Here is a 113,897-nt window from a genome sequence, read left to right on the forward strand (position 1 = left end):
TCATCGCCGCCGTTCTTGAGCACATAACCCCAGGCCGACAGATAAGTGTAGCGACCGTTGCCGGACGTTTTCGGGTTCGGCACGATCACCTGGACGCCATCCTTGAGCAGGTCGGGCCAGTCTTTCAGGGCCTTGGGGTTACCTTTGCGCACGATGAACACCGTGGCCGAGGTGAACGGGGCGCTGTTATTCGGCAGGCGGGTGACCCAGTTGTCCGGCACCAGTTTGCCGTTGTCCGCCAGGGCATTGATGTCGGTGGCCATGTTCATGGTGATGACATCCGCCGGCAGGCCGTCGATCACTGAGCGTGCCTGCTTGCTGGAGCCGCCGAAGGACATCTGCACAGTGATGTTTTCGTTGTGCTCGGCCTGCCAGTGCTTCTGGAAGGCTGCGTTGTAATCCTTGTAGAAATCGCGCATCACGTCGTAAGAAACGTTCAGCAAGGTCGGGGCGGCGTGGGCCAAGCTGCCGAAAGTCAGGCCGGCGGCGAGAAGGGTGGCGCCAAAGAGATTCTTCACTGCGAATTCCTTTTTATCGAAAGGGGGTCCGGGCAACCGGCTGACACTAGCGACTAGCCGATAGACCTTCAAGCATCAAAAAGTGCTTTGCTTATTCCAGTTTCTTGAACAACGCATTGCCGCAGCGGGAGCAGAATGCCGCACCGTGCTCGTGATTGTTTTTGCTGCACACCGGGCAATCATGCTTGAGCTGGTCACCGCGCATGGCCGTGGCCAATTCGGCTGTAAAGATACCGGTCGGCACGGCGATGATCGAGTAACCGGTGATCATCACCAGTGAGGAGATCACCTGGCCCAACGGGGTCTTGGGCACAATGTCGCCGAAGCCTACCGTGGTCAAGGTCACGATGGCCCAGTAGATACCCTTGGGAATGCTGGTGAAACCATGCTCGGGCCCTTCGATCACATACATCAGCGTGCCGAACACGGTCACCAGCGTCGAGACGCTGACCAGGAATACGATGATCTTCTGCTTGCTGCCGCGCAGCGCCGACATCAGGTAGTTGGCCTGCTTGAGGTAGGGGCTGAGCTTGAGCACCCGGAAAATCCGCAGCATGCGGATGATCCGGATGATCAGCAGGTACTGGGCATCGCTGTAATACAAAGCCAGGATTCCGGGCACGATCGCCAACAGGTCTACCAGACCGTAGAAACTGAACGCATAGCGCAGGGGCTGGGGAGAGCAGTACAGGCGCAAGCCATATTCAACGAGAAAAATGAGGGTGAAGCCCCATTCGATATAGGCCAGCAGCGCCGCGTAGTTCTTGTGCACGGTGTCGATGCTGTCGAGCATCACCGTCACGAGGCTGGCGAGGATGATCAATAGCAATGCGCTGTCGAAGCGCCGGCCGGCCACGGTGTCGGTCTGGAAAATTATAATGTAGAGGCGTTCACGCCAATTGTTGCTGCTGTCCATAACCTTCGCTCGAGTCAGAATCAGCGAAGCCTAGGTCGATTGTCTCGCAGAGTGCAAGGTGTGGCGTCGAGACGGATCTGGCGCCAGGTCCGAACCGTGGCGCGAACCAGCCAGCAGGCGAGGATAAACGGGGCGGTCAGCGGCGCCAGGCCGAGGGCGGCAAAGCCCGGCGCAAGCAGTAGTGCCAGAACGATTCCCGCCAGCGGCAACCAGGGCTGCTCTCGCTGTTGGCTGAAGGCCAACGCCACCAGCGCGCAGTTGTATCCGCCGAGTCCCAGCAAGGCTTGCTCGCTGTCGTGGTGCAGCCAGACAAATACAAAACCGGCCGCAGATCCGAACAGTGCCCAGCCGGCGGCGCGACGGTCCGCAACCAGCAGGCCAGCCGCAATCAGCGCGCCCGCCAGCGGGTGGTCGAGAAACATCACTTGGCCCAGTCCTTTCAACGGGGCGGTCAGCAGATTGAGCAGCGTCACATCAACCGGCACGGACAGCGGAAGCGTTGGGGCGAGACTCAACAGGCACCAACCGAGCCCTACGAAGGGCGCGGTGTAGGGGGGCAGGCAGTGCGGAGCCCGAGTGTGATGTAGCCACTGTTGGGTCAGCATCGCGCTGAGCCCGCCGCCGGCAATGATCAAGGGCGGTAACAGGACCGACCAGGGCAACGCAAGGCTCAGCAGTAGGCCCAGCAGGACGCCGTTGTAGCTGAACAGGCCGGCCTGTCGATCGGCCTTGGCGTAGCCGCGCCGTTGAGCGGTGAGCAACCCGGCCACACCGCCCAGCAATGCGCCGCCGAACAGGGACGGCGCCGTGAGCAGGATCGCCAACAGGCACAGCAGGCCGCACAACGGATGGCGCTGGAGAAAGATCTGGCTGAAGCCGTTGAGCAGGGCGGTGGCCCAGTCGGGGCAGGGGGTGTTTTGCATGTTTTGTGTGTCTGGTGAACCGGGTTGACCCTTTCGCGAGCAAGCCCGCTCCCACAGGGGCTTTGTGACGCCGCAAGTCCAATGTGGGAGCGGGCTTGCTCGCGAAGAGGCCGGAACAGGCGCTAGATCAACGTCTCGATACGCAACGAGTTGGTCGACCCCGGTTTGCCAAACGGCACGCCCGCCGTGATCAGCAGGGTGTCGCCGCGCTGGGCCATGCCTTGCGCTTGGGCGATTTCCAGCGCGGTGGAACAGACTTCGTCCACCTGCCGCAGTCGATCATTGACCACCGAGTGCACGCCCCAGGCCACCGTCAAGCGCCGCGCTGCTTGAATGTTCGGCGTGAGATTGAGAATCGGCACGGTGGGCCGCTCCCGCGCCGCCCGCAGGCTGGAACTGCCCGACTCGCTGTAGTTCACCAGCACTGCCACCGGCAGGACGTTGCTGATACGGCGGATCGCGCAACTGATGGCGTCCGACACCGTGGCCTCGGCTTTCGGTCGGCTGACATCCAGTTGTGCCTGGTAGTCCGGGCCGTTTTCCACTTGGCGGATGATCTTGCTCATCATCTGCACGGCTTCCAGCGGATACTCACCCGAGGCCGTTTCCGCCGACAGCATCACCGCATCCGCGCCTTCGGCCACGGCGTTGGCGACGTCGGTGACCTCGGCCCGGGTGGGCGCCGGGGAGAAGCGCATCGACTCCAGCATTTGCGTGGCCACCACCACCGGTTTGCCGAGGGCGCGGCAGGTGCCGATGATGCGCTGCTGGATCTGCGGCACGCTTTCGGCCGGGACTTCGACGCCCAGGTCGCCGCGGGCAACCATGATCGCGTCGCTCAACTCGGCGATTTCCCGCAATTGGGTGACCGCCGAAGGTTTCTCGATCTTCGCCATCAGGAACGCCTTGTCGCCGATCAATGCGCGAGCTTCGCGGATGTCCTCGGGGCGCTGCACGAACGACAGCGCCACCCAGTCCACGCCCAGTTCCAGGCCGAAGCTCAGGTCATGGCGGTCCTTGGCCGTCAGCGGGCTCAGGTCGAGTACGGCCTGGGGTACGTTCACGCCTTTGCGGTCTGACAGCTCGCCTGGGTTGAGTACTTCGGTGTCGATGGCATCCGCATGCCGGGCGATGACGCGCAGACGCAGCTTGCCGTCATCCAGCAGCAGGTCCATGCCCGGCTCCAGGGCCGCGATGATTTCCGGATGGGGCAGGTTAGCGCGGCGTTGATCGCCGGGCGTAGTATCCAGGTCCAGGCGGAATGCTTGGCCGCGATGCAGTTGCACCTTGCCCTCGACGAAGCGACCGACTCGCAGTTTCGGGCCTTGCAGGTCCATGAGGATGCCCAGCGGATAGTTAAGCTGCTGTTCGACCTCACGAATCCAGTGGTAGCGCCTGGCGTGGTCGGCATGCTCGCCGTGACTGAAGTTCAGGCGAAAGATGTTCACGCCGGCCTCCACCAGTTCGCGGATGTCGTCCTTGCCGCGCGTCGCGGGGCCGAGGGTGGCGAGGATCTTGACCTTTTTGTCAGGCGTCATGGGTGGGGTTCTCGAGGATCAGGATGGCGCGAAAGTCGTTGACGTTGGTGCGGGTCGGTTCGGTGACGATCAGCGCGTCCAGTGCGGCGAAGTAGCCATAGCCATTGTTGTTATCCAACTCATCGCTGGCGTTCAGGCCCAGCTCGGCGGCGCGCTGGTAGCTGTCCGGGGTCATGATGGCCCCGGCGTTATCTTCGGAGCCGTCGATGCCGTCCGTGTCTCCGGCCAGCGCGTAGATGCCGGGGTGGCCCTTGAGGTTGTCGGTCAGGCTCAGCAGGAACTCGGCATTGCGGCCACCGCGACCGTTACCGCGCACAGTGACCGTGGTTTCGCCACCGGAGAGGATCACGCACGGCGCTGCCAGGGGCTGGCCATGCTGGACGATTTGCCGGGCGATGCCGGCGTGGACTTTCGCCACTTCCCGCGATTCACCTTCCAGGTCGCCGAGGATCAACGGGCTGAAACCGGCCTGGCGAGCCCTCACCGCGGCGGCCTCCAGCGATTGCTGGGGTCGGGCGATCAGTTGGAAGTGGCTGCGGGCCAGGCTCGGGTCGCCGGGCTTGACGGTTTCCGATTCAGGACGCAGCAGCCAGTGGCGCACCGAGGCCGGGACTTCGATGTCGTAGCGCTTGAGGATCGCCAGTGCTTCGGCCGATGTGCTGGGGTCCGCCACGGTAGGACCGGAGGCGATAACCGTGGCGAGGTCGCCCGGTACATCGGAAATCGCGTAGGTGTAGACCGTCGCCGGCCAGCAGGCCTTGGCCAGGCGGCCGCCCTTGATGGCCGATAGATGCTTGCGCACGCAATTCATCTCACCAATGGTGGCGCCGGACTTGAGCAAGGCTTTGTTGATCGACTGTTTGTCGGCCAGCGTGATGCCGGCGGCCGGCAGCGCCAGCAAAGCCGAGCCGCCTCCGGACAGCAGGAAGATCACCCGGTCGTCTTCATTCAGATTGCTGACCAATTCCAGCACCCGCCCAGCCACCGCCAGCCCTGCGGCGTCGGGCACCGGGTGGGCGGCTTCCACCACCTCGATTTTCTGGCAGGGCGCGCCATGGCCGTAGCGGGTTACCACCAGGCCGGTGACTTCACCCTGCCAGCAACGCTCGACCACCTGCGCCATCGCGGCGGCGGCCTTGCCGGCACCGATCACGATGACCCGGCCGCTGCGGTCGGCGGGCAGGTACTGTTCGAGGACGTGCTGCGGATGCGCCGCGTCGATGGCTGTGGCAAACAGCTCGCGGAGCAGTTGTTGCGGATCGACCGACATGGCGGGCTCCCGATTCTTATTATTTGAATTCAACGCAGAACCCATGTGGGAGCGGGCTTGCTCGCGAAAGCGGTGTGTCAGCCACACATATGCCGTCTGATACAACGCCTTCGCGAGCAAGCCCGCTCCCACAGGGTTTTATGGTGGTTCAGTTGTCGCGGATCGAAAAGTTGGCCATATGCTCCAACCCCTTGATCAACGCCGAGTGATCCCAGTTGCTGCCACCCATCGCTGCGCAGGTGCTGAATACCTGCTGGGCACCGGCGGTGTTGGGCAGGTTGATGTTCAGTTCCCTGGCGCCTTGCAGGGCCAGGTTCAGGTCCTTCTGGTGCAGGCTGATGCGGAAGCCCGGGTCGAAGGTGCCCTTGATCATGCGTTCGCCGTGCACTTCGAGGATCTTCGACGAGGCGAAACCACCCATCAGCGCTTCGCGGACCTTGGCCGGGTCGGCGCCGTTTTTCGAGGCGAAGAGCAGGGCTTCGGCCACGGCCTGGATGTTCAGCGCTACGATGATCTGGTTGGCGACCTTGGCGGTCTGGCCATCGCCGTTGCCGCCCACCAGGGTGATGTTCTTGCCCATGGCCTGGAACAGCGGCAGGGCGCGTTCGAATGCAGTGCTGTCGCCGCCGACCATGATGCTCAGGGTCGCGGCCTTGGCGCCGACTTCTCCGCCGGACACCGGGGCATCGAGGTATTGCGCGCCTTTTTCGTTGATCTTCGCCGCGAACGCCTTGGTGGCGGTGGGGGAGATCGAACTCATGTCGATCACCACCTTGCCCGCGCCGACACCGGCCGCCACGCCATCGGCACGAAACAACACGTCGTCGACCTGGGGGGTGTCCGGAACCATGACGATGATGAACTCGGCTTCCTGGGCAACTTCTTTCGGGTTGGCCAGGGCCACCGCGCCGCCGGCCAGCAGATTATCCGGAGCCTGGTCGTGGTGCTGGGACAGGAACAGGCTGTGCCCGGCCTTTTGCAGGTTCAGTGCCATGGGGTGACCCATGATGCCGGTGCCGATGAATCCGATTTTAGCCATTGGAAAATCCTCTTGTATTTGTCATTGCTTCAGGCAAATGGATAACTGCTTTTCTGTGGGAGCGGGCTTGCTCGCGAAAGCGGTGCGTCAGTCAATACTTCAGCGACAGGCAGATTGCTTTCGCGAGCAAGCCCGCTCTCACAAGCGTTCTATGTCAGATCGCGTTATGGGTTTTCAGCCAACCCAATCCCGCTTCGGTCGTGGTCAATGGCTTGTATTCGCAGCCGACCCAGCCCTGGTAGCCGATGCGGTCCAGGTGTTCGAACAGAAAGCGATAGTTGATCTCGCCCGTGCCCGGCTCGTGGCGGCCCGGGTTGTCCGCCAGTTGCACATGGTTGATCTCGGCCAGGTGCGATTGCAGCGTGCGGGCCAGGTCGCCTTCCATGATTTGCATGTGGTAGATGTCGTATTGCAGGAACAGATTGGTGTTGCCGACCTGCTCGCGGATCGACAGGGCCTGGGCTGTGTTGTTCAGGTAGAAGCCGGGGATGTCGCGGGTGTTGATGGCTTCCATCACCAACTTGATGCCCGCCGCTTGCAGCTTTTCGGCCGCGTACTTGAGGTTGGCGACGAAGGTTTTCTCCACCAGGGCTTCGTTACAGTTCTGCGGGCGAATCCCGGACAGGCAGTTGACCTGAGTATTGCCCAGTACCTTGGCATAGGCGATCGCCAGGTCGACGCCGGCGCGAAACTCCTCGACCCGGTCCGGCAGGCAGGCGATACCGCGCTCGCCCTTGGCCCAATCGCCGGCGGGCAGGTTGAACAGCACCTGGGTCAGGGCATTGGCATCGAGCAGGGCCTTGAGCTCGGCGGAGCTGTAGTCGTAGGGGAACAGGTATTCCACACCCGTGAAACCGGCCTTGGCGGCCGCTTCGAAACGGGCGAGGAAATCCTGTTCGGTGAAGAGCATGGACAGGTTGGCTGCGAAACGGGGCATGGTGGTCTCCTGTGGATAATTGGCAAGTCCCCTGTGGGAGATGTCAGCAGTCAGTCAAGCAACGAAATAGCCGTCGGCGCGTCGTTGCCCACCAACGCCAAGTCTTCGAATTCGTTGACGGCGTTGATTTCGGTGCCCATGGAAATGTTAGTCACCCGCTCCAGAATGATCTCGACAATGACCGGCACCCTGAACTCCTCGATCATTTCCTGGGCCTTGCGCAACGCCGGTTGGATACCGGACGGTTCGAACACCCGCAGCGCCTTGCAGCCCAGACCCTCGGCGACGGCGATGTGGTCCACACCGTAGCCGTTGAGTTCCGGGGCGTTGAGGTTGTCGAAGGAGAGCTGCACGCAGTAGTCCATGTCGAACCCGCGCTGGGCCTGGCGGATCAGCCCGAGGTAGGAGTTGTTCACCACGACATGGATATAGGGAAGCTTGAACTGTGCGCCCACCGCCAGCTCTTCGATCATGAACTGGAAGTCATAGTCACCCGACAGCGCCACGACCTTGCGATTCGGATCGGCCTTGACCACCCCCAGCGCGGCCGGAATGGTCCAGCCCAGGGGGCCGGCCTGGCCGCAGTTGATCCAGTGGCGCGGCTTGTAGACGTGCAGGAATTGCGCCCCGGCGATCTGCGACAAACCGATGGTGCTGACGTAACAGGTGTCCTTGCCGAACACCTGGTTCATCTCTTCGTACACACGCTGTGGCTTGACCGGTACGTTGTCGAAATGCGTCTTGCGTTGCAGGCTGGCCTTGCGCTGTTGGCAGTCGCGCAACCAGGCGCTGCGATCCTTTAATTTGCCGGCGGCTTGCCATTCGCGAGCGACTTCGAGGAACACCGTCAATGCCGAAGCCGCGTCGGAAACGATGCCCAGGTCAGGCGTGAAGACGCGACCGATCTGGGTGGGTTCGATATCCACATGGATGAATGTGCGTCCCTCGGTGTAGACATCCACCGAGCCGGTGTGGCGGTTGGCCCAGCGATTGCCGACGCCCAGCACCAGATCCGACTTGAGCAGCGTGGCATTGCCATAGCGATGGGAGGTTTGCAGACCGACCATGCCGACCATCAACGGGTGGTCGTCCGGAATCGTGCCCCAACCCATCAGCGTCGGGATGACCGGGATTCCGGTCAGCTCAGCGAACTCCACCAGTAGTTCACTCGCATCAGCATTGATGATGCCGCCGCCAGCCACCAGCAGCGGACGCTCGGCCTGATTGAGCATCGCCAGGGCTTTTTCGATCTGCACACGGTTCGCTGCAGGTTTAGCCAGAGGCAACGGTTGGTAGGCATCGATATCGAACTCGATCTCGGCCATCTGCACATCGAACGGCAAGTCGATCAGCACTGGGCCTGGGCGGCCGGAGCGCATCTCGTAGAAAGCCTTTTGGAACGCATAGGGCACCTGGCCGGGCTCCAGGACGGTGGTTGCCCACTTGGTGACCGGTTTGACGATGCTGGTGATATCCACTGCCTGGAAATCTTCCTTGTGCAGACGAGCGCGAGGGGCTTGCCCGGTGATGCACAGGATCGGGATCGAGTCGGCGGATGCGCTGTAGAGCCCGGTGACCATATCGGTGCCGGCAGGGCCCGAAGTGCCGATGCAGACGCCGATGTTGCCGGCCTTGGTGCGAGTGTAGCCCTCGGCCATGTGCGAGGCACCTTCAACGTGGCGAGCGAGGACGTGATCGATGCCGCCTACCTTTTGCAGGGCCGAGTACAGCGGGTTGATTGCGGCCCCCGGAATACCGAAGGCAGTGTCCACGCCTTCACGGCGCATCACCAGGACGGCGGCTTCGATTGCTCTCATTTTGCTCATTGGTTTGTGCCTCTTGCGTGTTTTAATTGTATACAAGTTGCTTTGTGCTGGAGTTTATTCACGGTAACCAGTACAGGTCAATTCATTTCCTCAAGCACCTGTTTCATTCGGTCCGCAGGCCGATAGCGTGCGTCTTTTCGTCGATTTTGGCGTTTGGATGGTATTAATGTATACAAAAATTTATTTTATTGTGCTCTATTTTGTGTGTACGGTTCCCCTTGGATTGAAACAGAAAGGCTCTCCCATAACAAAAGAAGGACAGCACCCATGAGCGCTCTAACCTTGAAAGTCGCGGTCGACCTGACCGGCCAAGCCCTTGCCGCAGGCCGTGAAACCCACTGTGCACCGTTGACCGTCGCGGTTCTCGACAGGGGCGGTCACCTGATTGCCCTGCAACGCGAGGACGGAGCCAGCCTGCTGCGCCCACAGATCGCCATCGGCAAGGCCTGGGGCGCCATCGCCCTGGGCAAAGGCTCCCGCCTGCTCGCCCTCGACGCCCAGCAACGCCCGGCCTTCATCGCTGCCTTGAACAGCCTGGGGCAGGGCAGTGTCGTGCCGGCGCCGGGTGGGGTGTTGATCAGGGATCAGGACGGGACGGTGCTGGGCGCCGTGGGTATCAGTGGCGATACCTCGGATATTGATGAACAGGTGGCGATTCGGGCGGTGGAGGGGGTTGGGTTGGTGGCGGATGCGGGGTAGTTGTTTGATTTTGTGGTGAGCGACTGGCCTCTTCGCGAGCAAGCCTGTTCCCACATGTTCAGATACCTGACACAAAATGTCTGAACGCCGCAGACCCTCTGTGGGAGCGGGCTTGCTCGCGAAAGCAACCGACCAGACACATCCAGTCAAAGAGTCTGGAAACGATGCTGTATTCACAGCACTAGCCTTTCAAAACTTCATTGAAAGGAAGGCAATGCAATGCCTGGACGCTCAGCTTCACATCGCCTGCGTATCGGTCGATATGCAGAGCAGAATCGCATTTATCTACTGACGGCCAATACGCGTATGCGTGAACCTGTCTTTCAAGACTATGGTCTAGGCAGAATCGTTATTCATCATTTCAAGGAGGTACAACGACAGGGCTTCGTAGACTCCCTGGCATTCGTCGTCATGCCTGACCATTTTCACTGGCTGATTCAGTTGCGCCGCGGGTCGTTGGGGCCGTTGATGTGTCGGATGAAAACCTTAAGTGCCAGGGACGTAAACGAGGCGGGAGGAAGAACCGGGAACCTCTGGCAGCAGGGATACCATGACCGGGCGTTGCGGCGGGAGGACGATCTGATAAAGCTAGCCCGTTATGTTGTGGCTAATCCGCTGCGAGCAGGTCTGGTGGAGCGGCTTGGTGACTACCCGTTGTGGGATGCCATTTGGGTATGACATGAAATTGAGTTGCTGCCGTTCGCGAGCAAGCCCGCTCCCACAGGTTTTGGTGGTGGACACAAAATGTCTGAGCGCCATCGATCCCCTGTGGATCGGGTTTGCTCGCGAAGAGAGCCCAGAACTCCATCAGTCTGGCTCACACCCCTTCAAAACCAACCGAATAATCGTCTGCGCCGCCGCTTCATAATCGGCTTCGTCCAGCTTCGCCTTGCCGGTCACGGCGCTGATCTGCCAGTCGAAATCGGCATAGGTCTGGGTGGCGGCCCAGATGCTGAACATCAGGTGGTGAGGGTCGATGGGGGCGATCTGGCCGCGGTCGATCCAGGTCTGGATGCAGTCGATGTTGTGCCGGGCCTGGGCGTTGAGTTGTTCCACCAGGTCGGGGCTCAGGTGTGGGGCGCCGTGCATGATTTCGCTGGCGAAGACTTTCGAGGCGAAGGGCAGGTCGCGGGAGATACGGATCTTGGAGCGGATGTAGTGGCTCAGCACTTCGCTCGGTACGCCGTCGGCGTTGAAGGGGGTCGAGGCCTGGAGGATCGGCTCGATGATGCTGGCCAGGACCTCTCGGTAGAGGTTTTCCTTGGATTTGAAGTAGTAGTAGACGTTGGGTTTGGGCAGGCCGGCCTTGGCCGCGATGTCGCTGGTCTTGGTCGCGGCGAAGCCCTTGTCGGCAAATTCTTCGCTGGCGGCACGCAGGATCAGTTCTTTGTTGCGCTCGCGGATAGTGCTCATAAACCCAGGGGTTCCTTGCCTGTTCTGGCGGTGGCGCATGGTAGCACCGGCCTTGTGAGCGGCTCAACAATGCCCCCGGGTGGCGCTTGCGCTATGCTGCGCAGCATTTACGAACAAGGAGCTTTCCATGGCTGGAAGCAGTTTGCTGGTGCTGATCGACGACATCGCCACCGTACTCGACGATGTTGCACTGATGACCAAAATGGCCGCCAAGAAAACCGCGGGTGTGCTGGGCGATGACCTGGCCCTCAATGCCCAGCAGGTGTCCGGCGTGCGGGCCGAGCGGGAATTGCCCGTGGTCTGGGCGGTGGCGAAAGGCTCGTTCATCAATAAATTGATCCTGGTGCCGTCGGCCCTGGCCATCAGCGCTTTCGTGCCTTGGCTGGTGACGCCACTGCTGATGGTGGGGGGCGCTTACCTGTGCTTCGAAGGGTTCGAAAAACTCGCCCATAAATTCCTTCACAGCCGCGCCGAAGACCAGGCCGAGCATGCGCAACTGGTCGAGGCGGTGGCCGACCCGGCGGTCGATCTGGTGGCCTTCGAGAAAGACAAGATCAAGGGCGCGGTTCGCACCGACTTCATCCTGTCGGCGGAAATCATCGCGATTACCCTGGGCACAGTCGCCGATGCACCGCTGACTCAACAGGTGATTGTGTTGTCGGGTATCGCCATTGTCATGACAGTCGGCGTTTATGGCCTGGTGGCCGGGATCGTCAAGCTCGATGACCTCGGACTGTGGCTGACCCGGAAACCGGGCCAGGCCGCCAAAAGCATCGGCGGCGCTATCCTGCGCGCCGCCCCGTACATGATGAAAAGCCTGTCGGTCATCGGCACGGCGGCGATGTTCCTGGTGGGAGGTGGCATCCTCACCCATGGTGTGCCGGTGGTCCATCATTGGATCGAAGGCGTGGCGGCCAGCGTTGGCGGTGCAGGGTTTATCGTGCTGATGTTGCTTAATGCCGTGGCGGGAATTGTGGCGGGGGCGGTGGTGTTGGCCGGGGTGATGGCGGTGGGCAAGATCTGGAAGGCGCTGAAGAACTAACAGCGCACCCAAAGCAGTGTGGGAGCGGGCTTGCTCGCGAAGGCAGTGTGTCAGTTAACACATAGGTTGTCTGACGCGCCGCTTTCGCGAGCAAGCCCGCTCCCACACACTGTTTTTGGGGGACGCCCAAATTACTCGGCTATCTGCAACTTTCGCGACTCGGTGTACACGTAGCGCACCTTCTCATACTCGAACGGCGAGTTCAGCTGGCCGTAGCGGAAGCTGGTCTGGTAGCGCTTGTCCACGCCGCGCAGCAAAAGCAGTTCCGGGTGGTTCGAACTGACCTCCGAGACGTTGAGGAAGTTGATCGCCGATTCGGCCGTATAGTCCACCAGCAGACCCGACGTATCCCGCAGGTTGGACGGGCCGAAGATCGGCAGTACGAAGTACGCTCCGGCAGGCACGCCATAGAAGCCCAGGGTCTGGCCGAAGTCTTCGCTCTGGCGCGGCAGGCCCATGGCCGTGGCCGGATCCCACAGGCCGGCGATGCCGATGGTGGTGTTGAGCAGCAGGCGCGCCGTGGTTTCCATCGAACGCTTGCCCTTGAACTGCAGCAGGCTGTTCATCAGGTTCGGCACATCCCCCAGGTTATTGAAGAAGTTGCTGACCCCGGTGCGCACGAAACTCGGGGTGACGTAGCGATAGCCGTCAACCACCGGCAGGAATACCCATTGGTCGAAGCGATAGTTGAAGTGGTAAACGCGGCGGTTCCAGGATTCCAGCGGGTCATAGACATTCAGGGCGCTGAGCGTGGAGCGCTCGAATTCGCGCTGGTCCAGTCCGGGATTGAACTTGAGCTTGGTCAGCGGTTCCTTGAAACCGTCGGTATCCACCACCACGGGATCGTGGGCCTTGCTGTTGTCGGCGTGGACGACGCCTGCACTCATCAGGGCGGCGATAAGCAGGAGATATTTAGCCACGGAAGAACTCCAGCATGGCGTCGCTGTTGACGCGGTAGTTAAGGTTGCCGCAATGGCCGCCCAGTGGATAAACCGTCAGGCGGTCGCCAAAGGTCTTGCGCAGGAAGCCCAGGTCGCCGGGGCCGAGGATGACGTCGTCGGCGTTGTGCATGACGGCGATCTTCGAACTCTCGTGCAAGTAATCCTTCAGTGCGTAAAGGCTGACCTGATCGACCAGTTGCAGCAGGCTGCCGCCGTCGGTACGCGCACGCCACATTGGAATCACCTGTTCGGTGAGGTAGCAGTCGAAATCGCATTGCAGTGCACGCTTGAGGAACGGCGACAGGCTGGTGCTTTCTGAGATCGGGTATTTGGGTGGGGTGATAAGGCCGCGGCGGTTGATCAGGTCCGAAGTGAACGCGATATCGGCCGCCGAAAAGCGGAACGATGTGCCGATCAGCATCGCCATCTGCTCGTTGCTCAGATGTTGCTTGGATTGCTGGAAGTCATACAGCAAGGCGTCGTTGAGGTCGATGTAGCCTTTTTGCTGAAAGTAGCGGGTCAGCTTGTCCAGCACCAGTTCATAGAAGGTGGTGGTGCTGTTGATCCCTTTCACCTCGGTCTGGACCAGTTTGTCCAGGTTGGTGATCGAGGTGTAGAGGTTCACCGGAGGGTTGAGCAGCAGCACTTTCTTGAAATTGAAGCTGCGCCGGGTTTCATCCAGGTGGGCGACAAAGGCCGCGTCCAGGGCGCCGAGGCTATAGCCGGTGAGGTAGTACTCGGTCACCGGTACGTTGGGGTGCTGTGCGCGCACGGCCTGCATCACCCGATACATGTCCTCGGCGTCTTCCTTGGTGATGCCGGGGGTGGCGAAGCGCGAGGCGGAACTCATGAAGTCGAAGCTGGTGGGCGACGACAGCTGCACCACGTGGTAGCCGGCCTTGTAATAGAGCCGCTTGAGGTATTCGTTGAGGGTGCTGTCGTAACGGGCACCGGTGCCGGCAATCAGGAAAATCAGCGGTGCCGGCTTGTCCTGGGTGGCCATGCGGTAGGTGAGGCTTTTTACCGGCCAGAAATTGTCCGGCAGAATGAACTCGCGTTCCGGACGCAGGGTGACGCTGTGGTCCGCCTGGTTGATGTCTTCGATCAGCGGCAGATCAGGGCGCAGGTCGGGCGGCGTGGTGGCGATAGTCGCCTCGAACGGGTTGGTCAAGGGGTAGCCATAGCTGGCGGCGTCGATATCCGCCGCCAGCGCGGACGCACTCAAGAGAAGGCCGCCGGTGAGGGCGGCAAAGCGCAAGGAACGGAGCATGACTGGATCCCTTAGAGGAAGGTGCCGAATGGAGTTCGCAGGCTATGACCACCGAAGTGAAGCCAAGTGCCACGACGGGCATAAACAGGCGTGAGCGGGGTGCAATAGCAACGGGACGATACACGTTGCGGCCGGTTGGTGGCTAGTTGCCTTCGTGTTGTCGCAAACGGCATCCCCCATGTCGTTTCCCGTTGTTTCGATGTCGCTGGCAGAGCAGGTCCCGGATCGGCGCAGGCCGATGATCGACGGGTCAGTACTCCACTGATGTTCGATCCGGTTTGGCAGGCGAGCGTGATGGGGGCGCTGAGCACCATAACAACACGTTGATGTCGCTCGGCATCCGTCGGGCGCAGCACTTTCGGGGAAGTAAACGATGAAGATGCGACGACTCTTGGGCGCAGGTGCCGCACTGGTACTGGCGATCAGCTCCACCCTGGCCAGTGCCGAAACCAAAACCCTGAGCATCGGTTACGTTGACGGCTGGTCCGACAGCGTTGCGACGACTCACGTAGCGGCAGAGGTCATTCAGCAGAAGCTTGGTTATGACGTGAAGCTGCAGGCCGTCGCGACCGGGATCATGTGGCAGGGCGTGGCCACCGGCAAGCTCGATGCCATGCTCTCGGCCTGGTTGCCTGTTACGCATGGTGATTACTGGACGAAGAACAAGGATCAAGTGGTCGACTACGGCCCCAACTTCAAGGACGCCAAAATCGGCCTGATCGTACCGGAGTACGTGAAGGCGCAATCTGTAGCCGATCTCAAGACCGATGAAAGCTTCAAGAAGCGCATCGTCGGCATCGACGCCGGTTCAGGCGTGATGCTCAAGACCGAACAGGCCATCAAGGACTACGACCTGACCGGTTATCAACTCAAGGCCAGTTCCGGCGCCGGCATGATTGCCGAACTGACCCGGGCCGAGAAGAAAAACGAATCCATCGCCGTCACCGGCTGGGTACCGCACTGGATGTTCGCCAAATGGAAACTGCGCTTCCTGGAAGACCCGAAAGGTGTCTATGGTGCGGCTGAAACCGTGAACAGCATCGGCAGCAAGGAATTGGCGACCAAGGCGCCGGAAGTGGCCGAATTCCTGAAGAAGTTCCAGTGGTCGTCGAAAGATGAAATCGGCGAGGTCATGCTGGCAATCCAGGAAGGTGCCAAGCCGGACGCTGCCGCCAAGGACTGGGTTGCCAAGCACCCTGACCGTGTCAAGGAGTGGACTGGCAAGTAATCCGTCTGGTCTGGCTGTATCGAAAAACCGCATGACTGCGCGTCATGCGGTTTTTTTGTGTCTGTATTTTCCAGGCATGTGCTGCTCTCCTGTGGGAGCGAGCCTGCTCGCGATAGCGGTATGTCTGCTTGCATCTATATTGAATATGCCGTGGTAATCGCGAGCAGGCTCGCTCCCACAGAAAGATTTATGGCGATTTCGGGGGTTTTGGCAAAACCGTCATGTCGTTCTAATACTAAGGTCGTCTGGAACCTGGCCTTGAGCCGCATAGAGTAGAGTCGTTCCAACTAAAGTCGTGCTGCGAGGATAAAAACAATGAACGACAGCATTTACCTATCGATTCAAAACAGCCCGCGCTTCAAGGAGCTGGTGAGAAAAAGGGAAAGGTTCGCCTGGATTCTTTCGGCGATCATGCTGGGGCTGTATTCCGGCTTCATTCTCCTGATTGCCTACGGGCCACACATACTCGGGGCCAAGATGTCGCCCGAGTTGACGATCACCTGGGGTATTCCCATCGGGATCGGCCTGATCGTCTCGGCCTTCATCCTGACCGGTATCTACGTACGACGCGCCAACGGTGAGTTCGATGAGCTGAACAATGCGATTCTCAAGGAGGCTCAACAATGATCCGGCGTCTAATGGCTCTTTTGAGCATCGCAGCGTTCGCTCCGGGTGCCTGGGCGGCTGAAGCCCTGACCGGGGCCGTGCAGAAGCAACCTCTCAACGTTTCCGCCATCGTCATGTTCGTGGCGTTTGTCGGCTTGACCCTGGGTATCACCTACTGGGCGTCCAAGCGCAGCAAGTCGGCCAGTGACTACTATGCGGCAGGCGGCCGGATCACCGGTTTCCAGAACGGCCTGGCAATCGCCGGTGACTACATGTCGGCGGCGTCCTTCCTGGGGATTTCCGCGCTGGTGTTCGCTTCGGGCTATGACGGTCTGATCTACTCCATCGGTTTCCTGGTGGGCTGGCCGATCATTCTGTTCCTGATCGCCGAGCGGCTGCGTAACCTGGGTAAATACACCTTTGCCGACGTGGCTTCCTATCGCCTGGGCCAGAAGCAGATCCGCACTCTGTCTGCCAGCGGTTCGCTGGTGGTAGTGGCGTTTTACCTGATCGCGCAAATGGTCGGTGCCGGCAAGCTGATCCAGCTGCTGTTCGGCCTCGACTACCACGTTGCGGTCGTCCTGGTGGGTATCCTGATGTGCCTCTATGTGTTGTTCGGCGGCATGCTGGCGACCACCTGGGTACAGATCATCAAGGCGGTGATGTTGCTGTCGGGTGCTTCGTTCATGGCGCTGATGGTCATGAAGCACGTCAACTTCGACTTCAACATGCTCTTCGCCGAAGCGGTCAAGGTTCACCCTAAAGGCGAGGCGATCATGAGCCCTGGCGGTCTGGTGAAGGATCCGGTCTCGGCCTTCTCCCTCGGCCTGGCTCTGATGTTCGGTACCGCTGGCCTGCCACATATCCTGATGCGCTTCTTCACTGTGAGCGACGCCAAGGAAGCGCGTAAGAGCGTGCTGTATGCCACGGGCTTTATCGGTTACTTCTACATCCTGACTTTCATCATCGGCTTCGGCGCGATCTTGCTGGTCAGCACCAACCCGGCCTTCAAGGACGCGGCAGGTGCCTTGCTCGGCGGTAACAACATGGCGGCGGTGCACCTGGCCAACGCCGTGGGCGGCAGCGTCTTCCTGGGCTTCATCTCCGCCGTTGCCTTCGCCACCATCCTGGCGGTCGTTGCAGGCTTGACCCTGGCCGGCGCCTCGGCGGTGTCCCACGACCTGTATGCCAGCGTGATCAAGAAAGGCAAGGCCAACGAGAAGGACGAAATCCGCGTCTCGAAGATCACCACCATCGCCCTGGCGGTGCTGGCGATTGCCTTGGGTATCCTGTTCGAGAAGCAGAACATTGCGTTCATGGTGGGCCTGGCGTTCTCCATCGCGGCGAGCTGCAACTTCCCGGTGCTGTTGCTTTCGATGTACTGGAAGAAGCTGACCACCCGTGGCGCCATGATTGGCGGTTGGATGGGGCTGGTCAGTGCAGTGGGCCTGATGATTCTTGGCCCAACCATCTGGGTACAGATCATGGGCAACGAGAAGCCGATCTATCCGTATGAATACCCGGCGCTGTTCTCGATGATCATCGCGTTCGTGGGTATCTGGTTCTTCTCCATCACCGACAAGTCGACGGCTGCCGACAACGAGCGGGCGCTGTTCTTCCCGCAGTTCGTGCGTTCGCAGACTGGCCTGGGGGCGAGCGGGGCGGTTAACCATTAAGGTCTGGCGATAAGCTTCACGCTTCAAAGGAAATACCCCGGCCGAGAGGCTGGGGTATTTTTTTTTGCGCGGGTTTCGGAGGGTGTCAGATCAATCGCCTTCGCGGGTAAACCCGCTCCCACAGGGGGACGCATTCCCATGTGGGAGCGGGTTTACCCGCGAAGGCGTCGGCCCTGTCAACGGATGAAAGAAGCCAGAAACAAAACAGCCCCCGCTCTTATATAAAGAAGCAGGGGCTGTTTCGATGCAGCTTGAGACTTAGTGCAAGACCTGGGTGTTACTTACGATCTTCCAGCTTGGTGATGTCACGCGACTCGTAGCCGGTGTACAGCTGGCGTGGACGGCCGATCTTGTACGGGCTGGAGAGCATTTCCTTCCAGTGGGAGATCCAGCCCACGGTGCGCGCCAGGGCGAAGATCACGGTGAACATGCTGGTTGGAATGCCGATCGCCTTGAGGATGATCCCCGAGTAGAAGTCGACGTTCGGGTACAGCGAGCGCTCGATGAAGTACGGGTCGGTCAGGGCGATCTCTTCCAGGCGCATGGCCAGTTCGAGTTGCGGATCGTTCTTGATGCCCAGTTCTTTCAAGACTTCGTCGCAGGTCTGCTTCATCACGGTGGCGCGTGGGTCGCGGTTCTTGTAGACCCGGTGACCGAAGCCCATCAGCTTGAACGGATCGTTCTTGTCCTTGGCCTTGGCGATGAACTTGTCGATGTTCGAGACATCGCCGATTTCATCGAGCATGGTCAGCACCGCTTCGTTGGCACCGCCGTGGGCCGGGCCCCAGAGTGCAGCGATACCGGCGGCGATACAGGCGAACGGGTTGGCACCCGAGGAGCCGGCCAGGCGTACGGTGGACGTGGAAGCGTTCTGCTCGTGGTCGGCATGGAGGATGAAGATCCGGTCCATGGCCTTGGCGAGCACCGGGCTGATCGGTTTGATCTCGCACGGGGTGTTGAACATCATATGCAGGAAGTTCTCTGCATAATTGAGGTCGTTGCGCGGGTACATCATGGGTTGGCCCATGGAGTACTTGTAGACCATGGCTGCCAGGGTCGGCATCTTCGCCACCAGGCGGATCGCGGAGATCTCGCGATGCTGGGGGTTATTGATGTCCAGGGAGTCGTGGTAGAAGGCCGAGAGGGCGCCGACAACGCCGCACATGACGGCCATCGGGTGGGCATCGCGACGGAAACCATTGAAGAAGGACTTCAACTGCTCGTGAACCATGGTGTGGTTCTTCACGGTGCTGACGAACTGGGCCTTTTGCTCTGCGGTCGGCAGTTCGCCGTTGAGCAGCAGGTAGCAGGTTTCCAGGTAGTCCGATTTTTCAGCCAGTTGCTCGATCGGGTAGCCGCGGTGCAGCAGGATGCCGTTATCGCCATCGATGTAGGTGATCTTCGATTCGCACGAGGCGGTCGACATGAAACCCGGGTCGAAGGTGAAACGGCCCGTGGCCGTCAGGCCGCGGACGTCGATTACATCGGGACCAACGGTGCCGGTTAAAATGGGCAGCTCGACGGGGGCTGCGCCCTCGATGATCAACTGCGCTTTTTTGTCAGCCATGTGGCCTCCTATTAATGCTTGGAATCATCAGACAGACCCCCCACGCAGGGCCCGCACCACTATAGTGAGATAAATCCGAATGTCAATTTGCCTAAAGTCTTGCTCCAGAAGGCTTTAAGTAGACTTTTTCCTCGAAATTGCCTGCCGTTTACGCCTTTTGCCGCCCTTGTGCAATGCGCCATCAGTGGAAGGTGAACGCGTTGTCATTAGTAACCTAACTGTCTATACTCGGCAGCCGACCGCCAGGGGCTTTTGGGCCAGCTTTGCTGGGGGTCGTCACTCCCTGGGTGGTGAGTACCTGACCAGTGCGCGCCGCAACAACTTTGCCCTGATTCTTAGGGGCTCTTCAGTGTGAAAAAAGCCGTGAAAAGCCAACGACCTGTAAACCTAGACCTAAGGACCATCAAACTCCCAGTCACTGCTTACACGTCCATTCTTCACCGTATCTCCGGTGTCATCCTCTTCGTCAGCCTGGCCATCATGCTTTATGCATTGGACAAGTCGCTCGACTCGGAAGAAGGCTTCGGTCAGGTGAAAGCGTGTCTGACCAGTCCGCTAGCCAAGCTAGTGATTTGGGGCATCCTGTCCGCCTTGCTGTATCACTTGGTCGCCGGTGTGCGCCACTTGATCATGGACATGGGCATCGGTGAGACGCTGGAAGGCGGCAAGCTGGGCTCTAAAATCGTTATCGCCGTTTCCGTGGTGGTAATTGTTCTGGCAGGAGTCTGGATATGGTAACCAACGTCACGAACCTTTCGCGTTCGGGCCTCTATGACTGGATGGCGCAGCGTGTGTCTGCGGTCGTTCTCGCGGCTTACTTCATTTTCCTGATCGGATATGTCGTAGCAAACCCTGGCCTGGGCTACGCCCAATGGCATGAACTGTTCGCAAGCAACTGGATGCGTATTTTCAGTCTGCTGGCCCTCGTCGCACTGGGCGCTCACGCCTGGGTCGGCATGTGGACCATCGCCACCGACTACCTGACGCAGATGGCGTTCGGCAAGTCGGCGACTGCCGTACGTTTCCTCTTCCAGGCGGTATGCGGCGTTGCGATGTTCGCTTACTTCGTCTGGGGCGTACAGATTCTCTGGGGTATCTGATCCATGGCTAACATTCCAACTATTTCCTTCGACGCCATCATCATTGGTGGCGGCGGTGCCGGCATGCGCGCAGCGCTGCAACTGGCACAGGGCGGTCACAAGACTGCCGTGATCACCAAGGTGTTCCCGACCCGTTCGCACACCGTGTCCGCCCAGGGCGGCATCACCTGCGCCATCGCTTCGGCCGACCCGAACGATGACTGGCGCTGGCATATGTACGATACCGTCAAGGGTTCCGACTACATCGGTGACCAGGACGCTATCGAGTACATGTGTCAGGAAGGCCCGGCCGCCGTGTTCGAGCTGGACCACATGGGCCTGCCGTTCTCGCGTACCGAAACCGGCCGTATCTACCAGCGTCCGTTCGGTGGTCAATCCAAGGATTACGGCAAGGGCGGTCAGGCTGCGCGTACTTGCGCGGCGTCCGACCGTACCGGTCACGCCCTGCTGCATACCCTTTATCAGGGCAACCTGAAAGCCGGTACCACGTTCCTGAACGAGTACTACGCCGTTGACCTGGTGAAGAACCAGGACGGCGCGTTCGTCGGTGTGATCGCCATCTGCATCGAAACCGGCGAAACCACCTACATCCGCTCCAAGGCCACCGTGCTGGCCACCGGCGGTGCAGGCCGTATCTACGCATCCACCACCAACGCCCTGATCAACACCGGCGACGGCGTTGGCATGGCCCTGCGTGCCGGCGTGCCGGTGCAGGACATCGAGATGTGGCAGTTCCACCCGACCGGCATCGCCGGCGCCGGTGTACTGGTCACCGAAGGCTGCCGTGGTGAAGGCGGTTACCTGATCAACAAGCACGGCGAGCGTTTCATGGAGCGTTATGCTCCGAACGCCAAGGACCTTGCCGGTCGTGACGTCGTGGCCCGTTCGATGGTTAAAGAGATCATCGCCGGCAACGGTTGCGGTCCGAATGGCGACCACGTGATGCTCAAGCTGGACCACCTGGGCGAGGAAGTGCTGCACAGCCGCCTGCCAGGTATCTGCGAACTGTCGAAGACCTTCGCTCACGTCGACCCGGTCGTCGCGCCAGTTCCGGTCGTTCCAACCTGCCACTATATGATGGGCGGCGTTGCCACCAACATTCATGGACAGGCGATCACCCAGGACGCCGAAGGCGTGGACCAGATCATCCCTGGTCTGTTCGCAGTGGGTGAAGTGGCGTGCGTATCGGTTCACGGTGCCAACCGCCTGGGCGGCAACTCGTTGCTCGACCTGGTGGTTTTCGGTCGCGCTGCCGGCCTGCATCTGGAGAAAGCGCTGACCGACGGTATCGAATACCGCGACGCCAGCGACACCGACATCGACGTGGCTCTCAAGCGTCTGGCCGGTCTCAACGAGCGTACCGAAGGCGAAGACGTCGCCACCCTGCGTCGCGAGCTGCAAAGCTGCATGCAGAACTACTTCGGTGTGTTCCGTACCGGCGAGTACATGCAGAAGGGTATCGCCCAGCTGGCGCAACTGCGTGAACGAATCGCCAATGTGAAGATCAACGATAAGTCACAGGCGTTCAACACTGCACGTATCGAAGCGCTGGAGCTGCAGAACCTGCTGGAAGTGGCCGAAGCCACCGCCATCGCGGCAGAAACCCGTAAAGAGTCCCGTGGCGCCCATGCCCGCGAAGACTATGAAGACCGTGACGACGAAAACTGGCTGTGCCACACCTTGTACTTCCCGGGTGAGAAACGTGTCGCCAAGCGTGCCGTGAATTTCTCGCCGAAGACTGTTCCGACTTTCGAACCTAAAGTCCGGACTTATTAAGGGTGACCGCTATGTTGCAAGTCAGTGTTTATCGCTACAACCCTGATCAGGACGCCGCGCCGTTCATGCAGGATTTCCAGGTCGATACCGGTGGTAAGGACCTGATGGTGCTGGACGTGCTGGCCCTGATCAAGGAGCAGGACGAAGGTTTCTCCTATCGTCGTTCCTGCCGCGAGGGTGTTTGCGGCTCCGACGGCATGAACATCAACGGCAAGAACGGCCTGGCCTGCATCACGCCGTTGTCTGCCGTGGTAAAAGGCAACAAGCTGATCGTTCGTCCGCTGCCAGGTTTGCCGGTAATCCGTGACCTGGTCGTCGATATGAGCATCTTCTACAAGCAATACGAGAAGGTGAAGCCATTCCTGCAGAACGACACGCCGGCTCCGGCCATCGAGCGTCTGCAGTCCCCGGAAGAGCGTGAGAAGCTCGACGGCCTGTACGAGTGCATCCTGTGCGCCTGCTGCTCGACCTCGTGCCCATCCTTCTGGTGGAACCCGGACAAGTTCCTGGGCCCGGCTGCCCTGCTGCAAGCGTACCGCTTCCTGGCAGACAGCCGTGACACCAAGACGTCCGAGCGTTTGGCGGCATTGGATGACCCGTTCAGCGTATTCCGCTGCCGCGGGATCATGAACTGCGTCAACGTCTGTCCGAAAGGCCTGAACCCGACCAAGGCCATCGGTCACGTACGTAACATGCTGCTGCAAAACGGCGTGTGATTCAGCTGCTGTACCCGTAGAACCGCTGTACCCGTAGAGGCTAGGGCGCGGGCTTCAACCCGCGTCGTAGCATAACCAGAACAGCCGCTCACAAAGCGGCGGTTCTTATTTTTGAAGAAATGAGACAAGCAGGGGCATCCGGGCTGGTACCCGGACTATCAGCGTGATCCTAAGTGGCTTGTTTTAGTCGCTGCACTCGGACTTCTGCAAGTTTGCTCGGTGTTTTCGCCGGTGGTGTTCCCCTAATCGAGGGTGACCAAGCATGCAAGAAAGCGTGATGCAGCGCATGTGGAACAGTGCCCACCTCTCCGGTGGTAACGCTGCCTATGTGGAAGAGCTCTACGAGCTCTACCTGCACGACCCTAACGCTGTGCCAGAAGAATGGCGCACCTACTTTCAGAAGCTGCCCGCCGACGGTAGCTCTGCCACTGATGTTTCGCACTCGACGATTCGCGATCATTTCGTGCTGCTGGCGAAGAACCAGCGCCGCGCCCAACCGGTATCTGCCGGCAGCGTGAGCAGTGAGCACGAGAAAAAGCAAGTCGAAGTGCTGCGATTGATCCAGGCCTACAGGATGCGAGGCCACCAGGCAGCCCAGCTGGACCCGCTGGGGCTGTGGCAGCGTCCTGCACCTGCAGACCTGTCGATCACTCATTACGGCTTGACCAATGCCGATCTTGATACGACCTTCCGTGCCGGCGACCTGTTCATCGGCAAAGAGGAAGCGAGCCTACGCGAAATTCACGAAGCGTTGCAGCAGACATATTGCCGCACCATCGGCGCTGAGTTCACGCACATCACCGATTCCGAGCAGCGCCAGTGGTTCCAGCAGCGTCTGGAAAGCGTGCGCGGTCGTCCGACGTACTCCGCCGACATCAAGACCCATGTGCTGGAGCGCGTGACGGCCGGTGAAGGCCTGGAGAAATACCTGGGCACCAAATACCCGGGCACCAAGCGTTTCGGCCTGGAAGGCGGCGAAAGCCTGATTCCGATGCTCGACGAGCTGATCCAGCGTTCCGGTTCCTATGGCACCAAGGAAGTCGTCATCGGCATGGCCCACCGTGGTCGTCTGAACGTGCTGGTCAACACCTTCGGCAAGAACCCGCGTGAGCTGTTCGACGAGTTCGAAGGCAAGAAGAAGGTCGAGCTGGGCTCCGGTGACGTGAAATATCACCAGGGCTTCTCGTCCAACGTGATGACCACCGGCGGTGAAGTCCACCTGGCCATGGCGTTCAACCCGTCCCACCTGGAAATCGTTTCCCCGGTGGTCGAGGGTTCGGTTCGCGCCCGCCAGGATCGTCGCAACGACCCGACCGGTGAGAAGGTCCTGCCGATCTCCATCCACGGTGATGCGGCGTTTGCCGGCCAGGGCGTGGTCATGGAAACCTTCCAGATGTCGCAGACCCGCGGTTTCAAGACCGGCGGCACCGTGCACATCGTGATCAACAACCAGGTCGGTTTCACCATCAGCAACCCGCTGGACTCGCGTTCCACCGAGTACGCCACCGACGTCGCAAAAATGATCCAGGCGCCGATCCTCCATGTGAATGGTGATGATCCGGAAGCCGTGCTGTTCGTGACCCAGCTGGCCATCGACTACCGCATGCAGTTCAAGCGTGACGTGGTGATCGACCTGGTCTGCTACCGTCGTCGCGGCCACAACGAAGCGGACGAGCCAAGCGGCACCCAGCCGCTGATGTACCAGCAGATCACCAAGCAGCGCACCACCCGCGAGTTGTATGCCGATCGCCTGATCCAGGACGGTGTAATGGATGCCGAGCGCGTCCAGGCCAAGGTCGACGAATACCGCAACGCGCTGGACAACGGCCTGCACGTGGTGAAAAGCCTGGTCAAGGAGCCGAACAAAGAGCTGTTCGTGGACTGGCGCCCATACCTGGGTCACGCCTGGACGGCACGTCACGACACGCGTTTCGACCTCAAGACCTTGCAGGAATTGTCCGCCAAGCTGCTGGAAATTCCGGAAGGTTTCGTGGTCCAGCGCCAGGTCGCGAAGATCTACGAAGACCGTCAGAAGATGCAAGCCGGTGGCCTGCCGATCAACTGGGGCTATGCCGAAACCATGGCGTACGCGACCCTGGCGTTCGAAGGTCACCCGATTCGCATGACTGGCCAGGACATCGGCCGCGGTACGTTCTCGCACCGTCATGCCGTCCTGCACAACCAGAAAGATGCCAGCACCTACATTCCGCTGAAGAACCTGTACAAGGGCCAGCCGTTGTTCGACCTGTACGACTCCTTCCTGTCGGAAGAGGCCGTACTGGCATTCGAATACGGTTACTCGACCACCACGCCGAACGCGCTGGTGATCTGGGAAGCCCAGTTCGGTGACTTCGCCAACGGTGCACAGGTCGTGATCGACCAGTTCATTACCAGTGGCGAGCACAAGTGGGGTCGTCTCTGCGGCCTGACCATGCTGCTGCCGCACGGCTATGAAGGTCAGGGTCCCGAGCACTCCTCGGCGCGTCTGGAGCGTTACCTGCAATTGTGCGCCGAGCACAACATCCAGGTGTGCATGCCAACCACGCCGGCACAGATCTACCACTTGCTGCGCCGCCAGGTGATTCGTCCGCTGCGCAAGCCTCTGGTCGTCCTGACGCCGAAGTCGCTGCTGCGCCACAAGCTGGCCGTTTCGACGCTCGAAGACCTGGCCGACGGTTCGTTCCAGACCGTTATCCCGGAAATCGATGCCCTGGACCCGAAAAAGGTCGAGCGCATTGTTCTGTGCAGCGGCAAGGTCTACTACGACCTGCTGGAAAAACGCCGTGCAGAAGGCCGTGAAGATATCGCCATCGTGCGTATCGAGCAGTTGTACCCATTCCCTGAGGACGACCTGAAGGAAGTCCTGGCGCCTTACACCAATGCCAAAGCGGCTGTCTGGTGTCAGGAAGAGCCGATGAACCAGGGCGCGTGGTACTGCAGCCAACATCACCTGCGTCGCAGCATCAGCTACCTCAACAAGTCGCTCGTACTCGAATACGCGGGCCGTGAGGCTTCTGCTGCACCTGCATGTGGTTACGCATCGATGCACGCCGAGCAGCAGGAACAACTGCTGCAAGACGCGTTTACCGTTTAATGCCTTCGCGCACCTGAAACCGAATTTAAGGAACCAAAGACAATGGCTATCGAGATCAAAGCCCCCACTTTCCCGGAATCGGTTGCCGATGGCACCGTTGCCACCTGGCACAAGCAGCCGGGCGACGCCGTCAAGCGTGACGAACTGATCGTCGACATCGAGACCGACAAGGTCGTGCTGGAAGTGTTGGCCACCGCTGACGGCGTGCTGGGCGCGATCGTCAAGAACGAAGGCGATACCGTCCTGTCCGACGAAGTGCTGGGCTCGATCGTTGAAGGTGGCGCTGCTGCCGCTGCTCCTGCCGCCGCGGCTGCTCCTGCTGCTGCCCAGGCTGCTGCTCCAGCCGCCGATGGCGAAGACGATCCGGTTGCTGCGCCTGCTGCCCGCAAGATCGCTGAAGAGAATGGCATCAACATCGCTTCCGTTGCCGGCACCGGCAAGGGTGGTCGTGTGACCAAGGAAGACGTGGTTGCCGCTGTGGCCGCCAAGAAAGCCGCTCCAGCCGCCGCGCCGTCCAAGCCTGCCGCGCCAGCGGCCGCCGCTCCGGTGTTCGCTGCCGGTGATCGCGTTGAAAAACGCGTTCCGATGACCCGCCTGCGTGCCAAGGTTGCCGAGCGTCTGGTCGAAGCCCAGTCGAACATGGCGATGCTGACCACCTTCAACGAAGTCGACATGACTGAAGTCATGGCACTGCGTTCGAAGTACAAGGACCTGTTCGAGAAGAGCCACAACGGCGTACGCCTGGGCTTCATGTCGTTCTTCGTCAAGGCTGCCACCGAAGCGCTGAAACGCTTCCCGGCGGTCAACGCGTCGATCGACGGTTCCGACATCGTCTACCACGGTTATGCCGACATCGGTGTGGCTGTTTCCAGCGACCGTGGCCTGGTGGTTCCGGTACTGCGCAACGCCGAGCTGATGAGCCTGGCCGAAATCGAAGGCGGCATCGCCACCTTCGGCAAGAAAGCCCGTGACGGTAAACTGTCCATCGAAGAGATGACCGGCGGTACGTTCACCATCACCAACGGTGGTACATTCGGTTCGATGATGTCGACCCCAATCGTCAACCCGCCACAAGCGGCGATCCTGGGGATGCACAACATCATCCAGCGTCCGATGGCAATCAACGGTCAAGTCGTGATTCGTCCGATGATGTACCTGGCACTGTCCTACGATCACCGTCTGATCGACGGTAAAGAAGCCGTGACGTTCCTGGTGACCATCAAGAACCTGCTTGAAGATCCGGCTCGCCTGCTGCTGGATATCTGATTTCACTGCGAGGGCCGGTCGGTTGACCGGCCCCTTGCTGAAACAACCGGTTTCGTCCCACGACGGTCACCACAAGTGGCCGTTCGGTTTGATTCGAAAAGGAATGACTCATGACTCAGAAATTCGACGTGGTAGTGATTGGTGCGGGCCCTGGTGGCTATGTAGCGGCCATCAAGGCTGCGCAACTTGGCCTGACCACTGCCTGCATCGAGAAATACACCGACAGCGAGGGCAAGCAAGCCCTGGGCGGTACTTGCCTGAACGTCGGTTGCATTCCTTCCAAGGCGCTGCTGGACAGCTCCTGGAAATACAAGGAAGCGAAAGAAAGCTTCAACGTCCATGGCATTTCCACCGGCGAAGTCAAGATGGACGTCGCCGCGATGGTTGGCCGCAAGGCTGGCATCGTCAAGAACCTGACTGGCGGCGTTGCTACCCTGTTCAAGGCCAACGGCGTGACCTCGATCCAGGGCCACGGCAAGCTGCTGCTGGGCAAGAAAGTCGAAGTGACCAAGCCCGACGGCTCGGTTGAAGTGATCGAAGCCGAGAACGTCATCCTGGCCCCGGGTTCGCGTCCGATCGACATCCCACCGGCGCCAGTCGATCAGAAAGTGATCGTCGACTCCACCGGCGCCCTGGAATTCCAGTCCGTGCCGAAACGCCTGGGCGTGATCGGCGCCGGTGTGATCGGCCTCGAGCTGGGTTCGGTATGGTCGCGCCTGGGTGCGCAAGTGACCGTGCTCGAAGCCCTCGACACCTTCCTGATGGCCGCCGACACCGCGGTTTCCAAGGAAGCGCTGAAGACCCTGACCAAGCAAGGCCTGGACATCAAGCTGGGCGCTCGCGTGACCGGCTCCAAGGTCAACGGCGAAGAAGTCGTGGTGAACTACACCGACGCCAACGGCGAACAGACCATCACCTTCGACAAGCTGATCGTCGCGGTCGGCCGTCGTCCGGTGACCACCGACCTGCTGGCTTCCGATTGCGGCGTAGTGATCGATGAGCGTGGTTTCATCGCGGTCGACGATCATTGCGCCACCGACGTACCGGGCGTCTACGCCATCGGTGACGTGGTTCGCGGCATGATGCTGGCCCACAAGGCCTCCGAAGAAGGCATCATGGTCGTCGAGCGCATCAAGGGCCACAAGGCCCAGATGAACTACGACCTGATCCCATCGGTTATCTACACCCACCCGGAAATCGCATGGGTCGGTAAAACCGAGCAGACCTTGAAAGGCGAGGGCGTCGAGGTTAACGTCGGCACCTTCCCGTTCGCCGCCAGTGGCCGTGCCATGGCAGCCAACGATACCGGCGGTTTCGTGAAAGTCATCGCCGATGCCAAGACGGATCGCGTGTTGGGCGTTCACGTCATCGGCCCGAGCGCTGCCGAGCTGGTACAGCAAGGCGCGATCGCTATGGAATTCGGCACCAGCGCTGAAGACCTGGGCATGATGGTCTTCTCCCATCCGACCCTGTCCGAAGCCTTGCACGAAGCGGCCCTGGCCGTAAATGGCGGCGCCATCCACGTGGCCAACCGCAAGAAGCGTTAACCGATAATAAGAAACCACGGCGGTTCGGCCCGTCGTGAGCCTTGCGAGCAAGACTCACCGCGGAATGTCCGCTGGACGCAGTCTTGCGTAGCTCTGCCGGTTCACCGGAAGGCTACGCAAGCAGCAGTCACAGGTGGTGCGGCACTAAACTGGTGCAGCACCGAATGCGCAGTACCTAACGAAGACGGTAATAAGCATGAATCTTCACGAGTATCAGGGTAAGCAGCTGTTCGCTGAGTACGGCCTGCCAGTATCCACAGGCTACGCGGTAGACACCCCGGAAGCGGCAGCAGAAGCTTGCGACAAAATCGGCGGCAGCGAGTGGGTTGTCAAAGCCCAGGTTCACGCCGGTGGTCGCGGTAAAGCGGGCGGCGTAAAGCTGGTTCGCAGCAAAGAAGACGCCAAAGCCTTCGCACAGCAGTGGCTGGGCAAGCGTCTGGTGACCTACCAGACTGACGCCAACGGTCAGCCGGTCACCAAAATCCTGGTTGAATCGTGCACTGATATCGCTAAAGAGCTGTACCTGGGCGCTGTCGTCGACCGTTCGAGCCGCCGCATCGTGTTCATGGCTTCCACCGAAGGTGGCGTGGACATCGAGAAAATCGCTCACGACACTCCAGAAAAAATTCTGAAAGCCACTATCGATCCACTGGTTGGCGCTCAGCCATTCCAGGGTCGCGAGCTGGCATTCCAGCTGGGCCTGGAAGGCAAGCAGGTCACTCAGTTCGCCAAGATCTTCGTAGGTCTGGCCAAGCTGTTCCAGGACCATGACCTGGCGCTGCTGGAAGTGAACCCGCTGGTGATCAAGGCCGACGGCGACCTGCACTGCCTCGATGCCAAGATCAACATCGACGCCAACGCCATGTACCGTCAGCCTAAGCTGAAGACTTTCCACGATCCGTCCCAGGACGATCCGCGCGAAGCGCACGCTGCCAAGTTCGAACTGAACTACGTGGCCCTGGAAGGTAACATCGGCTGCATGGTCAACGGTGCCGGCCTGGCCATGGGTACCATGGACATCGTCAACCTGCACGGCGGCAAGCCAGCCAACTTCCTCGACGTGGGCGGCGGTGCTACCAAGGAACGCGTAACCGAAGCGTTCAAGATCATCCTGTCCGACACCAATGTCGCTGCAGTGCTGGTCAACATCTTCGGCGGCATCGTTCGTTGCGACATGATTGCCGAAGGCATCATCGGCGCCGTGAAAGAAGTCGGCGTGAAAATCCCGGTTGTTGTTCGCCTCGAAGGCAACAACGCTGAGCTGGGCGCTAAAGTACTGGCAGAAAGCGGTTTGAACATCATCGCTGCTACCAGCCTGACCGACGCTGCTCAACAAGTCGTCAAAGCTGCGGAGGGCAAATAATGAGCGTCCTGATCAATAAAGACACCAAGGTTATCTGCCAGGGTATTACCGGTTCGCAAGGTAGTTTCCACACCCAGCAAGCCATCGAGTACGGCACCCAGATGGTTGGCGGCGTAACTCCGGGCAAAGGCGGCACCGAGCACCTGGGCCTACCTGTCTTCAACACCGTCAAGGACGCTGTTGCTGCCACTGGCGCTACCGCCAGCGTGATCTACGTTCCGGCTCCTTTCTGCAAGGACTCCATCCTGGAAGCGGCGTTCGGCGGCATCAAGCTGATCGTGTGCATCACCGAAGGCATCCCGACCATCGACATGCTGGAAGCCAAGGTCAAGTGCGACGAGCTGGGTATCACCCTGATCGGCCCTAACTGCCCAGGCGTGATCACCCCAGGCGAGTGCAAGATCGGCATCATGCCAGGTCACATTCACTTGCCAGGCAAAGTCGGTATCGTTTCCCGTTCCGGCACCCTGACTTACGAAGCCGTGAAGCAGACCACTGACGCCGGTTTCGGTCAGTCCACCTGCGTCGGCATCGGTGGTGACCCGATCCCGGGCTCCAACTTCATCGACATCCTGAAGCTGTTCCAGGAAGACCCGAAGACCGAAGCGATCGTGATGATCGGTGAGATCGGCGGTTCCGCTGAAGAAGAAGCCGCAGCCTTCATCAAGGCCAACGTGACCAAGCCGGTTGTTTCCTACATCGCAGGTGTGACTGCTCCTCCGGGCAAGCGCATGGGCCATGCTGGCGCAATCATCTCTGGCGGCAAAGGCACTGCAGACGAGAAATTCGCCGCACTGCAAGACGCAGGCGTGAAAACCGTGCGTTCGCTGGCAGACATCGGCAAGGCCCTGGCCGAGCTGACTGGCTGGGAAATGAAGAAGTAAGCTTCGGCTGACCTTTTCGTTCCAGCAACAAAGGCCACCTTCGGGTGGCCTTTGTCGTTTTCGAATCATGGGAAGTACAGATCCAATGTGGGAGCGGGCTTGCTCGCGAATGGGGCGTGTCAGGCACATATTTGTCGCTGACATTCCGCATTCGCGAGCAAGCCCGCTCCCACAGGTATTGACGCTGTCATAGGAGTCGTCCTTTACATGCAAAAACGCGACACGGAAATGTCGTGTATCGGATACTTCGCCCCTTAACAGTGCGTTTGTCGTCCAAATTCGTTAGGCTAGCGTCCATTTTTGCGCTCGCAGCTCACAAGGAAGCGGCGCGCTAAACGGGTCGGTCTTATACGGACCGACAGCATTTCCCTCACCCATAAGGGAAATCCCTCTCTAAATTCCGATTCAGTAGTGTGGTTTCCTTAATGAAAGTGTTGAAAGGCCAGGACATCCTGGCGCTTGGTTTCATGACCTTTGCCCTGTTCGTCGGGGCCGGTAACATCATCTTCCCGCCTATCGTCGGTTTGCAGTCAGGGCCTCATGTCTGGATGGCGGCGTTGGGCTTCCTGATCACCGCCGTCGGATTGCCGGTCATTACCGTCGTTGCGCTGGCCAAGGTCGGTGGGGCGATGGATGCCTTGAGCAGCCCTATCGGCAAGATCGCCGGTGGCCTGCTGGCGGCGGTCTGCTACCTCGCTGTCGGCCCGCTGTTCGCCACGCCACGTACCGCCACCGTCTCGTTCGAAGTCGGCCTGGCGCCGCTGACCGGTGAAAGCCCGCTGGCGCTGTTTCTCTACAGTGCCGTGTATTTCCTGGTGGTATTTTTCATCTCGCTTTATCCGGGCCGGCTGCTCGACACGGTCGGACGCTTCCTCGCGCCGCTGAAAATCATCGCCCTGGCCGTGCTGGGTATCGCCGCGTTTGCCTTGCCCGCCGGCGATATCGGCGTGGCAACGCCGGAGTACGTGGCGGCGCCGTTCTCCCAAGGGTTCATCAATGGTTACCTGACCATGGACACCCTGGGGGCGCTGGTATTCGGTATCGTCATTGTGAACGCGATCCGTTCCCGGGGCGTCGAGTCGCCGACCCTGATCACCCGCTACGCCATCATTGCCGGGCTGATCGCCGGAGTGGGCCTGGCATTGGTCTACGTCAGCCTGTTCCGCCTGGGCTCGGGCAGCCACGAAGTGGCCATGGGCGCGACGAATGGCGCCGCGGTTCTGCATGCCTATGTACAACATACGTTTGGTGGCCTGGGCAGCGGTTTCCTGGCCGTGCTGATCTCCCTGGCCTGCCTGGTAACCGCTGTCGGCCTGACCTGCGCCTGCGCGGAATATTTCAGCCGCGTCCTGCCCCTGTCCTACAAGACTCTGGTCGTGATCCTGGCAGCGTTTTCGCTGCTGGTGTCCAACCTGGGCCTGACCAAACTGATCGCGTTCTCGATCCCGGTCCTGACCGCGATCTACCCACCCTGCATCGCTCTGGTGGCCCTGAGTTTCTGCAAGGACTTCTGGCACGAGCAGGGTCGCATCGTTGGCCCGGTAATGCTGGTGTCGCTGCTGTTCGGCCTGGTCGACGCCCTCAAGGGAGCCGGGCTGGCGGACTGGATGCCGACGCAATTGGCCCACTTGCCATTGAGCGAGCAAGGCTTGGCGTGGCTGGTGCCTTCGGTGATGACCCTGGCAGTCGCCGTGCTGTGTGATCGCCTGTTGGGCAAGCGCAGCGAAGCGTTGGCTTAAGCTTTATCGGTAACACTGAAATGCCTCGTATCAATCGATACGGGGCATTTTTTTTGGATGCGGTGTCTTTTTTTGTGAGTTAACGTCGAAGCAGTGTTCTGAAAGGTTTACGCAGAACCTGTGAGAGCGGGCTTGCTCGCGAATGCGGAGTGTCAGGCACATATTTGTCGCTGACACTCCGCATTCGCGAGCAAGCCCGCTCCCACAAGGGTTCACCGCAAGCTGCTCTATGTTCACGTCATACAAGGTATCGAATGTCATTCATCCAAGCCAATCTGACTCATCTTCTCGCCGCCGTCTGGTTCATCGTCTGCTGGGGCGGTTATACCCGTTATGCCACGTGGAAGGCCCGTGACACGGCTTGCCTGGCCAGTGTGATGCATCTGTATCGGGAAGACTGGATGCGCCGGATGCTGCTGCGCGAGAACCGTATCGCCGATGCCAGCGTGATTGGCAACCTGGAGCGCAATGCCTCGTTCTTCGCATCCAGCACGCTGATCATCCTGGCCGGTATTCTGACGGTTCTGGGGGCGTCGGATCGGGCGGTGTCGTTGCTGGCGGACCTGCCGCTGGTGCAGCAGGCTTCCCAAGGGTTGGCGGAAGTCAAGTTGTTGTGTCTGGCCCTGGTGTTTGTCTATGCGTTCTTCACCTTCAGTTGGTGCATGCGTCAATACAACTTCGCGGCGGTCCTGGTGGGATCGGCGCCGATGATTGGTGAGCGACATGTGTCGGAGCAGGAGCGCAAGGCCTTTGCGTTGCGAGCGGCGCGGGTTATCTCGATGGCGGCCAACCAGTTCAACTTTGGCCTGCGTTCTTATTATTTCGGCATGTCCATGTTGGTGTGGTTCGTCAGCCCCTGGTTATTCATGTTGATGAGTGCCGGTGTGGTATTCGTGCTTTACCGTCGGGAATTTCATTCCGATGTGTTGGAGGTGATGGTCTATACCCCGACTGAAGCGCCACCCGCCGAAGTTGCCAAGGACGTGGCCTGAGCGATTGGCCTATGCCGAATCGCAGGCAAAAGAAAACCCGCACCAGGCGGGTTTTCTTTCGCCGCTAAAACCGGATCAGTTGGTTTTAGGTGCGGTAGCCGGCGGGGTGGCAGGGGCTTGTTCCTGCGTGGCGGCTTTGTTCGCTTCCGCCTGATCTTTGGCAGCTTCGGCGTTTTCTTTCGCCGCGTCGTTTACTTTACCCTGTGCTTCGTTCATTTTTTCCTGAGCTTGCTCAGAATGTTGTGCGGCATCTTGAGCTTTGTCTTCGGATTTTTTATCGCAGGCAGCGAGACCGAGGGAGGCGGCCAACATCAAGGCAACAGCTAAAGTCTTACGCATGGGGTGTTTCTCCTTATGGAAATAACTACTGGCCTTTTGAGCCATACCCCTTGGGTTAAGTTCCTCATTTGCTACAGATATATAACTTTGTTCTGGCATGGAACTTTATCGGATCTACCTCGTTAGCGGCTTTGGTCCCTTACAGGCGTTTTTATCGAATGGCTGAAAACCCCATTTTTGAGCGTGCGACCCGTTTTTTATCCGCGCTTCGGCATTGTCAGGTGCTGGGCCTGAAGTTGCACAGCGTCAGCAATGAAGGGCTGACGCTGGTGCTGCCTTTCAGCCCCCGAATTGTCGGCAACCCCCTCACGGGCATCATCCATGGTGGAGCATTGACGTCCTTGATGGATACCGCGTGCGGCATGTCGACCCTGTGCGTGCTGCCTGAGTTCGAGGTCTGTCCGACCCTCGACCTGCGTATCGATTACATGCATGCCGCCGCGCCAGACAAGGACGTCTACGGCTTCGCCCAGTGTTATCGGGTCACGCCGGACGTGATTTTCACGCGGGGTTTTGCCTATCAAGACGACCCCGAACAGCCCATCGCCCATGTGGTGGGTACATTCATGCGCTTGGGCCAGCATGCCAGGGGGCTCGGCAGGGCCGGGGCGGGCAAGTCATGACTGATCTTATTCGCGAACAATTGCGCCAAGCCTGCGAGCAAGGCGACTATGGGCTATTGATGGCCTCGATCCCTTATGCACAGTTGATCGGCGCCGAATGCACCCGACAGGGCGATGAGCTGCTGTTTCGCCTGCCGGCCAGCCCGGAAAACATTGGTAACCCTTTATTGCCTGCGATCCATGGCGGTGTCATTGCCGGTTTCATGGAGCTGTCGGCGGCCATTCATCTGCTGATCGTCACCCGCACGCCGGGTGTGCCGAAAATCATCGATTTTTCCCTGGATTACCTGCGCGCCGGGCAGTTTCGCGACACCTATGCCAAGTGCCAGGTCTGGCGCCAGGGACGACGGGTGGCCAACGTGGCTATCACGGCCTGGCAGGACGACGCGGCTGAGCCCATCGCGACCGCGCGGGCGCATTTCAAGATCCAGGAGCCCGCAAAGCCGACCCGCCCTTGAAATTATCGGGGGCGCCCCCACCTTGAGGTCATCCCGCCGCCGACTCAGCGAGGCGGACACCACCATCCACTTGGAGTTTGATGACAATGAGCGTGGAAACTCAAAAGGAAACCCTGGGCTTCCAGACCGAGGTAAAGCAACTGCTGCACCTGATGATTCACTCGCTGTATTCGAACAAGGAAATTTTCCTTCGCGAGCTGATCTCGAACGCCTCCGACGCTGTCGACAAATTACGTTTCGAAGCCCTGTCCAAGCCAGAATTGCTGGAAGGCGGCGCTGAGCTGAAAATCCGCGTGAGCTTCGACAAGGACGCGAAAACCATCACCCTGGAAGACAACGGCATCGGCATGAGCCGCGAAGAGGTGATCACTCACCTGGGCACGATCGCCAAATCCGGCACTGCCGACTTCATGAAGAACCTGACGGGTGACCAGAAAAAAGACTCCCACCTGATCGGTCAATTCGGCGTCGGCTTCTATTCCGCGTTCATCGTGGCCGATCATGTCGAAGTCTTCAGCCGCCGCGCCGGTCTCGCCGCGAGCGAAGGCGTGCACTGGTCGTCCAAGGGCGAAGGCGAGTTCGAGGTTGCCACCCTCGACAAGGCCGATCGTGGTACCCGCATCGTGCTGCACCTCAAGTCCGGCGAAGACGAGTTCGCCGATGGCTGGCGCTTGCGCAACATCATCAAGAAATACTCCGACCACATCGCGCTGCCGATCGAGTTGCCGAAGCAGGTCACCGCTGCCGAGGGCGAAGAAAAGCCTGAAGTGGAATGGGAAACCGTCAACCGCGCCAGTGCCCTGTGGACTCGCCCACGCACCGAGGTGAAGGATGAGGAATACCAGGAGTTCTACAAGCACATCGCCCACGATTACGAGAACCCGCTGAGCTGGAGCCACAACAAGGTCGAAGGCAAGCTGGAATACAACTCGTTGCTGTACGTGCCGGCCCGCGCACCGTTCGATCTGTACCAGCGCGAAGCACCTCGCGGCCTGAAGCTGTACGTGCAACGTGTATTCGTGATGGACCAGGCAGAATCGTTCCTGCCGCTCTACCTGCGCTTCATCAAGGGCGTGGTGGACTCCAACGACCTGTCCCTGAACGTCTCGCGGGAAATCCTGCAGAAAGACCCGATCATCGACTCCATGAAGTCGGCGCTGACCAAGCGTGTGCTGGATATGCTGGAGAAGCTGGCGAAGAACGAGCCCGAACAGTACAAGAGCTTCTGGAAGAACTTCGGTCAGGTAATGAAGGAAGGTCCGGCCGAGGACTTCGCCAACAAGGAAAAAATTGCCGGCCTGCTGCGTTTTGCCTCGACCCAGGGCGACGATGGCGAACAGATCGTCGGCCTGGCCGATTACCTGGCCCGCGCCAAGGAAGGCCAGGACAAGATTTACTACCTCACCGGCGAGACCTATGCCCAGGTCAAGAACAGCCCGCACCTGGAGGTCTTCCGCAAGAAAGGCATCGAAGTGTTGCTGCTGACCGACCGCATCGACGAGTGGCTGATGAGCTACCTCAACGAGTTCGATGGCAAGAGCTTCGTCGACGTGGCCCGTGGCGACCTGGACCTTGGCAACCTGGATTCGGAAGAAGACAAGAAAGCCGCCGAAGAGATCGCCAAGAGCAAGGAAGGCCTGGTCGAGCGGATCAAGACGGCCTTGGGCGATGCAGTCAGCGAAGTGCGCGTATCCCACCGCCTGACCGACTCTCCGGCGATCCTGGCTATCGGTGAACAGGACCTCGGCCTGCAGATGCGTCAGATTCTCGAAGCCAGCGGCCAGAAAGTCCCGGACTCCAAGCCGATCTTCGAATTCAACCCGGCTCACCCGCTGCTGGAGAAGCTGGACAACGAACAGAGCGAAGAGCGTTTTGGCGATCTGTCGCACATCCTGTTCGACCAGGCGGCCCTGGCTGCTGGCGACAGCTTGAAGGATCCGGCGGCTTATGTTCGCCGTCTGAACAAGCTGTTGGTGGAACTGTCAGCTTAATCAAGTGCAGGAAAAACCCGCTTCGGCGGGTTTTTTCATTTCAGGTGTTCGATTGAAAGGGAGTCTGTCATGAGTCAGATCACGGTTCGCTCACTGGTCTATCAGATCGAAGGTCAACGTTATGAAAGCCGTCTGGCCTTCGACATCAACCAGCAGGGGCCGCGTCCGGGCCTGTTGATGGCACCGAACTGGATGGGTGTAGGGGCGGGGGCCGAGGAGATCGCCAAGTCGGTGGCCGCCAACGGGTACGTGGTATTGATTGCCGATCTGTATGGGCAGACGGTACGGCCGACCAACGCCGATGAAGCGGGGGCGGCAATGATGCCGCTCAAGAATGATCGGGCCATGCTGCGCAAGCGCATGCAGGCCGCGCTCGAACAATTGCAAAGCCAGGACGAGGCGCCGGTCGATGCGTCGAAGCTCGCCACGTTCGGCTTCTGCTTCGGCGGTTGCTGTGCTCTGGAGCTGGCCCGTACAGGCGCGCCGCTAAAGGCTGCCATTTCGTTTCATGGCACCCTGGATACGCCGGATCCTGCGGATGCGCGCAACATCCAGGGCTCGGTGCTGGTGATGCATGGTGCGTCCGATCCTTTGGTGCCCAAGGAACAACTGCCGGTGTTCGAAGACGAAATGAATGCCGCCGGGGTGGATTGGCAATTGCTCAGCTACGGCGGGGCGGTGCATTCGTTCACCGATCCACAAGCCAATGTGCCGGGCAAGATGATGTACAACGCCAAGGTCGCCAACAGGGCGTTCAGGTCGATGCATAACTTGCTGGATGAGGTGTTCAAGGACTGAGTCGTCCGGGGGATGCCAGATTAGCCAAGGCATACACCTGTGGAGGAGTAGCCAAGGCATACATCTGTGGGAGCAAAGCTTGCTCGCGATGAGGGCAGGGCAGTCAACGATATGCTGACCGGTCGGGCGCTATCGCGAGCAAGCTTTGCTCCCACAGGCTTTGCAGAATCAGGGCAACTCGATCCGCTCGCTTTCCCCCGGCACGGTCGGCCAATCGCCGGCCGCCCAGCGTCGACGGGCTTCGTCGATCCGGGCCGGGTCGCTGGAGACAAAATTCCAGTTCATCCGCCGCGGCCCGTCCAACGGCGCGCCTCCGAACAGCACGGCATGGCAATCGCTCTCGGCACACAATGTCATTTCCTTCCCGGCCGGCAGTATCAACAGCGAATGGGGTTCCACCGGCTCTCCCTCCAGTTTCGCTTCACCACTCAACACATACAGTGCCCGTTCTTCATGCTCGGTGGGAATCAGCAGAGTCGTCGCGGTCTGCAGGTTCAATTCGGCATACAGCGTAGGAGACAACACCGGTACCGGCGATTCCAGGCAGAAGCCTGACCCGGCGATCATGCGGATACGGATCCCCAAAGTGTCGCTGACCGGCAAGGTGCGGGCCGGATGATGGCTGTAGTGCCCCGGTCCTTCTTCATGGGATTTGGGCGAGGCCAGCCAGACTTGCAAGCCGTGCATGACGAAATCACTGCTCAACAGTGCCTCGGGTGTGCGTTCCACATGGGCAATGGCGCTGCCTGCGGTCATCCAACTGACGTCTCCGGCCTGTACCACCTGATCGGAACCGAGGCTGTCCTTGTGCTGGAGTGTGCCTTCGAACAGGTAGGTAAGGGTGGACAGCCCGATGTGGGGGTGTTGGCGGATATTCATGCCTTTACCGGCCGGGTAGGTGGTTTGCAGCATGTGGTCGAAAAACACGAAAGGTCCCACGCTGCGGCACTTGGCGGACGGCAGAGGGCGGAGAATCGGCTGGCCTTCGACATCTTCTGCACGGGGGCGAACGGTCAGGGGCGTGGTCATGGTGTCTTCCAGATTGAGCAACGGAGGCGGTGAGCATAACCCGGTGCCGCCGGTGATGGCACAAGCGACTTGAACCCGGGCGGGAAGCGTGGGGTCTATGCTGCTCATGGCCTGTGGAGATTACCCGTTGATCCGTCTGATCATTGCCTGGCTGCTGGTGGTTTTCAGCGTTGCTGCCATGGCCCGCGAATATGTCTACAGCGATGCGCACCTCCATTATGTCGATTTCTTCCAGGAAACTGCCGGGATGCCTGAGCTGCTCAAGGCGATGGCTGACAATCGCATCGAGCACGTCATGATTTCCGGCATTCCGGTGGCTAAGAAATGGCATGAAGACGAGCCCAAGCGGCCACGGTATTACGCCGGTGATGATGCGGATGCCTATTGGTACAGCGCCACCGATGTGATCGTCGCGGCGGCGGTGAACAAGCTGACGCCTGAACAACGCAAGCACTTCCATCCTTTCCTGTCGGGCTTCAACCCCAACGACAAGAACTCCGCCGCCCACATTCAGCGCATGCTCGATCTGTATCCCGGGTTGTGGCAGGGCATCGGAGAGGTATTCACTCGGCATGATGATCTGACCGCGCTGACGTCGGGCGATACCCCGAGGGCCAACAACGAGGCGATGACCCGTATCTACCACTTGGCGGCGGAGAACGACCTGCCGGTGATGTTGCATTCCAACATCACCTCCAAGCGAGAGAAAAATCCACTTTATTTGCCGGAAGTCGAAGAGCCGTTGCGTAACCATCCCCACACGCGGTTCATCTGGGCTCATGCCGGCACCAGCATGGAGATCCATCGGCACCAGACCCGGCTGGATTTCCTGTTGCCAACACTGAGTCGGATGCTGGAGGCTTACCCGAACTTGTACATTGACCTGTCCTGGAGCCTGCTTACGCCGTATTTGCTGGATGAGGCGGGCAAGCCCCGGCAGGAGTGGGTCGAGTTGGTGGAGCGCTTCCCGGAGCGCTTCATGGTGGGGTCGGATGTGGTCGGTCGCTTCAAGAAACTTGGCCACGAGCTGCACGGCTTCGATCCGTTTTTGGATGCCCTGCCGGAAGAGGTGGCCAAGAAGGTGGCGCGCGATAATTTCCTGGCGGTGTTGTGTGGGAGCAAGGCTTGCCCACGATGAACAGGTAGCGGGCTTGAACTGCATCGCGAGCAAGCTTTGCTCCCGCAGGCAAACGCCGCTTTGTCATCAGTCTGTCACGCCCGCGTCATACCCTCGCGCTCATCTCAATCAAGGAGCGCACCATGCAATTCAGCCGTTCAAGCGCACTGTTGGCGCTGTTGTTGACCTGTGGCCTGGCTCAGGCCGAAGTCCGTGTCGAAGGCCCGGTGGAATATGGCGTTTTTGAAGGGACGCAAGCCGAGCTGCAATCGGGAGAGCGGGTGTTGCGGCGCAGCAACGAACCCATTCGCCAGACCGAAAGCGTACCGGCGAAGCTGGGCACCAAGTTCGGCATGCGCTATCAGTTGGTTGGCAAGGTGGCCGATGACCAGCCGTTGACTCTGCTGTATTTCACCCCGGGCATTCGTACCGCCGATGGGGTGCTCCATGACAAATTCGAAGTCACCCAGAAACTGGTGCCCGGTGCGCCTCAGGATGTGATGGCTTATGAATTCACCGAGAGCCATGAGGTGGTGCCGGGCGAATGGCGATTCATGGTGTTCCAGGGGGATCGGTTGCTGACGCAGCAGCGCTTTGTTGTGCGCTGATTCCCCATCCAACGTCGATTACAGCGTGGGAGCGGGCTTGCCCGCGAAGACGGAGTGTCAGTCAGCATATTTGTAGCGGATGCACCGCTTTCGCGAGCAAGCCCGCTCCCACAGGGAATCAGTGGTGAACATCCATGCTGTGAATACACCCCTTCCCACAGGGGGGGCGGTGCATTCAACAGGCATAAAAAAACGCCCCGAACCAGTCGGGGCGTTTTTAATGACGAAGCAGCGGGGCTTACTTGCCCTGCCAGCGCTTGAGTACCAGGGTGGCGTTGGTGCCACCGAAGCCGAAGCTGTTGCTCATCACGGTGTCGATCTTGGCGTCTTCACGGGTCTTGGTCAGGATCGGCAGGTCGGCCACTTCCGGATCCAGCTCGTCGATGTTGGCCGAGCCGGCGATGAAGTTGCCTTCCATCATCAGCATGCAGTAGATCGCTTCGTGAACACCGGCGGCGCCCAGCGAGTGACCCGACAGGCTCTTGGTGGAGCTGATGGCCGGGGCTTTGTCGCCGAACACTTCACGCACGCCTTTCATTTCCGCAACGTCACCGACCGGAGTCGAGGTGCCGTGGGTGTTCAGGTAGTCGATGGGGGTATCGACGGTGGACATGGCCATCTGCATGCAACGAATAGCACCTTCGCCGCTCGGGGCCACCATGTCGTAGCCGTCGGACGTGGCGCCGTAGCCAACGATTTCGGCGTAGATTTTCGCACCGCGGGCCAAGGCGTGTTCCAGTTCCTCGACCACCACCATGCCACCGCCACCGGCGATGACGAAACCGTCACGGTCGGCATCGTAGGCACGGGAGGCTTTCTCGGGGGTGTCGTTGCGCTTGCTGGACAGGGCGCCCATGGCATCGAACAGGAACGACTGGCTCCAGTGTTCTTCTTCGCCGCCGCCGGCAAAGACGATGTCCTGCTTGCCCATCTGGATCTGTTCCATGGCGGTACCGATGCAGTGTGCACTGGTGGCGCAGGCCGAAGCGATGGAGTAGTTCAGGCCCTTGATCTTGAAAGGCGTGGCCAGGCAGGCGGAAACGGTGCTGCTCATGGTCCGGGTGACGCGATAAGGGCCGACGCGCTTGACGCCTTTTTCCCGCAGGATGTCCAGCGCTTCCATCTGGTTCAGGGTCGAAGCACCGCCGGAACCGGCAATCAGGCCGGTGCGCGGGTTGGAAACCTGCTCTTCGGTCAGGCCCGAGTCAGCGATGGCATCCTTCATGGCCAGGTAGGCGTAAGCCGCTGCATGGCCGACGAAACGGTAGATCTTGCGGTCGATCAGCTCTTCGAGGTTGAGGTCAATGGAGCCGGAAACCTGGCTACGCAGACCCATTTCGGCGTATTCCGGGTTGAACCGGATGCCCGGGCGACTTGCACGCAGGTTAGCGGAGACGGTCTCTTTGTCATTGCCCAGGCAAGAAACGATGCCCAGACCAGTGATAACGACGCGGCGCATGCGGATAACCCTTAGAAGTTGTCAGTGGAGGTGAAAACGCCAACCCGAAGGCCTTCGGCGGTGTAGATCTCGCGACCGTCGACAGCCACCGAACCATCGGCGATGGCCATGTTCAGCTTGCCCTTGAGGACGCGTTTGATATGGATGTTATAGGTGATTTTCTTCGCGGTCGGCAGGACCTGACCGAAGAACTTCACTTCGCCCGAACCCAGGGCGCGACCGCGGCCCGGCAGACCCTGCCAGCCGAGGAAAAAACCGACCAGCTGCCACATGGCATCCAGGCCCAGGCAGCCCGGCATCACCGGATCGCCTTCGAAATGGCAGGCGAAGAACCACAGGTCCGGAGTGATATCCAGCTCGGCGACCAATTCACCTTTGCCGTACTTGCCGCCCTCTTCGCTGATATGGGTGATACGGTCCACCATCAGCATGTTCGGGGCGGGCAGTTGCGCGTTACCTGGGCCGAACAGCTCACCGCGACTGCAGCGCAGCAGATCTTCCCGGGTAAAGGCGTTTTGTTTGGTCATGCGAGCTCCTCAATAATCCCATGCGGCAGGGTGGGGCGAATCTTCCCGGCCGATCGAAGCGTTCATGCCTCGAATCGGCAGCCTACCCATAGACTATTGCGTTGTAGTGAAAGTCACAGCGCAGAGGCAAATGAATGAACACCTGTGCACTGAAATATTAATTCAAGCCCCCAGTCGAGGCTCGTCGGGTGCCTAAGACTGCCGCACTTTCGCTTTCCACGCCAGCCACATGGGTTACTAATGCACCCAACGCTGCATAATTTGCTGCAGATCAGTTCTTTTGAAGGGTTTTGCAAGGTAATCGTTCATGCCTGCCGTCAGACAGGCTTCGCGGTCGCCTTGTAGCGCGTTGGCCGTCAACGCGACGATGGGCACCGTGCCGCAGCCCGGCAGCTGGCGTATCTGTCGCGTGGCCTCGTAGCCATCGACCAGGGGTAGCCTGCAGTCCATGAGAATCAAGTCGAACATCAGGCTTTCGGCGCTGCGTATGGCCTGGGCGCCGTCGGAAGCGATGCTCACGGTGAAGCCCAGGCTGCGCAACATGGCTTCGATCACGGTCTGGTTGACCGGATTGTCCTCCACCAGCAGCACATGACGGCCTTCGCCGTCTCCCTTGTCGCCAGGCAATCGAGGCGCCAGGACCGGTGGGCTCTGCGTAGACAACGCCAGGGGAATCTCCAGGGTAAACACCGAACCCTGGCCTTCTTCGCTCTGCGCCCGCAGGGTACCGCCCATGCGTTCGGCCAGAGTCCTGGCAATGGGCAGGCCCAGGCCGGTGCCGCCGTAGCGTCGGGAGATGGAGCTGTCCGCCTGCTGGAAGGCGTCGAACATGCGTTCCAGGCTTTCGGCCGGAATGCCAATGCCGCTGTCGCGTACTGCGCAGGTAAACCACAGCAGTTCGTGATCCAGGGCCTGCCACTGGCATTGCACGGTAACGCGACCTTGCTCGGTGAACTTCAGCGCGTTGCCGATCAGGTTCACCAGAATCTGCCTGATCCGCGTCGGATCGCCTTGTACCCGCAGGGCATGCATGTCGTCGGGAATCAGCAGGTCCAGGCCCAGTTTGCGTTGTGCGGCGCTGTGCTGGAAGGACTGCGCACAACTGCTCACCAGTTCCGCCAGGTTGAACGGGATGTGCTCCAGCTCCAGGGCCGAGCGTTCGATGCGCGAGAAATCGAGGATGTCGTTGATCACCTTCAACAGGTGTTCGGTGGATTCCGAAGCCAGCGCCGTGTACTCGTGCTGCTCCTCGGTCATCCGGGTGGTTTCCAGCAGTTGCAGCATGCCCAGCACACCGTTCATGGGGGTACGCAGTTCATGGCTCATCATCGCCAGGAACTCGGACTTGGCGCTGTTGGCCTTTTCCGCTTCTTCGCGGGTCTTGATCAACTGTGCCATGGCCTGGTGCTGTTCCCGGCTGGCTTGCTCCAGCCCGTCGGCCAGGTTGTTGATATGCCGCGACAAGGCCCCGAGTTCGGCGTCGTCGACGATGGGCAGGGGCTTGCTGTAGTCGCCCTGCTGGATGGCCTTGACCGCATCGCCGATGTCGCGGATCGGCCGGGACAGGTTCGAAGCCAGGCGGCGCGCCACCAGAAAAGTGAAGAGCAAGGCAAACAGCGCCAGGATCGCGGCCTTTAGCAGAATCTCCTGTTGCCGTTGGCTGAAGGCGTCGCTGGACATGCCGACGACCACCCGGCCCAGGTAATCTTCGCCGGACGTCTCGACGGTCGGATTGTTGCTTTGCAGGAAATCATTGTTCAGGGCGATGCGTTGCAGGCGCACCGGCGCCTGGAAGACTTCGATTTGCTGGGAATGGCTGCGGTTCTGCGCCGGCTGTTCGACATACACCAACACCCGGTCCGTGGCGTCCTGAACTTCCAGGAAGCGCACGTGGGGCGTGGCCAGGGTGGCGGTGAGCAGACTTTCCAGCACCTCGTTGTTGCCGGAGATTACGCCGTATTCCGTGGCCGGGGCCAGTTGGTTGGCGATCAGTTGGCCGGTGTGATTGAGTTCCTGGCGCAAGTCCTGGATCCGCACGAAGGTAAAGAAACTGATCAACAACACGGTCAGCAGCAATGCCGGGCCGAGGGAGATGAGCTGGGTGCGGGTATTGATATCCCAACGGCGACGCAAGGTCATGGACGTTGTTCTCCTTCGGCCAACTGCGAAGCGACGGATTCGGTATCGATCGGTTCGATCCCCAGGGAACGTGCAACCTGGCGGTTACTCAAGACTTTGAAGCGGGGCGGATACAAGGTGCGCGGCCAACTGGAGGCGGGACGGTCAAGCAACTCGTCGAGAATCGCCAGCCAGTCTTCCTGGTCGCTGTAGGTACTGACCAGGCTACCGGCCTTGACGAAGGCCGCGCTTGGCCCGATCAACGCGCGCTGCCTGGCATAGCTGCTGAGCAGCAGGTTCTTCACGGTCTTGGGGTTGTACAGGTCGGGATCATCGAGGCCCAGCAACACATCGCTCTGGCCCAGCAGGTCCTGCAGGGGGCGGCTGTCATTGGTGTCGTTCCAGCGTTCGGTCACGATCTCCAAGCCCAACGGTGCCGCGACCTGGCGGATTTCCTTGAGCAGAAACTCACTGTGGCCGTCATACAGCACGCCGACTCTGCGCACCTGCGGGAGCACCGAGCGAATCAGCCGCAATTGTCGCCCCACGGGAGGATCGCTCCACAGCAGGCTCAGCTGAGAGGGCGTCGTTTCACCCAGGCGATCCCGCGCTTGCAGGCGGCTGATCCGCAGCACCAGCGTGGCCGGTCCTTGATGGGCTTGCAGGCGCCAATCGAGGCTGGGTAAATCCAGCAGGACCAATCGGGTTTCAGCGGGCAACTTGTCCGGCGCCGGCAGGTTTGCCAGCGGAGTGAACCGCACTGTGTCGTCCGGACGCAGGGCTTTCAAGGCCTGGGTGAAGGATTGCACACCGGGGCTGTCCTGGGCGCCCGTGAGCAGGATCTCGGCGGCCCGGGCCTCGATCACCGCCAACCAGCCGGCGAGCACCAGGCACAGCGCCAGCGGCAGGCGGCCGGAAAATGGCCTGGTGGGAGATCGGCCCCGGAACATCTAGAAGGACAACTCCGCGCTGAAATAAAGGACGTGTCGGGAGTCGTAGCGGTTATCGACGAATGTGGTGGGCTGATTGTCCAGGCGTTCTTGCAGGACTCCCGCCAGTTCCAGGTTGGCCTTGCCCAACGGGATGCGGCGGGCGAGGCGGGTGTCGACCCGTTCGAAGCGATAACCGTTGAGGGCATCGGCGGCGTAATAGAACACTGAGCTGTTCCAACCCTGGCCCCAGTCCCGCAGCCAGCCGGCAGATCCGCTGTTGCGGGCGGTCAGTTGTTCGTCGAGGGGGTTGCTGGCCAGCGCATCGACATAGGCATAGGTCAGTCGCAGGCGGTCGGCGTTGGTCAGGCGCCAATCGAGCTGGGTTTCGGCCCCGGAAAATTGCGATTCATTGGAGTTGCTGGCGATGTACTGGTTGTTGCGCAGCGGTTCGCTGATCATGCCGGTGATTTCGTCGTGGAACAGCCTTACGTCGACCGACAGGCCCAAATCCATGAAGTAACCGTTATAGCCCAGTTCCCGGGAACGCATGTGCTCCTGGTCGAGGTTCCCCGGACCACGGGTCTGGACGAAGTATCGGGCGCTGTTGCGGCCGAAGGCGCCGGGCTGCAGGTTGGTGACTTGGTAACTCCAGTTGACGTTGTTCTCAAACATGTCCGGTGAGCGCACCGCCTCGGAGTAAACCGCCCGCAGGCCATGGCGTGGCGTGATCAGGTAGTTGACCGCCACTCGCGGCGTCAGCGAACTGCCGGTCAGGCGGGTGTCTTCGAACATGGCGCCGCCCTGCAGCAGCCAGTGCTCGGTGGCTCGCCACTCGAACTGGCCGAACAGCCGCCAGGTGGTGTCGTCCAGGGTGCCGTTGAAATAGGTCTCGGAGTCGGCCCGGTCGTAGCGATAATTCGCCCCGGTGACCAGTCGCAGGCTGTCGGACAGGCTCAACGTATCCTGGATTTCCAGGTCGTAGCGCGATTCCCGGGCACTCTGATCAATATCGCCGCACAACGTCCGCGATGCACCGTTGCGCCACTGATCGAGCACCTGGTTGGCCAGCGCCTGTTCCTGCGCCGTACCGGGCGGTGCACCGGTATTGGTGTAGGTGGGCATGTTGCGCGCCAGTTTCTCGGCGTAGTTGGGGTTGAGCTGCCAGAGATCGGTCAACTGTGGACTGAAGGACACCTCGGCATCACAGGCACGCCAGGTTTGCTGGCGATCCCAATGCTGGAACGAGCCTTGTACATAAAGGCTGTGGTCGGGGTCCAGGTCCAGGTTCCAGCGCAGCGAACCGGCATAATCCTTGGCAATGACGTCGGAGTTATCCCCAGCGGCCGTGATCCCGGCAAATACTGGCTTGTAGGTGTAGGGCCGCTGGTTGGTCCCGTCCTTGGCGTTCAACTGCCAGTCGATGCTCTGCTGCTCGTCGAGGGTCTGGCTGACCGACAGGTTGAAGCGGTTCAAGCGTCGACTGTCGCGGTAGTCGGCGCCGTTGCGGTTGCTGTCAAAGCCATCGTCTTCCTGGCCGGACAGCGAGAGCCGCATGTCACCGCCATCCCAGCCGCTGCCCTGGCTGGCGTACCAGTCGCTGATACCCCGTTGGCCCCGGGTCATTTTCAGCCGGGTGCCGTGGCTGTCGGCCGGGGCGCGGGTGATGATATTGACCACCGCCATCAGCGCGTTGGCACCGTAGCTGACGGTGTTGGGGCCGCGGAAGACTTCGATCCGCTCGATGTCTTCCATGGCCACCGGAATGTCGCTCCAGTCCACCGTGGCCAGGCCGGCGCGGTACACCGAGCGGCCATCGATCAACACCTGCATGCGACGGGCTTCGCTGGCGTTGGTGCCGTGGTAGTTCACGGTGGGCTGGTTGCCGCTCAGGTTGCCGACCATCATGCCCGGCACCAGGCGCAACAGTTCGCTGATGTCCCGGGCGCCACTGGCCTTGATCAACTCGCTGTCCAGCACGGTCATACTGCCCGGCACCGCCGCCGGCGATTGCTTGAGTCGCGTCGCGGTCAAGACTTGAGGCAGGGGCTGGCTGTCGACAAACAAGTCGTCGGCCCATACAGGCGGGCTGATGAGCAGCGCCAATAGCAGCGACGAACCTGGGCGAAAGGGGCCAACGGACACGGCATAGCCTTTGGGTAGCAGACGGATGGCAGGCATGTTAACTGAGCTGAGCGACTTTTCCAGTTGAGTTGATAGCATTTTCCTAGCAATTGGTGGTCAGCTTCCTACGACTGCGGGTCATCACAGAGGGCTGGTCGGCTTTCGGCCGCTCCGTATAATGCCCGGCATCGCCACTTGGTATGGATGAACGGATTGCATATGACTGAACAGCGCCCGATTGCGGTTCTGGGGGGCGGAAGTTTCGGTACCGCCGTGGCCAATCTGCTGGCCGAAAACGGCCACGCTGTACGCCAATGGATGCGAGACCCCGAGCAGGCCGAGGCCATTCGGGTCAATCGCGAGAACCCGCGTTACCTCAAGGGCATCAAGATCCGCCCGGAAGTGGAGCCCGTGACCGACCTGCAGGCGACACTCGACGGCAGTGATCTGTTTTTCGTCGCCTTGCCATCCAGCGCCTTGCGTTCGGTGCTGGCGCCCCATGCCGAGCGCTTGAGCGGCAAACTGCTGGTCAGCTTGACCAAGGGTATCGAGGCCCAGACGTTCAAGCTGATGAGCGAGATCCTCGAAGACATCGCGCCCAAGGCGCGGATCGGGGTTATCTCCGGGCCGAACCTGGCGCGGGAAATCGCCGAGCACGCCTTGACCGCCACTGTGGTGGCCAGCGAAGACGAAGAACTGTGCCAGCGGGTCCAGGCAGCCCTTCACGGTCGCACCTTCCGGGTTTATGCCAGCGCCGACCGTTTCGGTGTGGAGCTGGGCGGGGCGTTGAAGAACGTCTATGCCATCATCGCCGGCATGGCGGTGGCGCTGGGGATGGGGGAAAACACCAAGAGCATGCTGATCACCCGGGCGCTGGCGGAAATGACCCGTTTTGCCGTCAGCCAGGGCGCCAACCCGATGACCTTCCTCGGGCTGGCCGGCGTGGGCGACCTGATCGTGACTTGTTCGTCGCCCAAGAGTCGTAACTACCAGGTCGGTTTCGCCCTTGGCCAGGGCCTGAGCCTGGACGAGGCCGTCTCCCGGTTGGGAGAAGTGGCCGAAGGGGTCAATACCCTCAAGGTGCTCAAGGCCAAGTCCCAGGAGACGGGGGTTTACATGCCGCTGGTCGCCGGGTTGCATGCGATCCTGTTCGAAGGGCGCACGCTGGAGCAGGTCATCGAACTGTTGATGCGCGGCGAACCGAAGACCGATGTCGATTTCATTTCCACCAGCGGCTTCAACTGAGCCTCTGCGATACAGGACAGGAGCGAACCATGAACGATCCCAAGGGCGAAGCCCAATACGAGTCCATTCTGTTACGCGTGTTGTGGATGATCATCTACCTGTTGGTCTGGCAGGTGGCGCAATTCATCCTCGGCGCCGTGGTACTTGTGCAATTGATTTATCGATTGATTTACGGCGCACCCAGCGCCGGCCTGATGAACTTCGGCGACAGCCTGAGTCAGTTCCTGGCTCAGATCGGTCGATTCGGCACCTTTCACAGTGACCAGAAGCCCTGGCCGTTTGCGGATTGGCCGACCCCGCGTGCGCCGGAAGGGGAAGCGCCGCATGCCGTGGCGCCGGCTCCGCATCCGGTCCGGGATGAGGAGCCCAAGCTATGAACGTATGGGTATTGCGCCATGGTGAGGCCGAGCCTCACGGCTCCCGTCCCGATCCCGAGCGGGCGCTGACCGCTCACGGTCGCGAAGAAGTGTTGCGCAGCGCCGCCGAGCTGATCGGGCGACCGTTGACCGCGATTTATGCCAGCCCCTACGTGCGTGCCCAGCAAACCGCGCAACTGGTGCGAGAGGTGCTGGGTTTCGAACCGGAACTGCTCACGGTTGATTGGCTCACCCCGCAAACCCCGCCGCAAACCGTCCTGGAACACCTCAGGGACCGGGATAATGTGCTGCTGGTCAGTCATAACCCGCTGGTGGGCAGCCTGCTTGGCCTGGCGCAGCACGGTCATCTGCAACAACCTGAGCAGGTGCACACAGCTGGGTTGGCGGAGTTGGAAGGCGACCTGCCGCTGGCCGGCGCGATGACGCTCAAGGGCATCAAGCACCCCTGACTGAAAAAACGCACCTGTGGGAGCAAGGCTTGCCCGCGATGGCATCGACACCCACAGCCCTGATCCACCGCGGCGCCAGCATCGCGGGCAAGCCTTGCTCCTACAGATATTGAATCCTGCGCAAATAACAACATGAAGGAAAGGCAACGATGAGTCTGTGGCGCACCACCCCCAACATCGAGCAACTGAACGCCGCCGGTAAGAACACCATCAGCGAGGTGCTGGACATTCGTTTCGAATCGTTCGACGACGAGTCCCTGACCGCCAGCATGGTCGTCGATCACCGCACCCACCAGCCGTTCGGCCTGTTGCATGGCGGGGCTTCGGTGGTACTTGCTGAAACGGTCGGATCCATGGCCGCCTATCTGTGCGTGGATACCAGCAAATACTATTGCGTGGGCCTGGAGATCAACGCCAACCATTTGCGTGGCGTGCGCAGCGGCCGGGTGACGGCCACGGCCCGGATGATCCACCTGGGGCGCACCACCCAGGTCTGGGATATCCGCCTGACCAACGATGAAGGCAAGGTCAACTGCGTGTCACGGTTGACCATGGCCGTGGTGCCGCTGGGCGAGCAGCCGCCGGCGCGTTGAGGTCTGGATCGTAGAATGCGGGACCTTGTGGCGAGGGGATTTATCCCCTCGCCACATCGACCTTGCTCAGTTTGAAAACCCGGCTGCCCCATCGTTCAATCCCGACTGTCATCATTCCTGTCATTTACGGTCATTGCCGCCCCGCAGGGTTGTGCGGACAATCGGCTCCAGTTTCCTCGATGGATTGGCCGTCATGCCGCAACACATATTCTTCGCCCACGCCAATGGTTTCCCTTCGGCCACCTACGGCAAACTGTTTGCCGCGCTGGCGCCGCAGTTCCAGGTGACGTATCTGGAAACCCATGGCCATGACCCGCGTTTTCCGGTCGACGACAATTGGCACAATCTGGTGGATGAGCTCATTCATCATTTGGAACAGCAACCGCAGCCGGTGTGGGGTGTCGGTCATTCCCTCGGTGGGGTGCTGCACCTGCATGCCGCGTTGCGTTGTCCCCAGTTGTATCGCGGCGTGGTCATGCTCGATTCGCCGGTGCTGACCCGCGCCGATCAGTGGGTGATCCTGGCCGCCAAGCGCCTGGGCTTCATCGACCGCCTGACGCCGGCCGGCCGCACCCTGGGGCGACGCGAGGAATTCGCGGATCTGGATTCGGCCCGGCAGTATTTTTCCGGCAAGACACTGTTCCGTGGCTTCGATCCGGATTGTTTCGACGCTTACTTGCAACATGGTCTCCAACCGGTCGGCGACCGGCTGCGACTGCGTTTCGACCCGGCCACGGAGATCAGCATTTATCGCGGCGTGCCCCACACCAGCCCTGGTCGGCCCCGCAAGCTTAAGGTACCGTTGGCGGTGGTGCGCGGTCGCCAGAGTCGCGTGGTGATGCGTCATCACACTCGCACGGTGGGGCGCATGCCCCGTGGCGAGGCCCTGAGCATGCCCGGCGGGCATATGTTTCCCCTGGAACGTCCCCTGGACACGGCGAACCTGCTCAAAGATCTGTTCCAGCGCTGGGAGGGGCGCAGTGCATGAATACAGTCGAGGAAGTGCGCCTGAGCCTGCCTCACATCGAGCTGGCCGCCCACCTGTTCGGACCGGAAGACGGGCGGCCGGTGATCGCCTTGCACGGCTGGCTCGACAATGCCAACAGCTTCGCACGCCTGGCTCCCCGGCTCGAAGGATTGCGCATCATTGCCTTGGACATGGCCGGCCACGGTCATTCGGGGCATCGCCCGCCCGGTGCCGGTTACGCCTTGTGGGACTATGCCCATGATGTGCTGCAGGTCGCCGAACAACTGGGCTTGCAGCGTTTCGCCCTGCTGGGGCATTCCCTGGGCGCCGTCGTGTCGTTGGTGCTGGCCGGGTCATTGCCGGAGCGGGTGACGCACCTTGGGCTGATCGACGGTGTGATTCCCCCTACCGCCCCGGGCGATAACGCAGCCGAACGCATGGGCATGGCGCTGCAGGCGCAGTTGGATTTGCTGAAAAAAACCAAACCGGTCTACAAGACCCTCGACCGCGCCATCGAAGCCCGCATGAAAGGGCTGGTAGCCGTGAGCCGCGAGGCGGCCGAGCTGCTGGCCCAGCGCGGTCTGATGCCGGTGCCCGGCGGGTACACCTGGCGCACCGACAATCGCCTGATGTTGCCGTCGCCGCTGCGCCTGACCAACGAGCAGGCCATGACCTTCGTAACGCGGGTCGGTTGCCCGGCCCACCTGATCGTGGCGGCGGAAGGCATGCTCGTCCGCCATCCCGAGTTGCTGGAACGTCTACCCTTCAGTCATGAGCAGTTGCCTGGCGGCCATCATTTGCACTTGAACGATGAATCCGGTGCGGCGCTTGTAGCAGACTGTTTCAATCGGTTTTTCACCGTTTCTTGACTTGCGACGGGCAACTGTCGAGGCTGGGCGAGTTGAAAGGGAGACAACCATGACAGATCTCTGTTTACCCGCCTCGCGGCCCACGGCCGACGCCGGTCTTGTGCAAGTAATCCGGGCCAAGTCGATCCAATGAAATCATCCATCCCATCATTCGCACTGCTGGCGCTGGCCTGGCTGGGCCAGAACGCGTTCGCCGCCGATGTGCCCGGTAGTCAGGATCTGGCGCGCGTGCCGCGCCTGCCCGATGCGCGGATCGTCGATTACCGGCAAGGCCAGGATCAGGAGCGGATCTACCCCCTGGGCGCGATCCGCAAGATCAGTGGCCAGTTACGTTTCGACGGTCAGGTCGATGCCCGTGGCAACACCACGTCGGTCACTTACGAGTTGCCGCCGGAACATTCCGCCACCCAAGGGTTCACCGCCGCTCGCGAAGCGTTGCAGAAACAGGGCGCCGAATTGCTGTTCTGGTGCCAGGCCCGCGATTGCGGCGAAAGCAGCCTTTGGGCCAACGATGTGTTCGGCAATGCCAAACTCTACGGTGCCGACAACGGTCAGGCTTACCTGCTGCTGCGCCTGGCGCCGCCGACGGACAACACGCTGATCGCGCTGTACGGGATCACCCGCGGTAATCGCAAGGCTTATCTGCACGTCGAGCAGTTCGAGGCGAGCGCTCCCCTGGGCGACCTCCTACCGACGTCTGCCACGTTGTTGCGCCAGCTCAAGGACACCGGTGTGCTGGACTTGCCGCGCCTGGTTGGCGATCCGGACGAAGCCTGGCTGCGCTTGCTGGCCCGGGCGTTGAACCTGGACACTGGCCTGCGGGTCAGCCTCTCGGGACCCAAGGCCGAGGCCTGGCGAGAGGCGCTGGCGAGCCAGGGGGTGCGAGCGGCGCGGATGGAGGCCGCCGGTGGCGATACCGCGGGCCTGCACCTTGAGCTGCTGCGATAAGCTGTTTCGGGCAACGGGCTGCTTGCCGTTGCCTCGACCCTGTTCTTTTTCCGAGACCCTACATGCTCAATAACGATCGGCTGTTGGTGCAGATCCTGCTCCTGGTGTTGTTCGGTGCAAGCCTCTGGGTGATGGCGCCGTTCTGGTCGGCGCTGTTCTGGGGCGCGGTGCTGGCGTTCGCCAGTTGGCCGCTGATGCGCCTGTTGACCCGCTGGCTCAATGGACGCGAATCCCTGGCGGCGGGACTGCTCACCCTTGGCTGGATGTTGTTGGTGGCAGTCCCGCTGGTATGGCTGGGTTCCAACCTGGCCGACCATGTGCGCGACGCGACGGCATTCATCCGGGACGTGCAGGTCGACGGGCTGCCGGACGCGCCCCAATGGCTGGCCGGCTTGCCGCTGGTGGGCGGGCGGCTGACGGCGATCTGGAACAGCATCGATCAGCAGGGCGCGGCAATGATGGTGTCCATCAAGCCGTACCTGGGACAAGTCGGCAACTGGCTGCTGGCCCGCAGCAAGCAGATCGGCGGCGGTATCCTCGAACTGACCCTGAGCATCGTGTTCGTGTTCTTTTTCTACCGTGACGGCCCGCGACTGGCGGCGTTTGTCCACGGTTTGCTGGAGCGCCTGATCGGTGACCGTGCCGGTTACTACATCGAGCTGGTGGCCGGTACGGTACAGCGGGTGGTCAACGGTGTGATCGGCACCGCCGCGGCCCAGGCCGTACTGGCGCTGATCGGCTTCCTGATTGCCGGGGTACCGGGTGCCCTGGTGCTGGGGATCGTCACCTTCCTGCTCAGCCTGATCCCCATGGGGCCTCCGCTGGTCTGGATTCCTGCCACGGCCTGGTTGGTGTGGAAGGGCGAATACGGGATGGCGGTATTCCTGGGCATCTGGGGTACGTTCATCATCAGCGGCGTGGACAACGTGCTCAAGCCTTACCTGATCAGCCGCGGCGGGAACCTGCCGTTGGTCATCGTGTTGCTGGGGGTGTTCGGCGGGTTGATCGCGTTCGGCTTCATCGGACTGTTCATCGGCCCGACCTTGTTGGCCGTGGCATACAGCCTGTTGACGGACTGGAGCAAGAGCCAGGCGCGATGAGATTTACCGATCATCGGGTCCCGCAGGGGCGTTGGTTCCGCTACAATGCGCGCCGATTTCGACTTGCCTGAGAGCCCGCTCATGTCCGCCTGCCAGACGCCCATCATCGTCGCCCTGGATTTCCCTACCCGTGACGCCGCCCTGAAGCTGGCCGACCAGCTGGACCCCAGCCTCTGCCGGGTCAAGGTTGGCAAGGAGCTGTTCACCAGCTGCGCTTCGGAGATTGTCGGCACCCTGCGTGACAAGGGGTTCGAAGTGTTCCTGGACCTGAAATTCCACGACATTCCCAATACCACCGCCATGGCCGTCAAGGCTGCCGCGGAGATGGGTGTGTGGATGGTCAATGTGCACTGCTCCGGCGGCTTGCGCATGATGGCTGCCTGCCGTGACGTACTGGATCAGCGCAGCGGTCCGAAACCGCTGTTGATCGGTGTGACGGTTTTGACCAGCATGGAGCGCGAGGACCTGGCGGGCATCGGCCTGGACATCGAGCCCCAGGAGCAGGTACTGCGCCTGGCGGCGCTGGCGCAGAAGGCGGGGCTGGATGGCCTGGTCTGTTCGGCCCAGGAAGCCCAGGCCCTGAAGGCGGCGCACCCGTCCTTGCAACTGGTGACCCCGGGAATCCGTCCGGCAGGCAGCGCCCAGGACGATCAGCGCCGCATCCTGACCCCGCGCCAGGCCCTGGACGCCGGCTCCGATTACCTGGTGATCGGCCGCCCCATCAGCCAGGCCGCCGACCCCGCCAAGGCATTGGCGGCGGTGGTGGCCGAACTGGCCTGATCGAACACTGACGTTCCCTTGTAGGAGCGAGCAAGCCCGCTCCTACAAGTGTTCTGCGTCAGACCTTTAGCACGAGCTTTCCGAAGTTTTCCCCGCTGAACAACTTGGTCAGCGTCTCGGGGAATGTCTCCAGCCCCTCGACGATGTCTTCCTTGCTTTTGAGCTGCCCCTTGGCCATCCAGCCGGCCATTTCCTGTCCCGCAGCGGCGAACCGCGCGGCGTAGTCCATGACCACGAAGCCTTCCATGCGCGCCCGGTTCACCAGCAGCGACAAGTAGTTGGCCGGGCCTTTTACGGCTTCCTTGTTGTTGTACTGGCTGATGGCGCCGCAAATAACGACGCGGGCCTTGAGGTTCAGGCGGCTGAGTACCGCATCCAGAATATCGCCCCCGACATTGTCGAAATACACATCCACGCCGTTGGGGCATTCGCGCTTGAGTCCGGCATGGACATCTTCGCTCTTGTAGTCGATGGCACCGTCGAACCCCAGCTCATCGATCAGGAATCTGCATTTGTCGGCACCACCGGCGATGCCCACCACCCGGCAGCCTTTGATTTTGGCGATCTGCCCGGCGACGCTGCCCACGGCGCCGGCGGCACCCGACAGCACCACCGTTTCGCCGGCCTTGGGGGCACCGACGTCCAGCAAGGCAAAGTAGGCGGTCATGCCGGTCATGCCCAGTGCGGACAGATAACGTGGCAGCGGCGCCAGTTTCGGATCGACCTTGTAGAAGCCTCTTGGCTCACCCAGGAAATAGTCCTGCACGCCCAAGGCGCCGTTGACGTAATCCCCGACTGCAAATGCCGGGTTGTTCGAGGCAATCACCTGGCCCACGCCCAGGGCACGCATCACCTCACCAATGCCGACCGGAGCAATGTAGGACTTGCCCTCGTTCATCCAGCCGCGCATGGCCGGGTCCAGGGACAGATATTCGTTCTTGACCAGAATCTGGCCGGGCCCCGGTTCGCCGACCGGCACTTGCTGATAAGTAAACGTCTCACGGGTCGCGGCGCCTACCGGGCGTTTGGCGAGCAGGAACTGTCGATTGTTCTGGGCAGTCATGGCTGGCACTCAAGATGAATGAAGCCTTGTTGATAGACCCTTGAAGGATTTGTCGCAAGGTTTGCTGACACAGCGAATGCACGCCGATCCAACGCAGTGATATCGCCGCCCGGCCTGTTATCACTGCTACCCATGAACACCCAACCGGCACCTGGATAGTGCTGCCGTGTGCCGCAAGGCTGTGGCTACACTGGCCTGATCCCGCATCCTTCGAGGAACAGACAATGAGCATGACGTTTTCCGGACAGGTCGTCGTAGTCACGGGCGCCGCCGCAGGCATTGGCCGCGCCACTGCCCAGGCGTTCGCGGCGCAAGGGTTGAAAGTGGTGGCGGCCGATCTGGACAGGGCTGGTGGCGAAGACACGGTGCGGTCGATTCTGGACGCGGGCGGCGAGGCGGTATTCGTGCGCTGCGATGTGACCCAGGAAAGCGAAGTGCAAAACCTGATGAGTGAAGTGATCAATACGTACGGTCGCCTCGATTACGCCTTCAACAATGCCGGGATCGAAATCGAGAAGGGCAAGCTGGCCGACGGTACGCTCGATGAGTTCGACGCGATCATGGGCGTCAATGTCAAAGGCGTCTGGTTGTGCATGAAATACCAATTGCCGTTGCTGCTGGCCCAGGGCGGTGGCGCCATCGTCAATACCGCCTCGGTGGCCGGCCTGGGCGCGGCGCCGAAAATGAGCATTTATGCGGCTTCCAAGCACGCTGTGATCGGCCTGACCAAATCCGCTGCCATCGAATACGCCAAGAAGGGAGTCCGCGTGAATGCGGTCTGTCCGGCGGTGATCGACACGGACATGTTCCGTCGTGCCTATGAAGCTGACCCGAAAAAGGGCGAATTCGCCAACGCCATGCATCCCGTGGGACGTATCGGCAAGGTCGAGGAAATCGCCTGCGCCGTGTTGTATCTGTGCAGTGACGGCGCGGCATTCACCACCGGTCATTCGTTGGCGGTGGACGGCGGCGTTACGGCTTTTTGAAGCAAGCTTGTAGGAAGAAGCCCGCACTGGTTGCGGGCTTTTTTCTTGAAAGATGGAAAACTTCTCCAATGTCCCGCCAATGTGTTTCAAAGGATGAGATTCAGCGATTTTGGCGGCGTTGTCGTACCTCCTTTCCGAGCACCCTGTGCTTAACTGTTTCCCTAAAAGCAAACTGTTTCCAGAAATAAAACAAACGCTTAGGAGCTTGGTTACTCATGGAATTGAGAATCGACCGACAGGCCCTGGTGCCTGTCGTGCAGCAAATTGTCGACGCACTGACCGGCTGGATTCGACAGGATGCGGTGCAACCGGGGACGCGCCTGCCCTCCATTCGGCAACTGGCACGGGATAACCTGCTCAGCCAGTCCAGTGTGAATGAAGCCTGTGAGCGCCTGGTTGCCCAGGGCATATTGGCGTCCCGTCATGGCTCAAGCTTTTTCGTGGCTCCACCACCTCTGGCCGGGTCCGCATCCGGCGACTGGCCGGACGAGGCGCCGTTCATCCAGGTCGGCCGCGTAGACGACGCACAGTGGGAGCTGCAACTGGGCGCGGGCGGGCTGCCCGAGCGCTGGCGCGAAAGCGATGACCTGGGTTATGCGATCCGTCAGGTGACCCGCACCGACATGGCGGGGCTGTTCAACTACAGCACGCCGTTGGGGCTGCCCGCATTGCGCGAGCAACTGTCCAGGCGTTTGAGGCAGCTCAATATCGATGCCGACGTAAGCCGGATCCTGACCACGACGGGGGCGACCCATGGGCTGGACCTGATCGTGCGGACTCTGCTTCGGCCGGGATGCTGTGTCGTGGTGGAAAGTCCCGGTTATTCGAGCCTGTTCGAGTTACTCAGGCTTCACCGCATCGACATGATTGAGTTACCCAGGACGCCGCGAGGCCCGGATGTCGATGCGCTGCAAGCGCTGTTGGCCAGTCACCGGCCCAGCGCCCTGTTCGTCAACAGTGCCTGCCATAACCCGACCGGAAGCAGCCTGGCGCCGGCTGTGGCCCAGCGGTTGCTTCAACTGGCAAGGAAGCACGCCATGCTGGTAGTCGAAGACGATGTCTACGCTGACTTCCAGGGCACCGCGCGGACTCGGCTGGCAGCGCTGGATGCGGATGTTCTTTACGTTGGCAGTTTTTCGAAAACCCTGAGCAGTTCGTTGCGGGTAGGTTTTGTGGTGGCCGGGCCCGATGTCATCGAGCGACTGAGCGAGGTCAAGGGGATCACCAGCATGGGCGGTTCGCGGTTCTGTGAATCGGTTGTGGCCAGCCTGTTGGCCAATGGTGCCTATCGCAAACTGACCCAGCGTCAACGGCAACGTCTGAATGTCGACATGGCGGCGGTGCTGCAGGTGCTGGAAGATGCCGACTGGACAGTCTTCGGCAAGCCGGCGGGAGGACTGTTCATCTGGGCGCGTCCGCCCTTGTGCGACTACGCTGGCTTACAGCGCCTGGCCAAGCGGTTCGGCGTATTGTTGTCATCGCGTACGGCGTTCAGCCCTTCAGGCGCCGAAAGCGACTGGCTACGGATCAATGTGGCCTATGCCCGGGATCCCAGGGCACTGGCGTTCTTCCGGGCAACGGCTTTGGATCGACCTCCAGTGTTCTGAAAACGACGGGGCTGTAGCTTTTTGCCATTATTCCGACGCCAGCATCTTGTGTTGAAGGGTGTCTGATTGCGAATCTGCGATCACACACACTGGCAGAGGACTGAGCGCAATGATTTCGGCCGTGCAAGGACGTTTTGCCAACCTGGGTATGGCAAAGAAATTGGGGATCGGGTTTGTCCTGGTTCTGTTGCTCACTGCTGTGGTGGCGGCCATCGGTGTCTGGTCCCTGCAAACCATCAGCCAGCGCTTCGGTGGTTTGAAACAGATGTCGGCCCTTAACAGCGAACTGCTCAAGGTCCGGTTGCTGGAGCAGGAATATGCCTTGCGCTCCGACCCCAAGACCGTCGATGCCCTGCGCCAGGGTGTCGACGGGCTGCTTGCCCTGGCCAACGGACTCAAGGCGAAATCGACTGCCAACGTGCCGGTGATGAATGACGTCGAACAGGCCCTGGCGGCTTATCGCAAGGCGTTCGATGAATTTGTCGAATTGAACCAGAGCAAGGAACTGGCGTTGGAAATGGCCAGTTGGTCGGTTTCCAGCGTCGCCAATAACCTGGATGTGCTGCAAGCAGGCCTGGCGGATGATGGCGCCTATACCCTGAAAGATTCCGAAGGCAAGGAGGGAGCCGAGTTCATCGAACAGGCCAACCAGGTCAGCGAAGTGTCACGGTTGATGCTGCAGGCCATGAACGAAGCGCGGGTGCGCCTCGACCAGAGCCGCAAAGGCAATGAAGAAGCAGGGCAAGGCGACATCGAACAGGCCGAGCAGGCCATGAAGCAGGCCGAAGTGCTCAAGACCGCCGTCAAGGACGCGGGTTACCAGACCGTGCTCAACGAAGTGGCCGGGCATATTGCCGGATTCAAGCAGCAACTTGCCGACTACACCGGCCTGTTGGCCAAGGAAAAGATTGTCTACCGGCAATTGCATGAACGCGCCGACCAAGTCGTGGAACGGGTCAACCAGGCCTACAACGCCGAAGACGGTGCCATGCAGGCGGAACTGAAGAAAAACTCCTTGCTGATCGTCGGTTCGTCGGCCCTGGCCTTGCTGGTGGGGTTGATCGCGGCCTGGGTCATCACTCGTCTGATCGTTGCACCGCTGCGCAGTGTCATCCGCGTGGCTCAGCAGATCGCCTCGGGCGACTTGAGCGCAACGATCGAGGTGACGCGTCGGGATGAAATCGGTCAGTTAATGCTGGCGATGCAGCAGATGGGGGCCGGACTGAGCAGCATTGTCAGCGGCTTGCAGGCCGGGATCGAACAATTGGCCAATTCCGCCCAGTCCCTCTCGGCCGTGACCGAACAGACCAACCTGGAAGTCAGCAGCCAGAAAGAGGAAACCGAGCAAGTCGCCACGGCCATGAACCAGATGACCGCCACGGTACACGATGTGGCGCGCAATGCCGAAGAAGCGGCCCAGGCGGCCCAGACCGCCGATGACAAGGTCGAAAGCGGCCAGCAGGTGGTACGCCAGAGCATGGTGCGCATTGAGCAATTGGCCGATTCGGCCACTTCGGCCAGCTCCAGCATCGAAAGCCTCAGCGCTGAAATCCAGAACATTGGCACAGTGTTGAGTGTGATCAAGAGCGTGGCCGAGCAAACCAACCTGCTGGCGCTCAACGCGGCCATCGAGGCGGCACGGGCTGGCGAACAGGGGAGGGGATTCGCGGTGGTGGCCGATGAGGTACGCGCCCTGGCACGGCGCACGCAACAGTCCACCGAGGAAATCGAACGACTGGTCAGCGCCTTGCGTGCGGCAGCCCAGACGTCCGTGCAACAGATTCAGAGCAGTGGCGAGCTGGTGAAGATGGCGGTCAGCGATGCGCTACAGACCGAAAGCGCGTTGGGCAGCATCGCGACAGCGGTGTCGTTGATCCAACAGATGAACCAGCAGATTGCGGCAGCAGCCGAGCAGCAGAGTTCGGTCGCCGAGGAGATCAATCGCAGTGTCACCAGCATCCGCGCCAGCGCCGATCAGTCGTCCCTGGCGATGCAGGGCAACGCCGCGTCCAGCATTGAACTGGCGCAGTTAGGCGTTGAGTTGAAGGGGATGGTAGGGCATTTCAAATTGTAAGCCTGTAGGAAGAAGGCTCCGCGATGAAGAGCGTGGGGGCCCTCGGGACTCGAGGCGCCCCTATCGCGAGCAAGCTTTGCTCCCTCAGGGCCTTCGGGTGTACCGGGTCACTCAGTCGTAGACCCTTTTCTTCTTCCACTCCGATTCCTCTTCGACTTCCTTGAGCCCGGCGGACAACTGGTTGACTTCGTCTTCGGCTGCCTTGGTGCTGGCCAGGACCATGGCATTGGCGCGCTCCAGAAGTTTTTCAAGATAGGCCAATTGTTCGGCGTAGACCTGGGGTTCCTGCTGTTTGCGCAGGTACTGCACGCCGCGCTCGAACGCCAGGCGCGCCTGCCCGGGTTGTTCCTGTTGCAGGGCCTGTTGACCGAGATTGTTGAAGAATTCGATGTGCAGCAGGACCAGGATGTGCCGTACTTCACGAATCCAGCGCTTGGCTTCGTTGGGGGGCAGGAAACCGTCCTGGGCGGCCCGGGTAATCTGGCCATGCAGGGCTTCGAGCAAAAAACGCACGTCCTTGGCCTTGGCTTCTGTCAGGATGGGCGCCGGTGGATTGTTCACCGGGATCGATTCGCCTTGGGCGGCCAGCGCGTTGAGTTCGTCCAGGCGCGCCTTTACCGCGGCATTACTCTTCTCCATATTCAGCAAGCGCTGGCAAACGTTGATCTCCAGACGGGTGATCAACAGCTTCAGGGCCGGCGTCATCAATTGGCCAGGAAAGGTTTCGGTGAGTTCGCCGCAACGACGCAGGCGGTCGTTGAGTTCAACCTTGGTGCGGGCCTTTTCCAGCTTGTTGTTCTCTGCCACGTGGTTCATGTAACCAATGGCGATCAACAGTGCGATCCCGGCTACGACGAGCAGGGTGATCATGAGTGGTGTCACCGGTAAGACCTCTTTTATAGGGTTCGCATACTTCAGTGTAGTGGCTTGGCTTTTAAGCGCATAGGCCCGCAAGACGACATTAGACGGGCGTCATGCCGTTACAGGGCGCCCGCGAACTGGATGCACATTGCCACTATTTGTCCGGCGCGACTATAGCGTCTTGGCGGGCGCCGGAATATAGGCGTCAGAGACTGGACGGGCAAAATGTCCGAATAGGCCTTCAAACCGGGGGAAGTCATTGATTTAAATAAATTTATATCTGGGGGTTGACGACCTGCCCAACCATCCATAGAATGCGCGCCACTTACAGCGTAAAGCACTCAGCCAAACGCGATAAGCAGTGAATGTTGTACGTGTGTCCCCTTCGTCTAGTGGCCTAGGACACCGCCCTTTCACGGCGGTAACAGGGGTTCGAGTCCCCTAGGGGACGCCAATGCGGGAATAGCTCAGTTGGTAGAGCACGACCTTGCCAAGGTCGGGGTCGCGAGTTCGAGTCTCGTTTCCCGCTCCAATTTTAAACAATCTTGCTTCAGGGCAGGGTTGAGTGAAACCAGAAACGATATCTTCGGATGCGGGTCTGGGCACTGGAACACACACCAATGTGTTCCGGGCAGCGTGTCCCCTTCGTCTAGTGGCCTAGGACACCGCCCTTTCACGGCGGTAACAGGGGTTCGAGTCCCCTAGGGGACGCCATTTGCGGGAATAGCTCAGTTGGTAGAGCACGACCTTGCCAAGGTCGGGGTCGCGAGTTCGAGTCTCGTTTCCCGCTCCAAATTCAAAAAACGCCGTTCAATGAGCGGCGTTTTTTTATGCCTGTGAAAAAGCGTTCAGTCCTCCAGGCTATGGACCAGATTCTCAAGCGCCTCGACGCTGGTTTCTTCCGGCGAGGGCTGGATGGCGATCGCTGTTCGCATATGACGCGCCAAACGGTATTCGCTGGGTGTGCAGTTGGCGAATTGCTTGAAAGCGCGGGCGAAGTAGGACGGATCCTTAAAACCGGCCTCGTAGCCGATGCTGGTGATGGGCATCTCGCTGTTATCCAGCAGATCCTTGGCAAAGCTCATGCGTTTGTTCAGCACGTAGTCGGTGAAGCCCAGTCCGTTGGCCTCCTTGAACAGTCGACTGAAGCGAAATGTGGTCATGCCGCAACGCTTGGCCAGGTCCCGTTGATCAATGCTTTCGCGAAAATGCTGGTCGATGTACAGCATGATGTGGCTGAGCGCCTGGTGTTTCTGGTGTCCTGAGGTCAGGCGGATGCTGTCCGGCAAGATGGGCGCGTGGTCAATCAGCGAAGTCTTGCCACGGCTGCCGTTATTGCGCCGCAACTCGCATAACTGCACCACGGCGGCCAGGTAGCGCTTTCTTTCTGTGGCTGACAGGGGAAGCACCATGTATTCCCAGACGCTGGAACGCATGGCCCAGACCGCCAGTTCTTCGGAGTGCTGTACGGTGAACATGGTGATCGGGATAGCAGGCACGGTGCGCTTGATCTCCAGCAGGCGCCTCAAGCCCGGCGTGTCTGGCCTGTCAAAATGGATGCAGATCATGTCGACCTGTTCCCCGGTGGGCAGCGCGGCATTTTTTGCCACCGTGCAGATACACGTGGTCTCGAACTGGGTGATGAGTTCCTGTGTGGAGCGATCGCGGGTCAGATCGAACCACAATAACCTTGGCTTACCGGTCAGATTCGACGTCATGTGCGTACTCAGTGGTTCTTCCTGTCCTTTAGCCGGAAGTATTGCCAATGTGCTATCACCGCGCCGAATAAATTTCTATAAGAAACCTCTTTCTCATCGCGATACCTGATTGAGCTTTGCCCCGCAGTCTTTGCGCAAAAAAATCCTAGCGATGTGCAAAATCCTCCTAACGGCTATACCGCCCCCCTGACTAGGGTTGCATCAGGCAGTTCGCAATGTACTGCCTTTTAAACAACCCCGATGAGGTGTGCGAAATGACTCTTCAAACTATCAAGGCTTCGGTAATGAAGTTCGCCAAAGATGAAGATGGACTGACCATTGTGGAATACGCAGTGGCCGGTGGGTTGATCACGGTATTGGTTGCCGCGGCCTTCGTTCTTCTGGGCGGCGCCGTGAACACGAAGATCCGTGCTCTGTGCCAGGCCGTCAACGGCAACGTTGCCTGCTGATCGCAACACTTGAAATGGGGGACACGGCAACTGTCATGGAATAGCGCTTGCGACTCTTTTGCTGTGAGTACAACCCACTTATTCAAACGGACTTCGCGTTGTCCCCGACCACCAGTTATTCGCCATACAACTTATGAAGTTGAGGTAAATAAAATGACTCTGCACACACTCAGAACTTCCATCCGTAAGTTCTTGAAGGACGAAGAGGGCCTGACCATCGTTGAATATGCGGTGGCGGGTGGTTTGATCACCGTGGCGGTGGCCGCGGCCTTCGTACTGTTGGGCGGCGCTGTGGATACCAAGATCCGTGCGCTGTGCCAGGCCGTCAATGGCAACGTCGCCTGCTGACGATAACCGCAACCGGGAGACGCGCCATGTCCATGGAATTGCTGGTGTCGACGGTACTACTGCTGGGACTTTTGGGCGTAGCGGTGGCAAGCGATCTGCTTCGCCACCGCATACCCAACATGCTTGTCCTGTTGGGGCTTGCCCTTGGACTGACCAGCCAGGTCTATACAGCCGGCATCGGCGGGCTGGGCGACAGCCTGCTGGGCATGCTGATCTGCTTCGGTTTGTTTTTGCCCATGTACGCAGTGGGCGGTATGGCGGCCGGGGACGTCAAGCTGATGACCATGGTCGGCAGCTTCCTGCCCTTCCATTACGCATTGTGGGCGGCCTTGTTCAGCCTGATCGCCGGCGGCGTGTGCGGTTTCCTGATCGTCCTGGCCCGCGGCCAACTGCTTCAGACCCTCGGGCGTTACTGGCTGATTGTCCGCGCCCAGTCTTATCTGGCGCCCACGGCCGATGAAGTGGCCGGCAAACCCTTTCCCTATTCGATTGCGATCCTGATCGGCACCTTGAACAGCGTCTACTGGCAATTGGTTGCCGGTGGCTGGGGAGTCTAGTCATGCACGTCATCAACGATAGCGATGCCTACCCCAGCGAAAGGGAGGCCGTGCAACGCCTGGCACCTCAGCCGTGCACGATTCGCGACACCGGTCTGACCGACAGCTTCCTGGGTGAACTGGTGTGCAAGCATCTGCATGATGCTGGCGTGCTGGACATGTCAAGACTGGTGGAGCGCCTGGCCCTGACCGGTGCGGTGCTGGAAGAGGTCCTGGCGTTCCTGCGCAAGGACGGTCGTGTCGAAGTGCTCGGCCAGATCGGCCAGGCGAATGTACAGACACTGCGTTATGGCCTGACCGAGCGCGGTCGCAGTTCCGCCCGCGATGCCCTGGCCCGTAGCGGTTACATCGGTGCGGCACCGTTCCCGGTGAGCACTTATCGATCCCTGATCAAGATTCAGACCATCCACCATGGTCGAATCACTGCCAACGACATGCAACAGGCCCTGTCCGGCCTGGTACTGACCCAAGGCATGCTCGACCAGTTGGGCGTGGCGTTGAACTCCGGCCGGGCCATCATGATTTATGGGCCGGCGGGCACCGGCAAGACTTACGTCAGCAGCCGGTTGATCCGCCTGTTCGCCGAAGCGATCTGGGTGCCCCATGCCATCGTCATCAACGAGTCGGTGATCGAAATCTACGATCCGCAGGTGCACCAGCGCCTGGACGACAACAACCCGTCGAACAACCTGATGCTCAACGAAGGCATCGACCGCCGGTTGCTGTGCTGCAAGCGGCCCATTGTGATCACTGGCGGCGAGCTGAGCATGGAGCAACTGGACGTGCGCTACGACCCGTTTACCCGTCAATACCAGGCCGCGTTGCAGCTCAAAGCCAGCAACGGCCTGTTCATCATCGATGACTTGGGGCGCCAGCGCATGGCCCCGGCCGAATTGCTCAACCGCTGGATCGTGCCCATGGAAGAGAAGCGCGATTTCATCAACCTGGGGGGCGGCCGGCATTGCGAGTTGCCGTTCGACCTGATCCTGGTGTTCTCCACCAACCTCAATCCCCTGGAGCTGGCCGACGAAGCCTTCCTGCGTCGCATCGGCTACAAGGTGCAGTTCGGTTACCTCAAGCCCGAGGAATACGAACGCATCTGGCGCCAGGAATGCGAGCGCCTGGGCATTCCCTACGACCCGCTGCTGGTGCGCTATGTGCTGCAGCGCCTTTATGGCGGCGAAGGCATGCCGCTGGTGCCGTGCCACCCTCGCGACTTGTTGAACATGGCGCTCGATCGACAGCGCTACCTGGGCGGTGCCGGGCCGTTGTCGCCCCAGGAGCTGGAATGGGCCTGGCACAACTACTTCGTTCAGCTCGACTTTCTTTGATCCGGAGATACCGACATGAGCTCTCGTACGCTTCCACTGATAGGCGTTTCCCTGGTAATGGGCCTCGGTGCCGCATGGATGGCTGACTCCTGGCTGAGCGCGCGACTCAATGCGACCCCCGATGATCACCTTCGAAGCGTGGTGGTCGCCACGGTGGAAATTCCCTTCGGTCAAATGGTCGAGGCCCAGCAGGTCACGACCGTGCGCATGCCCATGGACACAATCCCGGACGATGCCCTGGATTCCAGCGAAAAGGCCGTGGGCAAGATCGCCACGTTCGACATCCTGCGCGGCGACATTCTACGGGGGGCGCGCCTGAGCGAGCATCTGGGAGGCAGCACCCTGGCTTCGCTGATTGCGCCAGACAAGCGTGCCGTCTCGGTTCGGGTGGATGACGTGGTCGGCGTCGGCGGCTTCCTGTTGCCGGGTAACCGGGTCGATGTGCTGGCGACCAAGACCACCAGCGCCGGCAGCAACAACGCGGTGTCGCGGACCATCCTGGAAAACCTTCGCGTACTGGCGGTCGACCAGACGGCGGGGACCGACAAGACCCAACCGGTGGTGGTGCGGGCCGTGACGCTGGAAATGACGGCTGTCGAAGCGGAAGCGCTGGTTACCGCCCAGACCGAAGGCAAGCTCCAGCTGGCCCTGCGCAACCCCTTGAACCTGGAGAAAAAAGCCGTGGCCGTTGCGCCACCGGCTCCCGCACCGGTCGTGGTAGCGGCCGCTCCGGCACCCAAACCCGTGGTGCAGCGCATCGTCAAGGCGCCGGACAGCGCGGCGGTCACGGTGATTCGCGGGGTTGAAAGCAAGGTGATCAACCTGCGTTGAGCGGTGCAAAACATCGCCTGGCTTGCAGGCGATGACGATCCTCAAGGCAGTCAGCGAGGGCGTGACGATGAATCCCAATATTCGGCAACGCCAGGGAGGGGCGGTAAGTGTTTTGATGGTGATCGCGCTGGTGGCGATTTCCATGGTAGCGGCATTGGCCCTGGATGGCGGCCACATGCTGCTCAACAAAAGCCGCTTGCAGAACGCGGTGGATGCCGCGGCTTTGAGCGGGGCCAAGACCCTGAGTCAGGTCACCGGCGGCCTCAACATGGCCAGCTCGACCCGAGCGGCGGCCCTCGACACGCTGACGAAAAACGCCAACGCCTCGGGCAATGCCGAGCTATCGACCGCGGTGGCCGACAACCCGGGTGCGTTTGCCGTGGTGGAACTGGCCAGCAGCGTCTATGGCCCTTTCTCCTATCCCGGGCCCGCGGATGCCAAATACGTGCGGGTGTCGGTGTCGAGTTATCAACTGAACGGCTTTTTCTGGAGTTTCATCCAGACGATGGGCAGCGCCGGCTTGGGCAATAAAAGGGTGGCGGCCATCGCTACCGCAGGTCCCAGTCCTACCTCGCCCTGCGATCTGGCGCCGCTGATGGTGTGTGGCGACCCCGCCCAGTACGACCCGGCCGCAGGTAATTTCTGGGGCTATCACTTTGGTGACCTGGAGGTCCTGAAGACGGCGGCAGGGAATACCTCGCCCATCGGGCCGGGAAACTTCCAGTTGCTCGATTTCGGATCCGGCGGCAGTACGGTCCGGGAAGACCTGGCCGGTGGTGGTTCGGTCTGCCGCAGTGTGGGCGACAACGTCCAGACGGCTCCCGGCAACAAGGCCGGCCCCACATCCCAGGGCTTGAACACGCGCTTCGGTATCTACAACGGCCCCGTCAGCGCCTCCGACTATCCACCGGACCTGGTGACCTCGTCGAGCAATCCGGCGATGACCTATGACGATGCGCTCGCCCAGGCCAAATACAAAAACCAACCCGTTACCGCGAGCAACGGCGATCTCTCGGCGGGTGATGAAGCGATACAGGACTACAACGACTGGCGGGCCCAGGTCGCCGCCTGTGTGGCCGGCAGCGGCAGCGGCTGTGAAAGCAACGGGGTGTTCGAGCGCCGGATGCTGAAGATCGTGATCGGAAACTGCACCGGCAAGCAAGGGGGTTCCACCTCGATTCCGGTGCTGGGGTTCGGTTGCTACTTCGTCGTGCAGCCGGTCGACGGCGGAGGCTCGGACTCCCTGGTCTTCGGCCAGTTCGTGCAGGAGTGCGAGGGAGATGGCGTACCGGGGCCAACACCGTCCACCGATGTCGGGCCGCAGATCATCCAGCTCTACAAAACCTACCTCAATGGCAGCGGCACGCCGAGCACCGACTCGTAGGAGGCGTCATGAGACTTGCCCAGTTCAATCCGCCCCAGGCCCAGCGCGGCGTGGCGCTGGTGGAGTTCACCCTGGTGTTGCCGCTGATGCTGTTGCTGTTGCTGGCCTTTGGCGAGTTCGGTCGCATGCTCTACCAGTACAACGTGCTGTTGCAGGCCAGCCGGGACGCCGATCGCTTTGTGGCCGCCCAGGCCTGGAACTCTACCCTGGGAGGCATCGCCCTGAGCAGTACGTTGCAGACCCAGACGAAAAACGTTGCGGTGTACGGCGTGCCCAGCGCAGTCGGCAGTCCCGTGGTGTCTGGGTTGACGACGGCCCAAGTGGAAGTCGCCGCCGTGGGCAGCGATCACGTGCGCGTCACCATTACCTACTCCTTTTGTCCAGTGATCGGCGCAGGCAACTGTACCGGATCGATTCCGGGTTTCTTTGGCAGCGCCATGTCATTGGGCATACCGCTGGTCGCGACAACGGTCATGAGGGTGTTGTGATGAACAGGCAGATAAACATGAAGCACATGGGCGGCACTTACATCGTGGAGTTCTCCTTCGTAGGCCTGCTGGTGTTCGTCCTGCTGTTCGGCGTGGTGGAAATGGGCCGGTTGTACTTCACCGCCAACGCCCTGGACGAAGCCGCCCGGCGCGGCGCTCGATTGGCGGCAGTGTGCGACATCAGCGATCCGGTGGTGTTGCGCCGGGCCATCTTCAATGCGGCGACCGATGCGGGGAACAGCCAACTCATCAGCAGCCTGGCCACCTCGAACCTGACGCTGACTTACCTGGATGCCAATGGCGCCGTGGTCGCCAACCCGGCCGATACGTCCGGCGCCAACGGCTTCCGGGCGATCCGCTACGTCCGGTTAAGCGTGCAGAACTACGTGTTCAACCTGTTCATTCCCGGCCTGGGCGTGCCCATTACCTTGCCCGCGTTCCGGGCGACCTTGCCACGCGAAAGTCTCGGGCGTCATTCCGATTCTGCGGAGATCACACCATGCTGAATACCAGGGAAAATCCGCTCTCGACCGCCACCGGCAAAGCCGGGCTGCGGCTTCTGATCAGCAGCCGTGATGCCGCGTCCCTGCGCGATCTGCAATGCGTCTGCCAGCGCATGCCGTGCCTGGAGGTGAGTACGCGCCTGGTGAGCAACGGCCATGTCGATCCGCTTTACGGCTTGGAACGCATGCCCGACTTGTTGCTGTTGCGGGTCAGCCACCTGTGGCGTGAAGAATTGGCGGCATTGCTCCAGCGTCCGGCCCATGAGCGTCCGCCGATGCTGGTGTGCGGCTTGATGGGCGACCGGGAGGGCATGCGCCTGGCGATGCAGGCCGGTGCCCGCGATGTGTTGCCCGAGCCTATCGCCGAGCCGGAATTGGTGGCGGCCCTCAATCGCCTGGTGGCCGAAGTGCGCCTTGGCAATGGTGCCGAGGGCAAGCTGGTCGCCGTGATCAGTGCCAAGGGCGGCTCCGGCGGGACCCTGGTGGCCTGCAACCTCGCCCAGCAGCTCAGCGCCCGGGTGGGCAATACCTTGCTGTTGGACATGGACCTGCAATTCGGCAGCGTTACCCACTACCTGGATGTGGCGCAATCCCACAGCCATCTGGAAGTGCTGCAGCAGATCGACGACATGGACACCATCGCGCTCCGGGGTTTCTGCAGCCACTTCAGCCCGACCCTGCACGTGCTGGGTGGCCGGGCCGGCGAATTGTGCCTGCCCCAGGACGCCCAGCCTGAACAGCTCGACAGCCTATTGCAACTGGCCCGCGCCAGCTACGACTGGGTGGTGGTGGACCTGCCGCGGCAGATCGACCACCTCACCGGCTCCGTGCTCGAACAGGTGGACCGCGTCTACGTGGTGGTGCAACAGAGCGTCAGCCACCTGCGCGACGCCTGCGCCCTGGTGCGGATCCTGCGCGAAGACTTGGGCGTACGCGGGGACCAGTTGCAGATCGTGGTCAACCGCTATGACAAGGCCGCGACGGTCAGTCTCAAGGACATCGGCGAGGCCTTGCGCTGTGCCAACCTGTCCCGCTTACCCAATGACTTCAACCTGGTCAGCCAGAGTCAGAACACTGGCGTGCCGTTGGGGCTGCACGCGCCGAGGGCGGCCATCACCGTTGCCCTGCGCGATCTGACCGAAGACCTGGTCGGTCACCAGATGGCCTCGGACAAAGGCCTGCTCAAACGCGCCTTCAACCGTTTCTTCGGGGGATGACCCATGATCAGCGACTTCCGCAACCGCTTGCGCAAACAGTCCGGTAAGCCCGCAGCTTCGACCCAGCTGGGCGATAGCCTGCCGGACTCGACCGATGAACTGATGGCCTGGGAGCAGCCCGTCCCGGATGTGCTCTACGAAACCCGCAGCCAGGTAACCCCGGTGGAAGCCGAGTGGCGGGAAAAGATCTACCAGCAATTGCTCAAGGTCATGGACTTGTCCCTGCTCGATGCACTCGAACAGGCCGAGGCCACGCGGCAGATTCGCGAGATCTGTCAGCGACTGCTCGATGAACATTCGGCGCCGGTGAGTTCCGCCGGTCGCCAACTCATCATCAAGCAGATCACCGACGAGGTGCTGGGCCTGGGGCCACTGGAACCGTTGCTGGCCGACCACAGTGTGTCCGACATTCTGGTCAACGGGTTTGCCTCGGTGTACGTCGAGCGTTTCGGCAAACTGCAACGCACCGACGTGCGTTTCCGCGACGACCAGCATCTGCTGAATATCATTGACCGCATCGTTTCCAGCCTGGGTCGGCGTATTGACGAGTCCTCGCCACTGGTGGATGCCCGGCTCAAGGACGGGTCGCGGGTCAATGCGATCATCCCGCCGCTGGCCATCGACGGTCCGAGCATGTCGATCCGGCGCTTCGCCGTGGACCTGCTCAACACCGACAGCCTGATCCAGGTGGGCACCATGACCTCGGCCATTGCCCTGTTGCTCAAGGCCATCGTGCGCGGGCGCCTGAATGTGCTGATTTCCGGCGGGACCGGCAGCGGCAAGACCACCATGCTCAACGTGTTGTCCAGCTTCATTCCGCATAACGAACGCATCGTCACTATCGAAGACTCCGCCGAATTGCAGCTGCAGCAACCGCATGTGGTACGCCTCGAAACACGGCCTTCGAACATCGAAGGGCGCGGCGAGGTCAGCCAGCGGGAGCTGGTGCGCAACAGCTTGCGGATGCGCCCTGATCGCATCGTCATCGGCGAGGTGCGCGGTGCCGAAGCGCTGGACATGCTCACGGCCATGAACACCGGTCACGACGGTTCCCTGACCACGATCCACGCCAACACCGCACGGGATGCGTTAGGCCGGATCGAGAACATGGTTTCGATGACCGGTGCGACATTCCCGATCAAGGCCATGCGTCAACAAATTGCCTCGGCCATCGATGTGGTGATCCAGCTGGAGCGTCAAGAAGATGGCAAGCGACGCGTGGTGAGTATTCAGGAGATCAACGGCATGGAAGGGGAGGTCATCACCATGACCGAAATCTTCTGCTTTGCTCGCCAGGGTATCGGCGAGCACGGCGAGGTGCTCGGCGAGTACCGGCCCAGCGGCATGATTCCAGCGTTCCGCGATGTGTTGGCCAAGCGCGGCATCGAGTTGCCGCTGACCCTGTTCCGCCCTGAATGGATGGAGGCCCGGCCGTCATGAAAGACATTCCTTCCGAGTTCATTCTGATTTTCCTGGGTATGGTGTTCATCGCGGTCTTCCTGCTGTCGCAGGGCGTGGTGGTACCGGTGTTCGGCGAAGCCGGCAAGATGCGCAAGCGCATTCGCGGGCGCTTGCATGTGCTGGAAAAAGCCAACCATTTGCCCAACATGCAGACGGTGTTGCGGCAAAAGTACCTGACGCGGTTGTCCCCTCTGGAAGCGCGCCTTGAGCAATTACCGTTCATGGCCAACCTGACCCAGATCATCGAGCAGGCCGGTCATGAATACCGTGCTTATCGGGTGATGCTGCTCGGTCTGGTCCTTGGCGCCGCGGCGGCCGGGTTGGTGTGGACGGTTTCATCCCCCTGGTGGACGGCCTTGCTGGCGGCCTTCGCGCTGTTCTGGTTACCGGTATTGAAGATCATGCGCGACCGCAGCAAGCGATTTGCCGCGTTCGAAGAAGGGTTGCCGGATGCGCTGGACGCCATGTGCCGGGCCTTGCGCGCCGGCCATCCATTCAACGAGACCCTGCGTCTGGTGGCCGATGAGCACAAGGGGCCGGTGGCCCAGGAGTTCGGCCTGACGTTCGCCGACATCAACTATGGCAACGACGTGCGCCGGGCCATGCTGGGTCTGCTCGAACGCATGCCAAGCATGACGGTGATGATGCTGGTGACCTCGATCCTGATCCACCGTGAAACCGGCGGTAACCTGACCGAGGTGCTGGAACGACTGAGCCGGTTGATCCGTGGGCGTTTCCGCTTTCAGCGCAAGATCAGGACGTTGTCGGCCGAAGGGCGAATGTCGGCTTGGGTACTGGTGGCGATCCCTTTCGTGCTGGCGATTGCCATCGTGCTCACAAGCCCCAGCTATATGCCCGTGCTGATCAACGATCCCACTGGTCACAAGCTGATCATCGGGGCCTTCTGCGCCATGTTGATCGGGATTTTCTGGATACGAAAAATCATCCGGATCCAGGTTTGAACGCTGTATTGCCATGGGGTATCAGTCATGGATTATCTGCTCGGGTTGTTCAGTCGGTTTACCGGGAGCGAGGAGGCGGCGCGGCTGTTGTTTATCGCGGCGGTCGGCTTCAGTGCGGTACTGGCGGTGGTCGCATTGATGCTGCTGGTGCTGGGGCTGCAGGACCCGGTCCAGCGGCGCCTGGCCCTGATCAAGCGCGGTTACTCGGGGGGCGCGGCCGGGCATGAGTCGCCCGGTAACCTGCAACTGCTGTTGGAGCGGGTCGGCCAGCGCTTTGCCTCGACCGACCCGGCCCAGACATCCGCCACCCAGACCTTGTTGACGCACGCCGGTTATCGCTCCGCGTCGGCGGTGCAAATGTATTGGGCCGTGCGTCTGATGCTGCCGCTGTTACTGCTCGGCCTGGCGCTGTTGCTGCTGCCGTTGGTCAAGGCATCCGTGATCGTCGGTTTGCTGGGCGTGATCGTGGTGGTAGGGATCGGATGGCTACTGCCAGCGCTCTACGTCGGCAGGCGCAAGCAGGCGCGACAAAGTCGGTTGCGGGCCGCGTTTCCGGATGCCCTGGACCTGATGGTGGTGTGTGTCGAGTCGGGCCTGGCCCTGCCCACGACCATCGAAAGGGTCGCCGAGGAAATGGCGGTGAGCCAGGTCGAACTGGCTGAGGAACTGGCCCTCGTCAATGCACAGATCCGCGCTGGCATCACAAGCACCGAGGCACTGCGATACTTGGCGCTGCGCACCGGCCTGGAGGACATCCAGGGCCTGGTCAGCCTGTTGGCCCAGAGCATCCGCTTCGGTACCAGCGTGGCTGACACCCTGCGCATCTACGCCGATGAGTTCCGCGACCGGCGTACCCAGGCCGCCGAAGAAATGGGGGCAAAAATCGGTACCAAGCTGATTTTTCCGCTCATCTTCTGCCTGTGGCCGAGTTTTTTCCTGGTTGCCATTGGGCCCGCGATGATCGGGGTGTTCAGGGCGTTCGGGAATATGTGAGCGTTGTAGTGAGTGGTGCGTTTGAAACAGGCGTCTCGTGCGACCAATGACGGGGTTTCACGATGCTGAAAAGTGTGAGTAAGTCGGTTTATTGACGCCTTCTTCGTCGAGATTCTTGCTCGCGCCACTTTTCAGACGTTTTTTTGTTTCGGTTGTGGCGCTTTGCCATGCTTGAACTACCGTCAAAAAGAAGCGGGCACGTGACAGGTCAGTCGCTTTTCAAGCGAGCTGTCGAGACCCGTCTTCTGCTCGAACCTGGGCGGTTCCAGGTGCTTGAAGGCGTTATGAAAGTCGCGTCATGCAAGACGCCTGTCGTTCAGTCGGCACGGTCGATCGTCGCTACGTCCTGCGATGAGGCCAGTTGCCGAGGTACCGAAGCAGCAGGTGAGAAGGGAGGAGCAGCCCGGGCTCCATAAAATGATCCGAGGCATTTTTCAAGCCTAGGGACGGCCAGTCTGTCGAGGATCATTTTATGAGCTATCGTACCGCGTCTGCGTTGAAACACCTTGTCCATGGCCTGTTCTGGATGGGCCTCGGCCTGGATGCGGCGCAGGCCGCAGCAGGTAACTGTTCGCAGCTGGACAGCTTGCCGGCGACCTTCGAGGTCGGCCAGGGACACCAGAGTGAGCTGCGTATCCTGGCCCCCGTGACAAAGCTGGCCGTGGGTGACCCAAAAATCGCCGACGTGCAGCCCAGTGGCAGCGATGCCTTCATCCTCACGGGCATCGCCCCGGGCGCCACCAGTCTGATGGTCTGGACGGCGTGTTCGAAGACCCCTCGCCAGAGCATGATTTTCGTCAAGGGCAGTGCCACCGAAGCGCTTACCAGCGCCGCGATGTTGCCTTCCGAAGACCCGATGCTGCTCGCCCAGGTACAGACCGACATCCGGTTCGTCGAGGTCAGCCGGACCAAGCTCAAGGAAGCCTCGACATCGATTTTCGGCAGTCGCGGCAATTTCCAGTTCGGTGCGCCGCGGACCCTGCCCACCATCGGGGGGGTGGTCCGGCCGGCGTTGCCGGTCAATAACGACATGTTCAACCTGTCCTTCGCCACCGGCCAGACCCTGTTGATGATCAATGCGCTGGAGGGCAGCGGCTTTGCCTACACCCTGGCGCGGCCGAGCCTGGTGGCCTTGAGTGGCCAGAGCGCAAGCTTCCTGGCGGGCGGTGAAGTGCCCATTCCGGTACCCAGCGCCGGCAGTGATAACGTGTCCATCGAGTACAAGGAGTTCGGTATCCGCCTGACCCTAACGCCGACCGTCATTGGCAAAAACCGCATCGCTTTGAAGGTCGCGCCCGAAGTCAGTGAGTTGGATTTCACCAACGCCGTGAACATTGCCGGTACGCTGGTTCCTGCGCTCACGGTGCGCCGCACCGATACCAGTATCGCCCTGGCAGACGGCGAAAGCTTCGTCATCAGCGGTCTGATCAGTACGCGAAATGCTTCCCAGGTGAACAAGTTTCCAGGCCTGGGTGATATTCCGGTTCTCGGCGCGTTCTTTCGCGATCACGCCATCGATCGCGAAGAGCGGGAACTGCTGATGATTGTCACGCCGCACCTGGTTCAGCCCCTGGCCGCCGACGCGCAATTGCCGACGTTGCCGGGCGAACAGCTGCGCAACTATGACCCGAACTTCTATCGCATGTACTTCCTTGAACATGGCGAGTTCGACAACCGCAGCGGGCTTTCCCAATGAGCCGGCGTTCGATGGGCCGGGAGGCGGGAAGTCAATCTGTCGTCGGAGGACATGTCATGAAAGCAGTGATCGCGATAACGGCGGCCCTGGTCCTTGCCGGCTGTGCCAGTAACGGTGTGGCACCCCGCACGGCCAGTTGCGCCAAACCCGGCTCCGACCAGGAGCTGGCGTTGAACCTGGCGGATGACATGGCCAACGACGGTCGTTTGTACGCCAGCCTGGCGAACCTTGAAGGCCTGCCTGAAGACCTGGTCCAGGTTCGCCTGCGCAAGGCGCGTGTGCTGCGGCTGATGGGGCGCAACGACGCTGAGCCGCTGTACAAAAGTCTGCTGGGGACTTGTCTGGCAGCGGATGGCGAACATGGCCTCGGTCAGTTGGCCGCCGCGAAGAACGATAACGCCGCCGCCACCGAGCATCTCGAACGTGCGGTGAAAATGGCCCCTACCGAAGCCAAAATCCGCAACGACCTGGGCGTCGTCTACCTCAATCAGCGCAAGATCCCCGAAGCGCGTTTTCAGTTCATGACCGCCATGGAACTCAGGCAAGCGGACTCCCTGGCCGCCCTCAATATGGTGACGCTGCTGATCTACCAGGATAACTGGAAGCAAGCTGCCGAGCTCGCGAGCATGGCCAGGCTGAGCCCTGCACAAGTGGCAGAAGCCCAGGCCCGCGCGGAGCGGATCAGGGGGACTGCCAATAAGGTGGGAATGATACAGGCAGACCATCTGACCGAGGTAGTCGATGCCTCATCCGGCGCGATCAAGTAGAGCGTTACGAGGAGTTCGAGAGATGAATACGAAACAGTTTTTGATCGTCTGCATCGCATGTTTGTCCACTTCCGCCTGGGCAATCGAGCCAGGGCCTTCTTCGGCCGCGCAACAAGGCACCGAAAGCTGGATGCAATTGCAGATTCGCGGGGTAGTGGCTTCTACCAATCTGCAAACCGTCTCTGCCACCGAGCGTGAATTGGCCATGCGGCGCTGGCTCAACAGCTTCAACTATCCGATTCCGGAATTTTTTGACCAGGATTCGGGAGGGGAGATCACCAGCAGCAAATGAAACACCGGGACATCGATGGTGATCGTTCAATGAAAAGGCCCGCCGGATGACCGTGCGGGCCTTTTCAAGAACGGCTCTCGGTCAGTGCTTACTGTCCTGATCCGACAGCGCAAGCAATTGTTTTTCCTGGTTCCAGTCGAACGGTTCGTCATTCTGTTCGGCTTCGAAACGGCGCTCTTCCAATGCCTGGTACAGGCTGATTTCTTCGTCGGGCATGTAGTGCAGGCAATCACCGCCGAAGTACCACAGCAGGTCGCGAGGCACGAGGTGAGCGACCTGTGGATAACGAACGATCACCTGGCACAGCAGGTCCTGGCCGAGGTATTGGCTTTCGATCGGATCGACGGGCAATTGGGCCCGCAGTTCATCGAAGCGCTCCAGGAACAAGGCATGGCTTTCTTCGGGAACCTGTTCGGCCTCACCCACGGCGACCAGGATGCTGCGCAAATGGTCAAGCAAGACAAGGTGATCGGCAACGACATTGGACACGAGATAAGTCCTCAAGAGCAAAACGGGCGCAGGAGTATAAAGCCACTGCGCCCGTTTTTACATGGTGGTGCCGGTCGGCGTGATCAGCGGACTCTGGCCTCGGCGAGTGTCAGCGCCTCCTTGTCGAAATCATCCACATCGATGACCTTGCGTCGTGCCGCTTCGGCCGCTCTCAGGGCCTCGGCTTCGCCGGCCTGCAGCACGCCGGCTTCGAGGGCCGCCTCGATAAGAGGTTCGCCTGGGGCCGGGTTGAGCTGGTCCTGCTTGAGCGCCGTGTGGATTTTCTTCTGCGTCGGTCGGGCGGCCGACAGCAGGTCGACGGCATGCTGCAGAGCGCCCACCGGATCGTCTGCGGATTGAGGGCGGTAGCAACCTTGCAGCAGCTCCTCCAGGGTTGGATCGCCCTTGGGTCGACCGATGACCGCCGCTACTTCGGCATCCAATCGGTCGCTCGGGCCTTTATGGCGGCGGCCGAAGGGGAACACCACGCAGCGCAACAGGCAGCCCAGCGCCCGGTTAGGGAAGTTGCCGAGCAATTCATCCAGCGCACGCTCCGACTGGCCCAGGCTTTCTTCCATGGCCCAGGTGAACAGCGGGGCCATGTGGTCTGGCGAGTCGAGGTCGTGGTACCGCTTGAGCGCGGCACTGGCCAGGTACAAGTGGCTCAAGACATCGCCCAGGCGCGCCGACAGGCGTTCGCGTCGTTTGAGTTCGCCGCCCAGCAGCATCATGCTCAGGTCCGCCAACAGGGCGAATGCCGCAGACTGTCGATTAAGGGCGCGGAAATAACCCTGGCTCAGGTCGTTGCCGGGCGCTCGCTCGAAATGCCCCAGCCCCAGATTCAGCACCAGGGTGCTGGCGGCATTGCTGATAGCGAAACCGATGTGCTTGAGCAGCAACCGGTCGAACTCGATCAGCGCCTGGTCTTTATCCTCGCGGGTCGCCAGGGCCATTTCCTTGAGCACGAAGGGGTGGCAACGGATCGCCCCCTGTCCGAAGATCATCAGGTTGCGCGACAGGATGTTCGCTCCTTCCACGGTGATGAAGATCGGTGCGCCTTGCCAACTGCGGCCCAGGTAATTGTTCGGGCCCATGATGATGCCCTTGCCGCCATGCACATCCATGGCGTGGCTGATGCATTCGCGGCCGCGCTCGGTCAGGTGGTACTTGAGGATGGCCGAGAGTACCGAGGGCTTTTCCCCCAGGTCCACCGCGTTGGCGGTCAGCATGCGCGCGGCATCCATCAGCCAGGCGTTGCCGCCGATACGCGCCATGGCTTCCTGGATACCTTCGAAGGCCGACAACGGTACGTTGAACTGCTCCCGCACCTGGGTGTACTGGCCGGTGACCAGGCTGGTGAACTTCGCCGCCCCGGTCCCCACGGCCGGCAGGGAAATCGAGCGCCCCACCGACAGGCAGTTCATCAACATCATCCAGCCCTTGCCGAGCATGGGCTGGCCGCCGATGAGGAAATCCAGCGGGATGAACACATCCTTGCCCCAGTTCGGTCCGTTCATGAATGCCGCGCCGAGGGGCAGGTGGCGACGACCAATGTGGACGCCGGGAGTGTCGGTGGGAATCAGGGCAAGGCTGATGCCCAGGTCTTCTTCGTCGCCCAGCAGGTGGTCGGGGTCATAGGCCTTGAATGCGAGGCCGAGGAGAGTCGCCACCGGTCCGAGAGTGATGTACCGCTTCTCCCAGTTCAGACGCAGGCCGAGGGTTTCCTGACCTTGCCATTGGCCCTTGCAGACGATGCCGGTATCGGGCATCGCCCCGGCGTCGGAGCCGGCCAGCGGCCCGGTCAAGGCAAAGCACGGGATATCCTCGCCGCGGGCCAGGCGCGGCAGGTAATGGTCGCGTTGTTCGTCGGTGCCGTAGTGCAGTAACAGTTCCGCCGGGCCAAGGGAGTTGGGGACCATGACGGTGGACGCCAGGTCACCGCTGCGGGTCGCCAGTTTCATTGCCACCTGGGAGTGGGCATAGGCGGAGAAGCCCTTGCCACCGTAGGCCTTTGGAATGATCAGGGCAAAGAATCCGTGTTCCTTGATGTGGGCCCAGGCTTCGGGCGGCAGGTCCATGGCCTGGCCGATCTGCCAATCGCTGACCATGGCGCAGAGTTCTTCGGTGGGGCCGTCGAGGAAGGCCTGCTCCTCCTCGGTCAATTGCACCTTGGGGTAAGCGAGCAAGGTGTCCCAGTCGGGCCGGCCGCTGAACAGCTCGCCGTCCCACCATACCGTGCCGGCATCGATGGCGTCGCGTTCGGTTTCCGACATCGGCGGCAGGGTTTTCTGGAACCAGTCGAACATCGGCGCGCTGAAATATCTGCGGCGCAGGTCCGGCAGCAGCAGCGGGGCCGCAATGACGCCGAGCAGCACCCACAGGACCAGCATCAGCCAACCGGGCGCAGGACTGAAGATGCCCATGGCCAGCAGGTAGACCGCGACGACACCCAGCACGGGTAGCGGGGCGATGCGCCGATGCGCCAGCCAGGCGATCCCGACGACCAGGACCAGTATCCACAACAACAGCATATTTAATCCTCCGTGAACCAAGGCAAGACCGACCCCCAGAGCTTAGACGGCATCGGTCAATCCGGCGGTCAGTGCGATGTGATGGGTTTCGTGGGAAATCTCGCATGCGTTACGCCAGTCTGGTTGGCAACAGCCGTGGGAAATCGTTCGCCGAAAAGGAGAGAAATCGCCATTGTTTGGCCGAAACGCCGTTATCGCTGCATCAGGGCTGTGGATAGACTCAGCGTTTCCCTGATGCCGTAGCGTTGCGCCGGTGCAGGAGCAAGTCCTGACCCTGCCAGCGGCGTTGCAGTGCGAGAGGTTTCCCATGCAGCAATACCTGAACCCCGGCCGCTTCATCGACAGCGATCATCCTGCGGTCATCGCGTTCGCCGAAACCCACCGCGGCACCGACCGCGATCCGACGGCGCAGGCGATCAGCCTGTATTACGCCGTGCGCGAGGCGGTGCGCTACAACCCCTACACCTTCAGCCGCGACCCGGCGACCCTGCGTGGCAGTCATGCACTGGCCTGTCGTGAAAGCTATTGCGTGCCCAAGGCGACGTTGTTGGCCGCCTGCGCCCGTCACTGTGGCATCCCGGCGCGGATTGGCCTGGCGGACGTCCGTAATCATCTATCCACGCCACGCCTGCTGGAATTGCTGCGCAGCGATGTGTTCGCGATGCACGGTTATACCGAGCTGTACCTGAGCGACCGCTGGGTCAAGGCTACACCGGCCTTCAACCAGGGGTTGTGTGAATTGTTCGACGTCGCGCCCCTGGAATTCGATGGTCGTCATGACAGCATCTTCCATCCTTTCAATCGCCAGGGAGCGCGGTCGATGGAATATGTCACCGACCATGGTCCTTTCCCCGACGTGCCCGAAACCTTCTTTTTCGAGCATCTGGAAAAATGCTATCCGCACCTGTTCCAGGATCGACTGCCGCCCCTGCTGGGCGATATGCAGGGCGATTTGAGTCGTGGCTGATCCGGCGTATGCTGCTGCGGCACTTATCCATTGAGGAAGCCGTGATGCTGAAGATCTGGGGTCGGAAAAATTCATCGAATGTGCGCAAGGCGTTGTGGTGCGCCGAGGAACTGGGACTGGTGTTCGAGGCCATCGACGCCGGTGGTGCGTTCGGTGTGGTGGACACGCCCGAGTACCGTGCGAAGAACCCCAATGGTCGCGTCCCGATGATCGAGGACGACGGTTTCGTGCTTTGGGAATCCAATACCATCGTGCGGTACCTGATGGCTCGTCACGCATCCGGTTCGGCCTGGTATCCGACCGATGTCCAGGCCAGAGCCCAGGCTGAAAAATGGATGGACTGGACCACTTCCACCTTTGCCGATCCGTTTCGCACCGTGTTCTGGGGTGTCCTGCGCACGCCTGCCGAGCGGCAGGACTGGGCCGCCATCAAATCGGCAATCCAGGTTTGCGAAGGGGTGCTGGCCGTGGCGGACCAGGCGCTGAGCGAGCAACCCTATCTCTCGGGTGATGAAATCGGCATGGGTGACATCCCCCTCGGCAGTTTCATCTATGCCTGGTTCGAGATGCCCATCGAGCGTGCCCGGCTGCCTCACCTGGAGGCCTGGTACGGGCGATTGCAACAGCGTCCCGCGTACCGTAAGGCGGTCATGACTGCGTTGACTTAATACTTACTATCGACACGCTTGACTGTACTTGTGCGGCGACGCCAAGCACCATGGCCTCCCTAGGCTCTGTCTGAAAAGCCTCGATACTCGTTCATGCTGCGTTGAAAACCGGCTCGGAATGCTCATTTACTCCAGTAAACTCCGCTTCCTCGCCGTTTTTCACCTTGCCTGACCTTCGTCTCAAGACTTTTCAAACAGAGCCTAATGCCAGTGGTTGTATTGCTCGCCGCTCGCCCTTATCTATTTGTTTCCTCCCTCTTGGTGCGTAAATCCGATATGAGTTCCGCTCTGTCCATCCGGCAGCTAACCAAAACCTACGGCAACGGTTTCCAGGCCTTGAGTGGTATCGATCTGGATGTCGCCGAAGGTGATTTCTTCGCCTTGCTCGGCCCCAACGGCGCCGGCAAATCCACCACCATCGGCATTCTGTCCACCCTGGTGAACAAAACCAGCGGCACGGTGAATGTCTTTGGTCATGACCTGGACCGCGAGCCCGCCGCGCTCAAGCGCTCCATCGGCGTGGTGCCCCAGGAGTTCAATTTCAACCAGTTCGAAAAGACCTTCGACATCGTCGTGACCCAGGCGGGTTACTACGGCATTCCACCGAAGATCGCCAACGAGCGTGCCGAGCGCTACCTGACCCAGTTAGGGCTGTGGGACAAGCGCGACGTGCCGTCCCGTTCGTTGTCCGGTGGCATGAAGCGGCGTTTGATGATCGCCCGGGCCCTGGTGCATGAGCCGCGTCTGCTGATCCTCGATGAACCGACGGCGGGCGTGGACATCGAGCTGCGCCGTTCGATGTGGTCCTTCCTGACCGAGCTGAACCAGAAGGGCATCACGATCATCCTCACCACCCATTACCTGGAAGAGGCCGAACAGTTGTGCCGCAACATCGGCATCATCGACCACGGCACCATCGTCGAAAATACCAGCATGCGCCAGTTGCTCAGCCAATTGCATGTGGAGACCTTCCTGCTGGACATCAAGGGAGATCTGAAGACAGCTCCTCAGCTGGTGGGTTACCCGACCCGGTTGGTGGACCACCACACCCTGGAGGTGCAGGTGGATAAAACCGTTGGCATTACCGGGCTGTTCACCCAACTGGCGCTGCAGAACATCGAAGTGCAAAGCCTGCGCAACAAGACCAATCGCCTCGAGGAGTTGTTCGTGTCCCTGGTGGAGAAAAACCTGGCGAAGGTGGCGGTATGAGTTCCGAATTCCGACCCAACCTCATTGCTCTCAATACCATCGTGTACCGTGAGGTTCGGCGTTTCATGCGGATCTGGCCGCAGACGTTGCTGCCGCCGGCCATCACCATGGTTTTGTACTTCGTGATCTTCGGCAATCTGATCGGCCGGCAGATCGGCGACATGGGTGGCTTCACGTACATGGATTACATCGTGCCGGGTCTGATCATGATGTCGGTGATCACCAACTCCTACGGCAACGTGGTGTCGAGTTTCTTCGGCAGCAAATTCCAGCGTTCCATCGAAGAGCTGATGGTCTCACCGGTTTCGCCCCACACGATCCTGATCGGCTTTACCCTGGGCGGTGTCTTGCGCGGCCTGGCGGTGGGCTTGATCGTGACCCTGCTGTCGTTGTTCTTTACCGATCTGCAGGTGCACCACTTGGGAGTGACGATACTGGTGGTGGTGCTCACCGCGACGATCTTTTCGCTGCTGGGCTTCATCAATGCCGTGTTCGCGCGCAACTTCGATGACATCTCCATCATTCCCACGTTCGTGCTCACGCCGCTGACTTACCTGGGCGGGGTGTTCTACTCCATCTCGCTGCTGCCACCGTTCTGGCAGACCGTGTCCCTGGCCAACCCGGTGCTGCACATGGTCAACGCCTTCCGCTACGGGATCCTCGGGGTTTCGGACATCAGGATCAGCATCGCGATCACCTTTATGCTGGTGGCGACGGTGGTGCTCTATATCGGTTGCGCCCGGTTGCTGGTGAGCGGACGCGGGATGCGGACATAACGGGCTGCGCATTTACCCTTGCCCCATTGAAAAGGCCTCCGATCAGGGAGGCCTTTTTGTATTTCACTGCCGTCTTTTCTTGCGCTTTTTCCATTGCCGGGCCACCCACCAGCGCCAGTAGCTCATGGTCACGAAATACGCAAGGACGCCGAGCACCAGGCCGGTCACCACCGAGCCCAGCAGGAACGGTCGCCACAAAGTGGACAACTGGTCGGTGATCCATGCCCAGGTCAGTTCATCGGGTAGGGTCCGGGCAGGAACGTCCATCAGCCAGGCACCGGTCTGGTAGGTGCAGAAAAACACCGCCGGCATGGTGATGGGATTGGTCAGCCAGACCAGGCTCACCGCAATGGGAATATTGCCCCGTACCGTGACGGCCAGCGCGGCGGCCAGCAGCATTTGCAGAGGGATGGGCAGGAACGCGGCGAACAGACCGACGGCCATAGCCCGGGCCACGGAGTGGCGATTGAGGTGCCAAAGGTTGGGATCGTGCAGCAGGGTGCCGAGAAAGCGTAAGGATTTGTGTTCCCGAATGCTCGCTGGGTCTGGCATGTAACGTTTGAATAAGCGCCGGGGCATAAGGCTTCTCGGTCGATGCAAGGCAATAAAGCCGCAAGTATGTCCGGATTCTAAGAGCGGCAGATTCAGACTTTGTGACAATTGATAACGGCCACGGTGCCGCTGACCGACTATGCCTTGAGTGGGAAGCTCTCAAGGAAGGGGTTATGCGCACGGGGATGGTCGCGCTTGCACTGGGGCTGTTGGCCCCATTTTTTTTGCCAGTATTGCCACCCTTGTGGGTGATTGCCGCCATGCCGGTTCTGGCGTTGATGGTTCTGCCGTTTCGAACCTATCCGCTGGGCTTCTGGCTGCTGGGGTTGGCCTGGGCCTGCCTGGTAGCACAGTGGGCACTGGATGATCGTTTGCCTATGGCGCTCGATGGCGAAACCCGGTGGGTCGAAGGACGGGTCGTGGGTTTGCCGCAACAAGGCGACGGTGTGGTGCGTTTCGAGCTGGCCGATATCCGTTCACGGCGCACCCGGTTGCCGTCGAGGATGCGCCTGGCCTGGTTTGGCGGGCCGCCTGTCAGCAATGGCGAACAATGGCGATTGGCGGTGAAGCTAAAGCGGCCGGCCGGGCTGCGCAATCCGCACGGTTTCGATTATGAGGCATGGCTGTTGAGCCGAGGGATCGGAGCCACCGGTGTCATCAAGGACGGTCATCGCCTGCAATCGGCCCGGGGGTCGTGGCGCGACGGGGTTCGCCAAGCGCTTGCGCAGGTCAATGCCCAGGGACGCACCGGCGCGCTGATGGCATTGGTCCTGGGCGACGGTGCGGGCTTGAGTCGTGACGATTGGCAGGTGCTGCAGGACACCGGTACCGTCCACTTGCTGGTGATTTCCGGACAGCACATTGGCTTGCTCGCCGGCCTGGTGTACGTGCTGGTGGCCGGCGCCGCACGTTATGGCGTATGGCCGGTGCGTCTGCCGTGGTTGCCCTGGGCGTGCGGCCTGGCGTTCAGTGCGGCGTTGGGCTACGGCTTGCTCGCGGGCTTCGAGGTGCCGGTGCGACGGGCCTGCGCAATGCTCGGGCTGATGCTGTTGTGGCGCCTGCGCTTGCGGCACCCGGATCCGTGGTGGGCGTGGTTGCTGGCTTTCGATGGCGTGCTGGTGTTCGATCCGCTGGCCAGTTTGCGACCGGGGTTCTGGTTGTCTTTCGCCGCGGTCGCGATCCTGATGTTTACCTTCGGCGGGCGCCTCGGCCCTTGGCGGTGGTGGCAGACCTGGACCCGCGCCCAGTGGCTGGTTGCGGTGGGGTTGTGCCCGTTATTGCTGGCATTGGGTTTGCCGGTCAGTCTGAGCGGGCCGTTGGTGAATCTCGTCGCGGTGCCCTGGATCAGTCTGTTGGTATTGCCGTTGGCGCTCCTTGGCACGGCATCGTTGTCGGTGCCGTTCATCGGCGATGGGTTGTTGTGGCTCGCCGGTGGTTTGCTTGAGCTGTTGTTCAAGGGGTTGGCACTGGTAGCAGGGGGGATGCCGGCATGGATTCCTGTTCCGGTCCCTCTATGGGCCTGGTGTATCGCCGCGCTTGGCGCGTTCCTGTTGTTGCTGCCCTCCGGCGTGCCGTTGCGCCTGCTGGGTTGGCCGATGGTGTCGCTGATGGTGTTCGCACCACGGCAAGAAGTGCCGGCAGGGCGCGCCGAAATCTGGCAGTTGGACGTGGGCCAGGGGTTGGCGGTGCTGGTGCGCACCCATCGCCATGTCTTGCTGTATGACACAGGGCCGCGCTTTGGCGATGCCGATGCAGGCGCGCGTGTCGTGCTGCCAACCCTGCGCAAGTTGGGTGTGCGCGGGCTGGACCTGATGTTGATCAGTCATGCCGACGCCGATCATGCCGGCGGCGCCCTGTCGGTGCTCAATGGGTTGCCCGCGAGCCGGGTCATCAGCGGCGACCCTGTCGCGTTGCCTGCCGCGCTACAGGCCCAGCCTTGCGAGAACGACGAGCAATGGGAATGGGACGGGGTCAGGTTCCGGTTGTGGCGCTGGTCGTCTGCCCTGGAAAGCAATCAGAAGTCGTGCGTCTTGTTGGTCGAGGCCGGTGGCGAGCGGTTGCTGCTGACCGGTGACATCGATAGTCATGCCGAGCGCGCTCTGCTCGAAGGGCCTCTGGCAGTCCCGATCCAATGGTTGGCCGCACCTCATCACGGCAGTCGCAGCTCGTCGTCGATGGCATTGCTCTCGCGTCTGACTCCTCACTCGGTCTTGATTTCCAGAGGGCAGGGCAACGCGTTCGGCCATCCCCATCCCCGAGTGATGGCCCGGTATCAGCGGCTGGGCATGGCAATCTACGACAGTGCGGAACAGGGCGCCATTCGTCTGCAACTGGGCGCGTTCGAACCGCCGGTTACCCAGGTCGGGCAGCGCCGCTACTGGCGCGACCCGCCGTCTGCGCGGCCATGACGCCAGTGTTGATCCAGGTCGCTTCATGACGCAGTTATCGGCGGGCCGAGCCTGCATGCTCGGTTCTGTATGATAAAGTGGCGCACTTTTTCGAGGGGGCTGTCACTGTGTGGGAATTGGTCAAATCCGGCGGCTGGATGATGTTGCCGATCATTCTGAGTTCCATCGCGGCACTGGGTATCGTTGCCGAACGCCTGTGGACCCTGCGGGCCAGTCGCGTGACCCCGGAGCATCTGCTCGGGCAGGTCTGGGTCTGGATCAAGGATAAGCAACTGAACAAGGACAAGCTCAAGGAGCTTCGCGCCAGTTCGCCCCTGGGGGAAATCCTCGCGGCAGGCCTGGCGAACTCCAAGCATGGTCGCGAGATCATGAAGGAATGCATCGAAGAGGCCGCCGCCCGGGTCATTCATGAACTGGAACGCTACATCAATGCTCTGGGTACCATTGCCGCCATGGCTCCGCTGCTGGGGTTGCTGGGTACGGTACTGGGCATGATCGACATCTTCAGCGCCTTCACCGGTTCCGGCATGAGCACCAACGCCTCGGTCCTGGCAGGTGGTATCTCCAAGGCTCTGATCACCACGGCAGCGGGCCTGATGGTGGGCATTCCATCAGTGTTCTTCCATCGGTTCCTGCAACGTCGCGTCGATGAATTGGTCGTCGGCATGGAGCAGGAAGCCATCAAGTTGGTCGAGGTGGTACAGGGCGATCGTGACGTGGACCTGGCCGGGAGCAAGAAGTGAAGTTCCGCCGCAAACCACGGGAAAACATCGAGATCAACCTCGCGTCGCTGATCGACGTGGTGTTCATTCTGCTGTTGTTTTTCGTCGTCACCACCACCTTTACCCGGGAGACCCAGCTCAAGGTCGAGCTGCCACAAGCCGTCAGCGGCTCGCCGGCCGAGGACCAGCAGGTGAAAAACCTGGAAATCACCATCAGCGCAGAGGGGGCGATTTCGGTGAATAACCAACTGCTGCCCAAGAGCGATCTGGCAACCCTGATCGAGGCGCTGCAGAAGGAGTCCGGCGGCGACACCAACCTGCCGTTGTCCATCAGCGCCGACGGCAAGACCCCTCATCAATCGGTCATCACCGCCATGGACGCGGCCGGCAAGCTCGGCTTCAGCCACCTGCGGATGACCACCGTCGAGGCGGCGCCGGCACCCTGATGGCCATGTCCGATCGATTGCTCGCCGCGTGGTACGAAGGTCACCCGGCCCTGAAGCTGTTGCGCCCGCTGGAGTGGTTGTACCGGCGGGTGGTGGTCGGCAAGCGCGAGCGCTTCCTGGCGGGTGAGGGCACCATTTACCAACCGCCGGTGCCCTTGGTGGTGGTCGGCAACATCACCGTGGGCGGCACCGGCAAGACGCCGATGATCCTGTGGATGATCCAGCATTGCCAGCGCAGTGGGCTGCGGGTCGGTGTGGTCAGCCGAGGCTACGGAGCCAAGCCGCCGCAACTGCCGTGGCGGGTCCAGGCCGACCAGGGCGCCGACATTGCGGGTGACGAGCCGCTGCTGATCGTCCAGCGCACTGGCGTGCCGCTGATGATCGACCCGGATCGCAGCCGCGCGGTTCAGGCGCTGCTGGCAAGCGAAGCGCTGGATCTAATCCTGTCCGATGACGGCATGCAGCATTACCGGCTGGCCAGGGACCTGGAATTGGTGCTGATCGACGATGCCCGGGGCCTGGGCAACCGGCGGTGCCTGCCGGCCGGGCCACTGCGCGAGCCGGTCGAGCGCCTGCAATCGGTCGATGCGGTCCTGTACAACGGTGCCAACGCCGACCGCGAAGACGGCTTCGGTTTCGAGCTGCGGCCCACCGCCCTGGTGAACCTGGCCAGTGGCGAGCGTCGGCCGCTGGATCATTTCCCACCCGGCCAGGCCTTGCACGCCGTGGCCGGCATCGGCAATCCACGGCGTTTCTTCAAGACCCTCGAAACGCTACACTGGCGGCCTATACCGCACGGGTTTGCCGACCATGCCGAATACAGCGTCCAGGCCTTGAGCTTTACACCCTCGTTGCCAGTGGTCATGACGGAAAAGGACGCGGTCAAATGCCGTGCCTTCGCCTCGCCTGACTGGTGGTACCTGGCGGTGGATGCCGCGCCATCACCGGCCTTCGCGGTTTGGTTCGATACGCAGTTGATGCGCCTGTTGCCGGATCGTCTTTTGCCTTAAAACGTTTATCCAGGGGAATCTCATGGACACCAAACTGCTCGACATTCTGGCCTGCCCGGTCTGCAAGGGCCCGCTCAAGCTCAGCGCCGACAAGACCGAGCTGATCAGCAAGGGCGCCGGTCTTGCGTATCCGATTCGCGACGGCATCCCGGTGATGCTGGAAAGCGAAGCCCGTACCCTGACCACCGACGAGCGCCTGGACAAATGACCACGGCTTTTACTGTTGTCATTCCGTCGCGCTTCGCCTCGACGCGCCTGCCCGGCAAACCGTTGCTGCCGATTGCCGGCAAACCGATGATCCAGCATGTGTGGGAGCAGGCCTGCAAGAGCAGCGCCGGGCGCGTGGTCGTGGCCACGGATGATGCGCGCATCGTCGAGGCCTGCAACGGCTTCGGCGCCGAAGTGGTGCTGACCCGCGAAGACCACAACTCCGGTACTGATCGACTCGCGGAAGTCGCGGCGAAGCTGGGCCTGGAGCCCGATGCCATCGTCGTCAACGTGCAAGGCGACGAGCCAATGATCCCGCCCAGCGTGATCGACCAGGTCGCGGCCAACCTGGCGGCCCACCCCGAAGCGCGCATGGCCACCCTGGCCGAGCCGATCAAGGACGTCCAGACCTTGTTCAACCCGAACGTGGTCAAGGTGGTCAGTGACCTCAATGGCCTGGCGTTGACCTTCAGCCGTGCGACGTTGCCCTGGGCCCGGGATGCCTTCGCGCAGAGTCGCGACGTGATGCCCGATGGTGTGCCGTATCGCCGCCACATCGGCATTTATGCCTACCGCGCCGGTTTCCTCCAGGACTTCGTGAACTGGGGCCCGTGCTGGCTGGAAAACACTGAGTCCCTGGAACAGTTGCGTGCGCTCTGGCATGGCGTGCGGATCCACGTCGACGATGCCTTGATCGCACCGCCGACCGGAGTCGACACACCTGAAGACCTCGAGCGCGTTCGTCGCCTGCTGGAGGCCTGATGCGGGTTCTGTTCGTCTGCCTCGGCAATATCTGCCGGTCGCCCACCGCCGAGGGCATCCTGCGGCACAAACTGCGCGAGGCCGGGCTGGCCGGGCAGGTGGAAGTCGCTTCCGCCGGTACCGGTGACTGGCACGTGGGCAAGGCCCCGGACAAGCGCAGCCAGGCTGCAGCCCTACGGCGCGGCTACGACTTGTCGGCCCAACGCGCGCGGCAGGTCAGCCGGGCTGACTTCGCCGCCTACGACCTGATCCTGGCGATGGACGGCAACAATCTACGCCATCTCAAAACCTTGCAACCGGCCAATGCCAGGGCCGAACTGGACCTGTTTCTGCGTCGCTACGAGGCTGAACTCGACGACGTGCCGGACCCGTACTACGACGGCGAACAGGGTTTCGAACACGTGCTCGACCTGATCGAACGCGCCACGGATCGTCTGGTGATCGAACTGAAGGGACGGCTATGAGCTTGCAGATACGCAGTGACGTCAGCCTCAAGCCGTTCAACAGCTTCGGCGTCGACGTCAAGGCTCGGTTGTTCGCCGACGCCCTGGGCGATGAGGATGTCCGCGAGGCGCTGGCCTATGCCGCCGGGCACGATGTTCCACTGCTGGTGATTGGCGGCGGCAGCAACCTGCTGTTGACCGGCGACATCGACGCACTGGTGCTGCGCATGGCCAGCCGGGGGATTCGCCTGCTCGACGACGACGGCGAGCGGGTGGTGGTCGAGGCCGAGGCAGGGGAGCCGTGGCACCCGTTTGTCCAGCACACGCTGGCGCAAGGTTGGTCGGGGCTGGAAAACCTCAGCCTGATCCCCGGTACCGTGGGGGCTGCGCCGATGCAAAACATCGGCGCCTACGGCGTCGAGATCAAGGATGTCTTCGCCGGTCTCACTGCGCTGGATCGCCAGACCGGCGAGCTGCGGGCATTCACCCTTGAAGAGTGCCGCTTTGCCTACCGTGACAGTCTGTTCAAGCAACAGGCGGGTCGCTGGTTGATCCTCAGGGTGCGCTTTGTCCTGAGTCGCGTCGCACACTTGCACCTGGAGTACGGTCCGGTCCGCCAGCGGTTGGCCGAGCAAGGCATCGATCAGCCGACGCCTGCCGATGTCGGCCGGGCCATTTGCAGCATTCGCAGCGAAAAACTGCCGGACCCTGCCGTGCTGGGCAATGCCGGCAGTTTCTTCAAGAATCCATTGGTGCCGGCCGCGCAAGTGGAGCAGCTCAAGCTCCAATATCCCGACCTGGTGGCTTATCCACAGCCTGAGGGGCAGATGAAACTGGCCGCCGGCTGGCTGATCGAGCGGGCTGGCTGGAAGGGCTTTCGCGAAGGCGATGCCGGTGTGCATAAGTTGCAGGCATTGGTGCTGGTCAATTACGGCGAGGCGACCGGTTCGCAACTGCTGGACCTGGCATTGCGCATTCAGAAAGATATTGCCAAACGTTTCCAGGTCGAGCTGGAAATGGAGCCTAATCGATACTGATTGGCTGCCCTTGCCGTCGCCTGCGCCCACGGGTGCTGAGCGACCTATGGAACAAAGTCTGCTCGCGATCAACTGAACAACGCCCTGAACAATCCCTGCCACACTCATTTGTGCAGGATTGTGCAGGGCGTTTTGCTTGATCCTGGGTTAATTTAGCTCGCTGACGATGCGACCATCGCATCCCGAAGGCCCGGTGCAGACACCTGCGTGTCCGCATAAGAGAGCCGATCAGCCTGAGCCAGTCTGCGACAACCGAACCGTTACCCAAGCGGCAGATTGCTCGACCCCATAACTCGATAACTATGCGGGCGTGCCCATGATTACCCTGAAACTCAATGGAAAAGATCATCAACTGGATGTGACCGAGGACATGCCGCTGCTGTGGGCGATCCGGGATGTGGCCGGTTACAACGGCACCAAATTCGGCTGCGGCATGGGCTTGTGTGGTGCGTGCACCATCCACATCGACGGCGCCCCGGCGCGCAGCTGCATCACGCCGATCGGTTCGGTGAAAGGGCAGAACATCAGCACCATCGACGAGCTCCATGCCGACCCGATCGGGCAAGTCGTCCAGAGGGCCTGGCTCGATACCGCCGTGGCCCAGTGCGGTTATTGCCAGGGCGGGCAGATCATGTCCGCGACGGCCTTGCTCAAGCGCAATCCCAACCCGAGCGATGAGCAGATCGAAGAAGCCATGGTCGGAAATATCTGCCGCTGCGGCACCTACAACCGGATCAAGACCGCGATCCGGCAGGCTTCCACGCATCTGAAGGAGGCCAAGGCATGAGCCGTTTGCCCGATGATTTCGTACTGAGCAACCTCAGCCGCCGCGGTTTTCTCAAAGGCGCCAGCGCCACGGGTGTGCTGGTACTGGCCGCCAGCTGGGGGCTGCCGGACGCCTTCGCCGAAGATAAGAAATTTGGCGCCGAGGGCATGCCGCATGGCGCAGTCGATGACCCCAAGGTGTACGTGAGCATTGCTGGCGATGGCACTGTGACGGTGATCTGCAACCGCTCGGAAATGGGCCAGGGTGTGCGCACCAGCCTGACCATGGTGGTGGCCGATGAACTGGACGCTGATTGGGCTCGGGTGAAGGTGCAGCAGGCCCCGGCCGATGAGGTGCGCTTCGGCAACCAGGACACCGATGGCTCGCGAAGCATGCGCCATTGGTACGAGCCGATGCGTCGCTGCGGGGCCGCCGCCAGGACCATGCTGGAGCAGGCCGCCGCCGCGCAGTGGAAGGTTCCGGTGGGCGAGTGCCGCGCCCAGCTGCACAACGTGGTTCACCAGCCTTCCGGTCGACAACTGGGTTACGGTGAGCTGGCGGCCGCGGCCAGTGCCTTGCCGGTACCGGCCCGCGATGGCTTGCGCCTCAAGCAGCCATCGGAGTTTCGCTACATTGGCAAGGAGGCGAGCCGGGCCATCGACGGCGCGGACATCGTCAACGGTCGTGCCGTATTCGGCGCCGACGTGCATTTCGACGGCATGCTCTACGCCGTCGTGGCGCGCCCGCCGGTCTATGGTGGCAAGGTCAAGACCGTCGACAGCAGCGCGGCGCTGAAGGTACCGGGCGTGCTCAAGGTGGTGCAGATCGAAGGCCGGCCGTTGCCTTCGGAGTTCCAGCCCCTGGGTGGCGTGGCGGTGGTGGCGAAGAATACCTGGGCGGCGATCAAGGGGCGCGAGGCGCTGAAAATCGAATGGGACGATGGCCCGAATGCCGGCTATGAGTCCGGTGCCTATCGCAAGGAACTCGAAGCCGCGGCCCTCAAGCCCGGCAAGGTCGTACGCAATACCGGTGACATAGACGACGCGCTGACGAAGGCCGACTCGACCCTGGAAGCGACGTATTATCTGCCGCATCTGTCCCAATCGCCGATGGAGCCCATGGTCGCCGTCGCCCGATTCAAGGATGGCCAGTGCGAAGCCTGGGCACCGAGCCAGGCCCCTCAGGTCACTCGTGAGCGCATTGCCGAGCGTCTGGGGATCCCCTTCGAGAAAGTCACGGTGAACATCACACTGCTGGGCGGCGGTTTCGGGCGCAAATCCAAGCCCGACTTCGTCCTAGAAGCGGCCGTGCTGGCCAAGGAGTTTCCCGGCCAGGCGATCCGGGTGCAGTGGACTCGGGAGGATGACATCCATCACTCTTATTTCCATACGGTATCGGTCGAATACCTGAAGGCCGGTCTGAGCCGGGACGGGATGCCGTCCGGCTGGCTGCATCGCACTGTGGCCCCCAGCATCACCGCGCTGTTCGCACCGGACATGACCCACGAAGCGCCGTTCGAACTGGGCATGGGCGTTACCAACATGGCCTATGCGATTCCCAACCTGCGCCTGGAAAACCCCGAAGCGACTGCCCATACCCGGGTGGGCTGGTACCGCTCGGTGTCTAACATTCCCCATGGCTTTGCAATCCAGAGTTTCATCGATGAACTGGCTCACAAGGCTGGAGAAGACCCGTTGAAGTATCACCTCAAATTGCTGGGACCGGATCGCAAGATCGATCCCCGTACCTTGAGCGAGGAATGGAACTACGGTGAATCCCCCGAGCGTTATCCCATCGATACGGCACGGATCCGCACGGTGCTGGAAACCGTCGCCGAGGCGGCTGGCTGGGGGCAGCAGCTGCCCAAGGGGCGTGGTCTTGGACTGGCGGTACATTACAGCTTCGTCACCTACGTAGCGGCGGCGATCGAAGTGGAAGTCAGGGAAGACGGCACGGTGATCGTGCAAAAGGCCAACATCGCGGTGGACTGCGGTCCGCAGATCAATCCCGAACGCATCCGTTCTCAGTTCGAAGGGGCCTGCGTCATGGGCCTGGGCAATGCGATGGTGGGAGAGATCAGCTTCAAGGATGGCAAGGTGCAGCAGGATAACTTCCATATGTACGAAGTGGCGCGCATGTCCCTGGCGCCCAAGGAAGTGACCGTGCATCTGGTGACGCCGCCAGGCGACGTGCCGTTGGGCGGTGTCGGTGAGCCGGGCGTGCCACCGATTGCGCCTGCCCTGTGCAATGCGATATTTGCCGCGACCGGCAAGCGCATCCGCAACCTGCCTGTACGTTACCAGCTGCAAGGCTGGCAACAGGCCAAGGCCTGATGGACAGCGTTGACCTGAACGTCCTGCGCAGCGTGCTCCAATGGCGCCGCGCCGGGCAGCGAGTGGTGCTGTTTACCGTGGTCCAGACCTGGGGCACCGCGCCGAGACCGCCGGCAGCAATGCTGGCCCTGCGGGAGGATGGCGTGGTGATTGGCTCCGTGTCGGGCGGTTGTGTCGAGGACGACTTGATCGCCCGGCTGCACGACGGCCGCATCCCGGCGGATGGCCCGCCGGTACAGCTCATCACCTACGGTGTCACCCGCGAAGAGGCCGCGCGCTTTGGCCTGCCGTGCGGCGGCACCCTGCGCCTGACCGAAGAGCGGGTCGGCGATCCGCAATGGGTCGCCGAGCTGTTGGAGCGTTGCGAAGCCCATGAGATTGTCGCACGTGAATTGAACGTCGCCACCGGCAGCGTGACCCTGGCCCCCGCCAGCAAAAGCGATGCATTGGTGTTTGACGGCCAGACGCTGCGGGCCATTTATGGCCCGCGTTGGCGGCTGCTGCTGATCGGCGCCGGGCAACTGTCCCGTTACGTGGCGGAAATGGCCCGGTTGCTGGATTTCGAAGTGCTGATCTGTGATCCCCGCAAGGAGTTTGTCTATGGCTGGGAAGAGCAGCACGGGCGTTTCGTCTCAGGGATGCCCGACGAAGCGGTGTTGAGTATCCAGACCGACGAACGCACGGCCATTGTCGCCTTGACCCATGATCCGCGCCTGGACGACATGGCGCTGCTGACAGCCCTGGATTCGAAGGCGTTCTATGTCGGGGCCCTGGGTTCGCGGGTCAACAGCCAGAAGCGCCGGGATAATCTGGCTCAGCTAGGCTTGTCAGCACAGGCCATCGAACGGTTGCATGGTCCGATCGGCTTGCACATCGGCAGCCACACCCCGGCGGAGATCGCCTTGTCGCTGCTGGCCGAAATCGTGGCCATCAAGAACGGCGTGGAGCTTCGGCAGAAAAAACCGTTGTAATGTGCTGCAAGGAGGGTACATGGCCGATTCCATTGGCGTGATCATTGTGGCGGCCGGATTGGGCAACCGTTTTCGGCAGGTTGCAGGTCCTGACAAGGATAAATTGCTGGCCGATTGCGCGGGGCGTGATGGCTCCGTGCGCTCGGTGATCGAGCACGTGTTGGTGAATGTGCCTGCCTCACTGGCAAAGCGCGTGCTGGTCACCCGTGAAGGGCGGCCCCAGGCCATTCGCATGGCCCAGGCGTATGGGTGCGATATTGTCGAGCTGGACTCGCCGGGTCTGGGAGATAGTATCGCGGCTGGGGTCCAGGCTTGCCCGGATCAGGATGGTTGGCTGATCCTGCTGGGCGATATGCCATTTATTCTGCCATCGAGCATAGAACGGGTGGCATTGGGGATTCGTGAAGAGGGTATTTGTGTACCAATGCTCGCCGGTGAGTATGGACATCCCGTGGGTTTTGGCCGTGCCTTTGGTCCCGGGTTGATGGCTCTGACCGGAGATCGCGGCGCTAAGGCGTTGTTTGCCGGGGCGCAAGTGGTCGAGGTGAGCGTGGATGATCCAGGTGTGACCTGGGACGTCGACGTACCCGAAGCGTTGACCTTCAACTGATAAGCGCCTCGAATCTCTATGGGACTGGCAATACACACGAGTCCTCTGTGGGAGCGGGCTTGCTCGCGATGAGGGTGACTCGGTCCGACTGACATAAAAAAGCCCCGCCGGGTGTTACCAGGCGGGGCTTTTTATCGGGCGATGGAATCAGGCGTGAGGTTTAGGCTCGTGCTCTTTTTCCAGGGCCGGGGTGTGGCGCGGTGCAACTTCTTCAGCTTCCACGGAATGCTGAGGCTCGTCGTGCGCAGGCGCCGATTCAGCCGGAGCAGGCTCGGCAGCGGTTTCAGCGACCGGGGCAGGAGGCGCCTCGGCGGCTTCAACTACCGGGGCAGGCTCGGCGACCGGTGCCTGGGCGGCAGCAGCGGCGGCCAGTTCGGCTTCCTTCTGCAGACGTTCGGCTTCACGTTTGCGACGACGCACTTCACGTGGATCGTTCGGCGCACGACCGTTCGGGGTCAGGGCGCTGACCGGTGCAGGTACTGCGACTGGTGTCTGTACCTCGGCAACCGTTGGAGCTTCGACAACAGGCGCTGGCTCGACCGCCTTCACGGGCTCCGGCGTCGGCTCTGGTTCGACAACCGGTGCCGGCGCAGCAGGCTCCGGATTCCAGTTGAACGCGGTCTGCTCCTCGCGTACCGGCTCCGGTGCTTTTTCCTCGGCCGGCGTTTCGACCACAGGCTCAGCTTCAACGGCAACTACAGGTTGCTCGACGACCGGCGCCGGTTCGGCGGCGGATTCGGCTTCAGGCTGGGCTTCACGAACCGGTGCGACTTCCACTTCCGGCGAAGCGGTGGCTTCGACTGGCGTGGTGGCTTCGACCACTGGGGTTTCCACTGGCGCGTTTTCCACAGCGGCGGTGGCGCGTTCGGCCTGTTCGTTGGCCTGGGCTTCGGCCGGGGCACTGACGGTGCTGCTGGCTACCGCGGCAGTGACGGCCAGGCCGGCGGCCAGGTCCGCAGCGCTTGGCGCCTCGGTGACGCCGGACTCTTCCGAACCTTCGATCACGTTACCGTTGGCATCGCGTTGACGCTCGCGACGGTTGCTGCGACGACGCTGGCCACGGGAGCGGCGGCGTGGACGATCACCTTCAGCGGTGTCGTGACCGTCTTCCTGCAACTGCTCCTCGGTGTTCAGTACTTCGTCTTCGCTGGCAGCGGCGGCCTGTTCGGCCCGTGGCTGACGCTCTTCACGCGGAGGACGTGGTGCGCGTTCTTCGCGAGGCTGGCGAGCCGGACGCTCTTCAGCGGCAGCGGCAGGGGCGGCATCCAGCGGCTCGCGCAGTTCACGAACACGCTCTTCGCGCTCGCCACGTGGCTTGCGATCCTCGCGTGGAGCACGTGGTTGACGCTCCTCACGCGGTGGGCGTGGTGCGCGTTCTTCGCGGGCTACGGCAGGTGCTTCTTCACGAAGCTCGCGTGGCTGGCGTTCTTCACGTGGCTCACGTGGTGCGCGCTCTTCACGCGGGGCACGTTCTTCACGAGGCTTGCGCTCCTCATCACGACGACCGTTGCGGTTACGGGTCTGTTGACGACCGTTGCGACGCTCTTCGTTGCGGGCAGGGCGTTCGGTTGCAGGTTTGGCGACAGCGACTGGCGCGGCCGGCTCTTCCTTGGTGGCGAACAGGCTGACCAGGGACTTCACCAGCCCCTTGAACAAGCTTGGTTCAGGCGCAGCGACCGGTGCGGGTGCCGGTGCGGCGACTTCGGTCGGTACTGGAGCGTTTGCACGGGCCGGAGCGGTCTTGACGGCAGCTTCCTGGCGAACCAGGGTGCGGGTGGCGGCGGCTGGCTGGACGTCTTCCACTTCGGCGGCGGCAGCGGCGATCTCGTAGCTGGACTGGTTGGTGTGGGCTTCCGGGCTGTCGTCGCGCAGGCGCTGGACTTCGAAGTGCGGCGTCTCGAGATGATCGTTCGGCAGAATGACGATGCGGGCCCGGGTGCGCAGTTCGATCTTGGTGATCGAGTTGCGTTTTTCGTTGAGCAGGAAAGCGGCCACCGGGATCGGCACCTGGGCACGGACTTCGGCGGTGCGGTCTTTCAGGGCTTCTTCTTCGATCAGGCGCAGGATCGCCAGGGACAGCGACTCGACGTCACGGATGATGCCGGTGCCGTTGCAGCGTGGGCAGACGATGCCGCTGCTTTCACCCAGGGAAGGACGCAGGCGCTGACGGGACATCTCCAGCAGGCCGAAACGCGAGATGCGGCCAACCTGCACGCGGGCGCGGTCGGCTTCCAGGCACTCACGGACTTTTTCTTCCACGGCGCGCTGGTTCTTGGCCGGGGTCATGTCAATGAAGTCGATGACGATCAGGCCGCCGATGTCACGCAGGCGCAACTGACGGGCGATTTCCTCGGCTGCTTCCAGGTTGGTCTGCAGGGCGGTTTCTTCGATGTCGCTGCCTTTGGTGGCGCGGGCCGAGTTGATGTCGATGGACACCAGGGCTTCGGTCGGATCGATGACGATGGAGCCGCCGGACGGCAGTTCGACGACGCGCTGGAACGCGGTCTCGATCTGGCTTTCGATCTGGAAGCGGTTGAACAGCGGGACGCTGTCTTCGTAGAGCTTGATCTTGCTGGCGTACTGCGGCATCACCTGGCGAATGAAGGTCAGGGCTTCGTCCTGGGCTTCGACGCTGTCGATCAGCACTTCGCCGATGTCCTGGCGCAGGTAGTCGCGGATGGCGCGGATGATGACGTTGCTTTCCTGGTAGATCAGGAACGGCGCGGAGCGATCCAGCGAAGCTTCCTTGATGGCGGTCCACAGCTGCAGCAGGTAGTCGAGGTCCCACTGCATTTCTTCGCTGCTGCGGCCCAGGCCGGCGGTGCGAACGATCAGGCCCATGTCGGCCGGGGCGACCAGGCCATTGAGGGCTTCACGCAGTTCGTTGCGTTCTTCGCCTTCGATGCGGCGGGAAATGCCACCGGCACGCGGGTTGTTGGGCATCAGGACCAGGTAACGGCCGGCGAGGCTGATGAAGGTGGTCAGGGCGGCGCCCTTGTTGCCACGCTCTTCCTTTTCGACCTGGACGATGACTTCCTGGCCTTCGCTCAGGACGTCCTTGATATTGACGCGACCTTCGGGGGCCTTCTTGAAGTATTCGCGGGAGATTTCTTTGAGGGGCAGGAAGCCGTGGCGCTCGGAGCCGAAATCGACAAAGGCAGCCTCAAGGCTTGGTTCGATGCGAGTAATCCGGCCTTTATAGATGTTGGCCTTCTTCTGCTCGCGTGCACCGGATTCGATATCCAGGTCGTAGAGGCGCTGGCCGTCTACCAGTGCAACACGCAACTCTTCGGGTTGAGTTGCGTTAATCAGCATTCTTTTCATGTAGTACCGTCGGTTTCCGGGCTGCCGGAAACGGCGTTCGGCACACACGACTTCTCACGGTCGGTGTCAGGTGCGTCATGGAAGTGGCTGACCACTCCAGTGTCCAGCGAGTCCGGCCCGATGAGGGCGGAGTCGCGACGGACGCGTCCTGCTTGCTGGTACTCAAGCACTCAGTCAGGAGGAGGAATCAACCGGCGCCTGTGGACGAGATGAAGCGTCTATATATAAGCCTAGTGCTACACAGTCCGACGGTTGTACATCTCCACCCTACACGTATCCCTGATAATTCGGGTGCTGCCGCGCGCAGAATCCGCAGCGGGTTGGCATTTACCGTGAGCTCCGGAAGGGGAGGTCACGCATCATGGCTAATTAGGCGTTGTTTCCGAAGCTTTCGCCCGGGGTCGTTCGCAACTGACTGCACTTTGTGAACTGGCCGTGAATGTGGCACGCAAGGCGAGTCAAAACTCTGCTTCGCGGCGTATTTCAGGCCTCATGTCACCTGCGCTCGTTACACCTGCAAACTCTGCCGATACGTAGCAAAAGCCCCGTAGGACGGCCTCTCGTCCTCGTGAATTGCGTTGGTCAGGGCCGGTTTTTGACCGCTGGTCCGCTGTCCAGCCACTTTTGGCGGCGTTCGCGACTATAGCAGCAATGATTAAGTGCTTCAATTCCATAAAAAATTGTTATGATCGCCGCCATGACGACTACTGCCCCTTCGACCCCTGGCGTTCAACTGCTCGAGGTCTCGCCGGAATATGCCGGCCAACGAATCGATAATTTTCTCCTGGCCCGACTCAAAGGCGTGCCCAAGACCTTGATCTACCGCATTTTGCGCAAGGGTGAGGTGCGCGTGAACAAGGGCCGGATCAAGCCCGAATACAAGCTCCAGGCCGGTGATATCGTGCGCGTGCCGCCGGTTCGCGTGCCTGAGCGCGATGAGCCGGTGCCGGTTGCCCAAGGCCTGTTGCAACGCCTTGAGGCTGCGATCATCTACGAAGACAAAGCCCTGATCGTGATCAACAAGCCCGCGGGCATTGCGGTTCACGGTGGTAGCGGCCTGGATTTCGGCGTGATCGAAGCCTTTCGTCAGTTGCGCCCCGATGCCAAGGAGTTGGAATTGGTCCATCGTCTGGATCGCGATACCTCGGGCCTGCTCATGATCGCCAAAAAGCGCAGTATGTTGCGCCACCTGCACGAGCAGCTGCGTGGCGATGGTGTCGACAAGCGCTACATGGCGCTGGTCCGTGGTCACTGGGCGACGTCCATCAAGCAGGTGCGTGCGCCACTGCTCAAGAGCAACCTGCGTTCCGGCGAGCGCATGGTCGAAGTCAATGATGAGGGCAAGGACGCATTGACCGTATTCAAGGTGCTGCGTCGATTCGGCGAGTTCGCCACCATGATCGAGGCCAAGCCGATCACCGGTCGCACCCACCAGATTCGCGTGCATACGCTGCACGCCGGGCATTGCATTGCCGGTGACCCCAAATACGGGGACGACGATTTCACCCGGGAAATCCGTGATCTGGGCGGCAAGCGTCTTTTCCTCCATGCTTACATGCTCACTGTGCCGCTGCCCGATGGGGGTGAGTTGAAGTTACAGGCGCCAGTGGATGAAATGTGGGCCAGAACCGTGGAGCGGTTGAGTGCACCCTGACTACAAGCTGCTGATTTTCGATTGGGACGGCACTCTGGCCAATTCCATCGGTCGGATCGTTGAGTCGATGCATGCCGCATCCGATCGTACGGGCGTTGCCAGGCGTGACGACTATGCGGTAAAGGGCATTATCGGTCTCGGCTTGCCGGAAGCGATTCGCAGTCTGTATCCAGAGATCAGCGACGAAGAGTTGGTGCTCTTCCGGCAGCATTACGCCGACCATTACATCGCGCTGGAAGCTGAGCCTTCGCCGTTGTTCGAGGGTGTGGTGGATACGCTTCAGGCGTTGAGGGCGGAAGGGTATCAACTGGCTGTTGCCACCGGGAAGGCTCGTCGTGGCTTGGATCGGGTGTTGAAGGCCCATGGTTGGGAGGATTATTTCGATATCACTCGCGCCGCCGACGAAACGGCCAGCAAACCTCATCCGCTGATGCTCGAACAGATCCTGGCCCACTGCGACGCGCGCCCGGAACAGGCACTGATGGTGGGGGATTCGTCGTTCGATCTGCAGATGGCGCGTAATGCCCGCATGGGGTCGGTGGCGGTCAGCTACGGCGCGCAGACGATCGAGGCGCTACGGGCGTTCGAGCCGCAACTGTCGATCGATCATTTTCCTGAATTGCACGCCTGGCTGTGCCGGGGTGCCGATTAAAGTCTGTTGGGGATGCATGTATGACCGATGAATGGAAGGCACCGGCCAAGGCAAGCGCTGATAACGGTGACGACAAGAGTTGGAAGCTGCTGGAGAAGACCCTGCTGGCCGGGGTGCAGGAGCAGCGCCGCGCTCGCCGTTGGGGGATTTTCTTCAAATCGCTGACTTTTATTTACCTGTTTGTTGCGTTGTCGCTGTTCATTCAGGCGATCGAGATGAAGAAGAGCCCGGGAGGCGGTTCGGCCTATACCGCGGTGATCGATGTCGAGGGCATGATTGCCGACAAGGAGACTGCCAGTGCGGATAACATCATCGGCAGCTTGCGGGCGGCGTTCGAGGATTCGAAGGTCAAGGGTGTGGTGCTGCGTATCAACAGTCCGGGTGGCAGCCCCGTGCAGGCGGGCTATGTCTACGATGAGATCGTCCGTTTGCGTGCGGCGCACCCGGAAATCAAGGTTTATGCGGTAATTTCCGATCTTGGTGCCTCTGGTGCCTATTACATTGCCAGTGCGGCAGACCAGATCTATGCCGACAAGGCCAGTCTGGTGGGGTCCATTGGTGTGACCGCAGCCGGTTATGGTTTCGTCGAGACGCTGGACAAGCTGGGTATCGAGCGCAGGGTGTACACCGCCGGCGAGCACAAATCGTTCCTTGATCCATTCCAGCCGCAAAAGCCCGAGGAAACTGCGTTCTGGCAGGGTGTGCTGGACACCACCCATAAACAATTCATTGCCAGCGTCAAGAAAGGGCGGGGTGAGCGACTCAAGGACAAGGAGCATCCAGAACTGTTCTCCGGTCTGGTCTGGTCCGGAGAGCAGGCACTGTCGTTGGGTTTGATCGATGGGTTGGGCAGTGCCAGTTCGGTGGCGCGGGATGTGATTGGCCAGAAGGAGTTGGTGGATTTCACCATCGAAGAGTCGCCGATCGACCGCTTCTCGAAGAAGCTGGGCGCGAGCGTCGCCGAGCATCTGGCAATGTGGATGGGCTTCCAGGGGCCTGCGCTGCGCTGAGCCCTTTGGGGGGGGGACTCCTGGGGAGGAGCCACTGCGGGAGGGGGGGGTTCAATCGCCCTGCTCAGGGGATCTGCACGCCCTCGGCCAGTAACATGTCCACAAGACGAATCAGCGGCAGGCCGATCAGGCTGGTGGCGTCCGGGCCATGAGTGCTTTCGAACAGGCTGACCCCCAAGCCTTCGGCCTTGAAGCTTCCGGCGCAGTCATAGGGTTGTTCGATTAGCAGATAGCGTTCGACGCGTTCCGGGTCCAGCGTGCGCATGTTGACGGTAAAAGGTACGCAATCGACCTGACAATTTCCGGTCTGGCTGTTGAGCAGTGCCAGGCCTGTCAGGAACGTAACCTGGGTGCCGCTGGCGGCCAGCAGTTGTTCGCGGGCTTTCTCGAAGGTGTGGGGCTTGCCCAGTATGCGCTCGCCGAGTATTGCGACCTGGTCCGATCCGATGATCAGGTGGGCTGGATGGCTGTCCGCCAGTGCCTGGGCTTTCTCCCGGGCCAGGCGTTTCACCAGTTCCACGGCGGGTTCGCCTGGGTGCTGGCTTTCGTCGATATCCGGCGAGCGGCAGACGAATGGTAGTCCCAGGCGGTCGAGCAATTCCCGGCGATAGGCCGAGCTGGAGGCAAGTAATAAAGGCAGCATGGACATCTCCAAAGGGCAGGGGCGAATTCTAGCGAGGCGCACCGGTGACGGACAGGGCTGAATTTCCTTTGACATGGCCGGGTGCATCCCTATAATGCTGCGCCTATGTTGAATGACCCGATTCCACCTCACGTTGACCCGCGCAAATTGGCTGACCGTGGCACCACCCTTCAAGGTGAACTGCCGCTGGCCGATTTGAAGAGACTCTGCGACCCGCTTTCCGACGATATCGGAACGGTCCAGGCCAAATTCGTTTTTGAACGAGATGAACGTAAATCTGTGGTGATCCACAGTTTTATCGACACTGAAGTCAAAATGGTTTGCCAGCGTTGTCTTGAGCTGGTCACCCTGCCGATCCACAGCGAGTGCAGTTACGCCGTGGTGAAGGAGGGTGCGAATACCCAGTCGTTGCCGAAAGGCTATGACGTGCTGGAACTGGGCGAAGATCCTTTGGATCTGCAGGCGCTGATCGAGGATGAGCTTTTGCTCGCCTTGCCCATTGTGCCTGCTCATCATCCGGAAGAATGCCAGCAGCCGGCGGGAGCAGATGAGCCCGAGCCGAGCGAGGACGAGGTAACGCGGTCCAACCCGTTCAGTGTATTGGCGCAGTTAAAGCGTGACCCAAACGTTTAGGAGTTAATCAATTATGGCTGTTCAGCAGAACAAAAAATCCCGCTCTGCCCGTGACATGCGCCGTTCGCACGACGCTCTCGAGGCTAGCACTCTGTCTGTAGAAAAAACCACCGGTGAAGTTCACCTGCGTCACCACGTATCGCCAGAAGGCGTATACCGTGGTCGCAAAGTGATCGACAAGGGCGCTGACGAGTAATCCTTGTCCGCTCAAGTCATCGCGATTGACGCAATGGGCGGGGACTTCGGTCCCCGCAGCATTGTTCAGGCCAGTCTTGCTTGCCTGAATGCTACGCCCTCGCTGCACCTGACCCTTGTCGGTCAACCCTCCCTCCTGGAAGAAATGCTCAACGGCCAGCCGGCTGTGGATCGTGCGCGCCTGACGATTACTCCTGCGTCTGAAATTATTGCCATGGACGAAAAACCTGCCCAGGTGCTGCGGGGCAAGCCCGATGCATCGATGCGAGTGGCTCTGGAGTTGCTGCGCGATGGCAAGGTTCAGGCCTGTGTGAGCGCTGGGAATACAGGCGCCTTGATGGCGCTGTCGCGTTACGTGCTCAAGACGCTTCCGGGGATCGACAGGCCGGCAATGGTTGCGGCAATACCGACCCGGCGCGGTTTCTGTCAGTTGCTGGATTTGGGGGCCAACGTCGATTGCAGTGCCGAGCATCTGCTGCAATTCGCGGTCATGGGCTCGGTGGCCGCTGAAACGCTGGGTATCGTACGCCCCCGCGTAGCACTGTTGAACATCGGTACCGAAGACATCAAGGGCAACCAGCAGGTCAAGTTGGCCGCCACTCTGTTGCAGGGTGCGCGCGGGATCAACTACATCGGCTTTGTGGAGGGCGACGGCTTGTACCGGGGCGAGGCGGACGTGGTCGTGTGCGACGGCTTCGTTGGCAATATCCTGCTCAAGTCCAGCGAGGGGCTGGCGATCATGATCAGTGAGCGCATCGAGACCTTGTTCCGGCAAAGCCTGGCCTCCCGGCTGGTGGGTGCCCTGGCGCTGCCCCTGATGCGACGTCTGCAGGCTGATCTGGCGCCGGCGAGGCATAACGGTGCAAGTTTCCTCGGATTGCAGGGCATCGTGATCAAGAGTCACGGGTCCGCCGGGGTGCAGGGTTTTCAAAGTGCCATCAACCGTGCGGTGATCGAAATACAGGAAAACCTGCCCGAGCGCCTTCATGGTCGCCTCGAAGATTTGTTACCTTAGGCGTTTTCGTCCGACAATGCTTAAATGTGACCGGTCGGTTCAACCCACCATCCAATTGTCAGTTTCCTAGCGCCCCCAGGGGCGTCAATTTTTGACGACAAGATCATTAGGGGCTTTGTTTTCATGTCTGCTTCCCTCGCATTCGTCTTTCCAGGACAGGGCTCGCAGTCCCTCGGCATGCTGGCCGAACTGGGCGCGCAATATCCGCTGGTCCTCGAAACATTCAAAGAAGCGTCCGACGCACTCGGCTATGACTTGTGGGCACTGACCCAGCAAGGGCCCGAAGAGCTACTCAATCAAACCGACAAGACCCAGCCGGCCATCCTGACGGCCTCGATCGCGCTCTGGCGCCTGTGGCTGGCTGAAGGCGGTGCGCGCCCTGCGTTCGTTGCCGGCCATAGCCTGGGTGAGTACAGCGCCCTCGTGGCAGCCGGCAGCTTGAGTCTCGGCGACGCGGTAAAGCTAGTGGAGCGTCGTGGCCAATTGATGCAGGAAGCCGTCCCGGCCGGACAAGGCGGCATGGCTGCGATTCTCGGCCTGGAAGACGCCGATGTGCTGGCGGCCTGTGCCGAAGCGGCGCAAGGCGATGTGGTCAGCGCGGTGAACTTCAACTCGCCTGGCCAGGTGGTGATCGCCGGGGCCAAGGCGGCCGTGGATCGTGCCATCGAGGGCTGCAAGGCGCGTGGGGCCAAGCGTGCCATGCCGTTGCCGGTCAGCGTGCCCTCGCACTGTGAGCTGATGCGCCCTGCAGCCGAGCGCTTTGCCGAATCCATTGCCGCCATCGATTGGCAGGTTCCGCAGATTCCCGTGGTACAGAACGTCAGCGCCAATGTGGCGCCGGACCTCGAAAGCCTCAAGCGCGATTTGCTGGAGCAGCTCTACAAGCCGGTTCGCTGGGTCGAAACGGTGCAGACCCTGGCGGCCAAGGGTGCGACCGAGTTGGTCGAGTGCGGCCCGGGCAAGGTGCTGGCCGGTCTGAACAAACGCTGCGCCGAAGGCGTATCGACATCCAACCTCAATACCCCAGACGCTTTCGCTGCCGCTCGTGCAGCGCAGGCCTGAACAGGAGAAACTTGCATGAGTCTGCAAGGTAAAGTTGCACTGGTGACCGGTGCAAGTCGTGGCATCGGCCAGGCCATTGCTCTGGAACTGGGTCGCCAAGGCGCCATCGTCGTTGGTACTGCGACTTCCGCTTCGGGCGCCGAGCGTATCGCCGCGACCCTGAAGGAAAACGACATTCAAGGCACTGGTCTTGAGCTGAATGTCACCAGCGATGAGTCCGTTACGGCGGTGCTGGCAGCTATCCAGGAGCAGTTCGGTGTCCCGGCGATCCTGGTCAATAACGCCGGTATCACCCGTGATAATCTGATGATGCGCATGAAAGATGACGAATGGTTCGACGTGATCGATACCAACCTGAACAGCCTGTACCGGCTGTCCAAGGGCGTTCTGCGCGGCATGACCAAGGCCCGTTGGGGTCGTATTATCAACATCGGCTCGGTTGTGGGTGCCATGGGCAACGCAGGCCAAGTAAACTATGCTTCGGCCAAGGCCGGTCTGGAAGGTTTCAGCCGTGCGCTGGCGCGCGAAGTGGGCTCACGGTCGATTACGGTAAACTCGGTAGCCCCGGGTTTCATCGATACCGACATGACCCGCGAATTGCCTGAAGCGCAGCGTGAAGCCTTGTTGACACAAATTCCGCTGGGGCGTCTGGGGCAGGCTGAAGAAATCGCATCCGTGGTGGCTTTTCTTGCATCCGACGCTGCGGCATACGTCACGGGGGCTACAATCCCGGTGAACGGCGGGATGTATATGAGTTAAATGTGACGGATTGCTTCAAAAAAATGTCATACGAGCTGTCTAAAATCCGTTATAAAGCTGCAACTTATTTATAGGCGGCGGGCCGTCAGGGTTCGAGGGGCAAGCTTTCGGTTGAAAAACCGAAAAGTCTTTCTATACACTTAGCCTCCGGCCAGCTGCCTGAATTTGTCCATTAGGAGTGAAAACAAGGTATGAGCACCATCGAAGAGCGCGTCAAGAAAATCGTTGCCGAGCAACTGGGCGTCAAGGAAGAAGAAGTCATCAACACTGCTTCCTTCGTTGAAGACCTGGGTGCCGACTCCCTTGACACCGTTGAGCTGGTGATGGCTCTGGAAGAGGAATTCGAGACCGAGATTCCTGACGAAGAAGCTGAGAAGATCACTACTGTACAAGCTGCCATCGACTACGTTACTGCCCACCACGCGTAATCGTTTTTAGTCGTCGCTAGCTGTCATGGAAAAACCGCACTGCCATTACGGCGTGCGGTTTTTTCTTTAGGCCTGATGCAAAGTCGTCATTAGAAAAAGGAGAGTGCTGTGTCGCGTAGACGCGTCGTAGTCACCGGTATGGGTATGTTGTCGCCACTGGGCACGGATGTGCCGAGCAGTTGGCAGGGCATTCTGGCTGGCCGTAGTGGCATTGGTCTGATCGAACACACCGACCTTTCTGCCTATTCCACCCGTTTTGGCGGCTCGGTAAAGGGTTTCAATGTCGAGGAATACCTGTCGGTCAAGGAAGCCCGCAAGCTTGACCTGTTCATTCAATACGGCCTGGCGGCCGGGTTCCAGGCGGTGCGTAACGCTGGCCTGGAGGTCACCGATGCCAACCGTGAGCGTATTGGCGTCGCCATGGGCTCAGGTATTGGCGGTTTGACCAATATCGAAGAAACCAGCCGTACATTGCACGATTCGGGTCCGCGGCGGATATCGCCGTTCTTCGTGCCAGGCTCGATTATCAACATGATCTCCGGTTTCCTGTCCATCCATCTGGGTGTGCAAGGACCCAACTACGCCATTGCCACGGCCTGCACCACGGGCACTCACTGTATCGGCATGGCTGCCCGCAACATCATGTACGACGAAGCTGACGTGATGATCGCCGGCGGTGCCGAGATGGCGGCGTGTGGCCTGGGCATGGGGGGCTTTGGTGCGTCCCGTGCGCTGTCGACCCGCAACGACGAGCCGACCCGCGCCAGCCGTCCATGGGACAAGGGCCGTGATGGATTCGTGCTCTCCGACGGTTCCGGTGCATTGGTGCTCGAAGAGCTTGAGCATGCCAAGGCCCGTGGTGCCACGATCTATGCCGAACTTATCGGCTTCGGTACCAGTGGCGATGCCTACCACATGACCTCGCCTCCGGCCGACGGCGCCGGTGCTGCCCGTTGTATTGCCAATGCCCTGCGGGACGCGAAGGTCAACGCCGATCAGGTCCAGTACATCAATGCCCATGGGACCTCGACCCCGGCCGGCGACCTGGCCGAAGCCCAGGCGATCAAGACTGTGTTCGGTGAGCATGCCTACAAGCTGGCTGTCAGCTCGACGAAGTCCATGACCGGCCATCTGTTGGGAGCTGCAGGTGCGGTGGAGGCGATCTTCAGCGTACTGGCGATCAACAGCCAGGTCGCGCCGCCGACCATCAACCTCGATGAGCCGGACGAGGGCTGCGACCTGGACTTCGTACCGCATACCGCCCGTGGCATGGACATCGACGTGGTGATATCCAACTCCTTTGGCTTTGGCGGGACCAACGGCTCGCTGGTGTTCCGCCGGTTCGCAGGTTGATGGATAGCTGGGTCGACGGTCAGCCGGCCGACGTTTTGTCGCTGAGGGATCGCGGCCTGGCTTATGGCGATGGGTTGTTTGAAACCATCGCCGTACGCGCCGGCGTACCCGTGCTGCTGGAGCGCCACCTGCAACGCCTGGGGCTGGGGTGCCAGCGGTTGGGGCTCGATGTCGACATGGCTGCATTGAGCGCCGAGTTGCAGGCCTATGCGCAACGGCTGGGGCAAGGTGTGATGAAGCTGATCGTGACCCGGGGCGATAGCCAGCGTGGCTATGCCGCTACCCCTTCGGCCCCGACCCGGCGCATCCTGCAAGGCAGCCCCCCGGCCGCTTATCCCGGCGCGCATGCCGAGCAGGGTGTTTCCCTGTTTCCTTGCGCCACGCGCTTGTCCGAGCAGCCTTTGCTTGCCGGTCTCAAGCACCTCAACCGCCTCGAACAGGTGATGGCCCGCGCTGAATGGGGCGGTCCGGAGCATGCCGAAGGGCTGATGCTGGATACTTCCGGACGCGTGATCGAAGGTGTGTTCAGCAACCTGTTTCTGGTGTGCAATGGCGTCTTGATTACGCCCGACCTGAGTCGCTGCGGCGTGGCCGGGGTAATGCGCGCTGAATTGTTGTTTCAGGCCCAATCCCAAGGCATCGCTACGCAGATTACCGATGTTGATCTCGAGCAGTTGTACCGGGCTGATGAGGTTTTTGTCTGTAACAGCGTTTATGGCGTGTGGCCGGTATGCGCATACGGTTCGGCGCGCTGGTCGACCGGGCCGCTCACCCGTAAACTGCAGACCCTTGCCCGCGCGTTATTGGATGTTTGATTCGTGAGACGTAAATTCTTGCTGCTGCTGGAAACCGGACTGGTTCTGGCAGGGCTGTTGTGGGGCGCCTCTGCCTGGAAGATTCATTCGGCGCTGCAGCAGCCGCTGAACATTACCCAGGAAGAGCTGCTGGATATTCCCAGCGGGACCACTCCGACCGCCACCCTCAAGCGCCTCGAGGCCGAAGGTCTGATCAGGGACGCGTTCTGGCTCAGAGTATATTGGCGCTTCAATCTCGCCGGTCAGCCCTTGCATGCTGGCGAATACCGGATGGTCCCCGGCATGACGATGGACGGGCTGATCGCCGTATGGAAGCGTGGCGAAGTGGTGCAGTACAGCGTGACGCTGGTGGAAGGCTGGAATTTCCGCCAGGTTCGTGCGGCGCTGGCCAAGGATGAAAAGCTCCAGCAGACCCTGACCGGCCTCAGCGACAGCGAGGTCATGGATCGTCTTGGCCATTCCGGTGTGTTTCCCGAAGGGCGTTTTTTTCCTGACACCTATCGTTTCGTGCGCGGGACTTCTGACGCCGACCTGCTGAATCAAGCCTATGGCCGGCTGGAAGAAGTGCTGGCCAGGGAGTGGGCCGAACGCTCTGCCGATGTGCCCTACACCCAGCCTTATCAGGCGTTGATCATGGCATCGCTCGTGGAAAAGGAAACCGGCGTGCCACAGGAGCGAGGCCAGATTGCCGGTGTGTTTGTGCGCCGACTGCGCATGGGTATGTTGCTGCAGACCGACCCTACGGTGATTTATGGTCTGGGCGAACGCTATACCGGCAAGCTCACCCGTGCGCATTTGAAAGAAGAGAACCCATACAACACTTATATGGTCCCTGGCTTGCCCCCGACGCCGATTGCGATGGTGGGGCGCGAAGCGATTCATGCCGCATTGAATCCGGCGCCGGGAAGCAGTCTTTACTTCGTTGCCCGCGGCGATGGCAGCCACGTGTTCTCCGACACTCTGGAGGCGCATAACAATGCGGTGCGTGAGTATCAGCTCAAGCGTCGCGCCGATTATCGCTCCAGTCCGGCGCCAGCTACGCTGGATGAGACTGCACCTGTCCCCGCCGCATCGCCCGACACGGCGCCTGAAGCCGTGCCCCAGGTACCTGCGCAGCAGCCGGCCCCCGAGCCGAATGCCAGCGAGCCACCGAGCCCGCAATGACTCTGATTAAGGACTGCCCGTGACTGGCTTGTTTATAACGCTGGAAGGCCCGGAAGGCGCCGGCAAGAGCACTAACCGCGAATACCTGGCCGAACGTCTGCAGGCGGCGGGCATCGAGGTCGTCTTGACACGCGAGCCCGGTGGTACGCCGCTGGCGGAGCGGATTCGCGAGGTGCTGTTGACCCCGGCGGACGAAATCATGAACCCGGACACCGAGCTGCTACTGGTGTTCGCTGCCCGGGCGCAGCATCTGTCCGAGGTGATTCGTCCGGCACTGGCTCGCGGTGCGGTGGTGCTCTGCGATCGCTTCACCGATTCGACCTATGCCTATCAGGGCGGCGGCCGTGGATTGTCCCTGGAGCGCATCGCGACACTGGAAAATTTTGTCCAGCGCGAGCTGAGGCCGGACCTGACGCTAGTGTTCGATCTGCCGGTGGAGATCGGCCTGGCCCGCGCCAGTGCCCGCGGCCGGCTGGATCGCTTCGAACTGGAAGGCGAGGCGTTCTTCAATGCCGTACGCAACGCCTTTCTGAGCCGCGCCAAGGCCGATCCATCGCGTTACCTGTTGATCGATGCCGCGCAACCGCTGGCCCGGGTTCAGCAGTCGCTGAATGACCTGTTGCCAGGTCTGCTGGAGCGTGTCCGTGGCTGAAGCCTACCCCTGGCAGGACGCGCTATGGCAGCAATTGGCCGGCCGTGCCCAGCATGCCCATGCCTACCTGCTGCATGGCCCGGCCGGTATCGGCAAGCGGGCGCTGGCGGAACGTTTGATGGCCAGCCTGTTGTGCCAGCACCCCGTGGCCTCGGAGGCATGCGGTGAGTGCAAGTCCTGCCTGTTACTCAAGGCTGGTAGCCATCCCGACAATTATGTACTGGAGCCAGAAGAGGCAGACAAGGCGATCAAGGTCGACCAGGTCCGCGATCTGGTCAGTTTCGTGGTCCAGACCGCGCAACTGGGCGGGCGCAAGGTAGTGCTGATCGAACCGGTCGAATCGATGAACATCAATGCGGCCAACGCTTTGCTCAAGAGCCTTGAAGAGCCGTCGGGCGATACCGTGCTGTTGCTGGTCAGCCACCAGCCGAGTCGCTTGCTGCCGACCATCAAGAGCCGTTGCGTGCAGCAGGCCTGTCCGTTGCCGAGCGAGGCGATGAGCATGCAATGGCTGGCCCAGGCCCTGCCTGAAAGCACCGAGGATGAGCGGGTCGAGTTGCTGACCCTGGCCGCCGGTTCGCCCCTGGCCGCCGTCAGTCTTCAGGCCCAGGGTATACGTGAGCAGCGGGCCCTGGTGGTGGACGGGGTGAAAAAGCTCCTCAAGCACCAGCAATCCCCCACGCAACTGGCCGAGGGCTGGAACGCCGTCCCGCTACTGTTGCTGTTCGATTGGTTCTGCGATTGGTCGAACCTGATCCTGCGCTACCAGCTCACCGACGATCAGTCCGGCCTGGGGCTTGCGGACATGCGCAAGGTGATTCAGTACCTGGCGCAAAAGAGCAGCCGGGACAAAATCTTGAACATCCAGGACTGGATACTTGCCCAACGTCAGAAGGTACTGAGCAAGGCGAATCTCAACCGAGTGCTTCTGCTTGAAGCCCTGTTGGTGCAATGGGCGAGTCTGCCGGATCGAAACTGACAGGCTTCGGCTGAAGGAAAACCGGTGAGGTTCTCCTGGGCGTTGTACGAAAAGTCTAGACTCAGCTCAATCGAAGCGGAGATCAGCATGAACGAACCTGTCAGTCCCGGTCCACGCAACGGCATCCTGTCCCTGGCCATCAAGGACAAATCGGTGCTGTATGCCGCCTACATGCCCTTTATCAAGAATGGCGGCCTGTTCATTCCCACCAACAAGCATTATCGCCTGGGCGATGAGGTGTTCATGCTGTTGAGCCTGATGGATGAGCCTGAGAAAATCCCGGTCGCCGGCAAGGTGATCTGGCTCACGCCCAAGGGAGCCCAGGGCAATCGAGCCGCCGGCGTTGGCGTGCAGTTCAACGAGGGCGACAACGCTGCCCGCAACCAAATCGAAACCCACCTGGCCGGAACCCTGAAATCCGACCGTCCTACCCATACGATGTAGCCTGACTCCTTATGCTTGTAGATTCCCATTGCCACCTTGACCGCCTCGACCTTACCGCCCACGCCGGCTCCCTCGATGCTGCGCTGGACGCGGCTCGTCAGCGCGGCGTCGGGCACTTTCTGTGTATAGGTGTCAGTGCCGACAATGCCGCTGACGTCAAGGTCCTGGCCGAGCGTTATGAGGATGTCGATTGTTCGGTGGGTGTCCACCCCCTGGATGTCCAGCCCGACGCCGCGCCGGCACTGGACTGGCTGTTGCAGGAGCTCGACCATCCACGGGTAGTTGCCATTGGCGAAACCGGCCTCGACTATCACTACGAACCGGAGGCCGCCGAGGTCCAGCAAGCGTCGTTCCGGCTGCATCTGGAGGCTGCACGCCAGACCGGAAAACCGGTGATTATCCATACCCGAGGCGCTCGGGCCGACACCCTGGACTTGTTGCGCGATGCCGCGCTTTCACAGGCTGGCGTGCTGCACTGCTTCACCGAAGATTGGGAAATGGCCAAGGCCGCGCTGGACATGGGTTATTACATTTCCCTGTCCGGTATTGTCACGTTCCGCAACGCCGATGCCTTGCGCGATGTGGCCAGCAAAGTGCCGGCCGACCGCCTGCTGGTGGAAACCGATTCTCCGTACCTGGCGCCGATCCCGTATCGCGGTAAACCGAACCTGCCGCAGTACGTCCGGGAAGTGGCGGAGTTCCTGGCAATGTTGCGCGGCGAGTCCTACGAGCGGTTCGCCGAGCAGACGACGGAAAACTTCAAGCGGCTGTTCCCGTTGGCTCATGTCCGTTCGGTACGGGGTTGAATGACAAGCAAAAAAAACCCGGGTTCTGGGGGGTGAATCCGGGTTAAGACCATTAGGAGTAAAACAAAGGCACGCGGTCCTTTGGTACCTTTATCGGCGCGTCACTTGGGGGAGATGTCGCGCCGACAGTTCAAGTATTGATCAGTATGCGGACGCGTCCAGTTTGGCCCAGGTGGTTTTTAAACAAATTTGGAATACGCTCGCTTCGGATAAGTTCTCATGTCGCCAATGTTTGCCTGCGCGGCGCGGTGGGGCAGGGCGCGGGGGAGACAGATGCGTACGATTTTGTGAAGAACTGTGGCCGGGAACGGATGATCCGTGCATTTTTACGTAAGTTAGGCATAATACCCGGCTTCGAATTTTGACCTGTCAGACCTTTTTCTTATGCACAAAGAACCTCGTAAGGTCCGTGAGTTTCGTCGCCGCGAGCAGGAAATTCTCGACACCGCGCTCAAGTTGTTCCTCGATCAGGGTGAAGAC

The 113,897-nt window shown here is 60.9% G+C and carries 110 protein-coding genes, 4 tRNA genes and 1 pseudogene (2 of these 115 cut by a window edge); 88 read left to right on the forward strand and 27 right to left on the reverse strand.

Features of this window, described 5'->3' with window-relative positions; translation table 11 throughout:
* The 8 genes from LCU97_RS18705 to gcl form a co-directional block, all read right to left on the reverse strand.
* On the reverse strand, positions 1–518 hold the 5' portion of the coding sequence (locus tag LCU97_RS18705) for a sulfate ABC transporter substrate-binding protein (RefSeq protein ID WP_053149907.1). 481 nt of this gene lie to the left of the window's left edge; the window shows 518 of its 999 coding nt (coding positions 1–518); it begins with the start codon at positions 516–518; the stop codon falls past the left edge of the window.
* Positions 519–609: 91 nt separating this feature from the next.
* Complete coding sequence (locus tag LCU97_RS18710; protein WP_053149911.1) at positions 610–1,434, reverse strand: ion transporter; 825 nt, start codon at positions 1,432–1,434, stop codon at positions 610–612.
* A gap of 20 nt (positions 1,435–1,454) precedes the next feature.
* A complete protein-coding gene (locus LCU97_RS18715; protein ID WP_053149914.1) occupies positions 1,455–2,357 on the reverse strand; it encodes an urea transporter in 903 nt (300 codons plus the stop codon).
* Between the two features lie 122 nt (positions 2,358–2,479).
* Complete coding sequence (pyk, locus tag LCU97_RS18720) at positions 2,480–3,895, reverse strand: pyruvate kinase (RefSeq protein ID WP_232777456.1); 1,416 nt, start codon at positions 3,893–3,895, stop codon at positions 2,480–2,482.
* Positions 3,885–5,165 (reverse strand): glycerate kinase type-2 family protein, encoded by a 1,281-nt coding sequence (locus LCU97_RS18725; protein ID WP_232777457.1) that lies wholly within the window; start codon positions 5,163–5,165, stop codon positions 3,885–3,887. The genes pyk and LCU97_RS18725 overlap by 11 nt, the downstream gene beginning before the upstream one ends.
* 148 nt (positions 5,166–5,313) lie before the next feature.
* Positions 5,314–6,204 (reverse strand): 2-hydroxy-3-oxopropionate reductase, encoded by an 891-nt coding sequence (locus LCU97_RS18730; protein WP_232777458.1) that lies wholly within the window; start codon positions 6,202–6,204, stop codon positions 5,314–5,316.
* A 154-nt stretch (positions 6,205–6,358) separates the two neighbouring features.
* The gene (gene hyi / locus LCU97_RS18735; protein WP_232777459.1) at positions 6,359–7,141 is read right to left on the reverse strand and encodes a hydroxypyruvate isomerase; all 783 of its coding nucleotides are present in this window, start codon (positions 7,139–7,141) and stop codon (positions 6,359–6,361) included.
* 50 nt (positions 7,142–7,191) lie between these two features.
* Entirely contained in the window at positions 7,192–8,967 is a 1,776-nt protein-coding gene (gene gcl / locus LCU97_RS18740) for a glyoxylate carboligase (protein WP_053149928.1), read from the reverse strand.
* A gap of 267 nt (positions 8,968–9,234) precedes the next feature.
* Here gcl and LCU97_RS18745 point away from each other — a divergent pair, with 267 nt between their 5' ends.
* Both LCU97_RS18745 and LCU97_RS18750 read left to right on the forward strand, forming a co-directional pair.
* Positions 9,235–9,666, forward strand: coding sequence for a GlcG/HbpS family heme-binding protein (locus LCU97_RS18745; protein WP_053149931.1), 432 nt, complete (start codon positions 9,235–9,237; stop codon positions 9,664–9,666).
* Between the two features lie 219 nt (positions 9,667–9,885).
* The gene (locus LCU97_RS18750; protein WP_232777460.1) at positions 9,886–10,344 is read left to right on the forward strand and encodes an REP-associated tyrosine transposase; all 459 of its coding nucleotides are present in this window, start codon (positions 9,886–9,888) and stop codon (positions 10,342–10,344) included.
* A gap of 129 nt (positions 10,345–10,473) precedes the next feature.
* Here the strand turns inward: LCU97_RS18750 and LCU97_RS18755 are convergent, their stop codons facing one another.
* Positions 10,474–11,079, reverse strand: coding sequence for a TetR/AcrR family transcriptional regulator (locus tag LCU97_RS18755; RefSeq protein ID WP_053149934.1), 606 nt, complete (start codon positions 11,077–11,079; stop codon positions 10,474–10,476).
* 127 nt (positions 11,080–11,206) lie between these two features.
* On the opposite strand from LCU97_RS18755, the gene LCU97_RS18760 reads away from it, so the two are divergent.
* Positions 11,207–12,121, forward strand: coding sequence for a DUF808 domain-containing protein (locus LCU97_RS18760; protein ID WP_232777461.1), 915 nt, complete (start codon positions 11,207–11,209; stop codon positions 12,119–12,121).
* A 131-nt stretch (positions 12,122–12,252) separates the two neighbouring features.
* Here LCU97_RS18760 and LCU97_RS18765 read toward each other — a convergent pair whose 3' ends face one another.
* Positions 12,253–13,041: an MlaA family lipoprotein gene (locus tag LCU97_RS18765; RefSeq protein ID WP_053149940.1), complete on the reverse strand. Its 789-nt coding sequence runs from the start codon at positions 13,039–13,041 to the stop codon at positions 12,253–12,255.
* Entirely contained in the window at positions 13,034–14,332 is a 1,299-nt protein-coding gene (locus LCU97_RS18770; RefSeq protein WP_232777462.1) for a serine/threonine protein kinase, read from the reverse strand. The genes LCU97_RS18765 and LCU97_RS18770 overlap by 8 nt, the downstream gene beginning before the upstream one ends.
* 373 nt (positions 14,333–14,705) lie before the next feature.
* Between LCU97_RS18770 and LCU97_RS18775 the strand changes: the two genes are divergently transcribed.
* From LCU97_RS18775 to LCU97_RS18785, 3 genes are all read left to right on the forward strand, one after another.
* Positions 14,706–15,560 (forward strand): glycine betaine ABC transporter substrate-binding protein, encoded by an 855-nt coding sequence (locus LCU97_RS18775; protein ID WP_232777463.1) that lies wholly within the window; start codon positions 14,706–14,708, stop codon positions 15,558–15,560.
* Between the two features lie 315 nt (positions 15,561–15,875).
* Complete coding sequence (locus LCU97_RS18780; RefSeq protein WP_053149951.1) at positions 15,876–16,187, forward strand: DUF485 domain-containing protein; 312 nt, start codon at positions 15,876–15,878, stop codon at positions 16,185–16,187.
* Positions 16,184–17,842, forward strand: coding sequence for a cation acetate symporter (locus LCU97_RS18785; protein ID WP_053149954.1), 1,659 nt, complete (start codon positions 16,184–16,186; stop codon positions 17,840–17,842). Before LCU97_RS18780 ends, LCU97_RS18785 begins: the two co-directional genes overlap by 4 nt.
* 277 nt (positions 17,843–18,119) lie before the next feature.
* Here LCU97_RS18785 and gltA read toward each other — a convergent pair whose 3' ends face one another.
* Complete coding sequence (gltA, locus tag LCU97_RS18790; protein ID WP_053149956.1) at positions 18,120–19,409, reverse strand: citrate synthase; 1,290 nt, start codon at positions 19,407–19,409, stop codon at positions 18,120–18,122.
* 351 nt (positions 19,410–19,760) lie between these two features.
* Here gltA and sdhC point away from each other — a divergent pair, with 351 nt between their 5' ends.
* The 11 genes from sdhC (at position 19,761) to LCU97_RS18845 (ending at position 33,886) form a co-directional block, all read left to right on the forward strand.
* On the forward strand, positions 19,761–20,147 hold the full coding sequence (sdhC, locus tag LCU97_RS18795) for a succinate dehydrogenase, cytochrome b556 subunit (RefSeq protein WP_172679607.1): 387 nt from the start codon (positions 19,761–19,763) through the stop codon (positions 20,145–20,147).
* A complete protein-coding gene (sdhD, locus tag LCU97_RS18800; protein WP_047698960.1) occupies positions 20,141–20,509 on the forward strand; it encodes a succinate dehydrogenase, hydrophobic membrane anchor protein in 369 nt (122 codons plus the stop codon). Before sdhC ends, sdhD begins: the two co-directional genes overlap by 7 nt.
* A 3-nt stretch (positions 20,510–20,512) precedes the next feature.
* Positions 20,513–22,285, forward strand: a complete 1,773-nt coding sequence (sdhA, locus tag LCU97_RS18805; RefSeq protein ID WP_053149959.1) for a succinate dehydrogenase flavoprotein subunit — start codon at positions 20,513–20,515, stop codon at positions 22,283–22,285.
* Between the two features lie 11 nt (positions 22,286–22,296).
* Complete coding sequence (locus LCU97_RS18810) at positions 22,297–23,001, forward strand: succinate dehydrogenase iron-sulfur subunit (protein WP_039594133.1); 705 nt, start codon at positions 22,297–22,299, stop codon at positions 22,999–23,001.
* A 262-nt stretch (positions 23,002–23,263) separates the two neighbouring features.
* Positions 23,264–26,095 (forward strand): 2-oxoglutarate dehydrogenase E1 component, encoded by a 2,832-nt coding sequence (locus LCU97_RS18815; RefSeq protein WP_053149963.1) that lies wholly within the window; start codon positions 23,264–23,266, stop codon positions 26,093–26,095.
* A 42-nt stretch (positions 26,096–26,137) separates the two neighbouring features.
* Positions 26,138–27,361 carry a 2-oxoglutarate dehydrogenase complex dihydrolipoyllysine-residue succinyltransferase gene (gene odhB / locus LCU97_RS18820; protein WP_232777464.1) on the forward strand — a complete coding sequence of 408 codons (1,224 nt, stop codon included), beginning with the start codon at positions 26,138–26,140 and terminating at the stop codon, positions 27,359–27,361.
* A 110-nt stretch (positions 27,362–27,471) separates the two neighbouring features.
* Positions 27,472–28,908, forward strand: a complete 1,437-nt coding sequence (gene lpdA, locus LCU97_RS18825) for a dihydrolipoyl dehydrogenase (RefSeq protein ID WP_053149969.1) — start codon at positions 27,472–27,474, stop codon at positions 28,906–28,908.
* Positions 28,909–29,104: 196 nt separating this feature from the next.
* Positions 29,105–30,271, forward strand: coding sequence for an ADP-forming succinate--CoA ligase subunit beta (gene sucC / locus LCU97_RS18830; protein ID WP_003179235.1), 1,167 nt, complete (start codon positions 29,105–29,107; stop codon positions 30,269–30,271).
* Entirely contained in the window at positions 30,271–31,155 is an 885-nt protein-coding gene (gene sucD, locus LCU97_RS18835) for a succinate--CoA ligase subunit alpha (protein WP_053149972.1), read from the forward strand. Before sucC ends, sucD begins: the two co-directional genes overlap by 1 nt.
* A gap of 425 nt (positions 31,156–31,580) precedes the next feature.
* Positions 31,581–32,894: a branched-chain amino acid transport system II carrier protein gene (brnQ, locus tag LCU97_RS18840; protein ID WP_053149975.1), complete on the forward strand. Its 1,314-nt coding sequence runs from the start codon at positions 31,581–31,583 to the stop codon at positions 32,892–32,894.
* Positions 32,895–33,148: 254 nt separating this feature from the next.
* A complete protein-coding gene (locus LCU97_RS18845; protein ID WP_053149977.1) occupies positions 33,149–33,886 on the forward strand; it encodes a DUF599 domain-containing protein in 738 nt (245 codons plus the stop codon).
* 75 nt (positions 33,887–33,961) lie between these two features.
* Here LCU97_RS18845 and LCU97_RS18850 read toward each other — a convergent pair whose 3' ends face one another.
* On the reverse strand, positions 33,962–34,225 hold the full coding sequence (locus LCU97_RS18850) for a hypothetical protein (protein ID WP_053149980.1): 264 nt from the start codon (positions 34,223–34,225) through the stop codon (positions 33,962–33,964).
* A gap of 158 nt (positions 34,226–34,383) precedes the next feature.
* On the opposite strand from LCU97_RS18850, the gene LCU97_RS18855 reads away from it, so the two are divergent.
* The 4 genes from LCU97_RS18855 (at position 34,384) to LCU97_RS18870 (ending at position 38,095) form a co-directional block, all read left to right on the forward strand.
* A complete protein-coding gene (locus tag LCU97_RS18855) occupies positions 34,384–34,848 on the forward strand; it encodes a PaaI family thioesterase (RefSeq protein ID WP_232777465.1) in 465 nt (154 codons plus the stop codon).
* On the forward strand, positions 34,845–35,306 hold the full coding sequence (locus tag LCU97_RS18860; RefSeq protein ID WP_053149985.1) for a PaaI family thioesterase: 462 nt from the start codon (positions 34,845–34,847) through the stop codon (positions 35,304–35,306). The genes LCU97_RS18855 and LCU97_RS18860 overlap by 4 nt, the downstream gene beginning before the upstream one ends.
* An 86-nt stretch (positions 35,307–35,392) precedes the next feature.
* Entirely contained in the window at positions 35,393–37,297 is a 1,905-nt protein-coding gene (gene htpG / locus LCU97_RS18865; protein ID WP_053149989.1) for a molecular chaperone HtpG, read from the forward strand.
* A 69-nt stretch (positions 37,298–37,366) separates the two neighbouring features.
* On the forward strand, positions 37,367–38,095 hold the full coding sequence (locus LCU97_RS18870) for a dienelactone hydrolase family protein (RefSeq protein WP_232777466.1): 729 nt from the start codon (positions 37,367–37,369) through the stop codon (positions 38,093–38,095).
* A gap of 168 nt (positions 38,096–38,263) precedes the next feature.
* On the opposite strand, the gene LCU97_RS18875 is transcribed toward LCU97_RS18870, so the two are convergent.
* Positions 38,264–39,124, reverse strand: a complete 861-nt coding sequence (locus LCU97_RS18875; RefSeq protein WP_053149995.1) for a pirin family protein — start codon at positions 39,122–39,124, stop codon at positions 38,264–38,266.
* A 178-nt stretch (positions 39,125–39,302) separates the two neighbouring features.
* Between LCU97_RS18875 and LCU97_RS18880 the strand changes: the two genes are divergently transcribed.
* Both LCU97_RS18880 and LCU97_RS18885 read left to right on the forward strand, forming a co-directional pair.
* Positions 39,303–40,262, forward strand: a complete 960-nt coding sequence (locus tag LCU97_RS18880; RefSeq protein WP_408636421.1) for an amidohydrolase family protein — start codon at positions 39,303–39,305, stop codon at positions 40,260–40,262.
* 122 nt (positions 40,263–40,384) lie between these two features.
* Entirely contained in the window at positions 40,385–40,849 is a 465-nt protein-coding gene (locus tag LCU97_RS18885; RefSeq protein WP_053149998.1) for a DUF3859 domain-containing protein, read from the forward strand.
* Positions 40,850–41,087: 238 nt separating this feature from the next.
* Here the strand turns inward: LCU97_RS18885 and fabB are convergent, their stop codons facing one another.
* The 5 genes from fabB to LCU97_RS18910 all read right to left on the reverse strand — a co-directional run bounded on the left by fabB (position 41,088) and on the right by LCU97_RS18910 (position 48,027).
* Positions 41,088–42,308: a beta-ketoacyl-ACP synthase I gene (fabB, locus tag LCU97_RS18890; protein WP_232777467.1), complete on the reverse strand. Its 1,221-nt coding sequence runs from the start codon at positions 42,306–42,308 to the stop codon at positions 41,088–41,090.
* An 11-nt stretch (positions 42,309–42,319) separates the two neighbouring features.
* Positions 42,320–42,835 (reverse strand): 3-hydroxyacyl-[acyl-carrier-protein] dehydratase FabA, encoded by a 516-nt coding sequence (gene fabA / locus LCU97_RS18895; RefSeq protein WP_003204400.1) that lies wholly within the window; start codon positions 42,833–42,835, stop codon positions 42,320–42,322.
* A gap of 237 nt (positions 42,836–43,072) precedes the next feature.
* Positions 43,073–44,974 (reverse strand): ATP-binding protein, encoded by a 1,902-nt coding sequence (locus tag LCU97_RS18900; protein ID WP_232777468.1) that lies wholly within the window; start codon positions 44,972–44,974, stop codon positions 43,073–43,075.
* The gene (locus LCU97_RS18905) at positions 44,971–45,903 is read right to left on the reverse strand and encodes an ABC transporter substrate-binding protein (protein ID WP_232777469.1); all 933 of its coding nucleotides are present in this window, start codon (positions 45,901–45,903) and stop codon (positions 44,971–44,973) included. The genes LCU97_RS18900 and LCU97_RS18905 overlap by 4 nt, the downstream gene beginning before the upstream one ends.
* Positions 45,904–48,027, reverse strand: a complete 2,124-nt coding sequence (locus LCU97_RS18910) for a TonB-dependent receptor plug domain-containing protein (protein ID WP_232777535.1) — start codon at positions 48,025–48,027, stop codon at positions 45,904–45,906.
* 198 nt (positions 48,028–48,225) lie between these two features.
* Between LCU97_RS18910 and LCU97_RS18915 the strand changes: the two genes are divergently transcribed.
* The 9 genes from LCU97_RS18915 (at position 48,226) to pyrF (ending at position 55,334) form a co-directional block, all read left to right on the forward strand.
* Positions 48,226–49,251: an NAD(P)H-dependent glycerol-3-phosphate dehydrogenase gene (locus LCU97_RS18915; protein WP_053150010.1), complete on the forward strand. Its 1,026-nt coding sequence runs from the start codon at positions 48,226–48,228 to the stop codon at positions 49,249–49,251.
* A gap of 29 nt (positions 49,252–49,280) precedes the next feature.
* Positions 49,281–49,628, forward strand: a complete 348-nt coding sequence (locus LCU97_RS18920) for a DUF4389 domain-containing protein (RefSeq protein WP_053150013.1) — start codon at positions 49,281–49,283, stop codon at positions 49,626–49,628.
* A complete protein-coding gene (sixA, locus tag LCU97_RS18925) occupies positions 49,625–50,077 on the forward strand; it encodes a phosphohistidine phosphatase SixA (protein ID WP_232777470.1) in 453 nt (150 codons plus the stop codon). Before LCU97_RS18920 ends, sixA begins: the two co-directional genes overlap by 4 nt.
* A 149-nt stretch (positions 50,078–50,226) precedes the next feature.
* Positions 50,227–50,670: a hotdog fold thioesterase gene (locus LCU97_RS18930; protein ID WP_053150021.1), complete on the forward strand. Its 444-nt coding sequence runs from the start codon at positions 50,227–50,229 to the stop codon at positions 50,668–50,670.
* A 193-nt stretch (positions 50,671–50,863) separates the two neighbouring features.
* Positions 50,864–51,658 (forward strand): alpha/beta fold hydrolase, encoded by a 795-nt coding sequence (locus tag LCU97_RS18935; protein ID WP_053150024.1) that lies wholly within the window; start codon positions 50,864–50,866, stop codon positions 51,656–51,658.
* The gene (locus tag LCU97_RS18940; RefSeq protein WP_232777471.1) at positions 51,655–52,506 is read left to right on the forward strand and encodes an alpha/beta hydrolase; all 852 of its coding nucleotides are present in this window, start codon (positions 51,655–51,657) and stop codon (positions 52,504–52,506) included. The genes LCU97_RS18935 and LCU97_RS18940 overlap by 4 nt, the downstream gene beginning before the upstream one ends.
* A gap of 141 nt (positions 52,507–52,647) precedes the next feature.
* A complete protein-coding gene (locus LCU97_RS18945) occupies positions 52,648–53,454 on the forward strand; it encodes a DUF4892 domain-containing protein (protein WP_408636422.1) in 807 nt (268 codons plus the stop codon).
* Positions 53,455–53,516: 62 nt separating this feature from the next.
* Positions 53,517–54,554 (forward strand): AI-2E family transporter, encoded by a 1,038-nt coding sequence (locus tag LCU97_RS18950; protein ID WP_053150027.1) that lies wholly within the window; start codon positions 53,517–53,519, stop codon positions 54,552–54,554.
* An 81-nt stretch (positions 54,555–54,635) separates the two neighbouring features.
* The gene (pyrF, locus tag LCU97_RS18955) at positions 54,636–55,334 is read left to right on the forward strand and encodes an orotidine-5'-phosphate decarboxylase (RefSeq protein WP_172679608.1); all 699 of its coding nucleotides are present in this window, start codon (positions 54,636–54,638) and stop codon (positions 55,332–55,334) included.
* A gap of 58 nt (positions 55,335–55,392) precedes the next feature.
* On the opposite strand, the gene LCU97_RS18960 is transcribed toward pyrF, so the two are convergent.
* Entirely contained in the window at positions 55,393–56,397 is a 1,005-nt protein-coding gene (locus tag LCU97_RS18960; protein WP_232777473.1) for an NADP-dependent oxidoreductase, read from the reverse strand.
* Between the two features lie 224 nt (positions 56,398–56,621).
* Here LCU97_RS18960 and LCU97_RS18965 point away from each other — a divergent pair, with 224 nt between their 5' ends.
* The 4 genes and pseudogenes from LCU97_RS18965 (at position 56,622) to LCU97_RS26915 (ending at position 61,064) form a co-directional block, all read left to right on the forward strand.
* Entirely contained in the window at positions 56,622–57,383 is a 762-nt protein-coding gene (locus tag LCU97_RS18965; RefSeq protein ID WP_053150036.1) for an SDR family oxidoreductase, read from the forward strand.
* Positions 57,384–57,598: 215 nt separating this feature from the next.
* Positions 57,599–58,990 (forward strand): aminotransferase-like domain-containing protein, encoded by a 1,392-nt coding sequence (locus tag LCU97_RS18970; protein WP_053150039.1) that lies wholly within the window; start codon positions 57,599–57,601, stop codon positions 58,988–58,990.
* Positions 58,991–59,138: 148 nt separating this feature from the next.
* Positions 59,139–60,203: pseudogene (locus tag LCU97_RS26910) on the forward strand (HAMP domain-containing protein); the annotation flags it as partial.
* A complete protein-coding gene (locus tag LCU97_RS26915; RefSeq protein WP_371259570.1) occupies positions 60,201–61,064 on the forward strand; it encodes a methyl-accepting chemotaxis protein in 864 nt (287 codons plus the stop codon). The pseudogene LCU97_RS26910 and the gene LCU97_RS26915, both read left to right, overlap by 3 nt.
* A gap of 111 nt (positions 61,065–61,175) precedes the next feature.
* Here LCU97_RS26915 and LCU97_RS18980 read toward each other — a convergent pair whose 3' ends face one another.
* On the reverse strand, positions 61,176–61,934 hold the full coding sequence (locus LCU97_RS18980) for a VHS/ENTH/ANTH domain-containing protein (protein WP_053150046.1): 759 nt from the start codon (positions 61,932–61,934) through the stop codon (positions 61,176–61,178).
* A gap of 369 nt (positions 61,935–62,303) precedes the next feature.
* Between LCU97_RS18980 and LCU97_RS18985 the strand changes: the two genes are divergently transcribed.
* The 4 genes from LCU97_RS18985 (at position 62,304) to LCU97_RS19000 (ending at position 62,718) form a co-directional block, all read left to right on the forward strand.
* Positions 62,304–62,379: transfer RNA gene (locus tag LCU97_RS18985), tRNA-Glu, on the forward strand.
* Positions 62,380–62,381: 2 nt separating this feature from the next.
* Positions 62,382–62,457: transfer RNA gene (locus tag LCU97_RS18990), tRNA-Gly, on the forward strand.
* A gap of 106 nt (positions 62,458–62,563) precedes the next feature.
* A tRNA-Glu gene (locus tag LCU97_RS18995) sits at positions 62,564–62,639 on the forward strand.
* Positions 62,640–62,642: 3 nt separating this feature from the next.
* Positions 62,643–62,718, forward strand: a tRNA-Gly gene (locus LCU97_RS19000).
* Between the two features lie 55 nt (positions 62,719–62,773).
* On the opposite strand, the gene LCU97_RS19005 is transcribed toward LCU97_RS19000, so the two are convergent.
* Complete coding sequence (locus LCU97_RS19005; protein ID WP_053150049.1) at positions 62,774–63,643, reverse strand: response regulator transcription factor; 870 nt, start codon at positions 63,641–63,643, stop codon at positions 62,774–62,776.
* Positions 63,644–63,897: 254 nt separating this feature from the next.
* Between LCU97_RS19005 and LCU97_RS19010 the strand changes: the two genes are divergently transcribed.
* From LCU97_RS19010 to LCU97_RS19080, 15 genes are all read left to right on the forward strand, one after another.
* Positions 63,898–64,092: a Flp family type IVb pilin gene (locus tag LCU97_RS19010; RefSeq protein ID WP_053150053.1), complete on the forward strand. Its 195-nt coding sequence runs from the start codon at positions 63,898–63,900 to the stop codon at positions 64,090–64,092.
* A 153-nt stretch (positions 64,093–64,245) separates the two neighbouring features.
* Positions 64,246–64,440, forward strand: coding sequence for a Flp family type IVb pilin (locus tag LCU97_RS19015; RefSeq protein WP_053150055.1), 195 nt, complete (start codon positions 64,246–64,248; stop codon positions 64,438–64,440).
* Positions 64,441–64,466: 26 nt separating this feature from the next.
* A complete protein-coding gene (locus LCU97_RS19020) occupies positions 64,467–64,997 on the forward strand; it encodes an A24 family peptidase (protein ID WP_053150058.1) in 531 nt (176 codons plus the stop codon).
* A 2-nt stretch (positions 64,998–64,999) separates the two neighbouring features.
* Positions 65,000–66,328, forward strand: a complete 1,329-nt coding sequence (locus LCU97_RS19025) for an AAA family ATPase (RefSeq protein ID WP_053150061.1) — start codon at positions 65,000–65,002, stop codon at positions 66,326–66,328.
* Between the two features lie 15 nt (positions 66,329–66,343).
* Positions 66,344–67,159: a Flp pilus assembly protein CpaB gene (cpaB, locus tag LCU97_RS19030; RefSeq protein WP_053150064.1), complete on the forward strand. Its 816-nt coding sequence runs from the start codon at positions 66,344–66,346 to the stop codon at positions 67,157–67,159.
* Between the two features lie 67 nt (positions 67,160–67,226).
* Positions 67,227–68,543 (forward strand): TadE/TadG family type IV pilus assembly protein, encoded by a 1,317-nt coding sequence (locus tag LCU97_RS19035; protein WP_232777475.1) that lies wholly within the window; start codon positions 67,227–67,229, stop codon positions 68,541–68,543.
* An 8-nt stretch (positions 68,544–68,551) separates the two neighbouring features.
* Positions 68,552–69,031: a TadE/TadG family type IV pilus assembly protein gene (locus LCU97_RS19040; RefSeq protein ID WP_053150067.1), complete on the forward strand. Its 480-nt coding sequence runs from the start codon at positions 68,552–68,554 to the stop codon at positions 69,029–69,031.
* Between the two features lie 11 nt (positions 69,032–69,042).
* Positions 69,043–69,537: a TadE family protein gene (locus LCU97_RS19045; protein WP_053150486.1), complete on the forward strand. Its 495-nt coding sequence runs from the start codon at positions 69,043–69,045 to the stop codon at positions 69,535–69,537.
* Positions 69,531–70,751, forward strand: a complete 1,221-nt coding sequence (locus LCU97_RS19050; RefSeq protein WP_232777476.1) for an AAA family ATPase — start codon at positions 69,531–69,533, stop codon at positions 70,749–70,751. The genes LCU97_RS19045 and LCU97_RS19050 overlap by 7 nt, the downstream gene beginning before the upstream one ends.
* A gap of 3 nt (positions 70,752–70,754) precedes the next feature.
* Positions 70,755–72,191 carry a CpaF family protein gene (locus tag LCU97_RS19055; protein ID WP_053150073.1) on the forward strand — a complete coding sequence of 479 codons (1,437 nt, stop codon included), beginning with the start codon at positions 70,755–70,757 and terminating at the stop codon, positions 72,189–72,191.
* Positions 72,188–73,174, forward strand: a complete 987-nt coding sequence (locus tag LCU97_RS19060; protein WP_053150076.1) for a type II secretion system F family protein — start codon at positions 72,188–72,190, stop codon at positions 73,172–73,174. The genes LCU97_RS19055 and LCU97_RS19060 overlap by 4 nt, the downstream gene beginning before the upstream one ends.
* 27 nt (positions 73,175–73,201) lie before the next feature.
* Positions 73,202–74,167: a type II secretion system F family protein gene (locus LCU97_RS19065; protein WP_053150079.1), complete on the forward strand. Its 966-nt coding sequence runs from the start codon at positions 73,202–73,204 to the stop codon at positions 74,165–74,167.
* Positions 74,168–74,639: 472 nt separating this feature from the next.
* The gene (locus LCU97_RS19070) at positions 74,640–75,863 is read left to right on the forward strand and encodes a type II and III secretion system protein family protein (protein ID WP_232777477.1); all 1,224 of its coding nucleotides are present in this window, start codon (positions 74,640–74,642) and stop codon (positions 75,861–75,863) included.
* A 56-nt stretch (positions 75,864–75,919) separates the two neighbouring features.
* Complete coding sequence (locus LCU97_RS19075; protein ID WP_232777478.1) at positions 75,920–76,630, forward strand: tetratricopeptide repeat protein; 711 nt, start codon at positions 75,920–75,922, stop codon at positions 76,628–76,630.
* A 22-nt stretch (positions 76,631–76,652) separates the two neighbouring features.
* Entirely contained in the window at positions 76,653–76,922 is a 270-nt protein-coding gene (locus LCU97_RS19080) for a DUF3613 domain-containing protein (RefSeq protein WP_053150085.1), read from the forward strand.
* An 81-nt stretch (positions 76,923–77,003) separates the two neighbouring features.
* Here the strand turns inward: LCU97_RS19080 and LCU97_RS19085 are convergent, their stop codons facing one another.
* Positions 77,004–77,411: a PA2817 family protein gene (locus tag LCU97_RS19085; protein WP_053150088.1), complete on the reverse strand. Its 408-nt coding sequence runs from the start codon at positions 77,409–77,411 to the stop codon at positions 77,004–77,006.
* Positions 77,412–77,494: 83 nt separating this feature from the next.
* A complete protein-coding gene (locus tag LCU97_RS19090) occupies positions 77,495–79,942 on the reverse strand; it encodes an acyl-CoA dehydrogenase (RefSeq protein WP_053150091.1) in 2,448 nt (815 codons plus the stop codon).
* Between the two features lie 307 nt (positions 79,943–80,249).
* Between LCU97_RS19090 and LCU97_RS19095 the strand changes: the two genes are divergently transcribed.
* The 4 genes from LCU97_RS19095 to LCU97_RS19110 all read left to right on the forward strand — a co-directional run bounded on the left by LCU97_RS19095 (position 80,250) and on the right by LCU97_RS19110 (position 83,562).
* On the forward strand, positions 80,250–80,909 hold the full coding sequence (locus LCU97_RS19095) for a transglutaminase-like domain-containing protein (protein ID WP_232777479.1): 660 nt from the start codon (positions 80,250–80,252) through the stop codon (positions 80,907–80,909).
* Between the two features lie 44 nt (positions 80,910–80,953).
* Positions 80,954–81,577 carry a glutathione S-transferase gene (locus LCU97_RS19100; RefSeq protein WP_232777480.1) on the forward strand — a complete coding sequence of 208 codons (624 nt, stop codon included), beginning with the start codon at positions 80,954–80,956 and terminating at the stop codon, positions 81,575–81,577.
* A gap of 276 nt (positions 81,578–81,853) precedes the next feature.
* Positions 81,854–82,786: an ABC transporter ATP-binding protein gene (locus LCU97_RS19105; protein WP_053150096.1), complete on the forward strand. Its 933-nt coding sequence runs from the start codon at positions 81,854–81,856 to the stop codon at positions 82,784–82,786.
* A complete protein-coding gene (locus LCU97_RS19110) occupies positions 82,783–83,562 on the forward strand; it encodes an ABC transporter permease (RefSeq protein WP_053150099.1) in 780 nt (259 codons plus the stop codon). The genes LCU97_RS19105 and LCU97_RS19110 overlap by 4 nt, the downstream gene beginning before the upstream one ends.
* 63 nt (positions 83,563–83,625) lie before the next feature.
* On the opposite strand, the gene LCU97_RS19115 is transcribed toward LCU97_RS19110, so the two are convergent.
* Positions 83,626–84,141 carry a DUF2062 domain-containing protein gene (locus LCU97_RS19115; protein ID WP_053150101.1) on the reverse strand — a complete coding sequence of 172 codons (516 nt, stop codon included), beginning with the start codon at positions 84,139–84,141 and terminating at the stop codon, positions 83,626–83,628.
* Between the two features lie 146 nt (positions 84,142–84,287).
* Here LCU97_RS19115 and LCU97_RS19120 point away from each other — a divergent pair, with 146 nt between their 5' ends.
* The 12 genes from LCU97_RS19120 (at position 84,288) to LCU97_RS19175 (ending at position 95,829) form a co-directional block, all read left to right on the forward strand.
* Positions 84,288–86,522, forward strand: coding sequence for a DNA internalization-related competence protein ComEC/Rec2 (locus LCU97_RS19120; RefSeq protein WP_232777481.1), 2,235 nt, complete (start codon positions 84,288–84,290; stop codon positions 86,520–86,522).
* A gap of 107 nt (positions 86,523–86,629) precedes the next feature.
* Positions 86,630–87,265: a MotA/TolQ/ExbB proton channel family protein gene (locus LCU97_RS19125; RefSeq protein WP_053150108.1), complete on the forward strand. Its 636-nt coding sequence runs from the start codon at positions 86,630–86,632 to the stop codon at positions 87,263–87,265.
* A complete protein-coding gene (locus LCU97_RS19130) occupies positions 87,262–87,690 on the forward strand; it encodes an ExbD/TolR family protein (protein WP_053150112.1) in 429 nt (142 codons plus the stop codon). The genes LCU97_RS19125 and LCU97_RS19130 overlap by 4 nt, the downstream gene beginning before the upstream one ends.
* A complete protein-coding gene (lpxK, locus tag LCU97_RS19135) occupies positions 87,690–88,700 on the forward strand; it encodes a tetraacyldisaccharide 4'-kinase (RefSeq protein ID WP_232777482.1) in 1,011 nt (336 codons plus the stop codon). Before LCU97_RS19130 ends, lpxK begins: the two co-directional genes overlap by 1 nt.
* A 22-nt stretch (positions 88,701–88,722) precedes the next feature.
* Positions 88,723–88,908: a Trm112 family protein gene (locus tag LCU97_RS19140; protein WP_003179363.1), complete on the forward strand. Its 186-nt coding sequence runs from the start codon at positions 88,723–88,725 to the stop codon at positions 88,906–88,908.
* Positions 88,905–89,669 (forward strand): 3-deoxy-manno-octulosonate cytidylyltransferase, encoded by a 765-nt coding sequence (gene kdsB, locus LCU97_RS19145; protein ID WP_053150117.1) that lies wholly within the window; start codon positions 88,905–88,907, stop codon positions 89,667–89,669. Before LCU97_RS19140 ends, kdsB begins: the two co-directional genes overlap by 4 nt.
* The gene (locus LCU97_RS19150) at positions 89,669–90,133 is read left to right on the forward strand and encodes a low molecular weight protein-tyrosine-phosphatase (protein WP_053150121.1); all 465 of its coding nucleotides are present in this window, start codon (positions 89,669–89,671) and stop codon (positions 90,131–90,133) included. Before kdsB ends, LCU97_RS19150 begins: the two co-directional genes overlap by 1 nt.
* Positions 90,130–91,149, forward strand: a complete 1,020-nt coding sequence (gene murB, locus LCU97_RS19155; protein ID WP_053150124.1) for a UDP-N-acetylmuramate dehydrogenase — start codon at positions 90,130–90,132, stop codon at positions 91,147–91,149. Before LCU97_RS19150 ends, murB begins: the two co-directional genes overlap by 4 nt.
* A 316-nt stretch (positions 91,150–91,465) precedes the next feature.
* Positions 91,466–91,936 (forward strand): (2Fe-2S)-binding protein, encoded by a 471-nt coding sequence (locus LCU97_RS19160; RefSeq protein ID WP_053150127.1) that lies wholly within the window; start codon positions 91,466–91,468, stop codon positions 91,934–91,936.
* A complete protein-coding gene (locus LCU97_RS19165; RefSeq protein WP_053150129.1) occupies positions 91,933–94,248 on the forward strand; it encodes a xanthine dehydrogenase family protein molybdopterin-binding subunit in 2,316 nt (771 codons plus the stop codon). The genes LCU97_RS19160 and LCU97_RS19165 overlap by 4 nt, the downstream gene beginning before the upstream one ends.
* Complete coding sequence (locus tag LCU97_RS19170) at positions 94,248–95,219, forward strand: XdhC family protein (RefSeq protein WP_232777483.1); 972 nt, start codon at positions 94,248–94,250, stop codon at positions 95,217–95,219. The genes LCU97_RS19165 and LCU97_RS19170 overlap by 1 nt, the downstream gene beginning before the upstream one ends.
* A 19-nt stretch (positions 95,220–95,238) precedes the next feature.
* Positions 95,239–95,829: a nucleotidyltransferase family protein gene (locus LCU97_RS19175; RefSeq protein ID WP_232777484.1), complete on the forward strand. Its 591-nt coding sequence runs from the start codon at positions 95,239–95,241 to the stop codon at positions 95,827–95,829.
* Between the two features lie 147 nt (positions 95,830–95,976).
* Here the strand turns inward: LCU97_RS19175 and rne are convergent, their stop codons facing one another.
* The gene (gene rne / locus LCU97_RS19180; RefSeq protein ID WP_232777485.1) at positions 95,977–99,153 is read right to left on the reverse strand and encodes a ribonuclease E; all 3,177 of its coding nucleotides are present in this window, start codon (positions 99,151–99,153) and stop codon (positions 95,977–95,979) included.
* Positions 99,154–99,850: 697 nt separating this feature from the next.
* Here rne and rluC point away from each other — a divergent pair.
* Genes rluC through sppA form a run of 3 tightly spaced genes read left to right on the forward strand, consistent with a single transcriptional unit; the run spans position 99,851 to position 102,469 of the window.
* Positions 99,851–100,807: a 23S rRNA pseudouridine(955/2504/2580) synthase RluC gene (gene rluC / locus LCU97_RS19185; protein WP_232777486.1), complete on the forward strand. Its 957-nt coding sequence runs from the start codon at positions 99,851–99,853 to the stop codon at positions 100,805–100,807.
* Complete coding sequence (locus LCU97_RS19190) at positions 100,797–101,459, forward strand: HAD-IA family hydrolase (protein WP_232777487.1); 663 nt, start codon at positions 100,797–100,799, stop codon at positions 101,457–101,459. The genes rluC and LCU97_RS19190 overlap by 11 nt, the downstream gene beginning before the upstream one ends.
* Positions 101,460–101,479: 20 nt before the next feature.
* Entirely contained in the window at positions 101,480–102,469 is a 990-nt protein-coding gene (sppA, locus tag LCU97_RS19195) for a signal peptide peptidase SppA (protein WP_053150142.1), read from the forward strand.
* A gap of 64 nt (positions 102,470–102,533) precedes the next feature.
* On the opposite strand, the gene LCU97_RS19200 is transcribed toward sppA, so the two are convergent.
* Positions 102,534–103,112, reverse strand: a complete 579-nt coding sequence (locus LCU97_RS19200; protein WP_232777488.1) for a Maf family protein — start codon at positions 103,110–103,112, stop codon at positions 102,534–102,536.
* A gap of 105 nt (positions 103,113–103,217) precedes the next feature.
* Here LCU97_RS19200 and LCU97_RS19205 point away from each other — a divergent pair, with 105 nt between their 5' ends.
* From LCU97_RS19205 to LCU97_RS19270, 14 genes are all read left to right on the forward strand, one after another.
* Positions 103,218–103,745, forward strand: a complete 528-nt coding sequence (locus LCU97_RS19205; protein WP_053150148.1) for a YceD family protein — start codon at positions 103,218–103,220, stop codon at positions 103,743–103,745.
* A 13-nt stretch (positions 103,746–103,758) separates the two neighbouring features.
* Positions 103,759–103,941 (forward strand): 50S ribosomal protein L32, encoded by a 183-nt coding sequence (gene rpmF, locus LCU97_RS19210; protein WP_003179396.1) that lies wholly within the window; start codon positions 103,759–103,761, stop codon positions 103,939–103,941.
* 3 nt (positions 103,942–103,944) lie between these two features.
* Complete coding sequence (gene plsX / locus LCU97_RS19215) at positions 103,945–104,955, forward strand: phosphate acyltransferase PlsX (protein ID WP_082339704.1); 1,011 nt, start codon at positions 103,945–103,947, stop codon at positions 104,953–104,955.
* A 123-nt stretch (positions 104,956–105,078) separates the two neighbouring features.
* Positions 105,079–106,017, forward strand: coding sequence for an ACP S-malonyltransferase (gene fabD, locus LCU97_RS19220; RefSeq protein ID WP_232777489.1), 939 nt, complete (start codon positions 105,079–105,081; stop codon positions 106,015–106,017).
* A 15-nt stretch (positions 106,018–106,032) separates the two neighbouring features.
* A complete protein-coding gene (gene fabG / locus LCU97_RS19225) occupies positions 106,033–106,776 on the forward strand; it encodes a 3-oxoacyl-ACP reductase FabG (RefSeq protein ID WP_053150156.1) in 744 nt (247 codons plus the stop codon).
* A 191-nt stretch (positions 106,777–106,967) separates the two neighbouring features.
* A complete protein-coding gene (gene acpP, locus LCU97_RS19230; protein ID WP_053150160.1) occupies positions 106,968–107,204 on the forward strand; it encodes an acyl carrier protein in 237 nt (78 codons plus the stop codon).
* Between the two features lie 108 nt (positions 107,205–107,312).
* Positions 107,313–108,557, forward strand: a complete 1,245-nt coding sequence (gene fabF / locus LCU97_RS19235) for a beta-ketoacyl-ACP synthase II (protein ID WP_053150163.1) — start codon at positions 107,313–107,315, stop codon at positions 108,555–108,557.
* Positions 108,557–109,372 carry an aminodeoxychorismate lyase gene (pabC, locus tag LCU97_RS19240; protein WP_053150166.1) on the forward strand — a complete coding sequence of 272 codons (816 nt, stop codon included), beginning with the start codon at positions 108,557–108,559 and terminating at the stop codon, positions 109,370–109,372. The genes fabF and pabC overlap by 1 nt, the downstream gene beginning before the upstream one ends.
* Before the next feature lie 3 nt (positions 109,373–109,375).
* Positions 109,376–110,536, forward strand: coding sequence for an endolytic transglycosylase MltG (gene mltG / locus LCU97_RS19245; protein WP_053150168.1), 1,161 nt, complete (start codon positions 109,376–109,378; stop codon positions 110,534–110,536).
* 19 nt (positions 110,537–110,555) lie between these two features.
* Positions 110,556–111,188, forward strand: a complete 633-nt coding sequence (tmk, locus tag LCU97_RS19250; protein ID WP_053150172.1) for a dTMP kinase — start codon at positions 110,556–110,558, stop codon at positions 111,186–111,188.
* Positions 111,181–112,167: a DNA polymerase III subunit delta' gene (locus LCU97_RS19255; RefSeq protein ID WP_232777490.1), complete on the forward strand. Its 987-nt coding sequence runs from the start codon at positions 111,181–111,183 to the stop codon at positions 112,165–112,167. The genes tmk and LCU97_RS19255 overlap by 8 nt, the downstream gene beginning before the upstream one ends.
* Before the next feature lie 87 nt (positions 112,168–112,254).
* Positions 112,255–112,611 (forward strand): PilZ domain-containing protein, encoded by a 357-nt coding sequence (locus tag LCU97_RS19260; RefSeq protein ID WP_053150179.1) that lies wholly within the window; start codon positions 112,255–112,257, stop codon positions 112,609–112,611.
* Positions 112,612–112,622: 11 nt separating this feature from the next.
* Positions 112,623–113,417, forward strand: coding sequence for a TatD family hydrolase (locus LCU97_RS19265; RefSeq protein ID WP_232777491.1), 795 nt, complete (start codon positions 112,623–112,625; stop codon positions 113,415–113,417).
* Positions 113,418–113,801: 384 nt separating this feature from the next.
* On the forward strand, positions 113,802–113,897 hold the 5' end (the start) of the coding sequence (locus tag LCU97_RS19270) for a TetR/AcrR family transcriptional regulator (protein ID WP_053150184.1). Its footprint extends 543 nt past the window's final position; the window shows 96 of its 639 coding nt (coding positions 1–96); the start codon lies at positions 113,802–113,804; its stop codon lies off the right edge, out of view.

Origin of the sequence: Pseudomonas uvaldensis (genome assembly GCF_021271205.1) — a bacterium.
Lineage (GTDB): Bacteria > Pseudomonadota > Gammaproteobacteria > Pseudomonadales > Pseudomonadaceae > Aquipseudomonas > Aquipseudomonas uvaldensis.

Coding starts and splice junctions, on each gene's coding strand:
- sppA (WP_053150142.1), top strand. CDS start 101,480: ATGACCGATGAATGGAAGGCACCGGCCAAGGCAAGCGCTGATAACGGT.
- LCU97_RS19080 (WP_053150085.1), top strand. CDS start 76,653: ATGAATACGAAACAGTTTTTGATCGTCTGCATCGCATGTTTGTCCACT.
- fabA (WP_003204400.1), bottom strand. CDS start 42,835: ATGACCAAACAAAACGCCTTTACCCGGGAAGATCTGCTGCGCTGCAGT.
- LCU97_RS18935 (WP_053150024.1), top strand. CDS start 50,864: ATGCCGCAACACATATTCTTCGCCCACGCCAATGGTTTCCCTTCGGCC.
- LCU97_RS19050 (WP_232777476.1), top strand. CDS start 69,531: ATGCTGAATACCAGGGAAAATCCGCTCTCGACCGCCACCGGCAAAGCC.
- LCU97_RS18980 (WP_053150046.1), bottom strand. CDS start 61,934: ATGATCACCCTGCTCGTCGTAGCCGGGATCGCACTGTTGATCGCCATT.
- LCU97_RS19265 (WP_232777491.1), top strand. CDS start 112,623: ATGCTTGTAGATTCCCATTGCCACCTTGACCGCCTCGACCTTACCGCC.
- pyrF (WP_172679608.1), top strand. CDS start 54,636: ATGTCCGCCTGCCAGACGCCCATCATCGTCGCCCTGGATTTCCCTACC.
- LCU97_RS19205 (WP_053150148.1), top strand. CDS start 103,218: ATGTTGAATGACCCGATTCCACCTCACGTTGACCCGCGCAAATTGGCT.
- sdhA (WP_053149959.1), top strand. CDS start 20,513: ATGGCTAACATTCCAACTATTTCCTTCGACGCCATCATCATTGGTGGC.
- LCU97_RS18900 (WP_232777468.1), bottom strand. CDS start 44,974: ATGACCTTGCGTCGCCGTTGGGATATCAATACCCGCACCCAGCTCATC.
- LCU97_RS19070 (WP_232777477.1), top strand. CDS start 74,640: ATGAGCTATCGTACCGCGTCTGCGTTGAAACACCTTGTCCATGGCCTG.
- LCU97_RS18860 (WP_053149985.1), top strand. CDS start 34,845: ATGACTGATCTTATTCGCGAACAATTGCGCCAAGCCTGCGAGCAAGGC.
- LCU97_RS18880 (WP_408636421.1), top strand. CDS start 39,303: ATGGCCCGCGAATATGTCTACAGCGATGCGCACCTCCATTATGTCGAT.
- LCU97_RS18965 (WP_053150036.1), top strand. CDS start 56,622: ATGAGCATGACGTTTTCCGGACAGGTCGTCGTAGTCACGGGCGCCGCC.
- LCU97_RS18760 (WP_232777461.1), top strand. CDS start 11,207: ATGGCTGGAAGCAGTTTGCTGGTGCTGATCGACGACATCGCCACCGTA.
- LCU97_RS18870 (WP_232777466.1), top strand. CDS start 37,367: ATGAGTCAGATCACGGTTCGCTCACTGGTCTATCAGATCGAAGGTCAA.
- pyk (WP_232777456.1), bottom strand. CDS start 3,895: ATGACGCCTGACAAAAAGGTCAAGATCCTCGCCACCCTCGGCCCCGCG.
- sucD (WP_053149972.1), top strand. CDS start 30,271: ATGAGCGTCCTGATCAATAAAGACACCAAGGTTATCTGCCAGGGTATT.
- LCU97_RS18915 (WP_053150010.1), top strand. CDS start 48,226: ATGACTGAACAGCGCCCGATTGCGGTTCTGGGGGGCGGAAGTTTCGGT.
- LCU97_RS18715 (WP_053149914.1), bottom strand. CDS start 2,357: ATGCAAAACACCCCCTGCCCCGACTGGGCCACCGCCCTGCTCAACGGC.
- brnQ (WP_053149975.1), top strand. CDS start 31,581: ATGAAAGTGTTGAAAGGCCAGGACATCCTGGCGCTTGGTTTCATGACC.
- LCU97_RS18875 (WP_053149995.1), bottom strand. CDS start 39,124: ATGACCACGCCCCTGACCGTTCGCCCCCGTGCAGAAGATGTCGAAGGC.
- pabC (WP_053150166.1), top strand. CDS start 108,557: ATGGATAGCTGGGTCGACGGTCAGCCGGCCGACGTTTTGTCGCTGAGG.
- LCU97_RS19020 (WP_053150058.1), top strand. CDS start 64,467: ATGTCCATGGAATTGCTGGTGTCGACGGTACTACTGCTGGGACTTTTG.
- LCU97_RS19120 (WP_232777481.1), top strand. CDS start 84,288: ATGCGCACGGGGATGGTCGCGCTTGCACTGGGGCTGTTGGCCCCATTT.
- LCU97_RS18775 (WP_232777463.1), top strand. CDS start 14,706: ATGAAGATGCGACGACTCTTGGGCGCAGGTGCCGCACTGGTACTGGCG.
- LCU97_RS19005 (WP_053150049.1), bottom strand. CDS start 63,643: ATGACGTCGAATCTGACCGGTAAGCCAAGGTTATTGTGGTTCGATCTG.
- LCU97_RS18730 (WP_232777458.1), bottom strand. CDS start 6,204: ATGGCTAAAATCGGATTCATCGGCACCGGCATCATGGGTCACCCCATG.
- fabB (WP_232777467.1), bottom strand. CDS start 42,308: ATGCGCCGCGTCGTTATCACTGGTCTGGGCATCGTTTCTTGCCTGGGC.
- LCU97_RS18970 (WP_053150039.1), top strand. CDS start 57,599: ATGGAATTGAGAATCGACCGACAGGCCCTGGTGCCTGTCGTGCAGCAA.
- LCU97_RS19150 (WP_053150121.1), top strand. CDS start 89,669: ATGCGGGTTCTGTTCGTCTGCCTCGGCAATATCTGCCGGTCGCCCACC.
- LCU97_RS19090 (WP_053150091.1), bottom strand. CDS start 79,942: ATGCTGTTGTTGTGGATACTGGTCCTGGTCGTCGGGATCGCCTGGCTG.
- LCU97_RS19160 (WP_053150127.1), top strand. CDS start 91,466: ATGATTACCCTGAAACTCAATGGAAAAGATCATCAACTGGATGTGACC.
- LCU97_RS18920 (WP_053150013.1), top strand. CDS start 49,281: ATGAACGATCCCAAGGGCGAAGCCCAATACGAGTCCATTCTGTTACGC.
- LCU97_RS19200 (WP_232777488.1), bottom strand. CDS start 103,112: ATGCTGCCTTTATTACTTGCCTCCAGCTCGGCCTATCGCCGGGAATTG.
- acpP (WP_053150160.1), top strand. CDS start 106,968: ATGAGCACCATCGAAGAGCGCGTCAAGAAAATCGTTGCCGAGCAACTG.
- LCU97_RS18710 (WP_053149911.1), bottom strand. CDS start 1,434: ATGGACAGCAGCAACAATTGGCGTGAACGCCTCTACATTATAATTTTC.
- rpmF (WP_003179396.1), top strand. CDS start 103,759: ATGGCTGTTCAGCAGAACAAAAAATCCCGCTCTGCCCGTGACATGCGC.
- LCU97_RS18725 (WP_232777457.1), bottom strand. CDS start 5,165: ATGTCGGTCGATCCGCAACAACTGCTCCGCGAGCTGTTTGCCACAGCC.
- LCU97_RS19140 (WP_003179363.1), top strand. CDS start 88,723: ATGGACACCAAACTGCTCGACATTCTGGCCTGCCCGGTCTGCAAGGGC.
- LCU97_RS19175 (WP_232777484.1), top strand. CDS start 95,239: ATGGCCGATTCCATTGGCGTGATCATTGTGGCGGCCGGATTGGGCAAC.
- murB (WP_053150124.1), top strand. CDS start 90,130: ATGAGCTTGCAGATACGCAGTGACGTCAGCCTCAAGCCGTTCAACAGC.
- LCU97_RS19095 (WP_232777479.1), top strand. CDS start 80,250: ATGCAGCAATACCTGAACCCCGGCCGCTTCATCGACAGCGATCATCCT.
- fabG (WP_053150156.1), top strand. CDS start 106,033: ATGAGTCTGCAAGGTAAAGTTGCACTGGTGACCGGTGCAAGTCGTGGC.
- LCU97_RS18855 (WP_232777465.1), top strand. CDS start 34,384: ATGGCTGAAAACCCCATTTTTGAGCGTGCGACCCGTTTTTTATCCGCG.
- LCU97_RS18750 (WP_232777460.1), top strand. CDS start 9,886: ATGCCTGGACGCTCAGCTTCACATCGCCTGCGTATCGGTCGATATGCA.
- LCU97_RS19115 (WP_053150101.1), bottom strand. CDS start 84,141: ATGCCCCGGCGCTTATTCAAACGTTACATGCCAGACCCAGCGAGCATT.
- LCU97_RS18905 (WP_232777469.1), bottom strand. CDS start 45,903: ATGTTCCGGGGCCGATCTCCCACCAGGCCATTTTCCGGCCGCCTGCCG.
- LCU97_RS19110 (WP_053150099.1), top strand. CDS start 82,783: ATGAGTTCCGAATTCCGACCCAACCTCATTGCTCTCAATACCATCGTG.
- LCU97_RS18950 (WP_053150027.1), top strand. CDS start 53,517: ATGCTCAATAACGATCGGCTGTTGGTGCAGATCCTGCTCCTGGTGTTG.
- LCU97_RS19065 (WP_053150079.1), top strand. CDS start 73,202: ATGGATTATCTGCTCGGGTTGTTCAGTCGGTTTACCGGGAGCGAGGAG.
- gltA (WP_053149956.1), bottom strand. CDS start 19,409: ATGGCTGACAAAAAAGCGCAGTTGATCATCGAGGGCGCAGCCCCCGTC.
- LCU97_RS18885 (WP_053149998.1), top strand. CDS start 40,385: ATGCAATTCAGCCGTTCAAGCGCACTGTTGGCGCTGTTGTTGACCTGT.
- odhB (WP_232777464.1), top strand. CDS start 26,138: ATGGCTATCGAGATCAAAGCCCCCACTTTCCCGGAATCGGTTGCCGAT.
- LCU97_RS18755 (WP_053149934.1), bottom strand. CDS start 11,079: ATGAGCACTATCCGCGAGCGCAACAAAGAACTGATCCTGCGTGCCGCC.
- LCU97_RS19105 (WP_053150096.1), top strand. CDS start 81,854: ATGAGTTCCGCTCTGTCCATCCGGCAGCTAACCAAAACCTACGGCAAC.
- LCU97_RS19025 (WP_053150061.1), top strand. CDS start 65,000: ATGCACGTCATCAACGATAGCGATGCCTACCCCAGCGAAAGGGAGGCC.
- sucC (WP_003179235.1), top strand. CDS start 29,105: ATGAATCTTCACGAGTATCAGGGTAAGCAGCTGTTCGCTGAGTACGGC.
- LCU97_RS19015 (WP_053150055.1), top strand. CDS start 64,246: ATGACTCTGCACACACTCAGAACTTCCATCCGTAAGTTCTTGAAGGAC.
- LCU97_RS18815 (WP_053149963.1), top strand. CDS start 23,264: ATGCAAGAAAGCGTGATGCAGCGCATGTGGAACAGTGCCCACCTCTCC.
- kdsB (WP_053150117.1), top strand. CDS start 88,905: ATGACCACGGCTTTTACTGTTGTCATTCCGTCGCGCTTCGCCTCGACG.
- LCU97_RS19010 (WP_053150053.1), top strand. CDS start 63,898: ATGACTCTTCAAACTATCAAGGCTTCGGTAATGAAGTTCGCCAAAGAT.
- LCU97_RS26915 (WP_371259570.1), top strand. CDS start 60,201: ATGGGGGCCGGACTGAGCAGCATTGTCAGCGGCTTGCAGGCCGGGATC.
- lpxK (WP_232777482.1), top strand. CDS start 87,690: ATGGCCATGTCCGATCGATTGCTCGCCGCGTGGTACGAAGGTCACCCG.
- LCU97_RS18845 (WP_053149977.1), top strand. CDS start 33,149: ATGTCATTCATCCAAGCCAATCTGACTCATCTTCTCGCCGCCGTCTGG.
- LCU97_RS19165 (WP_053150129.1), top strand. CDS start 91,933: ATGAGCCGTTTGCCCGATGATTTCGTACTGAGCAACCTCAGCCGCCGC.
- cpaB (WP_053150064.1), top strand. CDS start 66,344: ATGAGCTCTCGTACGCTTCCACTGATAGGCGTTTCCCTGGTAATGGGC.
- gcl (WP_053149928.1), bottom strand. CDS start 8,967: ATGAGCAAAATGAGAGCAATCGAAGCCGCCGTCCTGGTGATGCGCCGT.
- LCU97_RS18930 (WP_053150021.1), top strand. CDS start 50,227: ATGAGTCTGTGGCGCACCACCCCCAACATCGAGCAACTGAACGCCGCC.
- sdhD (WP_047698960.1), top strand. CDS start 20,141: ATGGTAACCAACGTCACGAACCTTTCGCGTTCGGGCCTCTATGACTGG.
- LCU97_RS19260 (WP_053150179.1), top strand. CDS start 112,255: ATGAACGAACCTGTCAGTCCCGGTCCACGCAACGGCATCCTGTCCCTG.
- LCU97_RS19040 (WP_053150067.1), top strand. CDS start 68,552: ATGAGACTTGCCCAGTTCAATCCGCCCCAGGCCCAGCGCGGCGTGGCG.
- rne (WP_232777485.1), bottom strand. CDS start 99,153: ATGAAAAGAATGCTGATTAACGCAACTCAACCCGAAGAGTTGCGTGTT.
- lpdA (WP_053149969.1), top strand. CDS start 27,472: ATGACTCAGAAATTCGACGTGGTAGTGATTGGTGCGGGCCCTGGTGGC.
- fabD (WP_232777489.1), top strand. CDS start 105,079: ATGTCTGCTTCCCTCGCATTCGTCTTTCCAGGACAGGGCTCGCAGTCC.
- LCU97_RS18785 (WP_053149954.1), top strand. CDS start 16,184: ATGATCCGGCGTCTAATGGCTCTTTTGAGCATCGCAGCGTTCGCTCCG.
- LCU97_RS19035 (WP_232777475.1), top strand. CDS start 67,227: ATGAATCCCAATATTCGGCAACGCCAGGGAGGGGCGGTAAGTGTTTTG.
- LCU97_RS19055 (WP_053150073.1), top strand. CDS start 70,755: ATGATCAGCGACTTCCGCAACCGCTTGCGCAAACAGTCCGGTAAGCCC.
- LCU97_RS19060 (WP_053150076.1), top strand. CDS start 72,188: ATGAAAGACATTCCTTCCGAGTTCATTCTGATTTTCCTGGGTATGGTG.
- sixA (WP_232777470.1), top strand. CDS start 49,625: ATGAACGTATGGGTATTGCGCCATGGTGAGGCCGAGCCTCACGGCTCC.
- rluC (WP_232777486.1), top strand. CDS start 99,851: ATGACGACTACTGCCCCTTCGACCCCTGGCGTTCAACTGCTCGAGGTC.
- LCU97_RS18850 (WP_053149980.1), bottom strand. CDS start 34,225: ATGCGTAAGACTTTAGCTGTTGCCTTGATGTTGGCCGCCTCCCTCGGT.
- LCU97_RS18745 (WP_053149931.1), top strand. CDS start 9,235: ATGAGCGCTCTAACCTTGAAAGTCGCGGTCGACCTGACCGGCCAAGCC.
- LCU97_RS19075 (WP_232777478.1), top strand. CDS start 75,920: ATGAAAGCAGTGATCGCGATAACGGCGGCCCTGGTCCTTGCCGGCTGT.
- htpG (WP_053149989.1), top strand. CDS start 35,393: ATGAGCGTGGAAACTCAAAAGGAAACCCTGGGCTTCCAGACCGAGGTA.
- hyi (WP_232777459.1), bottom strand. CDS start 7,141: ATGCCCCGTTTCGCAGCCAACCTGTCCATGCTCTTCACCGAACAGGAT.
- LCU97_RS18960 (WP_232777473.1), bottom strand. CDS start 56,397: ATGACTGCCCAGAACAATCGACAGTTCCTGCTCGCCAAACGCCCGGTA.
- LCU97_RS19100 (WP_232777480.1), top strand. CDS start 80,954: ATGCTGAAGATCTGGGGTCGGAAAAATTCATCGAATGTGCGCAAGGCG.
- LCU97_RS18940 (WP_232777471.1), top strand. CDS start 51,655: ATGAATACAGTCGAGGAAGTGCGCCTGAGCCTGCCTCACATCGAGCTG.
- LCU97_RS18770 (WP_232777462.1), bottom strand. CDS start 14,332: ATGCTCCGTTCCTTGCGCTTTGCCGCCCTCACCGGCGGCCTTCTCTTG.
- LCU97_RS19170 (WP_232777483.1), top strand. CDS start 94,248: ATGGACAGCGTTGACCTGAACGTCCTGCGCAGCGTGCTCCAATGGCGC.
- LCU97_RS18780 (WP_053149951.1), top strand. CDS start 15,876: ATGAACGACAGCATTTACCTATCGATTCAAAACAGCCCGCGCTTCAAG.
- LCU97_RS18810 (WP_039594133.1), top strand. CDS start 22,297: ATGTTGCAAGTCAGTGTTTATCGCTACAACCCTGATCAGGACGCCGCG.